Here is a 97,552-nt window from a genome sequence, read left to right on the forward strand (position 1 = left end):
AACTTTTCTGTCTAATAATTAGATTATTTGTTTATATTTGATAGAATTAAACGGAGGTTTTTTCACAGACTGACGTTTATTAGGCTTACTTCCTGAGCAAATTCAAGAGCTAGCAAAGGATATTCTATTTGGTCAGTTGCGTTTAGTTATTGCAACAATGACCATTGAAGAAATTAACTCTGATAGAGATAAATTCTTAGAAAATATTTCGAAAAATGTTGATTCTGAATTAAAGAAAATTGGTTTAAAATTAATCAACGTTAACGTTACGGATATCAAAGATGAATCTGGATACATTGAAGCTTTAGGAAAAGAAGCTGCTGCAAAAGCAATAAACGAAGCAAAAATTTCAGTTGCCGAACAAGAAAAAATTGGAGAAACAGGAAAAGCAATGGCTGATCGTGAGAAAGACGTTCAAATTGCCGAAACTCATAGAGATCGCGATGTAAAAATTGCAATTACTAATAAAGATAGAGAAGTAAGTATCGCTGCTGCTTTTAAAGATGAAAGTATTGGTAAAGCAGAAGCTCAAAGAGATACTCGTGTAAAAACATCGGAAGCCAATGCGGTTGCAATTAAAGGGGAAAATGAAGCTAGAATTGCCATTGCACAATCAGAAGCAACTCGTCGTGAGCGTGAAGCAGAAGCATTGAGAACTGCTTTAGCATCTGAAAAAGTACAAAGTGCAAAAGCATTAGAAGAGTCTTATGTAGCGGAGCAAAAAGCAGAGGACGCTCGTGCCGAAAGAGAACGTTCTACACAAAATGCCAATGTCGTTATCCCTGCTCAAATCGCAAAACAAAAAGCAATTATTGATGCCCAAGCAGAAGCTGAAAAAACAAGAGAATTAGCAAAAGGGGAGGCTGATGCCATCTTTGCAAAAATGGAAGCGGAAGCAAAAGGTTTATATGAAATTTTGACCAAACAAGCTGAAGGGTATCGTGAAGTGGTAAGTGCTGCCGGAGGAGACCCAACAAAAGCCTTCCAATTATTATTAATTGAAAAACTACCTGAATTAGTTAGAACTCAAGTAGAAGCGGTTAAAAACATCAAAATTGATAAAATTACCGTTTGGGATTCTGGAAATAACGGAGATAACGGAGCAGGTTCAACTGCAAACTTTGTTGCTGGTATGATGAAAACCGTTCCTCCTTTAAATGACCTATTCAATATGGCTGGATTAAACTTGCCAACCTATTTAAAAGGCGATGACAAACCTGAAGAAGCTAAATCCGCTACTTCAAATGAAATCAACCCACCTACTGAAGAGCAAAAATAATTTCTTTTTTAATTTAGAAACCCCAAATGCATCAATTTGTATTTGGGGTTTTTTATTTATGTTACCTTTGTAAAAAATCAATCCAATGCTAAAAATAGGTCATCGTGGCGCTAGAGGTTATGAACCGGAGAATACCCTTATTGGTTTCCAAAAAGCAATTGACCTACATGTCGATCGAATTGAATTGGATGTACATTTAAGTTCAGATGGTGAAATAATGGTCATACATGACGAGACCATTGACCGAACTACTAATGGAAAAGGGGCCGTAAACCAATTCTCACTTCCAGAACTGAAGCGATTCCAGATTGAAAAGAGCCAATGCATCCCGACTTTAACCGAAGTATTAAACCTTATCGATCAACGCTGTGATGTTAATATTGAATTGAAAAGCTACGACACTGCAGATAAAGTAGTTGATTTAATCGAAAAATTCATTGCAGAAAAAAATTGGAATTACAGCCAATTCGTAGTTTCCAGTTTTGATTGGACGGCCTTGCAACAAGTTGCTCTCTTGAATTGGGAGATACGCATTGGTGTACTAACTGAAACGGATTTAGATCTGGCTGTGGCTTTCGCCAAATTTATTCAGGCCAAATCAATTCATCCTTATCATCATCTGTTGACCGCCGAAAATACGGCACAATTACAGGAAAAAGGATTCGAAGTTTTCCCTTGGACGGTTAACGAGCCCGAAGACATAAAAAAAATAAAATCATTTAACGTAAACGGAATCATCAGCGATTTTCCAGATAGAATATGAACCAAAATTTTGACATAATAATAGTAGGTGGTGGAGCAGCAGGTTTTTTTACTGCAATCAATATTGTAGAGAAAAACCCCAAATTAAAAGTAGCCATCCTGGAACGTGGCGCCGAAGTACTCCAAAAGGTCCGCATTTCAGGTGGAGGACGCTGCAACGTTACCCATGCTTGTTTTGAACCCAATGAACTAGTGAAATATTACCCGCGTGGAGAAAAAGAACTTCGTGGTCCTTTCCATCAATTTTGTTCTGGAGATACCATAGAATGGTTTGAGAAACATGGAGTTGAGCTTAAAATTGAAGACGACGGACGTATGTTTCCCGTTTCTAATTCATCGCAAACTATTATCGAATGTTTCCTTACTGCAACTCAAAAATTAGGAATTGAAGTCTTAACAGGACAAAGCGTGCAATCTATTTTTAAGAAAGAGGCTCTTTGGAAAATAGAAACCCAAAACGAAAACTATATCGCTGAAAAATTAATATTAGCAACTGGAAGCAACCCTAAAATTTGGGAAATGCTACAGACCTATGGCCACGCAATTGTAAGTCCAGTCCCTTCCCTATTTACCTTCAACATTAAAGATTCTCGCATAAAGGAATTACCTGGTGTGGCGGCACAAGTTACCGTGAAAGTAAAAGACACTAAACTGACTTCCACAGGTCCATTATTAATTACGCATTGGGGAATGAGCGGTCCCGCTGTTTTAAAATTATCAGCTTGGGGAGCAAGAATCTTGCATGACAAAAACTATCAGTTTACCATATTTGTAAATTGGTTGAATGATGTTGAATCCACTGAAGCCGAAAAAATACTAAAAGACTTAAAACAGGAACACGCCAAAAAAGCAGTTTCTAAGAAATCACATTTTGATTTCCCAAACCGTTTGTGGGAAAGTCTGGTACTTGCCTCCGGAATTGAAGCCGAAACCAAGTGGGCTGATTTATCCAAAGTGCAATTACAAAATCTATCGAATCAGTTGACAAATGGGACTTTTCAAGTAAATGGAAAAAGTACCTTTAAAGAAGAGTTTGTAACCGCGGGCGGAATTGATTTAAAAGAAATCAATTTTAAAACCATGGAAAGTAAGCTACACGAAAACCTTTATTTTGCTGGGGAAATTGTGAATATCGATGCGATAACTGGTGGGTTTAATTTCCAGAATGCTTGGACTAGTGGGTTTATATTGGCGAATGGGATTTAGTGATCATTGTTCAATATTCAGTCCCAGCTTATGGAAATAAAACTTACAGATAAGTGTAGTAGCTACATTCTTTTCTACACTCCCATAAAGCAATCAATTAACAAGAATTTACATATTTAATAAGTTTTCATTAAGACGAATCTAATAATTTTACTATCAAGTTATTAGATTCGAAACCTATGAAAGTAAAACTACTCAGTACACTAATTTTATTCACTTCCCAAGTTAGCTTCTCACAAGCAATTAAAGGGAAGGTTGTGTGTAATAATTATGCAATTCCTAAAGTCGAAGTCATCAATGCTAACACAAAAGCACTTACAGTTACTGATGCAAATGGGGAGTTTTCAATTATTGCAAAAACAAATGACGCGCTTGTATTTGTATCTAAAGAACATCAGGTAAAAAAACTTATACTAAATCCTAAGCTATTCACTAATGATGAATTAGACGTTGAGCTAATTCTAAAAGCAGAAGAATTAAACGAAGTTCTTATTACCAATATGCCATCTATAAAAATAAGCAAAGATGAAAAGTGGGAGCAAAAAAAGCTTGATCAATATGTCATAGAAAAAAACGCAAGCGCTTCAAAAGTACTTGGTGTTTACACTGGAACTATTGAAAACGGAATGGATCTTATGCGAATTGGCGGTATGATTGTTAGTCTGTTCGTAAAAGAAAAAGAAGAAGTCAAAAAAGCGCTTCCTGAAATTGAATTTTCAACAATAGCAAAAAATAGCTATGACCAAAAATTCTATCTGGAAACCTTAAAACTACAAGCTGATGAAATAGAGCTCTTTCTTCAGTTTTGTGAAGCAGATCCCAAATCAAAAATAGTTGCAGCAAACAACAATACACTGAGTACAATGGATTTTTTGTTCGAAAAAAATATAGCATTTAAAAAATTGTGATTTTTTATTACAACTAAAATCTATTTATAGATCAAATGAAGTGCAAAACTTATCACTGCCAAAATGAAACTAAAACTACTCAGCATTCTTCTCTTTCTAGCTTCTCTTTCTAGCTTCTCGCAAATAATAAAAGGAAAAGTCGTATTTAAAAATTATTCCATTCCTAAAATCGAAGTCATCAACGCTACCTCAAAAACACTTACAGTCTCAGATGTAAATGGTAATTTTTCAATCGCCGGAAACACAAATGATATTCTTGTATTTGTATCAAAAGAACACGAACTTAAAAAAATAACAATTACCCCTGAAACACTTAAAAATAAGGTAACAATCGTGGAATTAGAACTAAACGCAGAAGAGCTAGAGGAAGTTGTTATCACAAATATTCAAGCGACTACATTAACAGCTGGGGTCGCAGTTGAACAAATAAAAAGAGATGAAATTACGGCAGAAAGAGCTGATAAAATTTTAAAACCGCCAATGATTGACGATTTAAATATTAATAAAGGATTGAATTTAATTCGAATCGGAGGGCTTCTTGCTGGTCTACTTAAAAAAGAAAAGAAGGACGTCGAAAAAGAGATTCCAGAAACTGCATTTACTACAATAGCAAAAAACAGCTATGATCAAAGATTCTATCTTGAAACCTTAAAACTACACCCTAATGAAATAGAGCTTTTTCTTCAGTTTTGTGAAGCAGATCCCAAATCAAAAACAGTTGCATCAAACAATAATACGCTTAGTACAATGGATTTCTTATTCGCCAAAAATGCGGAGTTTAAAAAGATAGCTACTTCAAAAAACTAATTTATTTTTTTAGCGGTTTAGAACCTATTTACTATTTATTCAACCACCAAATACTTGCATTCAACACCATCGCAAAACTTACCCAAGCCAAATACGGTATGAATAAATAACCAGCGATTTTATTAATTTTAGAAAACTGAAGGTAGGTTTCATAAATCATCAACCATAAAACAATAATTTCTAATCCTGCTAACATGGGGTTGTGCAAACCAAAAAACAAATACGACCATAAAGCATTTAACGCCAATTGTATTGCAAAAACAATAAGGGCTTTTTTTACTATTTCTTTTTCAAAATCGATACGATCCCAAACGAGTCCCGCAGCAATTCCCATCATTATATATAGCATACTCCACACTGGCGCAAAAATCCAATTTGGAGGGTTGAAACTTGGCTTTATCAATGTTGGGTACCAATCTACAATGGCCGAACGAGTCGAATTCCCGGAAAAATAACCAATCGCAAGACAGGTAACAACAACAGTAAGTATTTTGGTAAGCTTATTCATTTTATAATTTGTTTGAGGATTCAAAATTAATCAAAACTAGGGTATAATTCTAAGAAACGATACCAAGTGCCTGATTATAATTTCCTTTTTTGAATAATTTCAAAAAGCTCTTTTTTATAAGTATCACCGATGGGAATGCTTTTACCATTAATATAAACACTCAAAGAGTCTGTTTTTGTTATATGTCGCAGCGACACGAGAAAAGATTTATGTGTTTTTACAAATTCAGAAGTAGGCAAAAAGTCCTCAATACTCTTCAAGGTATTATTGGTGATTACTTGCTTGTCTTTTAAATGGATGGCAACATAATTTTTCAAACCTTCGATGTAACAGATGTCATTTACATACACTTTTTCAAAATTATTTTTACCGTCTGTCTTAATGAAAATAAAGTCATTTACCTCTTTTGGAATGTCCTTTACCTCGGCTTGAAAAGTATTCTTCACCTTTAAAACTGCTTCATAAAAGCGTTCAAATTCAAATGGTTTTAGTAAATAATCTATCGCGTCCACTTCGTAACTTTGCAAAGCAAATTGTGGATAAGCAGTCGTGAAAATGATATTTGTTTTTCCTTTTACAATCTTAGATAATTGCAAACCCGTTAAATCTGGCATTTGGACATCCATGAAAACCAGATCAATATTTCCTTCTTCTATTTTTGAAAGTGCTTCTAACGATCTGGTTGTCGTTGCAATCAATTCTAAAAAGGGAACTTTGCTAACATATTTTTCTAAAAGTCGGATAGCTGGTGGTTCGTCGTCGACGATAAGGCATTTTAATACTTTCATCTTTTTGATTGGATTGGTAGTTTTAGAAAAGTGCTGAACACATCCTCTGATTGTTCGTACCGCAATTCATATTCGTTCTTGAAAATGGCACTCAATCTTCGTTCTAAATTTTCTTTTCCTATTCCGCTTGCGGTATATTGTTCAGAAACCGAAATCAAATTAGACGTTTCCATACTGATAAATTCTTCGGCAACAATAATACTAATTTTAGCTGGAAATGCACTATTGGTAACAACTCCATGTTTAAAAATGTTTTCGACAAAATGTATAAAGACTAACGAAGGCAAAGGCTGTTCTCCTATAACTCCCGCTACATTATACTCTAAAAATAAGGTGTCTTCAAATCTTTTTCGGTGCAGGTAAATGTAATCTTCAATAAAATTTATTTCTTTGGAAAGAGGCATAAATTCAGTTCCAGCCTCATAGGTTACATACCGTAATAGCTGACACAAACGAAGAATGTCTTTGGCAATTTTAGGTTGCTCATCAATCAAATCAGTATAGAATGCATTGAGCGTGTTGAATAAAAAATGCGGCTCTAACTGTGACTTGAGCAGGCTAAGCTCTGCTTTATTATAATCTAATTCTAGTTTGTGGATTCTATTTTGATTACTGGCAAACTCAAAGAAAAAATAAACCAAAGTACTGTACAAAATACCTTTTACGGCAAAATACGAATTGTCAAAAGTATAAAATAGAAACTTCCTTGATTCTTCGAAATAATTGTGTTGACCGGTAAAATGATATAAAATCACCTCTTCGAACAAGTAGCGAACACGACCAAAAACCACAACTAAAAGTACAACTCCTATAGCAAAACGCAAATAATGCTTTTTCCTTAACGTTAAGGGACACACCACATAAAAATTAATAGCATAGGTAGTAAAGGTTGCCACATAAATAATGATTCTATTAAAATTTAGAGGCAGTTGAAAATTAGCAAGCAACTTTTGTTCGCCACCATACACATAATCCGAAAAGAGATCCATCAATACTATTATTAGTACCAAGATTAAGTGAAAGTATCCTTGTTTTTTATTTATTTCCATAGGATGAAATTAAACATTATCGAGCGATCTATTCTTTTTTTTACACCAACAGCCCAATTCAATGTACCAAAGCTTTTTTTTTCGATAAAAATCATATCTAAATATATTTTTAGGATTTCATGTAGTAGAAATTCCCACTGGTGTAAACTGAATTCGGGCGTCTATTCTCTAAAGTACATTTGCTACCAACAAAACCATACAACATGAAAACCACTATCTCCATCTTATTATTCTTCAGCATGAATGTACTTCTTGCACAAAGCAGCAAGCTTTCTGGAACAATTAAATCAAAAAACAATAAAGAAAAAATCGCCTTTGCAACCGTTTCAATTTTTGACGCCAATACAAAATCGTTTGTTAAATCAACTACAACTGATGAAAAGGGAGCCTACGATATTCACGTCACTAATGTAGCTTTTTTTGTCCAAATTGAAATAATAGGCTACAAAACCTTTCGATCAAAAACGTTTATACCAACAAATGGCAACTTAAATCAAAATTTTGAATTAGAAGAAGATGTCCTAGCACTAAATGAGGTAGTCATTATGCAAAATAAAAGTCTCATCAAATTAAGTCGAGACAAAATGATTGTAGATATTGAGAAAGCAGGTTTTGGTAACGGAAACGATGGTCTTGAAACCCTAAGTAAATTACCTGGTGTACAATTAGACAAAGACGAAAATGTAGTTTTCAGAGGCAATGCCAATCTTCAAATCATGATTGATGGTAAACCATCGTTGCTGACTGGTGAAGAATTGAAGCAATATCTAAAAACACTAGACGGTGCAAACATAAAAGCCGTGGAGATTATCGCTAATCCATCAGCCAAATATGATGCAGCAGGAAGCGCAGGTATCTTTAACATTGTTCTAAAAAAGTCAGCTGCCAATGGATTAACTGGGAATGTACGATCCTCTATTGGATATGCTGAATTTATCAAAAATTATAATGGCCTCAACCTGTACAACAATACCGAAAAATGGAATTTAAAATTTGGTTTAAACTATGGTTATAATGAGAGCGTAAATCGTCGCACGATTGATCAAACTGTGGCTACACCATCTCTTACAACTACGTTAAAACAAAAAAACGACTGGTTACCTGTTACCAACAGTTACTCGGGAAATTTTGGATCGGCACACCAATTGAATAAAAACACTACCATTGGTGCCTCTACAAATTACAGTATTTACAAAAGTGACGAAAAAACAAATGGTCGTACTGAAGAATTTGACAATGCCGTTTATAAAAGATTTACGATCTTAGATACCCAAGACGACATCCTAAACACAACTTTAACGAGTACTTTATTTTACAACTTCGCTTCTGATAGTCTCGACACTAAAATAGATGCTCAACTAAGCTACGCTAATTATCAAAACGACAGCGATCGCCTTACTTCTAACGCTTATTTTAATGCTAATACAAATGAAATGTATAGAAATACAGAAGCTGTAAAATACCAAAACCCAACCAACTTTAACATTCTTAGTGCTAAAGTAGACTTCGAGAAAAAACTCACTACTACATTCAACTTCGAAACAGGTGTTAAAATGAGCTATGTAAATAATGAGTATACTATTGTTTTGAAAGACAAAGACGATCAAGGCAATTATGTTTTGAATACTAACAGAAGTAATACCTTAATCTACAAAGAGTCAATTGTATCAGGTTACGGAATTACGAATTTCACGAAAGGAAAGTTTGATATTCAAACAGGATTACGAGCGGAATATATTAATTATGATGCTACATCATTAACCTCAAATAGTACAAACAAGGATCATTATTTGTCTCTCTTTCCGTCTTTCAGCGTTAATGGAAATTTTGAAAGCAATCAATTCAAATTTTCATATAGCCGTCGCATTCAAAGACCACGTTATTTATACTTAAATCCATACTATGAATACATCGACACTTACAATGTTTCAGTAGGGAATCCAGATTTGACTCCACAGTTTACGGATGCCTTTGAATTAGTTTGGATTAAAAAGCAAAAAACATCGGTATCTTTATTTGCTAATTTTTCGAAAGACGAAATGTATCAAATTATCGATTACGATCAAGACACGAAAATCACCACTCTATTTTACGATAATATTGGAAAATCGAAAAGCATTGGATTATCCTTAAATACTAATTGGTCTCTCAAAAAATGGTGGGAAGTACAATTAAATACAGAAGTTGCTTATGGACAAGCAACATCTAACTTAGAAGGTTACAAATTCAACAATAGTGGCGTCTCCTACTCTGGAGCTTTAAATCAATCTTTTACCCTAGCGAAAGACTGGAGTGCTACCTGGAATAGCTTTTATAGCCAGAATGGTGACTACGGGAATACAACATTCAAACCATCTTACGACATGTCATTTAGCATGAAAAAAGACTTTTTTGACAAAAAAATACGAATGAATCTTAGTGCACAAAACGTATTGAAAAAAAGCCAATGGATCCAAAGCACCCAACAAGACAATGTAACTACCAACTGGATAAACCGTTGGGAGACTAGAAAAATAACGCTATCACTTACCTACAATTTTGGTACTGCAAAAAAGAAAGAAGTAAAAGACGCTGACCTTAATGAGGAACAAAACAGATTATAGTTTTTAATTAATAAACTCTTGGTTCTACTTATTTAAAGTGAAATTGATTGAATTTTGGTCTATTTAGAAGAATTAAAACTGCGTGTGTAAAAAAAGGAGTTTATCCCCAACTTTAGTATACCCAATTGCTACATAATTTGAAATAAAATCTTCGAATCTGCGGTCAAAAAAAAAGTATCTTTGCGTAAATTTTATATTTCATGTTGACAACAAACGATTTTATCCCAAAAGCTTATTCTCATAATATAGAAAGTGGCGAGTTCCAGTGGAGCGCTCCTAGCAATATCGCTTTGGTGAAATATTGGGGAAAAAAGGACAATCAAATTCCGGCGAATCCATCAGTGAGTTTTACCTTGAACAATTGTAAGACTATTACTAAACTGGCTTTCGCCAAAAAAGACAGTTCGACTCCGCTCACTGTAATAAATGGAAAATTCTCTTTTGATTTGCTTTTCGAAGGAAAACCAAAAGAAGATTTCAAACCGAAAATCCAAAAGTTTTTAGAGCGAATTGAAATCTACCTACCTTTCTTGAAAGACTATCATTTTACTATTGATACAGAAAATACGTTCCCGCATAGTTCAGGTATTGCATCTTCGGCATCTGGAATGGCGGCTTTAGCGATGAACTTAATGAGCATCGAAAAAGCGTTGAATCCTGAAATGACTGACGCTTACTTTTACCAAAAAGCATCCTTACTCGCCCGTTTGGGTTCTGGTAGTGCTTGCCGTAGCGTAAAAGGACAAGTAGTAGTTTGGGGAAATCAAGCTAATATTGAAGGAAGCTCTGATTTATACGGAGTCGAATTTCCAAATGCCATTCACGACAATTTCAAGAATTTCCAAGATACTATTCTATTAGTAGACAAAGGAGAAAAACAAGTTTCGAGCACTGTAGGTCATGATTTGATGCATGCCCATCCGTATGCCGAAAGACGATTTGAGCAAGCGCATGAAAACCTGGACAAACTGACTGCCATTTTTGAAAGTGGGAATTTAGAAGAATTTATTAAAGTAGTCGAAAGTGAAGCGTTGACTTTACATTCGATGATGATGACTTCGATGCCGTATTTCATTTTAATGAAACCAAATACCTTACAAATTATTAATGCGATTTGGAAATTCCGGAATGACACTAAAATTCCAGTATGTTTTACACTTGATGCTGGAGCAAATGTCCATGTTTTGTATCCCGAAAACGTTAGCGGTTCCGTTTTACAATTTATTAAGGACGAATTAGTTGGCTTTTGCCAAAATGGGCAGTACATTTGTGACGAAATTGGAAATGGAGCTATTCGATTAGTTTAATAATTACTATCTTTACGTACCAAATCTATTTTTAAGCAATAACCTAGCAATCAAATCAATGAAAGGACCTTTATTTTACTCAAAAATATTACTCTTTGGAGAATACGGAATTATTCGTGACTCGAAAGGGCTGTCTATTCCTTATAATTTTTATAATGGTGCATTGAAAAGAGATGAAGACCCATCACCTCAAGCGATTGCATCTAATGCAAGTTTGAAACGTTTTGCCGATTATCTTGAAACATTGCAGAATGAGCAATCAGAGTTGGTTACTTTTGATTTAGCTGAGCTAAAAAGCGATATTGAAACTGGAATGTATTTTGATTCCAGTATTCCTCAAGGATATGGCGTAGGAAGTAGTGGCGCTCTCGTAGCAGCTATCTATGACAAATATGCACAGAACAAAATTACTGTCCTTGAGAATTTGACTCGCGAGAAATTATTGCAATTAAAAAATATATTCTCTCAAATGGAAAGCTTTTTTCACGGAAAAAGCTCTGGATTAGATCCTTTAAACAGCTATTTGAGTATACCCATTTTAATCAATTCTAAAGATAACATTGAAGCGACTGGCATTCCAAATCAAATTTTGGATGGAAAAGGCGCTGTCTTTTTGTTAGATTCTGGAATTGTTGGAGAAACTGCCCCTATGGTTAGTATCTTCATGGAAAACCTGAAAGACAAAGGCTTCCGTACGATGTTAAAAAATCAGTTTGTAAAATATACTGATGCTTGTGTAGAAAACTTCCTTGGCGGAGACATGAAAGCATTGTTTATGAATACTAAAAAATTATCAAGCGTTGTTTTGAATAATTTCAAACCGATGATTCCGGAACAATTTCATGCTATATGGCAAAAAGGCATTGACACTAATGATTACTATTTAAAATTATGTGGTTCTGGCGGAGGTGGCTATATCTTAGGTTTTACCGAAGATTTAGAACGCGCTAAACTTTCCTTGAAAGACTATAAATTAGAAGTGGTGTACCAGTTCTAATCAGCAATATAAAATAAATTTAAAGCTTAAAATCCCTTGTGTTTTTAAGCTTTAATCTTTTAAAAAAGTACCATGTTAAGCAGAAAGCAGAAGCTTTTAATAATGAAGATCATCAGTTTATTCTCTGTCGTAAGAGGATATAACATTCCTGTTATTATTTTGGCACAATATCTTTCGGCCATTTTTATTCTAGCTCCTGAAAAAAGAGCGCTAGCTGTCCTACTCGACTTCAACTTGTTCATTCTTGTTTTTGCCTCCTCGTTAACCATTGCTTCAGGCTATATCATCAATAATTTTTACGACAGCCGAAAAGATCTGATCAATCGTCCTAACAAGTCCATGCTGGATCGACTCGTCAGCCAAAAAACAAAACTAAACGTGTACTTTTCGCTAAATTTCATTGTAGCCATAATGGCGCTTTTTATATCATGGCGCGCTTTCTTATTCTTTTCAGCGTATATTTTCTTGATTTGGTTTTACTCCCATAAAATAAAGAGATATCCAGTAATAGGAAATCTAACTGCTGCTTTACTGGCTGTTATCCCCTTTTTTGCAATATTATTGCATTACTACAACAACCTTTCTTTTGAAGAAATCGAAAACTACAAAGGCCATTTTGCTGTTATTTTTGCACATGCCAGCTTTCTTACCCTTTTGATTCTCATACGAGAAATGATCAAAGATTTAGAGAATATAAAAGGTGACTTGGCTAATGATTATAAAACGATTCCGATTGTCTATGGCGAAATGCTTTCTAAAAAAATCATTACGGCTTTAAGTGCGCTGACCATCTTTCCAGTGTATGTGCTGATTGAAATTTATGATGTTGGGTATATGGATATTTATTTCTACGCCTGTTTGATTATCTTAATTTTCTTTGTCCTTTATTTGTGGAAATCCACTAAAAAGGAACAGTATCTGTTACTTCACAACGTACTTAAATTCTTAATTGTCTCCGGTGTCTTTTGCATTGTTCTGATTAATCCATCCGTATTATGGAGTGGAAAAAAACTCCTATTGAATATTTAGGCGAATTTCATTCTGGTAAAACCTGATTTTTCTGTTTTGCTAGCCTAGATTGAAACGGCGTCCTTTTATCTCGCTGTAAAAACGAGATAAAAGATACAGTGGAAAGCGGGACATCGAAGATTCAGCGTAGCTAAACAGCTCCAAGAAAACAAAATAAAAACTTATAAATTAGATAGTTACCGTTTTATAATTGCCATATATCGATTAGCAATAATATAAATACTATCTTTGCACAAATTATGGAATATTATGAATAATAAGGAAGGCAATAATAAAAAAAGCGGTGCTAGACCAACGAGTTCTAGACCTAGCTCTAATAAGCCAAAACCTGCGATGCAAAAAAGGGCACAAGGGCCAAAAAAAGTAAAAATAAACACTAAAGTTGCAGAAGTAGTTTCTGACAAGGTTGAAAAAAAACCGAATCAGGCACCTAAGAGACCTAAAGTTAAAGACGAAATTCGTTTGAATAAATATATCGCCAATTCTGGTGCTTGCTCCCGTCGTGATGCGGATATTTACATTCAATCTGGAAACGTAAAAGTAAATGGAATTCCTGTTATTGAAATGGGATACATGGTAAAACCAGGAGATATCGTAAATTTTGACGGAGTGCTTTTGACTCCAGAGAAAAAAGTTTACATTTTATTAAACAAACCTAAAAATTTCACGACAGCTTTTGACGAAGGTCAAGAATTTCGTAATGTTTTAGAATTAGTAAAAGGGTCTACAACTGCCAAAATTGGAGCTGTAGGAAGAATGGATAAGAACACAACTGGTCTTTTATTGTTTACAAACGATACAGACATGTTGCGTAAATTTACTTTGCCAAGCCAAAAATCATCTAAAATATATCACGTATCTTTAGACAAAAACCTAAAATTTGAAGATTTAGAAAAAATCAACAAAGGGTTAACTCTTGACGGACACCGCGTTTTTGTAGAAGACATTAGCTATATTGATGGAGAAGCTAAAAGCGAAATAGGATTGAAACTAAGATCATCAAATGTAAAAGTAGTTCGTTCTATTTTTGAACATTTTAGTTATGATGTTTTAAGAATTGATAGAGTTTCGTTTGCAGGTTTGACTAAGAAAAACTTACCAAGAGGAAACTGGAGATTGCTTACTGATCAAGAAATCATCAACTTGAAGAACGTATAATATTTCATTGACATTATTACATTAAAATCCCTTTCGTGACAAACGAAATGGGATTTTTTTTACTTTAAACCTACACAGCTATGACGCCAGAAAAATTACAATCAATCGCTTTTAAATGGTTTGAAACCTTTAATAATAAAGAATTAGAAAAGTTGTTGTCTCTTTACGATGACGATGCCGAACATTTTAGTCCAAAATTAAAAATCCACAAGCCCGAAACAAATGGTCTAGTAAAAGGGAAGGAAGCTTTACGCGAATGGTGGCAGGATGCATTTGAGCGATTCCCTAGCTTAAACTATAAAGTGACGTCGCTTACCGCAAATGGAGATCGCGTTTTTATGGAATACATAAGAACAGTAGACGGAGAAGACGAAATGCTTGTTGCTGAAGTATTAGACATAAGAGAAGACAAAATTGTTGCTTCAAGAGTATATCACGGCTAAAATTACAGCGTATTTCTTTCCCATATTTAATAGAATTGAGAGAGGCACATTACCAAAGTCCCATTCGGTTTGAACCGAATGGGACTTTTTTTTGTTTGCAAACTACTCATTACTCATACTTATGACCGAAAATGAAGTTAAATTTCTGAACACTTTAGCGGAACGAAAACGTTACACCTATATAAAATCAATGAAATCAGGGTACTAAAAATTGCTCTGTTTAAAAATAATTATACATTTAAAATCGATTGTTTAAAAATCTAATGCTTGACAACCTTTTTTTAAATGATAATGAAGCAACCAAAACACCGATCCAAAAATGAAAAAAACCATTGTATTATTATTTACTATTCTCTTGTCATCTAATTTTTTATGGAGTCAAGAAAGCAACGTTCAAGAAATAGAGATTAACCTAAAAGTATCGGAATTACTGTCTAAAATGACGCTTGAAGAGAAAGTTGGTCAAATGACACAAATGACGGTAACAAATTTTGAAGAGAAAGGAAAGCCAGGTGTTTTTGACATGGCCAAATTAAAAGAAGCTATTCAAAACTATCATATTGGGTCCATGTTAAACGTCCCTAATCCTGGCGCACCAACAATTCAGAGATGGAAAGAAGTAATCACAATAATAAATAACGAAACCAATAAAACGCGATTAAAAATCCCTGTACTTTATGGAATTGATGCGATTCATGGATCAAGCTACACAGCAGGCGCAACATTATTCCCGCAGCAAATAGGAATTGCAGCCACTTTTAATACTGCAATAGCAAAAAGAGGATCAGAAATTTCAGCTTACGAAACAAGAGCCTCCTCTATTCCATGGGTTTTTTCCCCAGACTTAGATCTGCCCAGAAATCCGGCTTGGTCGAGAATGTGGGAGTCTTTTGGTGAAGATGCTTATTTATCTTCACAAATGGGAGCTGCAATGGTCGAAGGTTTTGAAGGAAATGACGTTGGTTCAAAATATCACGTTGCCTCTTGCATGAAACATTTTATAGGTTATGGAAGCACTACAACGGGGAAAGACAGAACACCAAGTATTATTCCAGAACGCGTTTTAAGACAGTTTGATTTAACGATTTACCAAGCAGCAATCCAAGCAGGGTCAAAAAGTATAATGATTAGTTCTGGAGAAATAAACGGGACTCCTGTTCATGCCAGCAAACATTTAATAACAGATATTCTAAAAACCGAACTCGGATTTCAAGGCGTTGTTGTGACTGATTGGAAAGATATTATATATCTATATACAAGACATAAAGTTGCCGAAAACAATAGGGATGCTGTAAGAATATCCGTAATGGCAGGCATTGATATGAGTATGGTTCCTGAAGATTATTCTTTTTATACCGATTTACTAGATTTGGTTACTAAAGGCGAAGTACCAATGTCTCGAATTGACGATGCCGTTTCAAGAATCTTAAAAATGAAATTTGAAGTGAATTTATTTCAAAACAACATCGCTGATTTGAAAGACTATCCAAAATTTGGCTCACAGGAATTCATCGATGTTGCCTATAATGCAGCAGCAGAATCCATTACATTACTAAAAAATTCAAATGCTATTTTGCCTTTAGACAAAAGTGAAAAAATACTAGTAACGGGGCCAGCAGCTAATAGCATGAAATACCTAAATGGAGGTTGGTCATACAATTGGCAAGGAGAAAACTCAGATACTTATGCAGCGGATAAATTTACCATTCTAGAAGCAATTCAAAACAAAGTAGGTAAAGCAAATGCTCTTTACACAGAAGGTGCTAATCTTGAAAAAGAAGATGACGCTGCCATTCAAAAAGCAGTAGAACTAGCTAAAGACGCCTCAAAAATAATCTTATGTTTGGGAGAAAAAAACTATACCGAAACGCCAGGAGACATCAGTAATTTATACCTGAGTTCATCACAAATAAAACTAGCTTTAGCTTTATCAAAATTAAACAAACCAATCATTTTAGTTTTAAATGAAGGAAGACCAAGACTAATAAGTGATTTTGAAGACAAAATGAGTGCTGTAATTCAATGTTATTTGCCCGGTAATGAGGGAGCAAGAGCATTAGCTGATATTCTTTACGGCGACGTGAATCCAAGCGGAAGACTGCCTTACAACTACCCTAGATACCCCAATTCATTAGAAAAATACAATCGAAAATACACGGAGAGTTTAGGAGATGAAGAGCAGAATAATGATGCTCAATATCAAAGAAGTTATTCTCCTCAGTTTGAATTTGGAACAGGTTTATCTTACACTACTTTTGAGTATTCAAATCTAACTATTGACAAATCTAAAATTAACAATACTGAATCCGTGACGATTACTGTTGAAGTAAAAAACACTGGAAAATTAACTGGAAAAGAATCCGTATTACTTTATTTATCAGACAAAGTGGCAAGTATTACACCCGAAGTAAAAACATTAAAAAGATTTGAAAAAATAAGTTTAAAACCAGGAGACAGTAAAATAGTTACATTTATACTAAATCAAAAAGACCTGCAGTTTGTAAACAATGACTTGAAATGGATTTCTGAAAAAGGAACATTTAAAATCCAAATTTCAGACCTTACCAAAGAATTTTTGTTACAGTAATTTTTCATTAAATATAACTAACGATAAAAACAAGCTTCCCAATCGGGAAGTTTGATTTGTTGTAAACAGAAAACACATCTAAATCATCAAAAGTTAACAGAACCACTTTTTTTAAAACATTCCTTTTATTTAAGTACATTAGCAATAGCCAATTAACAATGATAAAAATAATGGGACAATTTCGATACAAAATAGTGGTCTTTGCATTATTTCTCACTCTGAGTTGCCACAAAAAGACTCAAAACACAACAGATGTTAAGACTACTACAAAAAGCGAGAATACAACATTTGCTAATGACTCATTGAGCATTGACTTAGTGGCGCTGCAAAAGCAGGGCAACCTAAAAAATACAACTTTGATAACAGTGTACGATGACCCCGTATACCACAGTACTAAAAGGTACGAAGCACTTTCTTTATCAAAATTACTGGAAACCCATACTGCGATCAAAAATCTAGAAGCTAACAAATACCAAATTATCTTTGAATGCGAAGACGGTTACAAACCGATGATGTCTTTAGAAAAATTTATTGCCGTAAAATCCTTTCTTGCGGTCAGGGACGCGGATGCACCAAAAGGCGAATTATGGTCAAAAATCATTAAAGACGGGCACGAAATGAAAGCGGCTCCATTTTACTTAGTTTATCAAGGCGTTTCCACAAAAGATACTGATCTTAAATGGCCGTATAACCTCATAAAAATACACCTCATTCCTAACAGTCAAAACATAGTATTACTATTCCCAAAACACGATACAAAAGCTCAAGTTGGCTTTGAATTATTTAACAAAAACTGCGTCACTTGTCATGCCATCAATAAAATTGGCGGAAATATGGGGCCGGAATTAAATTACCCTAAAAGCATAACCGAGTATTGGGATACAAACCAACTAAAGGCCTTTATAAAGAATCCAGCTTCCTTTAGGGACAGAGTGAAAATGCCCACACCAGCAAACCTAAATAATAAAGAGATAGATGAAATTGTCTATTATTTAGAATATATGGCAAACCACAAGCTATAAAAAGAGCTAAAATAAATAGCACTATTGAAACATGGAAAAAACTGCTCGATTAAAAAACCTTACCTATTTTAGCTGATATTCTTCATGGTTCCGTAAATCCAAGTAAAAAGACTGCCTTACAACTACCCTAGATATACAAACTCAGTAGAAAATATATTGAGAGATCAGCAGACTAAGAACAAAATAATGCTGTTCAATTTGAATTTGAAACAGGTTTATCATATACTACTTTTGGGTATTCCAATCTAACTATTGACATATTTGAAATTAGTAATACTGACTCCGTGACGATAAATGTTGCTATAAAACATAGGAAAAGTAACTGGAAAAGAATCCGTATTACTTTATTTATCAGACAAAGTGGCAAGTATTACACCAGAAGTAAAAGCATTAAAAAGATTTGAAAAAATAAGTTTAAACTCAGGAGAAAGTAAAAGAGTCACTTTTATACTAAATCAAAAAGACCTGCAGTTTGTAGGAAGTGATCTAAAATGGGTAGCCGAAGAAGGAACTTTTAAAATCTAAATTGGAAATCTCACCAAATAATTTTTGTTACAGTAAATTTTCATTAAATACGTTTACCGATAAAAAAGGAAGCTGTCTAAAAAACAGATGTCTTCCTTTTTTTTAGGCCCTAAGCACTGTTAATCAATAAGTAGAAAGAGTATTGCAAGTGTCTTTTGAGTACAAAATCCATATAGAAAAAACCAAGTTAACATTAAATTGATGTTGAAATAGCTTTTTAGTAAACAAACATTCATGTTTAGATAACATCAAAAAAAAGTACTTAGCGCATCTTTGTACCAGAAAATAAATAAAAATTTTATTAAAAAATCATGAAAAAATCAACTGTAAAATTATTTGGTATTTTAACATTAACCGCAGGTTTAATCACTAGCTGTTCTTCTAATGACAACCCAGCACCAACGACACCTCCTTCATCTACTTTTACTGCAGATGCGACCAACTTTCAAGGAAATATCGATGATGGTGAAGTTACTCTAGACGCTACTAAAACGTATAAATTAACTGGGAAAATTCAAGTAAACAGTGGAGCTACATTGACAATCCCAGCTGGAACGATTATTCAAGGAACAGGCGGAACAGCTTCTTACATTGCAATTGCCCAAGGTGGAAAATTAAATGTAGAAGGTACTGCTGCTAAACCTGTTGTAATGACAAGCGGATTAGCTACAAAAGCCGCTGGTGACTGGGGTGGATTAGTAATTTGTGGTAAAGCACCTATCAACCGTATAACTGGTGGTGCAGGAACTGCTCAATCTGAAGTTGCTGACTTAGCTTACGGTGGAACTGCATCTGCTGACAATTCTGGATCAATCAAATACTTAAGAATTGAGTATGCTGGAGCTGCTTTTAACAGTGAAAAAGAATTTAACGGACTTTCATTATTTGGAGTTGGTTCAGGAACTACAATTGATTACGTAGAATTTTTCCACGGAGCTGATGACGGAGTTGAATTCTTCGGAGGAACTGTAAATACTTCTAACTTGATTTCTATAGGAAACGAAGATGACCAATTTGACTGGACTGAAGGATGGTCTGGAACTAACACTAATTGGTACGGTAAATTAGATTTCGAAAAAGGAAACAGAGGAATTGAAGCGGATAACTTTGAATTAGGATATGCTAATACTCCAATTGCTAACCCTTCTATCACTAACTTAACGCTAGTAGGACCTGGAAGCGCACCAACAACTGGAACATGGTTAGAAAATGATGCCATGAAATTAAGAAGAGGAACTAAAGGGATCTTTACAAACTTATTCTTTAGTGGATGGGCTGTAGGTTTCAATGTTGAAAATGACGAAACTATTGCATTTATTCCTACTGCATTAAAAGCAGTAAACGTTAACTTTACTACTGACGTTACTGTGAAAACTAAAGGAAAATTAAATGCTGTTGCACCTGCGACAAGTGGATTATCTACTAACGTTTCTGCAATCGTAACTTCAGAAGGTACTTCTACTGGAGCTGGAAACGGAGCTGGAATGCCTGCATGGGCTACTGGTTGGTCTGTTGGATTCTAATCAAAAGCATATCATAAAATATACCCAAAACACCCTTTTAAAGAAGGGTGTTTTTATTTTGGTATAGTATTTGATTTTTTTTGTATATTTACTAAACAAAATAAAGCTATGGCAAAAAATTACTTTTATATTGCAACCTTATTGGTTTTTTTCTTTTCTGTGAGCCTTAGTGCTCAAGATGCAAAGCAACAAACAAAACTACAGGAATCCTCCTTAATTGAAGGCTTGAATCTCTATCCGAACCCTGTGACTAATGGAAAGGTGTATGTTTCTACAAAAAATGATTCCAATAAAGAAATAATCATTTTTGATCTTTTAGGCAAAAAAGTACTTCAAACATTAATAAATTCAAAAGAACTAAATGTCTCCAGTCTTACCCCTGGTGTTTATATTATAAAGATTAATGAAGAAAACGCAACGGCTACCAGAAAACTTATTATCAGGTAAAAATTACGTTCGAAAAATAACTTAAATAGCTCCAACTTCAATTGGGGCTTTTTTTAATTCAAATCGGAATGTCTTTTAATAGCTAAAAGAGCTATTAAAATTTATACCTTTGTAAAAAAAATTCTTGATTACAGCTACTGATATATTTGCCATTTCGAGTCAAAAGCAATTTGAAAAAATTGCCTTAAAAGTATTTCGTTACCAACACGAAAACAACTTGGTCTACCGAGAATTTTGTGATCTCATGAAAGTAGAGCCTCAGAAAGTGAAGGCATTGCAACAAATTCCATTTTTACCCATTCAGTTTTTCAAAAGTCATGCGGTGGTTTCGAATACTAACCCAGTTCAAAACACATTTACCAGCAGCGGAACGACCGGAACGATAACGAGCAAACATCTGGTAACAGACACTTCTATTTATGAAGAAAGCTACCGCTTAGGATTTTCTCAGTTTTACGGAAACATCGAAGACTATGTAGTTTTAGCCTTACTACCTTCTTATCTGGAAAGAGAAGGATCCTCCTTGATTTATATGGTCGAAGATCTAATCGCGCTATCCAATCATGACGAAAGTGGTTTTTATTTGCACAATCATGATGAACTAATAAAGAAATTAACTGCATTAGACCAGTCTGGCCAAAATGTTATTCTTATCGGAGTCACTTTTGCTTTATTGGATCTAATTGAAAAACATCAATTTCAATTGCAAAACACCATCATAATGGAAACAGGCGGTATGAAAGGCAGACGAAAAGAAATGATTAGGGAAGAACTGCATCAGCAGCTTTGTCGAGGCTTTGGCGTGACAGCGATTCATTCTGAATATGGAATGACAGAATTACTTTCTCAAGCCTATTCCTTAGGAGAAGGTGTGTTTGAGTGCCCTGCTTGGATACAAATCCTCATTCGTGATACTGAAGATGCGCTGACCTATATTCCGCAAGGAAAAACAGGTGGAATAAACGTAATTGATTTGGCTAACATTAATTCCTGTTCTTTTATTGCCACGCAAGATCTGGGCAAAAAAAATCCCAACAACTCTTTCGAGGTATTGGGACGTTTTGATAATTCTGATATCCGAGGCTGCAACCTTATGGTGCTTTAAAAAATAAATTCGGTTATTTATTGAACAGTTAACCAGATTTATAATTAAACTATTCTTACCACAAAATAATTCTTCTTCCCACTTTGCAATAATACAAATTGATCGTTGATTAAATCTTTAGAAGAAAGAACAAAATCTTCACTTACCTTTTCTTTATTAATCGAAATAGAATTTGCTGTCAACGCACGTCTTGCTTCTCCATTTGACTTAAAAAATCCTGTTTTTTCATTCAAAAGGGCAATAACCTCAATTCCAGATTCCATTTCTGCTCTAGGAATTTCCGCTTGAGGAACACCATCAAATACTTCTAAGAAAGTCGCTTCATCTAGTTCTTTCAAATCATCGGCTGTAGCATTTCCAAAAAGGATGTTAGAAGCCTTGATAGCTTTTTCTAATTCTTCTTTCGAATGAACAAAAACTGTTAACTCTTCGGCTAATTTGCGTTGCAACACTCTTAAATGTGGTGCTGTTTTATGTTCTTCGATTAAAGCTTCAATTGTATCTTTATCTAAAAAAGTAAAAATCTTGATGTACTTTTCCGCATCAACATCGGTCGTATTTAACCAAAACTGGTAAAACTTGTACACAGATGTTTTATCAGCAGTTAACCAAACATTCCCACCTTCGGATTTACCAAATTTAGAACCATCCGCTTTTGTAATCAAGGGACAAGTCATTGCGTACGCTTTTGCCTCTTCCCCTATATTCATACGACGCACTAATTCAGTTCCAGTAGTGATATTTCCCCATTGGTCTGAACCACCCATTTGCAACAAACAGTTGTATTCTTTATGTAAATGATAAAAATCGTATCCTTGAATTAATTGGTATGTAAACTCTGTAAACGACATTCCTTCTCCTTCACCTGCTAATCTTTTCTTTACAGAATCCTTAGCCATCATATAATTTACGGTGATACGTTTACCCACATCACGAGCAAAGTTGACGAAAGACAACTCTTTCATCCAGTCGTAATTATTCACTAAAACTGGTGCATTTACAGCATCTGAATTAAAATCTAAGAAACGAGACAATACCCCTTTTATTCCTTCTACATTATGATTTAAAGTCGCTTCATCGAGAAGGTTTCTTTCATCTGACTTTCCAGAGGGGTCACCAATCATTCCTGTCGCACCACCTACCAAAGCAATGGGTCTATGCCCAAAGTTTTTTAAGTGTACCAAAAGGACGATAGGAACTAAACTCCCAATATGCAAAGAATCAGAGGTAGGATCAAACCCTATATAAGTAGTGGTCATTTCTTTTAAAAGTTGTTCTTCGGTTCCTGGCATAATGTCGTGAACCAATCCGCGCCACTGCAATTCGGAAATAATATTTTTCATTTTCTAAAAATCAATTTCCACAAAGATAGTTTTAATTGGATAATTTGAAAATCAATCGGTCTAAAAATCCAACAATCTAATTATCTTTACAAAATGATTTTAGTAACAGGAGGAACTGGTTTAGTGGGAGCGCATTTATTGCTGTATTTAATAGAATCCGAAAATATCGGAGCTGCAAAAATACGGGCTATTTATCGGAATTCGGAGACGATCAAAAAAACGAAATCCCTATTCCAACTTTATAACAAATCAGGTTTATTTAACGCCATAGAATGGGTAGAGGGAGACATTATTGACATCACAACATTAGAGCATGCCTTTATAGGAATTGATTATGTCTACCATTGTGCTGCCTTAATTTCATTTGATCCAAAAGACGAAGACGTACTACGCAAAACCAATATTGAAGGGACGGCAAACATTGTAAATTTTTGCCTTGCCAAAGGAATTAAAAAATTATGTTACATCAGCTCGACGGCGGCATTAGGTGACCTAGCAAGCACCGCAACGATTATTACGGAAGAAACAGAATGGAATCCAGAAAAACCACACAGCGATTACGCTATTTCTAAATATGGCGCTGAAATGGAAATCTGGCGAGGCCAGCAAGAAGGCTTAGATGTTATAATTGTAAATCCTGGAATTATTATTGGCCCCGGTTTTCAAGAACAAGGAAGTGGCCTACTTTTTAAGGCAGTTGCAAAGGGATTACGTTATTATACGCTTGGAGTAACCGGATTTGTGGCGGTAAGTGATGTGGTAAGAATGACTGCTCAATTGATGAAAAGCGAAATCAGGAACGAACGTTTTATCCTGATTGCAGAAAACATATCCTTTCAAGATATAATAAACACTATTGCTGACGCATTGAAGGTAAAAAGACCTTCCCGTCAAATGAAACCGTATTTAATAGAAATGGGCTGGAGACTAGATTGGATTTTAGCAAATGTTTTCAATAAAAAAAGAAAATTAACTCAAACTACCGCTAAAGCATCCTATTCTATACATGAATACTCCAATGAAAAGATTAAAATGACATTAAAAACTAATTTCACAGACGTCCACCAGTATATTAAGGAAATTTCAAACTTATAAATTCATTACTTTATTTACTTTGCAAAGCATTTCTTCTCATTTTTCTGACAATACCTCCCTTTTTTAGTACTATAGAATCTTTTTTTATCGAGCTAGGCTTGATTCGTTTTATGGAATCAGCTTTTGCCTTTGCTTCTTTTTTCTCTTGCCTTTTTACTACTGAATCCATGACTACTTTCTTAGATTCAATACGTTTGATAACCTCATCATACATTTCTTTGTAGTCAATATAATTAGAAGCGTAATAAATATTGCTTTGCGCAAATTGTGTACTATCAATTTTAAACTTTTTATAAATGTACTTAGAAGGACTAATTTCATAAGTCACTGCTGATGTTGGTATTTGATATTTTACAGCATCCAAAATCGACAAATCATATATTACATCTATCATCTTATCTTTTGGTATAAGATTGTCGGGCTTATTTACCGCATCTTCTTTACAGCTAATAAAACCAAGTAAAATGGTCAAAAGTAACAGTTTCTTTATCATCTATTTTATCTATTAGCGATCAAACAAGAGTCTTTTTCCTGCACGAATATTTTTTACTTTAAAAGCATTATAGACTAATTGGCCATTTACAAAAGTGTGTGTAATTCTCGATTTGAATGTAAATCCTTCAAATGGTGACCATCCGCATTTAGCAAATATATTCTCTTTCTTTACGCTCCAAGGTAAACCTGGATTTACGATAACTAAATCGGCATAATAGCCTTCTTTTATGAAACCACGCTTTTCTATTTTGAATAATTTAGCAGGATTGTGACACATTTTCTCCACAATTTTCTCAATGCTAATTTTCCCTTGATGATGAGCCTCAAACATTGCCACGACCGCATGTTGCACTAACGGACCTCCTGAAGGAGCTTTTAGATACGGTTGTTGTTTTTCTTCTAATGTATGTGGTGCATGGTCTGTTGCGATCACATCGATTCTGTCATCCAATAAAGCCTCCCAAAGTACTTTACGATCATTGGCTGTCTTAACTGCAGGGTTCCATTTAATCAGATTTCCTTTTGTCGCGTAATCCTCATTAGTAAACCATAAATGATGAATACAAACTTCGGCTGTAATTTTCTTTTCTTCCAATGGAATTTTGTTCGTAAACAAATCCATTTCTTTGGCAGTAGAAAGATGAAAAACATGCAAACGAGCTCCTGTTTTTTTAGCCAAGGCAACCGCTTTAGAAGAAGAGATATAACAAGCCTCTTCACTACGAATCAGGTGATGCACAGTAACAGGTACATCCTCGCCATATTCTGCTTTATATTTCTCTGTATTATTTCTTATTGTCTCTTCATCTTCACAATGAACGGCAATAAGCATCGGTGTACTGGAAAATATTTTTTCCAGAGTATCTTCATTATCAACTAACATATTACCCGTTGAAGACCCTAAAAATATTTTTATACCAGCAACATTTCTTGGGTTTGTTTTCAAGACTTCTTCCAAGTTGTCATTTGTCGCTCCCATCATAAACGAATAGTTCGCATACGATTTTTCGGCAGCAAGCTCGTATTTTTGTTCTAATATTTCTTGAGTAACCGCGTTAGGAATTGTGTTGGGTTGCTCAATATAAGTTGTAATCCCACCTGCAACGGCAGCTCTAGACTCTGATTCTATATCCCCTTTATAGGTTAAGCCCGGCTCCCTAAAATGCACTTGATCATCAATTGCTCCCGGAATAAGGTAATTGCCTTCAGCATCAATAATTTGACAGTCTGATGATTTAGCACTAATGCTTTCTGCAATTTCAACAATAATATCATTCTCAATCAAAACATCACCCTCAAAAATCACTCCCTCATTTACTATCTTGGCATTCTTAATTAAAATACATTTCATTGTATATTTGCTTATAAACTATTAACTAATTTTTTTAATCGTAGAGAAATTACTCCAAAAACAGCTTCAACAATTATTGAATTACTCATTTTTGACACCCCTTTTGTTCTGTCCGTAAAAATGATTGGCACTTCGACAATATTGAATTTTTTACAAAAAGTCCTGTATTTCATTTCAATCTGAAACGCATAACCAACAAATTTTATTCTATTGAGGTCGATTCCTTCAAGAACCTCTCTTTTATAACAGACGTAGCCTGCTGTAGCATCATGGATCTTCATCCCAGTAATAATTTGAACATATACCGATGCAAAATAAGACATCAATACCCTGTTTAATGGCCAATTGACTACATTTACTCCTGTAACATATCGTGAACCAATTGCTAAATCAGCATTTCCAAAATGACAAGCGTTGTATAATTTTTCTAAGTCATTCGGATTATGAGAAAAATCAGCATCCATTTCAAAAATAAAACTGTATTTTTTTTCTAATGCCCATCTAAACCCGTGTACATATGCTGTTCCTAGTCCCGCTTTCGTTCTTCTATTCTCTAAGAATAGACGATCCGCAAATTCTGTTTGAAGCAATCTGACTTTATCTGCGGTCTTATCCGGAGAATTATCGTCAACAATAAGAATGTCAAAAGGTTTGTGTTGAGAAAGCACCGACCTGATTATGCTTTCAATATTTTCAATTTCGTTATAGGTAGGAATTATAACAATACAGTCGTTCATATTTCTAGTAATTTCAACGCAAAAGTAACGTTTTTATGGCATTTGATTCATAATAAAATTATAATAAAAAGATTGATATAAAAAATTAGTAATTTTGCAGCGCTATGATTGAACACCTACTTCATCCAAGAATAACAGAAAGCAAAGATTGGGCGACCATTTTATTTGTCTTGGCATTTGCTATTATCGCAATTACTAAATCAGTTTATGAAAATAGATTTAGCGATTTTATGAATTTGATCTTTTCAGATAAATATTCTAATGTATATCGCGATGGAAGCCATCTAAAAGGCAGTTTTACCATTTCGCTTTTTCTTGTGCAAGTAATTTCCTTTGCCTTTTTCATCCAGCTTTCCCTAAGCTTTTTTGGATATGGCTCAAAGACAGACTGGATCCTTTACATTCAAATTATTACGTTTTTGATATTTTTCATTTTATCTAAATTTCTGGTCGAAAAAATTATCGCTACTGCATTTAATATTGAAGAGTTTGTTGAACAATTTAATCTTCAAAAGGTTACTTACAGAACGTATATTGGTCTATTTATCTTACCTATCAACACGATATTGTTTTATTACGATACAATATCAAGAAATATTTTATTAATAATTATATCTATAGTATTGATAATCAATGTTTTTGCATATTTGCTTTCAATAAAAAAATATCAAAATTTAATATTCAGTAAGATGTTTTATTTTATTTTATATCTTTGCGCTCTCGAAATAGCCCCTTATTTTTTCATGCTATTTATGTTTAAAAAAGGAGGCGCTTAGAAAATGTTAAAATATGAAAGTGAAAACAATTTTGGTGTCACAGCCCGAGCCTAAAGTAGAGAATTCTCCTTACTTTGAACTCCAACAGAAGCATAAAGTTAAAATTGATTTCAGACCTTTTATCCATATAGAAGGAGTTAATGCCAAAGAGATTAGACTGCAAAAGATCGATCTTAATAATTATACAGCAATTATTTTAACTAGTCGAAACGCAGTAGATCATTTCTTTAGAGTAGCTGATGAAATGCGTTTCAAAGTACCCGAAGGATTGAAATACTTCTGCCAATCTGAAGCAGTAGCCTTTTATTTGCAAAAATATGTTGTTTATAGAAAACGTAAAATTTACGTTGGCCCTAAGGATTTTGCAGATTTATCTCCATTGATAAAAAAATACAAAGACGAGAAATTTCTTTTACCAGCCTCAGATCAATTAAATGCTGATGCAACAATCACGCTTAATGGATTAAAAGTAGACTGGACTCCAGGTATTTTTTACAAAACAGTGATGAGCGATCTTTCTGATCTAGCAGATGTCTATTATGATGTATTGGCCTTCTTTAGTCCAACTGGAATTAAATCTTTATTTAAAAACTTTCCGGACTTTAAACAAAATGATACTAGAATAGCTGTTTTTGGAAGTACTACTCAAAAAGAAGCGTTAGACAATGGTTTAAGAGTTGATATTCTGGCTCCATCACCAAATACGCCTTCGATGACAATGGCTTTAGAAAAATATATTATTGAAGCGAATAAGGGAAAATAATGCCCGACCTCGATCTTAAATAAAAACTAAAAAAACCATCTGGACAACAGATGGTTTTTTTTATGCTCAATTCCCACCTAAAACGAACTCTTCTTCTTCGACACAAGCTTACTCTTGATCTCCAATTTACACCAAAAACAAGTACAACATAGTCCAAACTAATTTTTGTCACATCGAGCGAAGTCGAGATGCAATAATGGTTCTCGACTCCGCTCGAACTGACAATTGGACTGTTTTACAACTAGTACTGGTATTAATTAAAAACACCTCTAAATAAAGCTCAAATACGCTTTAATTAGTTGTTTTTGTTTAATTTTGATTTTCAATTACAACTAAACACCTTGGTTTTAGTTCTAAAATAAAAGCTATGAAAATAAACTCCATGGTAGTAGAAATAGATGGAATCGATAAAGAAATTTTAAGATTCCTAATGGAAGACGCCCGAAAACCAATCCTTCAAATCGCAAACAAAATTGGAATTTCAGGAGCTGCGATTCATCAGCGGTTGAGAAAGCTAGAGCAATCTGGTGTAATCTCAGGATCAAAATTTGTAGTAAACCATAAAGTTCTTGGTTACAATACCATGGCTTTTGTTGGAGTATATCTAGACAAAGCAGCGCGAAACCTTGAAGCTGTTAAAGAACTAAAGAAAATCCCAGAAGTACTAGAGTGCCATTACACCACCGGAAACTGGTCTATCTTAATTAAAATTATCTGTAGAGACAACCAACATTTAATGAATTTACTAAATACCAAAATTCAAACAATAGAAGGCGTTTCTAGAACAGAAACGTTCATTTCTTTGGACCAACAAATTGATAGACAAATCCAACTGTAAAAAGCTAAAAAAAGGAAATTCCAAATTCCAATCGTAATGCATTGGAATTTGGAATTTAGAATATTGATTTTTTTAGTCTCTCCGACTACCACCTCCCATATAAATGGAAACGTAATATAATAAAGTAGCAATAGATCCCAACGCGGCCACTACATAAGTTCTGGCAGCCCATTTCAAAGCATCTTTGGCTCCATCATGCTCTTGTTGCGTAAGCATTCTTTTATTCTCTAACCAAGCCAACGCACGATGACTAGCATCATACTCCACCGGTAAAGTTACTATTGAAAAAATAGTGGTTGCCGCAAAAAGCACAATTCCAAAAAGCAATAACTGCGGAAAACTATTCATCAATAAAATTCCACCTATCAAAATCCATTGCATATACGACGATGCCACATTTACAAAAGGAACTAACTTAGAACGCATGGTTAACCATTGATAGCCCACGGCATGTTGCACCGCATGACCACACTCGTGCGCTGCTACAGCTGCCGCAGCCGCATTGCGCTGATTGTACACTGCCTCGCTTAGATTCACCGTTTTATTAACTGGATTGTAATGATCTGTCAATTGCCCAGCTACCGAAATCACTCGCACATCGCGAATCCCATTATCAGCCAGCATCTTCTCAGCAATTTCAGCACCGCTCATTCCGTTTTGCAGCTGCATTTTAGAATAATGTTCAAATTTGCTTTTCAGTCTAGAACTTACTGCCCAGCTTGCCAGCATAATTGCACCTGCAAGAATTAAATAACTCATTCCCATATATTTTGTTTTTTGTTTGCTTCTTGTTTAAAGTTACAACTTACAATGCAAATTCTACACCAAATTTTAAGAATGTCAATTTGGCATCATGTAAATCAAATCTCAAATTCCAACACAAAAACCATTTATATAAAAAAAATGAAACACATAAAATCATAGGTTTCAACATTCTTTACACTCTTTTAGAAAGCTCGCTTTTTAACATAGTTCTATAAAATTCTATGAATAATAATGCCAAACACAAGTACAGTATAGTCCGAACTAATTTTTGTCACATCAAGCGGAGTCGAGATGCAATAGTGGTTCTCGACTCCGCTCGAACTGACAATTGGGCTGTTTTATAAATAGCATTGGTATAAAATGACTTCTTGCAATCCACTTCCCTATGAATCTATGTGTTTAAAAATTAAAAAAAATCCCAATCATAATGAATTACAATTGGGATTTAGAATTTTAAAAAATGGTGCTAATACGCTTAGCCAACCAAATTAATGATCTTACCAGGTACAATAATCACTTTATTTGGTGTTCTACCTTCTAGTTGTTTTATCGTTCTTTCGTCTTTCATAATGATTTCCTCGATTTGATCTTTGGTTAAATCCAAAGGCAATTCGATAGTGAAACGCATTTTTCCGTTAAAAGAAACCGGATATTCTTTACTACTTTCTACCAAGTGTTTTGGTTCGAAAACAGGAAAAGGAACCGTTGCAATAGAACCTTTATTTCCCAATAACGACCACAACTCTTCGGCGATGTGTGGCGCATAAGGTGAAATTACGATTGCCAATGGTTGTAGAATAGCACGAGAATGACAACCTTGAGTTGACAATTCATTCACACAAATCATAAATTGTGAAACCGAAGTATTGAAAGAGAAATTCTCAATATCATCTGCCACTTTTTTAATGGTTTTGTGTAATGTTTTTAAGTTGTCTTTTGTTGGTATGGCATCAGTAACAATCAAATTGTGTTCGTCAAAATACAAACGACACAGTTTTTTCAAGAAACCGAAAACTCCCGAAATCCCCGCTGTATTCCATGGTTTCGCTTGTTCTAATGGCCCTAAGAACATTTCGTATAAACGTAAAGTATCTGCTCCATATTCATTACAAATATCATCTGGAGTAACTACATTGTATTTCGATTTTGACATTTTTTCTACTTCGCGAGTCACGATGTATTTACCATTTTCATCAAGAATGAATTCAGCGTCCTTATAATCTTCTCTCCATTTCTTGAAAGCTTCAATGTCTAATTCATCAGATGAATTTACCATTGAAACATCCGCGTGTAACTCATTTACGTTCACTCCATCAACATCTAATTCATTAACAGAATCACCATAAATTGTAAACTCAGTCGTATTACTATTTGTCAATTTAAATAAATAAGTCGCTAATTCATTTAATATCAGATTCTTTTCGCCAGCAAAAACAACGTCTTGTCCTCTATGAAAAGAAAGCTGAAAATCATCAACATCATATCTCTTTTTACATTTTTCAAATTCTTTATAATATTTAGAACTAATGAAGATTGGCGTATTATAGATATTTTTTCCAACTGTATCATTTCCAAAATCATCTCTATGTCCAGAAACACTTGTAATCATTAATCGATATACAAAAGCACTAGTCCCCAAGATCATTCCTTGATTGATCAATTTCTTGAATGGCTCTTCAGTAGGCGCAAAACCTTTATCTTTTAGAAATTTATTCCAAAAACGGGAGTACAATAAGTGACCTGTTGCATGTTCGTTACCGCCAATATATAAATCGACACTTTCCCAATAGGCTAAAGCTTCCTTGCTTGCAAATTCGTTTTCATTCTTTGGATCCATATAACGCATCCAGTAAAATGAACTTCCTGCCCAACCTGGCATCGTATTCAATTCTAAAGGAAATACAGTCAAATGATCTACTAAATCAGTATTAACCACTTCATTTTTAGTCGTGTCCCAAGCCCAAACTTCAGCGTTTCCTAAAGGTGGCAAACCATCTTCTGTAGGTAAATACTTTTCTACTTCTGGTAGTACAATTGGTAAATATTTCGCATCGATCATTTGCGGCAAGCCATTTACATAATAAACAGGAAACGGTTCTCCCCAATATCTTTGGCGAGAGAAAACAGCATCACGCAAACGGTAATTTGTTTTTCCTTTTCCTTGATTTATTTTTTCTAAGGCTTCAATTGCTTTGTAGGTTCCTTCTTTATATCCTAATCCGTTTAAGAAATCAGAATCTACTAATTTGAAACCTTCTTTAGATCCAAAAGCAGCTTCTGAAATATCTTTATCAAAAATATTTTTGATTGCTGGCATTCCACTTTGTCCTTTGAAGAAATTGGCAAAAGCATAATCTCTTTCATCTCCGCAAGGAACGGCCATAACAGCTCCAGTTCCATAACCTGCCAAAACATAGTCTCCTATCCAAACTGGAATAGGTTCTTTTGTAAAAGGATGCTCTGCGTACGCTCCTGTAAATACTCCTGAAATGGTTTTTACATCAGCCATACGCTCTCTTTCAGAACGCTTTGCCGTTTTTTCTATATAATTGCTAATCGCTTCTTTTTGTTCTGGAGTCGTAATTTGGGCAACTAATTCATGTTCTGGTGCCAAGGTCATAAACGTAACTCCAAAAATAGTATCAGGACGTGTAGTGAAAACTGCAATTTTCGCATCTGAATTCTGAATATTAAATTCGACTGTAGCGCCAACTGATTTCCCAATCCAATTTCTCTGACTTTCTTTGATGCTTTCGCTCCAGTCAATATCATTTAGTCCTTGTAACAAACGTTCCGCATAAGCGGAGATACGCATGCTCCATTGTGTCATTTTTTTACGAACCACGGTGAATCCACCGCGTTCTGAAACCCCGTTTACGATTTCGTCATTTGCCAAGACTGTTCCTAATCCTGGACACCAGTTTACTTCAGTCTCTGCTAAATAAGTCAATCGGTATTGTAACAAAATTTTCTGCTGTTGCTCTTTTGCGAAAGCATTCCATTCGCTTGACGAAAAAGATTCGATACTATCATCACAAACTGCATTAACTGTAGCATTTCCTTCTTTTTCAAAAATAGCCACCAAGGTTGAAATATCTTCCGCCTTATCGTTGTCTTTGTTATACCAAGAATTAAATAATTGGATGAAAATCCATTGGGTATGTTTGTAATAATCTGGATTAGAGGTACGCACTTCCCTACTCCAATCGAATGAAAATCCAATTTTGTCGAGTTGTTTTCTATATCCAGCAATTTTATTTCCTTCTTTATCATAACCACCATCAATATTTACTGAAGTGGTATCTTCCGGACGTTGCCCTGTTTGAATCGCATATTGTTCAGCCGGCAACCCAAAACTGTCATAACCCATTGGGTGTAAAACATTAAAACCTTGATGTCTTTTATACCTCGCATACACATCTGAAGCTATATATCCCAGAGGATGTCCTACGTGCAGCCCTGCTCCTGATGGATAAGGAAACATGTCTAACACATAATGCTTTGGTTTCTCAGAGTTGTTTACAGCAGCAAAAGTTTGATTTTCTGCCCAATATTTTTGCCATTTGGCTTCTATCTCGTTCGGATTGTATTTCATTTTAGGTGACAAAGTTACAAAGTGACAAAGTTTCTTAGACTTTCACTCCTGAATTATAAAGTTGCAAATTTACGTTTATTGTACGAAAATTGAAACTTTGGACGTTATTAACTTCATATAAAGAAATTCTTTATTATTTTTACCCCATAATTAAAGTAAACTATGAGTTCTTCATTTGATAGGTTTCAAAAACGCAGGTTAATTTCCTCTTATTTCTCGGTTGTTCTAAGTGTATTCTTAGTACTGTTCCTATTGGGAATATTAGGCCTTTTTATTATAAATTCTAAAAAACTAGCTGACGACTTTAAAGAAAAAATTGCCATGACGGTATTTTTCAAAAATGAAGCTAATGACAGTATTTTAAAAGCCTTTTCGAAGGAGTTAAAAGTTGCTCCGTACGCAAAATCTACAGTTTATGTGACTAAAGAACAGGCTGCAAAACAACATACCGATATAATAGGTGAAGATTTTATGACATTTTTGGGCGAAAATCCATTGCAAAACTCATTCGACATTCACCTAAAAGCAGATTACGTTGAAAAGGATTCCATTGCTAAAGTGGAGAAAAAATTGCGACTAAATCCTATGATCTCCGATATTGTTTATGATAAACAATTAGTGAATTTAGTGAACGACAATATTAAAAAAGTGAGTATGTGGATTTTAATAATCAGCGGATTCCTTACTTTTATTGCTGTTTTATTAATTAACAGTTCGTTGCGACTATCGATTCACTCGAACCGATTTATCATTAAAACCATGCAAATGGTGGGAGCAACAAAATCATTTATCAGAAAACCGTTTGTCATGCGTAGTATCAAACTAGGAATGCTAGGCGCTACTTTAGCCATTATTGCTTTGATTGGCGTATTAATTTATGTCGAAACTAGCTTCCCTGATTTAGGAATTCTTGACAACAAAGTTCTTATCGCGGGTGTATTATTGTCCGTATTAGGGATTGGTGTTTTGATTACTTGGTTAAGTACTCATTTTGCGACGCAGAAATTCTTGAATTTGAGAACAGACGATCTATATTAATCTAAGATTTAGGATTTCAGAATTTAAAAAGTAAAAAAGCATAAATGAAAGATAAAGACACAAAACAAGATTTTCTTTTTGGAAAAATAAACTATACCATTTTACTAATTGGTATAGCAGTAATTGCTCTCGGATTCATTCTAATGTCTGGCGGAGGAAGCGATGACCCTAATGTATATAGCGATGCTATTTTTAATTTTAGAAGAATTCGTCTCGCTCCAACAACCGTTTTAATCGGTTTTGGAATTACAGTGTACGCCATATTGAAAAATCCAAAGAAAGCATAAATGAATACATTACAAGCGATTATCCTTGCTATTATCGAAGGGATTACTGAGTTTTTACCCGTTTCTTCTACTGGACATATGATTATCGCTTCTTCCTTTTTTGGGATTGCAAGTGATGATTTTACAAAACTTTTTACCATTGTAATTCAATTGGGAGCTATTCTCTCCGTTGTTGTTTTGTATTTTAAACGCTTTTTTCAAACTTGGGACTTCTATTTTAAATTGTTTGTTGCTTTTATTCCTGCTGTAGTTCTAGGATTATTATTCAGCGACATGATCGATGAATTATTAGAAAGCCCTGTCACGGTTGCCGTTTCTCTTTTACTTGGTGGTATTGTTTTACTAAAAGTAGATGATTGGTTTAATCATTCAGAGGACACGAAAGTCACCTACCTAAAAGCATTTAAAATTGGGTTATACCAATGTTTAGCAATGGTTCCCGGAGTTTCTAGAAGTGGTGCAAGCATTGTGGGTGGAATGTCCCAAAAACTAGCCCGCACATCGGCAGCTGAATTTTCATTCTTTCTTGCTGTTCCTACCATGTTTGGTGCAACTGCAAAAAAATGTTACGACTATTACAAAGATGGTTTTGTCTTGACTCATGACCAAATCAATTTATTGATTATTGGTAATGTTATAGCTTTTATAGTGGCGCTTTTAGCTATTAAAAGTTTTATCGAATTTTTAAGTAAAAAAGGTTTTAAAGTTTTTGGATATTACCGAATTGCTGCCGGAATTATTTTACTGATTATTCATTTTTTCATTCATCCCCTGACTATCATTTAATGACAGACGAAGACTACTTAAACGGACAAATTTTATTGATTGACAAGCCTTTGAATTGGACTTCCTTTCAGGCGGTAAATAAATTAAAATATGCGCTGATTAATAAACTGGGACTTCCTAAAAAAATTAAAATTGGTCATGCAGGAACTTTAGATCCGCTAGCTACAGGTTTGCTTTTAGTTTGCACCGGAAAATTCACTAAACGAATTACAGAACTTCAAGGTCAAGCCAAAGAATATACTGGTACTTTTTTTATTGGAGCCACAACTCCGTCCTACGATTTAGAAACTGAAATAGACAAAACATTCCCTACTTCACATATAAACGAGGCTTTAATTCATGAAACGGTAAAGCAGTTTTTAGGAGAAATAGACCAAATTCCCCCTATTTATTCCGCGATAAAAAAAGAAGGCGTTAGACTATATGAGCATGCTCGCGCAGGCAACGCAGTAGAAATTGCATCTCGAAAAACTACGATTCACGAATTTGAAATCACCAGAATTGCACTTCCTGAAATTGATTTCAGAGTGGTTTGCAGCAAAGGGACTTACATCCGTTCTTTAGCTTTTGATTTTGGAAAGGCAATGAATTCAGGATCCCATTTGACCGCCTTACGCCGTACAAAAATTGGAGATTATGATGTAAAAGATGCTGTGGATGTCGTTGTATTCGAAGATAATTTAGAATCAAAATAACCCTTTTTTGAAACGTCTAAAAACGATATTATTCGCACTATTTTTTTGCGGAAGTCTTTTTGCTCAAGACAAGAAAATCACTTATACTCAATTTGACGTCACATTAGCCTTAACCGGAAACCCTAAAAGAGGAGAAGTTGATCCTTATACCAATACAAAAGAATCTTGGTTCCTTCCCGACGGTATTGGAACAAAATTAGGCTATGGTCTACGTTATAAAAAATGGGTTTGATTAGGAATTCATAGCGGATTAATCTGGGATTGGTCAAACAAATTAGTGGTTACCCCTGTTTTTGCTAATTTAAGATTTAGTCCAAGTATAAGTGACGAAATCAGAATTACACTCCAGCTAGGCCTTGGAAAAGCAATTGCATTAGGTCGCGGCAACTTAAATGGCGATTACAAAAAAATCAGTATCGGGATACAAAATGATGATGATATTTTAATTTTTATCGAACTCAATCATTATACTATTCCAATCAACAATCAAAGAGACTCAGGAAATATAAGTTTAGGGATTTCCTTAATCAGCTTCTAAATAGAGTTATTCTTCTTCCTTGTCTAAATCAAGCATCATCCAAATAATTTCTTCTTGCGAAGACAAGCCTTTATCGTGGAAGTACCACAATTGTAAATCGGATTTTGCCGTTTCATCAATAGCACCATGTTCTTTTTTATAATTCTCAATTAAATCAATAGCTCCTTTAGGTCGAGGCCCCCAATGCGCCAATGCGCCACCAGTTTCTCTATTGATGACGATAAGTTTTGGAATCGCTTTGCCTTTATTCGTTAAAAACAAATTCATTAACTCTTCATTTTCATCACGCAAAACAATTTTCATCTCTATTTTCCCATCAGCTGCGGCAACCATTTTATCAAAAACAGGAAGTAATTGAGCCGCATCTCCACACCAACCTTCAGAAATGACTAACCAAATGTATTCGTTTTTTAAGGCCCCCAATTTCTCCACATTCTCTTGCGGTATCTTTAAGGTTTTATCTAAACGATTCATACGCGTCTCATTTAAATGACTGTAATTAGTTAAAGCAGCTGACTGTTCATTGCCAGTAGATTTATCATCCTTTAGTAAATCTGAAACTAGTTTTCTATATTCGGAATAGGAATGACTGTTGAATAATGCTTTAGCAATCGATTTTCTCATGATTTCTCTTTATTTATGTAAAGTTAAAACAATTTACTAATTTTTAACATGACAAAAGTCACTTAAAAAAAAGCAAAACAGTAATTTTAGAACAAATAAAAAAAGGAAATGGATTTCAATTCAAAATCAATTGGGCTTGTTCTTTCAGGTGGAGGTTCTAAAGGTATTGCTCATGCGGGTGCGATTAAATTTTTAGAAGAGCAAAACATCCGTCCCACCAGGATCGCCGGCACAAGCGCAGGTGCAATTGTAGGTGCACTATATGCTTGGGGAAAGACTCCTGATGAGATTTTAGATTTTTTTAAGTCGGTTTATCTGTTTCAATGGAGGCATTTCACTTTTAAAAAAGCGGGCTTGATAGATTCTGAATCCTTTAAAGAATATTTTCACGCCATCTTCGACAATGCAGTCCTGGGCGAACTAAAAATTCCTACACAAATAACAGCAACCGATATGGTTAGAGGAAGGTTGAAAATATTTGAGTCGGAAACAAAAATTAGTGACGCCCTTTTAGCATCTTCTGCTTTTCCTGGAATTATATCGCCTTTTGAAATTAACGGAGATTTGTATAGTGATGGTGGGATTTTAAATCATTTCCCAACAGATATATTACAAGGTCAATGTGAAAATATAATAGGTGTATATGTCAGTCCGATACAAAAAATAGAAGCAAAAGATTTAAATTCTATCAGAGCAGTGACCACCAGAGCTTTTGATATTCTTTCTGCTAATACAAATACACAAAAATTTAACATCTGTGAATGGGTGATTGAACCTAAAGAACTCAGTATTTACAGCACTTTTGAGATGAATAAAGCAAAAATGGACGCTATTTTTAAAATTGGTTATGAAGCCGCCAAGATTTCCTTTGATAAACTAAATTTATAAAAACTAAGCGACACTATTTCAAAAAAAAAGAATATCACTATATTTGCACCAAACAACTCAACATACACATGAAATATAAAAGAATTCTTCTGAAATTAAGTGGTGAAGCTTTAATGGGCGACAGACAATACGGTATTGACCCAGTAAGATTAGCTGAATATGCCGAAGAAATCAAAAAAATTCACGATAAAGGGACAGAAATCGCCATTGTAATAGGTGGTGGAAATATTTTTAGAGGAGTTGCAGGAGCCAGTAATGGAATGGATCGCGTACAAGGCGACTACATGGGAATGCTAGCCACAGTTATTAACGGAATGGCTTTGCAAGGTGCATTAGAAGACAAAGGAATGCTTACCCGTTTACAAACTGCATTAAAAATTGAAGCAATTGCAGAACCATATATTAAAAGAAGAGCGGTGCGTCACCTTGAGAAAGGAAGAATCGTAATCTTTGGAGCGGGAACTGGGAATCCCTATTTCACAACAGATACCGCAGCTGTTTTACGCGGTGTAGAAATACATGCTGATGTAATTCTAAAAGGGACACGTGTTGACGGAGTTTATGATTCAGATCCTGAAAAAAATCCAGACGCTGTCAAATTTGATTTTATTTCTTTTGACGACGTAATTAGCAAAGGATTGAATGTAATGGATTCCACTGCATTTACATTAAGTCAGGAAAATAAATTGCCGATTGTAATTTTCGATATGAACAAACAAGGTAATTTATTAAAAATTTGTGAAGGAGAAAACATAGGAACAGTAGTAAATATATAATCCCCTAAATCCCGGAAGGGGACTTAAAAATTGGAAATAATGACTGAAGAAATTGAATTTATATTAGATAGTACTAAAGAATCGATGATCGGTTCTATTGCCCACTTAGAAAAAGAGTTTCTAAACATTCGCGCAGGAAAAGCATCTCCAGCAATGCTAGGAAGTGTTTTTGTGGATTATTACGGCTCAGCTACACCGCTTTCACAAGTGGCAAAACTAAGCGTTCCTGATGCAAGAACCATCACGCTTCAGCCTTTTGAAAGAAACATGCTTCACGCTATTGAAAAAGCAATCATGGTAGCAAACATTGGGTTCAACCCAATGAATAATGGTGACCTGATCATTATCAGTGTTCCGCCATTAACAGAAGAAAGAAGACGCGATCTTGCTAAACAAGCCAAAGTGGAAGCAGAAGACGCAAAAATAGGGGTTCGTAACGCTCGTAAAGATGCTAATTCTGATATCAAAAAATTAGAAAAAGACGGCACATCAGAAGACATTTGTAAAAGTGCCGAAGAAGAAGTTCAAATCTTAACCAATAATTATATCAAAAAAGTAGATGAACTTCTTGTTCATAAAGAAGCTGAAATCATGAAAGTATAACTTTCAACAAATCAATGGCATAATCCGTCCCGTTTACAAAGCGAGACGGATTTTTCTTATTCTTATTTCATACATAATACCATAATGTGCTTGTGGCCGTTTTGTACTAAACCTTTTTTATGAAGCATTTTTGTCTACTGTTTTTCTTTTTTACTTTTTCAGTCCAAGCTCAATTTCGGCTAAACGGAATTGTAAAAGAATCCATAACAAACAAACCGCTTGCTTTTGCCACCATCACTTCTGCTGCCGGTTTCACAACCATCTCTGACGTGGACGGAAAATTTAGTATTTTTTCAAAAAATAGTATTACCTCTTTTGACGTTTCCTACATAGGGCATTTTCGAATTACAGTCGCTGTTTTAAAAGAAAAAAATTATTACGCCGTTTTTCTAACGCCTAAAAGGGATGACTTAAAGGAAGTTTTTATTTCGAATACAAATCCTGCATTAGCCATTATAAAAAAGGTCATTGAAAATAAAAACAAAAATAATCCCCAATCAAGACTAAAAACTTTCGAATTCAAATCCTATAATAAACTGATTGTTTCCGCTAATCCTGACTCGTTAAAAGGAACTATTGACTCGGTATTTATTGAAAACTCAATTAGCAAAACCTTCTCTAAAATCGATTCCTCTGCTTATAAATTCAAAGAGATTATCAGCAAGCAACACTTATTTCAAACCGAGAAAGTCTCGCAATATCAGTTTGGAAACCAGAAATTAAAAGAAACGATTTTAGGAACAAAAATGGCCGGTTTTAAACAACCTGTTTATGAGATTTTAGGGTTCAATTTACAATCCTTTTCGGTCTATGATTCCAGTTATGAACTTTTCGAAACAAAGTACAACAGTCCAATTGCTAGGGATGCCTTAAGAGATTATAATTATAAATTACTTGACACCCTCGCGATAGATGGCAGAACGTCGTACATGATTTATTTTAAAAATAAAAAGAAAAGTAAGGCTTCAGGACTAGAAGGAGTGCTATATATTGATCAAACTAATTTTGCCGTTTCCAAGGCTATTATGCGAATAAAAGGAGTTCTTGACATCAGCGGAATCCATGAGTTCCAATACATAGCTCAAGAAAACATTTGGTTCCCCATTCGCAAAACGTTTAAAATTATAAAGGGAAAAAATGACGATGATATAAAAATCCTTGGTGGAACGATTCAATTTGACGGTGACGTTGAAAAAGACTTCCAAACCAGAAAAAAGACCCCTTCTGATTTTACGTATCTGCTGTCTAAAACCGATAACTTCGACATCCAGTATAATATTCCGCTGAAAATAAAACAAAGCTATATTTCTGTTGAAATAAAAGAAGATGCTATTAACAAACCAGAGCCTTTTTGGGACTCCTACCGAAAGGATAGTTTAGACATTCGAAGCCAAAAAACCTATTTGGCATTAGATAGTATCGCCATTAAAAGAAGAATTACAAGCCGCATTCGTTTTGGCAGAAAAGTCATCAACGGATTTTTACCTTTAGGATTTTTCGATATGGACTTGCGAAAAATTATCAGCTATAATAACTACGAAGGTTTTCGCTTGGGTTTTGGAGGCATAACAAATGACCAGTTTTTAAAAAATTTCAGAATTGAAGGCTATTCGGCATACGGCACAAAAGACGGGAATTTTAAATATAATGTAGGGTTGTCCGCTCGTGTGGGTCAATTTTCTGATTCCTGGATTGGTCTATCATACACTGACGACGTTAGGGAGATTGCCAATACTTTATATACTATCGAAAAAAGTCCTTTTAAACTCTACGATCCTCGACCTATAAACATTAGTACCTTTTACAACTATGTGAGTTGGAAAGCTTCTTTCAAGACTCAAATTATTCCAAAAACAGAAAGTCTTTGGACGCTCAATCGCTCAGAAATCGAACCCAAATTCAACTATGTCTATAATTTAAATAACAAACTATATACGAATTACATCATGACAACGGCTATGGTTTCGCTGCAATGGAGTCCTTTCAGTGACTATATGCAAACGCCAACGGGCAGAGTTGAAGTTGAAAAACGTTTTCCGAAATTTACTTTTCAGTTCACACAGTCCTTACCAAAAGTATTAGACAATGATTTTGAATTTAGCAAAATAGATTTTAAAACCGAATATGAGAAGAAATATTTGAATGGCCAAAAAACAAATTTACTATTCGAAGCAGGTTACGCTACAGGCGATATTCCGTTGACCCATTTGTACAATACTTCTCCAAATAATATTACAAAAGAAACCATCATTCAAAGAATCACCTTTGCAGGAAAAAACAGTTTTGAAACAATGTATTTCAATGAATTTTTCTCGAATGAGTTTGTTTATTTCCAATTTAAGCACGGCTTTAACAGAGTGACTATTTTCAAAAAAGTCAAACCTTCCTTAGTTCTAGTATCCAGAATGGCGTGGGGAAATTTACAAAAACCAGAGCAACATGCAGGATTAAATTACAAAACCCTTAATGAAGGTTATTTTGAATCTGGAATAGAACTCAATCAAATTTTTAAAGGACTAGGACTTACCGCATTTTACCGTTATGGCCCCAATCAATTGCTTCGATTTGAAGATAATATTGCCATAAAGCTGAGCTATGTTCTTAACTTGGGACTCTAGTGACTGGAAACAAACTTTAATCCAATAATTGAAGCAATTAAAGTCGTCAAAAAGAAGATTCTCCAAAAAGTAGCCGGCTCTTTGAATACAAGAATCCCTACCAAAACAGTTCCTACGGCTCCTATACCCGTCCACACAGCATAAGCAGTACCAATAGGTAATTCTTGGGTTGCCTTGTACAGCAATAGCATGCTTATACTTAGGCAAACTAAAAACCCCAACATCCAATACGTAGATTCGACACCTTTTGTTTCATTGGCTTTGCCTAAACAAGAGGCAAAACCTACTTCGAAGAATCCTCCAATGATTAATAAAATCCAATTCATAATTACGGTTTAATAATTAAAACAGACGGAACGCCAATCAACCAATCGCTATCTGAGTCCAGTACTGATTTCCAGCTTTCGAGGCTAATGAGCATTAAGTCCTGCTTTTCCAGAAAGGGCAAACTTACTAACTTATCTATAACTATTGATAAATTATCGGGATGTATTTGTTCTAATGAAGTCACGGCACTTTGAATAACAAAATTATTTTTTACATGTCCGTTTACATCTAAAACAGTGATTTTAGAATTGTTATTGTAAATTAATTTTTGGGCGTAATCAATTAAAAAAGAATCATCTGATTTAAAAATTGGAATAAACACATGATCTATATCTTGAAATTCTTTATCGATTAAAATTCCCAACGGCATCTTTGTTTTGGCAACAATTTGGCGGGTTCGTTCGTCAAAAGGAGAGTTTTCAAACAAGCCTTCCTTACCCGTAAATTTGTCAATCAATCGATCCGGGTTTATGATCCTAGTGGTAAACCCAATAACTTTCCCGAGAATAGTCCCTTCAAAAATAGATTTCCCTAAACCAACAAGCAATAAGTCATAATCCCCTTGATTTGCTACATCTACAATCTCCGACTCGATATCGATGGTTGCTTTAAAAATGGTCTCAATTTCTATACTCAACATTTCTGATTCTTCAAAGATAGGTAAGAAACTGTCTTTTTCTTTCTCTTCCAAGTTGAATGTATGCAGTTCATCACTTAGAGATAAATGCATTGCAGTAACAATGGAGCTGCTTTTTTGCTTTTTGGTTAGGCTATTCGCTAATCGCAGTAGTGATTTCCCTTTCTCGTTATTTCCAAATGAAAATAGTATTCTGTATTTACTATAGTTAATTATTTCTTCGGCATCAGGCACACTCTTGTCTTTAAACAAATAATTAATCAAATCTAAAGCAGGCCCGGTCATAAAAGTGGTCACCAGCGCCATAATAACCATCATCGTAAAAACTTCAGGAGTTAAAACCTTAAGCTCTAATCCTATATTTAATACTATCAGTTCCATTAGCCCTCTGGTGTTCATCAAAGCGCCAATCGTTAAGCTGTCTTTCCAGTTTTGCCCGACAAACTTTGCTGCCAAAGCGCTTCCCAAGAACTTACCCACAACAGCAACCATAATAATTGCTGCGGTAACTTTCCATAAATACGGATCATTTATAAGTCCGATTTCAGTTTTCAAACCTGTGAACACAAAAAACAAAGGCAACAAAAGTATCACCGAAACATCTTCTACTTTTTCGATAAATATCATTCGGAATTTAGAAACATCCGGCATAATTGATCCCATCATAAAAGCGCCAAAAAGGGCATGAATACCAATTACCTCTGTAGCGTAAGAAGAAAGAATTAGAAAAAGAAAGAAAATTGCCATAACGGGTTTCCCAATACTGTCTTTAGAACCGTACAAATCACCAATTCTTTTCAAAAACGGTTTTACGATAAAAATCATTGCCATAACGTATACGACAGCCAACGAAATGACATAAAGTGAACCCACAAAATCTCCTGCCTTAACAATCGCAATTACTACTGCTAATAAACACCAAGCCGTTATATCATCTGCGGCCGCACAGGTAATAACAATTGCACCTAATTTAGTCTTATGAATCCCTCTTTCTTGTACAATTCTGGCCAAAACAGGAAAAGCGGTGATACTCATGGCGATTCCCATAAACAAACTAAAAGAAAGAAACTCTACCCCCGCCGGAGCAAATTTATTATAAACAAAATAAGACAATCCTATTCCCAATGCAAATGGAATCACAATACTCGCATGACTGATTACTACTGCTTCGCTTGCTTTGTTTTTAAGTACTTTAATATCGAGCTCCATCCCTATAACGAACATAAAAAGAATTAATCCTATCTGACTAAGAAACTTTAAATTACCAAGGGATTCAACAGGAAACAAAGCAGCAGAAAAACCAGGAAAATACATTCCTACCAAAGAAGGCCCGAGCACGATACCAGCTATAATTTCACCAATAACAGTGGGCTGTCCAATCTTCTTGAAAATCCAGCCAAAAAGCCGAGCCATCAGGATAATCATTACAATTTGAGCCAAAAGTATAGCCAAAGGATCTTCAAAATTATGTTTCATAGACATAATAAAATCGTTCCAAGAACTATGAGTAGAGTCTGAGACAACCAATGCTTCTTTTCCTTCTAGTTCCTTTCCTTTATTAATTATCCAATAGATCAAAGCGGTGAAACCACCGGTCACCGTCAAATAAAACAGCGTGTTTTTATATTTTCTTAAATCCATTTTACACTCGTGTATTAACTTTACAAAATCACACAAAGATGTAAAATTCTATAATACGTTTTACAAGGCAAAATTTAATTTTTTAGCGAAATTAAAAAAGGAATCAAACAGTGGAAAGCGAACCATAAACCAGATAAAAAGATTTTCATAAATTATAGCTTTTGCGGTGGTATTCACTACCTTTGCACCCATTTTTAGTACACTTATGAAAAAGAAATTAAAAGTAGGGTTTTGGGAATTTATTGCCCGTATCGTACTTAAAAACCGAATCGTTATCCTTGGTGTTATTGTTTTTATAACGCTTTTTTTAGCACTGCAATGGAAAAACATACAGTTTTCGTTTACGGAAGCTAATCTACTGCCAGACAACCACATCATCAATAAAGAATACAACGCCTTTTTAGACAAATTTGGCGAAGAGGGAAATTTGATTGTTGTCGGTGTTAAAGACGATGCTTTTTTTACACCCAAAGCATTTGCTGCTTGGAATAAATTAACGACAGAAATAAAAGTACAAAAAGAAGTGGATCTGATTATTTCAATCAGTGACTTGAAGAAATTGCAAAAAAATGATTCCCTTCAAACTTTTGAATTAGTGCCGTTTGTTGACCAAGCAAAAACAGTTAATCAGGCGTACCTAAACACTATCAAAAAAGATTTATTCGAAAACATGCCCTTTTACGAGGGTCTCCTCTTCAATAAAAGAAACGGAACGATCCGCTCAGCAATCTATTTAGATAAAAAAATCGTCAATACAGCGCACCGTAAAGATTATATCGTAAATGATTTTATCCCAAAAATAGAAGCTTTCGAAAAAGAAACGGGCATTGATTTACGTGTTTCTGGGATGCCTTACATCAGGACATTGAATGCGATGAGCATCATGAGTGAAATTAGTTTATTCATTGGCGTTTCTTTATTGCTGACTTCGTTGATATTCTTTTTCTTTTTCCGTTCCTACAGAGCTACCCTAATTGCAATTATAATTGTAATCATAGGGGTTATGTGGACGTTTGGACTGCTTGGATTATTCCATTATCAAATCACCGTACTTACCGCGCTAGTCCCTACTTTGGTGATCGTAATCGGGATTCCCAATTGTATTTTCTTGACTAATAAATACCAACAGGAATATATTGCTCATGGAAATAAAGCCCGTGCATTGCAACGCGTAATTACAAAAGTAGGAACCGCTACCTTGATGACCAACTTAACTACAGCTGCCGGTTTTGCCACTTTTATCATTACTAATAGTGAGTTGTTGAAAGAGTTTGGTATCATTTCCTCATTAAGTATTGTTGCACTGTTTTTTTTATGCCTTATCATCATACCAATTTACTACAGCTATCAACCTGTTCCAAAAGAAAAACACCTGAGACATTTGAGCCGCAATTACACGAAAGTGTTCATGGCCTGGATTGAAAAAACGGTAAGATACAACAGACGACATGTCTATCTTGTGGCTATATTTTTATTTTTAATAAGCAGCATAGGTGCTTTCAAAATTAAAACATCAGGAAGTTTAATTGAAGACATGCCAAAAAATACAGGCTTCTTTAAAGATATTCTTTTTTTCGAAAAAGAATTTGACGGTATCATGCCACTTGAAATTACGATTGACACCAAAAGAAAAAAAGGAGTTATGAAACTCTCTACCTTAAGAAAGATGGATGAGCTTCAAGAGACGATAGAAGAAATTCCGGAGCTTTCAAAACCAATCTCTATTCTAAATTTGGTTAAATATTCTAAGCAGGCATACTACAATGGTAATCCTGAATATTACGAATTACCTACTTCTCAAGAGCAAAGTTTTATTTTGGGTTATGCAAAAAACGCATCTAAAAACACCCAAAATAACATCATGAAAAGTTATGTGGACAGCACGGGACAAGTAGCCCGAATTACCACCTTCATGAGAGACATTGGTACGGGAAACATGGCTAAAATAGAACAAAAACTACTTGATAAAACCAATAAAATATTCCCCTCTGATCGCTATAAAGTGGTAATGACTGGGAAAGCATTAGTTTTTGAAAAAGGAACAAAATACCTACTTGACAACTTAGTCAGCTCGCTTCTTTTTGCTGTATTTTTAATTTCATTGTTGATGATTTTCATGTTCCGCTCGTTTAAAATGGTGGTCATTTCGTTAATCCCTAATCTATTGCCGCTAATGATTACTGCAGGATTGATGGGCTATTTCGGCATTCCGCTTAAGCCATCGACGATCTTAGTTTTTAGTATTGCTTTCGGACTTTCAGTAGATGACACCATCCATTTCTTGGCCCAATACCGTCAAGAGTTAACTCGAAATAACTGGAAAATAAAAAAATCTGTTTTTGCGACACTAAAAGAAGCTGGAATCAGTATGTTTTACACCTCAGTGGTATTGTTTGCAGGATTCTCTGTGTTTTTGCTTTCTGATTTTGGAGGAACAGTAGCCCTAGGTGGATTAATTGCCATAACGCTAGCGTTCGGGATGTTGTCTAACTTGATGTTATTGCCTTGTTTGGTATTAACTTTAAACAAATCGTTAGCGAACAAACAGGAATTTATCGAGCCTAAAATTGATATTTTGAGTAACAGAGAAGAAGACGAAAATCTAGATAAATAATCGGCACACTTCTTTTAAAATCATGCCTTATAAAACTCACTAAAGCTTCCCCTCTTTCTAGACGGGAAGCTTTTTTTATAAAGGCAACTTCTGATTATTATAACTTCCTTTTTAAAATGGGTATATTTGGAAATCATGAAATTTCAATTGCAGAAGATATAATCTCATAGATTATAATAGACCTTTTTGTCTACGCTATAAATACATTTGGTACTTTCGCTGCAGAATTTCGCAGGTGGAGTCGTTATTTTAATTCTAAAACCCTTTCACGTAGGAGATTTCATTGAAGCCCAAGGCTATACCGGAACCGTAAAGGAGATTAGCATTTTCTCTACTATGTTGAATACCGCAGACAAGAAATTAGTCATAATTCCTAATGGGCCCCTTTCGACTGGTGCGCTTATCAATTTTTCTGCCGAGCCACTACGACGAGCAGATTGGACAATGGGAATAGCGTACGGTGATGATGTCGGAAATTTCAAAAAGGCGATTAATGATTTCATTGCTGAGGACAGCCGAATTTTAAAAGACCCTGCTCCTTTTATGGGCTTATCTGAACTTGCTAATAGTTCAGTAAATTTTACCGTTAGAGTCTGGGTTGACGGCGCAGACTATTGGGGTGTATTTTTCGATAGGAATGAGAAAGTGTATACTCGTTTTGGAGATTACAAACTCAATATTACTTTTCCTCAAATGGATGTTCACGTTCATAATAATAAATAAGTAAAACGATTAGCGCAGTAATAAGTCTGTGTTATTGTTTTTTTATTGGAGTAAACACTGATTCTGTTAGACTTGAACTCCTATGCTTTTAATTAATTTCTTTCACTCACTTTCGCCAAAGCAACTTCTAGACTTTTACTGTCTGAAAGCACTTTAGCTATAAACCCTTCTTTATTAATAATAAAATGGGTAGGAAACGCATTAAGTTGAAGCGTTAAATTCATATACGTTTTCAAATTAGGAACAACGGAATAGGAAAGCGGTTTTCTTGCTAAAAAAGCCTTTAATTGCTCTGGTGAATCTTCGGCTAGACTTATAAAAACGATGTCTTTTCTATTTTTGTAGTTGCTTACTAATTGATTGACTTCTGGAAATTCTTTAATGCAAGCTGCACAATGAATGTACCAGCATTTTAGAACTACAATCTTTCCGTTTAGATTTTCATTTGTTATCAAATTACCGTTTAAATCATTAAATGAAAATTCAGGAAATGGTTCGCCCTCTTTTTTATAGTTTTGAATTTCATTGTATGCTGTCTCGGCAATGGAAGCTTTTATGCTTGTATCTGATGTGGGTTCAATCTTAAAAAGCTGATACTGAAAAACACTTTTCTCTGATTCTAATCGGATGGGGATGTTGTTCCCTTCAATGAGTTTCTGTAGAAATTCCGCTTTAGTAATTTCTTTCGAATTTGAATCTAATGCTACAAAATCTTGAGAAAGCATGACATTCTCTTTTTGATAGTTGCGCCAATCCAAATAGGTTTTTTGAACGGAAATAGGATTCACCTCTGGTTTCCCTAATTTAACTTGACCATTACAAGATGCGAAAATTAAAACTAAAGAAAGAGTATAAAACAGTTTTTTCATGGTTAGTAAGTAAACCACAAATTTAGTTGACTTATTTTATAAACACTAAAAAATAAACACGACCTTATTTTTCATCTTCTAAATAGCAACTTGTGTTCATTGAGATAATTTGAAAATTGATTGACAAAACGGAAATTCCCTCGCTCCTCGAAGTCTTCTCAAAAAAAATATTATTAGAAACTGTATGTTGTACGAATGTCTCCGACTTCGTACTCGTTCCAATATTCTATTTTATCATTTATGAACTCCTTCTATTTTTAACGTTTGCCCATCGTTGTCGCTACGAAGTCGGGAGGTATTTCATGTTTCTTTGATGAAAACCCATAATCCCACTACTGCCTAGCCCCGATAGTAGCGGCATCCTTTTACTTTTCCTTAAAAAGTAAAAGATATAGCGAATAGCGGGTGTTAAATAATTTATTTATCTTTTATACTTTTTATTATAGATCCTGTCTTTTGATGGAATTTTTTATTACAAGCAAAATAATTACGGAATCAAAGTCATTGAGAGGAACGAAACAATCACACTTACTAGATGAGTATTTTGGTTATCCTTGCTAGTGAGATTGCTTCGTATCCTGAGATATATTGCTTTCTTTTCTAATAAATAAAGTTTTGAAAGACTGATGTTTTATTAGAAAAGTTTTCCTCTTTTATCAGCTAGGCATTAGAATGAACACAATATATTGTTTATTTTAATCCCTCTTATTTACTGTTGATTTTTTTTTCACAAATCACTTATTATTTATAGATCAAACAACTTATATTTGCAAATAAAAATTCAAAAAAAAACATGAGAATCATTACATTTTTAAGTACTTTAACTATTTTAGCAGTTACTATTTCTTGTTCTTCATCCGATAACGAATTACCCTCTTCAGGAAACGATCAACCTGATAATTCTCAAACAACAATCAATACAAAACCATTATCAGTTACGTATCCATATGATTCAAACTATAACTTAGCTTATTCACAAGAACAGAAAACATTTACATATGAAAATGAAAAGGTATCTAAGATAACTTATGGAGGATTTGTTTATAGTGTAAAATATACTAATTCTAACCTTATTGAATTAGATTTATTACAAGAGAACGTTTCAAATACAGATATAAAAGAAAAAAAATCTATCTATCTAAACAATAATAATGTTCAGTATATTTTAATAGACAATACTACAATATATTCAAACCGCGTAGAACACATTAAAGATTCTATTTCTTATAGTTACATCAATAATTTTCCTTCTAAAATTGAATATTACCAAAAAACACCTGGCAAAACCCCATATTCTTTGTCCAAAAAAATCGAATTTACAATTAGTAATGGCAACATCACAACCTCTAAAACAACTGATAATCAAGAAACTGAAACAAGAAATTACACATATGACAATAATCCTCATATAAAATATGGAGAGTTAGCATATGAAACTCCTTTGAATCTTCAAATTGAGTATATTTTAATTCATGACAAAATTGGTATTGAAAATTTAAACAATATTACTTCTGTTAGTCAAACAATAGAAAGTCCTTACAGTTCATTAATGTATTATAAAACTATTAATTATACGAGAAAAATTGATACAAACAACAGATTACTAGAAATTTCAATGACTGGAACAACATTGGTAACTTCATCTTCAAGTACTGTTAATAAAGAATTTGTTGATCAAAAAATCAAACTTGCCTATTAAATTTATATCATAAAATTACACAAAGAAATACTTTTATCGAAGCTCTTTTAAAATTCAAGGTTTAGAATTTTAAAAGAGCTTCATTATTTCTGATAAACTGTTATAATTTCTGCATTAAAAAATTTCTTAAAGCACTAAAACAGTAAGATAACAGATGCAAAACACAGATAAATATATTAATAAATACTTTAAGAACTAGTGCCTTTTAAAGTGTACTCTATTTGCTTTTATATTTTGACCTAATAGAGAATCGCAAATATCTTTCTTTAACTGTAACACAAAGTCAGAATCAATTATATACTTATGTACTTCATATTTTTCAACTTAATAACTCCAAAGACCCGATTCTTTTCTGTAAAATTTCTAATACTGCAATGTATTTAGTCCCTATAGTCGAATTGCTCTTGCAATTACCTTTTACTTTTTTCTTTAAAAAGTAAAAGATATAGCGAATAGCGGGAAAAAGCTCCATATTGAGACATTCCCTATAATGACAATTAAAACAAATCAATTATATTTGCATTTACTATTCTTCGATACCTTTTGATATCATCAATGGTATAGTTAAAAATCTAAAATTAAAATGAGACATACAAGAGTTAAAGACTTACTAAACAGTACAACGGCGCTTCATGAAGTAAATGCGAAAGGATGGGTGCGAACTTTTAGAAACAATCAATTTATCGCTTTAAATGATGGATCGACCATCAATAATATACAATGTGTTGTCGATTTTGAGAACACTCCTGATGAAACTTTAAAAAGAATTACTACTGGTGCTGCTATTTCTGTAACAGGAACTTTGGTCGAAAGTAAAGGCGCGGGACAAAAATTTGAGATCCAAGTTGCAAAACTAGAGATCCTAGGAGATTCAGACGCTGAAAAATTTCCGATACAACCAAAGAACAAACCAAGTTTAGATTACTTGCGTGAAAATGCACATTTACGTGTGCGTACCAATATGTTTGGTGCGATTATGCGTGTGCGTTCGGTTTTGTCGTATGCCGTTCATAGTTATTTCCAAGAAAAAGGGTTTGTGTATGTGAATACGCCTATCATAACCGGATCTGATGCTGAAGGCGCTGGTGAAATGTTTAAAGTTACTACTTTGCCATTTGACGGTACACCAAGAACTGAGGACGGAAAAGTAAATTATAAAGAAGACTTCTTTGGAAAAGAAACCAACTTGACGGTTTCTGGACAATTAGAAGGAGAGACTTTTGCAATGGCTTTAGGACAGATATACACTTTTGGGCCTACATTTAGAGCCGAAAACTCGAATACTTCTCGTCATCTTGCTGAGTTTTGGATGATTGAGCCAGAAGTAGCGTTCAATGATTTGAATGACAATATGGACTTGGCCGAAGATTTTATTCAGTACGTTATCAAGTACACAATGGAGAAATGTCCAGAGGATTTGAAATTTCTAGAAACTCGTTTATTAGACGAAGAAAAATCAAAACCACAAGCCGAAAGAAGCGAAATGGCTTTGCTTGACAAATTGAATTTTGTTTTGGAAAACAATTTTAAACGCGTATCTTATACTGAAGCAATTGATATTTTAAGAGATTGCACTCCTAATAAAAAGAAAAAATTCAACTATATCATTAACGAATGGGGCGCTGACTTACAATCAGAACACGAGCGTTATTTAGTTGAAAAACACTTTAAATGTCCGGTAATCTTGTTTGATTATCCTGCAAATATTAAAGCGTTTTACATGCGTTTGAACGAAGACGGAAAAACGGTTCGTGCGATGGATATCTTATTCCCTGGAATTGGAGAAATCGTGGGAGGATCACAAAGAGAAGAGCGTTTTGATGTTTTGGTCGAAAAAATGAAAGCCTTGGGAATTGACGAAGAAGAATTATGGTGGTATTTAGATACTAGAAGATTTGGTTCTGCAGTTCACTCTGGTTTCGGACTTGGATTCGAAAGATTGGTGCTTTTTGTAACTGGAATGACAAACATACGTGATGTAATTCCTTTTCCAAGAACACCATTGAACGCGGAATTTTAATTTTTACCGCAAAGTATTTTTTAAAATGTTTCGCCACGAAGACGCTAGGGCACTAAGAAAAATTAAAGATATTTTACAATAAAAGTAATTTATAACTTGGCGCCTTTATGTCTTAACGGCAATTTAAACATGATTACTGAGAGAACCGAAGAGATTGCTAGAATAATTGTTAATTTGGCTTTCAAAGTTCATAAAGAACTTGGTCCGTGTTGATTTGAAAGAGTTTATGAAGTTTGCTTAGCACACGAAATAAGTAAAGTGGGTCTTGATGTAAAAAGACAAATAGACAATCCTATCGTTTATGATGGTATTGAATTTAATGAAGGTTTACGACTGGATCTATTAGTTGAAGATAGTATTATCATTGAAGTAAAAGCAGTAGAGTTAGTAAACCCTGTTTGGGAGGCTCAAATCATAAGCCATCTGAAATTACTAAATAAAGATTTGGGGTTTTTGATTAATTTTAAGATCCCACTAATAAAAAGTGGCATCAGAAGATTTATAAACACCAAAAAGAATTATTAAAAAAACACTTTGAGCCTTAGTGGCAAAAAATACGGTTTTCAAAGAAAATAAATAACAAAAAACTTTGCGCCTTTGCGTCTTAGTGGCTGAAATAAATTAGTGCCTTATTATGCTAAAGCAATTTTTAAATTTAAAGTTATCCCAGAAATTATCTCCTCAGCAAATCCAGTTGATGAAGTTAATTCAATTGCCTACGCAAGCATTTGAACAACGTTTGATGGAAGAGATGAATGAAAACCCCGCTTTGGAAGCAGGGAAAGAAGAAGATGAGTACGAAAAAGACGAGTTTGAAAACGAAGACTATGACGACTATGATGATTCTGAATCCGATCGTGTTGACGCAGAAGACATCAATATCGACGAATATCTAAGTAGTGACGATACCCCGGATTATAAAACCCAAACGAACAATTATAGTGATGATGATGAAGATCGTGAATCTCCATTAGCAGCGCCTGTTAGTTTTCATCAGGATCTTATCAATCAGTTGAATACGTTTATCTTGAACGATGACGAACGAGATATTGCTGAATTTTTAGTAGGTAGCATCGACGACATGGGCTATATCCGTCGTAGTGTCTCGGATATCGTCGACGACATGGCATTCACTCAAGCACTTTACACTGATGAAGCTACTGTAGAAAGGATGTTACATGTCATCCATGAATTAGAACCTTCAGGCGTGGGCGCCCGCGACTTACAGGAATGTTTGTTGTTGCAATTGAAACACAAAACACCAACGGAATCAGTAGAATTAGCGACTGATATTATCGAAAATCAATTTGATGCCTTTACAAAAAAGCATTACGATAAATTAATACAAAAATATAATATTTCGAATGAGCAGCTTAAAAAAGCAATTCACGAAATAGAAAAACTCAACCCAAAACCGGGTGGTGCTTTTACCGGAAACAACAAAATTACAGAAAATGTAGTTCCCGATTTTGCCATTAGAATCATTGACGGCGAACTGGAATTAACCTTAAACGGTCGTAATGCTCCTTCCCTGCATGTTTCAAAGGATTACCAGGAAATGATGCAGACCTATAAAGAATCTACTGATAAATCAGGCTCTCAAAAAGATGCGGTTCAGTTTATCAAGCAAAAATTAGATTCGGCTAAGTGGTTTATAGATGCAATTAGACAACGTCAGGAAACGCTTTTTGTTACGATGAATGCGATTATGCATTATCAGGAGGAATACTTTCTTGAAGGAGATGAAACGAAGTTAAAACCAATGATTTTGAAAGACATTGCTGATTTAGTAGGTCTTGATATTTCGACTATTTCCCGTGTAGCAAACAGCAAGTATGTTGAAACTCCTTACGGAACTAAACTGATCAAAGAGTTTTTCTCGGAAGCTATGAAAAATGATCAGGGAGAAGATGTTTCGACTTTGGAAATCAAAAAAATTCTTCAAAACATTCTTGAGGAAGAAGACAAGAAAAAACCATATCCAGACGATCAACTAGCTGAATTACTTAAAGAAAAAGGATATCCTATTGCTAGAAGAACCATAGCTAAATACAGAGAACAACTGGATATTCCTGTGGCGCGAATGAGGAAGAAGATTTAAAAGTGTTGATTTTTTTTTAAAATCAAGTAAGCTTTAGATTCCTTCACCTTGAAAATACTTAGCAAAATGTATAACTAGAAACTAAATCGCAAATAGTTTAAAAATATTTCTAGCTAAAAAACAAAAAACCCTTTCTGAGCATCAGAAAGGGTTTTGAATTATATGCATTGCACTCAAGCTATACCTCCCTCTTCTTTGGAGAGGGCCGGGGAGAGGATTTTATTTTTCCTCCTGATCTTTTCTCATCGCGTGGTAATAAGCAGCACGACTCAAAGGTTCATATTCTTCTGTTTCTCCCAGCATGACCAATTTGTCATTGTCGGTTTTTCGAAAACTGTAATTCGCTAAATTTCCGGTGCGCGTACAAACCGCATGAACTTTGGTTACATATTCGGCAGTCGCCATTAGTGCTGGCATGGGGCCAAAAGGATTTCCTTTAAAGTCCATATCTAATCCAGCTACAATCACACGAATTCCTTGGTTAGCCAAATCATTGCATACTCGCACGATTTCATCGTCAAAAAATTGTGCTTCATCAATCCCTACAACATCACAGCCTTGCGCTAAAATCGCAATGTTTGCAGCTGCAGGCACCGGCGTAGAACGAATTTCATTAGCATTATGAGACACCACCATTTCATCATGATAGCGAGTATCAATGGCGGGTTTAAATATTTCTACTTTCTGTTTGGCAAATTGCGCTCTTTTCAGACGTCTAATAAGTTCCTCGGTTTTACCCGAAAACATCGAACCGCAGATAACTTCGATCCAACCAAATTGTTCTTTATGATTTACTGTATTTTCGAGAAACATTTTGTATTTTTCTAACTTAAAAAATGAATAGTTTTTATTACTTTGTAATGTAATAAACCGACTTAAGATTTTATACTTTTACGTAGTCTCAAAAGTAGAAAATTTTTATCAATTCAATGATTTGTGAACGCTTAATTAAAAATTAAATGTTCCCTATAAAAGGATCTTATTCCTTTAACAGAATAAAAATCATCGGAAATTACAAACACATACGCCATAAATACCAAATTCAAACGTCATGAAAAAAAAATTGGAAGCCGATTTAGTCAGCATTGCTCACAGAATATTACAACTTAAGAATAAGTCTGACATCAATCAATTGTTTTTGGAAACCCAAAAACTATATGAAAAATTGTCGGTTTTACGATTTGTTAATGAGCATTATGGTACAATCAAGCCTACAATAGGCCATGCTGAAATTGAAAAAGAAATCGAAGCTTTTTATGATAAAAGTGACGAACTGCCTGTCGAGACCATGATCGAAATGACTGAATTCGTTCCCATAGAAGAGTTTCCTACGAGAGAAGTTCCAACAGAAGAGGTGATTTTCGAATATACTCCTGTAGAAGAAATTCCTGCCGAAGAAGCATATATACAGGAACCTATCGCAACAGAAGAACCTATAAAAGAGAAAAGTAGTACTACAGAGGAGGAAAAAGAACTTACTACAGAAGAGATAAATGATTTAGGTGATTTTGCAGCAGATATAGCAGAGCAGCCATTAGAAGACATCGAAGCTATCGAAGAGGAAACCTCAAACAATGAAATTGAAACCAACGAAACAGCGGAAGAAGAACAACTAACAGAAGAAACCGAAGTTGAAGCTCCAAAGGACGCGGAAACCATGCAGATTTCTTTTGAAGATTTACTTGGAGGCTATTATAGCGAACCTGATTTTGTAAAGGTCGAAGAAGTACAAGCATTACCGCCGGAAACTGTATTTGAAGCTATAGAAAAAACAGAAGAGAAGGAAACACCTCCAACTAAACCAGTCGAAAAAACTGGGGAATCAAAACCGGTTTCACTGAATGACACGTTTTCAAAAGGAATTGAAATCGATCTCAATGACCGAATCGCATTTGTAAAACACCTTTTTGGAAACAGTAATGAAGATTACAATAGAGTGTTGAACCAATTGATCACTTTTAACAATTTCTACGAAACACGAAATTTTATAGAAGAAATGGTAAAACCCGACTATAACAATTGGGAGGGAAAAGATGATTATGCCGAACGTTTTATGGATATCATTGAGAAAAAATTCCTTTAAATATATTTCAAAGTACTAATAAAACTCCCGCATAACAGCGTATGTCAAAATTATATATAGTTCCCACGCCAATAGGTAATCTTGAAGACATGACCTTTAGAGCCATCAGGATTCTAAAAGAAGTCGATTTGATTCTTGCCGAAGATACCCGCACCAGCGGAAAACTCCTGAAGCATTTTGAGATTGGCACCCACATGCACAGTCATCACATGCACAATGAGCATAAAACCATCGAGAATTTAATCTCACGATTAAAAGCGGGTGAAACCATCGCACTAATATCTGATGCTGGAACGCCTGCCATCTCAGACCCTGGGTTTTTATTGACCCGCGCTTGTGTCGAAAATGGAATAACCGTAGAATGCCTTCCGGGCGCTACAGCCTTTGTCCCCGCATTAGTTAATAGCGGATTGCCAAATGACAAATTTATTTTTGAAGGATTTTTACCTGAAAAAAAGGGACGACAAACCCGATATTTAGAGCTTGCCGAAGAAACGAGAACAATGATTCTCTATGTTTCTCCACATAAATTGGTGAAAACACTAGCAGAATTTATCATCTATTTTGGCGAAGACCGACAAATTTGTGTTTCCCGTGAACTTTCAAAATTGCATGAAGAAAACGTCAGAGGAACAACCCGAGAAGTGTTAACGCATTTTGAAAAAACGGCGCCACGAGGCGAAATTGTTGTGGTAATAGGCGGAAAACCAATCATTAAAGAAGTGAAAAAAAGTAAATTCCAAAAAGACGAAGAATAAACGATACAAACATGACTCTAGATTTATTTCTTACCAAATTAACAAATACTCCAAAAGAGATTTCATTTTCAGAAACGATTGCGGTTATTGAGGAAAATTATAATTTCTCTCCCACGGCATTCGAAAATGGATTACAACACAATGCAGCAGGAGAGAACTCAGGTTCTTGTAAGTTGTTTGCTTTCGCCGAGATGCAAAATTTCTCTGAATCAGCAACATTATCTTGCTTTGGCGCTTATTATTATGAAGAAGTTTTAGGAGATCCTGAAGGAACAAATCACCAGAACATTAGAAACTTCATGAAAACTGGCTGGGACGGAATTGCCTTTTACGGTGAGGCTTTGATTGTAAAATAATTTCGTTTTATACGCAACTTTAGACCTGAAACTTTAAACAAAAAACATGCGTTGGACTATTAAACCAAAACCTTCGGAAGATAAAATCAAGCATTTGGCACAAGCCTTAAATGTGGAAGATTTTGTCGCTACCTTTTTAGTACAGCGCGGGATTGAAACTTTTGAAGACGCCAAGAACTTCTTTCGCCCGTCATTAGAACATTTGCATGATCCCTACCTAATGAAGGATATGGAGAAAGCGGTGGCCCGAATCGAATTAGCTATCGAAAATCAGGAAAATATTCTTGTTTTTGGTGATTATGATGTTGATGGAACAACTGCTGTTTCACTGGTCTCCTCCTATTTAAAAACCTATTATCCAAATGTTGCCACCTATATTCCGGATCGGTACGATGAGGGTTATGGGATTTCATTTAAAGGAATTGACTTTGCTGATGACAATGACATGACGCTAATCATCGCCTTAGATTGCGGTATAAAATCCATTGATCATGTGGGGTACGCCAAAGCAAGAAATATCGACTTCATCATCTGTGATCACCACAGACCCGGTAAAACCTTGCCCGATGCCGTTGCCATTTTGGACCCCAAAAGAGACGACTGCAGCTATCCTTATGATGAGCTATGTGGGTGCGGAATTGGATTCAAATTAATTCAGGCTTTAGGATCAAATCAAGGTCAGACAGTAGAAGATCTAACGTCTTATCTCGATTTAGTTGCCGCTGCCATCGCCGCTGATATCGTTCCGATGACTGGTGAAAACCGTGTACTAGCTTACTTTGGCCTGCAAGTGATTAATAGCGATCCAAGACCGGGGATCAAAGCTTTAGTTCATCAGGTGAAAAAACAAACCTTGGATATCACCGATGTTGTTTTTATCATCGCTCCAAGAATCAATGCCGCGGGACGCATCAAACACGGAAATCATGCCGTAGAACTATTAACAGAATTTGATTTTGAACAAGCACAGCAATTTGCTTCAGAAATAGAACAATACAATTCAGACCGTAAAGATTTAGACAAGCAAATCACCAAAGAGGCACTTTCGCAAATTATAGAAAACCAAGAAACAGAACGATCTACCTCTGTCGTCTATCAAGAAGACTGGCACAAAGGCGTAATTGGTATTGTGGCCTCCCGATTGATTGAAACCTATTACAGACCAACTTTGGTTTTTACCAAAAGCGGTGATAAATATGCCGCCTCGGCACGTTCCGTAAAAGGTTTTGACGTTTATAATGCTCTGGAAGCCTGCTCTGAACATTTGGAGCAATTTGGCGGACATATGTATGCAGCCGGAATGACATTGAAAGAAGAGAATTATTCCCTGTTTAAAGAAGCTTTTGAAAAGCAGGTGCAAAAGACGATTCATCCGGATTTGCTAATTCCAGAAATTGAGATTGATGCCGAAATAGATTTTGCAGATATTACCCCAAAACTAACCAGAATATTAAAACAGTTTGAACCTTTTGGTCCGCTGAACATGACCCCCGTGTTTCTCACAAAAAACATAAAAGATACCGGCTACGCTAAAAAACTAGGCGAAGACGATGCCCATTTAAAACTGTTTGTAAAACAAAATGGCTCCGAAGGCATACCAGCCATTGGTTTCGGATTAGGAAGCAAAATGGAATTAACTACAAATCAGAAGCCCTTCGAAGCGGTGTATTGCATTGATGAAAATGAATGGAATGGAAAGATTTCGATCCAATTGAGATTAAAAAACATTAAGTAATGAATACTCCCAAAATAAAGAAAGATCCTTACGCAGCACTTCGTTATAAAGAATTTAATACTTTTTTGTTATTACGTTTCGCGATGGTCTTTGCTTGGTCCATGCAATTTATCGTGATTGAATGGCAAGTTTACAGCATCACTAAAGATCCACTTTCATTAGGTATTATTGGATTGATGGAAGTTATACCCGCTATTTCCATGGCTTTATTTGCCGGACACATAGTAGATCAGAAAGAAAAAAAAGGGCTGCTAGTGAAATGTATTTTAGCTTTTTCGGTAATCAGTTTCGGTCTGTTTTTATTGACATGGCCTGCGGTAATAAGTGATTTTAGTACAAAGAGCATTTTATATTCTATTTATTTTCTCGTATTCTTAGGAGGATTAGTGAGAGCTTTTTTAGGCCCGACCATCTTTTCATTACTATCGTTATTGGTACCTAAAAAAGTATACCCCAATGCAGCAACTTGGAGTAGTTCCGTTTGGCAAATTGCCTCTGTTGTAGGACCGGCAGTTGCTGGATTCTCTATCACTTTGATTGGTGTACATTGGTCCATGTGTTCTGTTTTCGCCTGTTCTGTTTTTGCATTGTTGGCTTTATCGCAAATAGATAAAAAACCAATTTTAAATCCAAAAATTGGGGAACCTGTCATGCAGAGTCTGACCGAAGGAATAAAATTTGTATTCAATAATAAAACTATTTTAGGAGCGATTACTCTTGACATGGTTTCTGTTCTTTTTGGTGGAGCTATAGCGCTGTTGCCCATCTTTGCACAAGACATCTTAAAAGTAGGGCCGGAAGGCTTTGGTTTTTTGAGAGCAGCTCCAGCAGTAGGTGCCTTTTTGACCATGATTATCACCGCCTATGTTCCTTTGAGTAAAAATGCAGGAATTAAACTTTTGTCTGCCATCTTTGCTTTTGGAATCTGTATTATTGTATTTGGACTTTCCACGATTTTTTGGGTCTCGCTTCTGGCTTTATTCTTTAGTGGCGTATTCGATGGTATCTCAGTTGTAATTCGTCAAACGATTTTACAACTTAAAACTCCAGACCACATGCGCGGTAGGGTTTCGGCAGTAAATTCGATGTTTGTGGGTTCTTCAAACGAACTGGGCGCTTTTGAAAGTGGCGTTACCGCAAAATTAATGGGAACAGTTACCGCAGTAGTATTTGGCGGAAGCATGACTCTTTTAGTTGTTTTAACCACAGCTATTGTCTCTCCATCCTTCCGTAAACTGGATCTTACTAAAGATTTAGAGGAACACGAAAATCAAGAATAATTTTAATTATTTAGAATTGTTATAAATAATGTCTATATTTGTTTCAAACATTTTCTATATGCAAAAGATAAAACAAATATATTATAATGATTCAGGCACTTCTTTCTACTGGAGAAAAGAGAATGAAATATTAATCGACAAAGTACAATTGATCTTTAGAGAAACCGGCTTTTATTTTACCAAACAAGAACTACAACTATTTAAAAGTTGTATTGAAGAAAGTTACTCCTTAAATAGCTGTTGCGACGATTGTGAATTAAAAAATCAATGCCACAAGTTTTTACTTACAACACCTTGTTCTCAAATCGATTTAGCGGTTACCATGCAAGAATTAAATGCCGTAAAAGACTTGGTTGAAGGCACTTTGTTTAAAATTAATTTAGATGATTATTTGTATGGCGTGGGGATGAATTAATATTTTTTTATTTCGAATGTATCGCCATCGAAAACTCCATAAGTAAAATAGCTAATCCAGTCTCCCAGATTTACGTATTCTGAATTTTCTCCTACGCTCACTTTCATTGGTAAATGACGGTGTCCAAAAATAAGATAGTTGTAATGTTTGCTTTCCAATTTTCTTTTCGAATAAAGAATCAGCCATTCGTTGTCTTCACCTAGAAAAGTAACATCTTCATCACCCGAAATTAATTTATTTTTTACCGATAAATATTGTGCTAAACGAACACCAATATCTGGATGAAGCCATCTGAAGAGCCATTTAGAGAAAGGATTGGTAAACACTTTTTTCATTCGCTTGTACCCCATATCGCCAGGACCTTTTCCATCACCATGACCAATAAGGAATGTTTTATCCCCAAAAGTAAATTCTTGATTATCGTGATAAACAGGAATATTTAATTCTTTTTGGAAGTAATCTTCCATCCATAAATCGTGATTCCCTACAAAAAAATAGATTGGAATTCCGCTGTCTCTAATTTCGGCTAATTTTCCTAAAACCCGAACAAATCCCTTTGGAACAACCGTTTTATATTCAAACCAAAAATCAAACAAATCTCCTAACAGAAAAATCACTTCGGCATCTTCCTTTACTTCATCAAGCCAAGCCACAAATCGCTTTTCTCTTGGTAAACTAAGTTCTGCTGTTGGCGCACCAAAATGCTGATCGGAGGCAAAGTATATTTTTTTTTTGTTGGCTAAATGCATGAAGCTAAAGTATGAATTTTGAATTACAAATTATCGCTGGCGTACCATTCGGCAAAAGACGAATCTGTTTCTTGTAATTTTAAAGAAAAAAGTTTGATGTCTACGGGTAATCTACCAATTATTCTTTGGGCAAAATCAATTACCATATTTTCACTTGTAGGCTGGTAATCTACCAAAATAACATGATGTCCGCGGTTTTTTAATTCGTGCGCCAATTCCACATGAGGCGTGGTTTCATTAAAAACGGTGGCATGATCAAACTGATCCACGATTTCTTCTTTTACAATTTTTTTCAAGTCGGTAAAGTCAATCACCATTCCAAACTTTACGTCATTACGGTTCTCGATAGGACTCCCTATAACGGTTACAGACAATTTATAACTATGTCCGTGAACATTTTTACATTTGCCATCATACCCATATAGCGCATGACCGGTTTCGAAACTAAATTTTTTCGTAATTCTGATATTGCTCATTTCCGTTTAATTTTGGTTGCAAATTTAGTGAAAAATTAACCGTTTTTGTCTCTTTTTTTTGCAGAAGCATACATCCAATAAGCCAGACCTATCAAAACAACAAATGGAATGAAGGAACCAATAATCACTCCTATTTGGTAACTGCTGTCAGTTGCATTTTTTAATTTTTCGGCAATATTTACTTGTTGTACAAGAGCTGTAATTCTCATTTCCTATTATTTTTTAAATTGATTCAGAGCGTTTTTGGTAAAATCAGACAATACTAATTCTCCTGAAATCGCAGCTCTCTCCAGCAATAATGCATCCCAGCCTTCTGTTCCTTCCCAAATTATTTTTTTCATTTGAACTAAGGCTTCCGGATTGTACGAAGCTAACTTTGCAGTAAAATGAGCGAGATCAATATCTAATTCCGCCTGATTTTCTACTACTTTGGCGTAAAGCCCTTTGTCTTGAGCCCAATCTGTATTTTTCCATTCGGTAGCCGCAAGCGTCATCTCGGTCATTGCCGTTTTCCCTATTTTGCGGCTTACCGCAGGTTCAATCACAAATGGACCAATCCCTATAGCGAGTTCTGAAAGTTTTATTGCGCTGTCAATGGTCGCAAAAGCATAATCGCAGGCCGCAGCAATTCCTACGCCACCTCCAACTGCTTTCCCGTGAATACGTCCCACTATTATTTTAGAACACTTACGCATCGCATTTATTAAATTAGCGAATCCAGAGAAAAATTGCGTCCCTTCTTCCTGATTCGATACTGCCAAAAGTTCTTCAAAAGAAGCTCCGGCACAAAAAGCACCACTTCCTTCACTTCGCAAAACGATTACAGAAACAGCGGCATTAGTACTCAGTTGATTCAGCTCTGCGGTCAATGCATTTAACAATTGTCTTGGAAAAGAATTACTTGCCGGATGACCAAATTGCACCGTTGCAATTTTATTTTTAATTGTTGTAGTGAGTGAACCGGAATTATTTGATGCAGTCATTTTTATTTTTTACTGTAAAGTTAAAATTTTTATGAAGAAAGCAGCCTTTTTATCAGAACAGAAAGTTGTTTTTTATTTGTCAATTGAAAGCAAAATAATGTTATATTTGCGAAAGAATTGGGGGATTAGCTCATTTGGCTAGAGTGCTTGCCTGGCAGGCAAGAGGTGACGAGTTCGAATCTCGTATTCTCCACAAAACACAAACTCAAGTCAAACGACTTGAGTTTTTTTTATTTTAGAGCTATGTTTTACACTTATATTATTTTCTCTAAAACTTTAAATAAGTACTACACTGGTTCTTGTGAAAACATTGAAACTAGGCTTAATGACCGTTTAAATAGCAGAAGTAAATTTACCAAAACCGCCAAAGATTGAATACTTGTTTACTTTGAAACTTTTGACTCCTGGTCGTTAGCTGTAAAAAGAGAAATGGAAATTAAAAAAAAGAAAAGCAGAAAATATATTGAATTTATACTATCACAGAACTAAATTGACTAGAATATCCCGACGGATGTTTTCGTAAAATAAATTAAAAAAGGCTGTCTCAAAAAAATTGAGACAGCCTTTTTATTTAATAATTAACAATGTTTTATAATTAAAAGAATCCAACTGGTTCTTTGTCGTAAGAGATTAACATATTTTTTATAACACGGTAATGATCTAATGCCATTTTATGGTTTTCACGACCAAATCCTGATTCTTTAACACCACCAAAAGGAGCGTGAGCAGGATAAGTATTGTATTGGTTTACCCAAACTCTACCGGCTTGAATAGCACGTGGAACTTGGAATAATTCGTGAGCATCACGAGACCAAACACCCGCACCTAAGCCATAAGGCGTATCGTTTGCGATAGCAATAGCTTCTTCAGTAGAACTAAATGTTGTTAAAGCTACAACCGGTCCAAAAATTTCTTCTTGGAAGACACGCATATTGTTTGTTCCTTTTAATACCGTTGGTTGAACATAGTATCCTCCAGAAAGATCTCCTTCATAGTTACCCGCTTCTCCACCAGCTAATACAACTGCACCTTCTTCTTTACCGATATTGATATAGTTAAGTATTTTTTCGCATTGTGCTTTTGAAACTTGAGAACCAATCATTGTTTCTGGATCAAGTGGATTTCCTTTTTTAATTAGTTTTAAGCGCTCTTGCATTCTTTCGATAAAAAGATCAGCAATATCTTCATGAACTAGAATACGTGATGGAGTCGTACAAATTTCCCCTTGATTAAGTGCAAACATTAACGCACCTTCTATAGCTTTACTGAAGAATTTGTCGTCTTTAGCCGCTACAGATGGGAAGAAAATGTTTGGAGATTTTCCACCTAATTCCATAGTTACAGGAATAATGTTTTCTGCTGCATTGTGGTACACTTTACGACCTGTTTCAGTAGAACCAGTGAATGAAAGTTTAGCGATACGTTTTGAAGTTGCTAAAGCTTGTCCAGCTTCTGCACCAAAACCAGTTACGATGTTTAATACTCCTGCAGGTAAAATATCACCTATTAATTCCATCAACATGATTACACTTGTTGGTGTTTGTTCAGCTGGTTTTACAACTGCGGTACAACCTGCTGCTAAAGCTGGAGCAATTTTCCAAGCTAGCATTAACATTGGAAAATTCCAAGGAATAATTTCACCTACAACACCAATAGGCTCGTGTAAAACGATGCTTAAAGTATTTTTGTCATGCTCTGAAACACTTCCTTCGTCTGCACGGATAACACCTGCAAAATAACGAAAGTGATCAATACAATAAGGAATATCTGCTGCTCTTGATTCACGGATTGGTTTACCGTTATCAATAGTTTCTAAAGTTGCCAAGTACTCTAAGTTGTCTTCCATTACTTGCGCAATTTTTAACAACATATTACTACGTTCTGTTACTGAAGTTGTACTCCAAGAAGGGAACGCTTTGTGTGCTGCATCCAAAGCAAGGTCGATATCTTCTTGAGTCGAGCGAGCAGCTTGAGTAAAAACTTTACCGTCTACTGGTGAAACGTTGTCAAAATATTGTCCATTAATTGGAGCAACAAATTTACCATCAATAAAATTATCGTATCTTTCTTTAAAAACAGGTTTAGTTACATTTGCCATTATTTTATATTTTTTAAATTATATAGGTGTAATTATTTTCAAAAACACTTTGTTTTAATTACACTACAAATGTATGGCGCGAGTTAGCCAATCAAGTTATTGATATGGTTCAAAAACTTATGAAAAAAGTTCAAAGTTGTTGTTGCTGAAAAAAAAACACTTCAATACATGTTTAAACAGCTAAAAAACAGTGTTTTAAATATATTTAATCTCAACTCGAGACGTCTGTTGGACTAATTCCAAACTTGTTTTTAAAAGCTATACTAAAGTTAGACAGGTTGTTATAGCCAATATCTAAATAAATATCTGAAGCTTTTAACTCACCAGCTTGTAACAATTCTTTAGCTTTTTGTAGGCGCTTGTCTTGCAACCATTTGCCAGGAGCTTCATTATACTCTGAAGTAAAATGACGTTTAAAGGTCGATAGGCTCATATTACATAAAAACGCAATTTCTTCCAATTTTAAATTAGAATGGACATTACTTTCTACTATTTTTTTAAAGGGCGAAACCTCATTTGAAATTAAGGAGTGTAAATAATATTCAAATTCATCACCATATTTATTTAGCAAATACAGCATAATTTCTTCAAATTTCAAAACTAATAAAGCATCACTATAATTGTGATTTAAGAAGGTATTAGACGATAGTGAGTTTATAAAGGAAGCTATATAATCATCGTTTTCAATCACAAAATACGGAACTTCCTCCTTATAAGGCTTCACGTCATTAGTATATTTGCTTAAAAACTCGGTTAGTTTTTTCTCTGAAAAAAAGAAAAGCTTACAAAAATAAATCGCTTCTGTGTCGAGTAATTCTGTCCATAACCAATTTCCTTTTTTTAACAGTAAAGATTGCTTACTGTTTACCGCCATAGAGGTGTTTGCAAAATGCACTTGCTTCTTGCCTACCTGTAAAAAGCTAAACATATTCATTCTTAAATTGACTTTGCTTTTTACTACATCGCTCGTCATTTTAAAATCATATACAAATATATCTCTTGATGTATCCTTGTTTTGGAAATAAATCTCCGGTATGTTCTCTATTGGCATTTGACGCTTCTTAAAAGGGTTATTGTTCGAAATTAACTTGACTTATATCTTATTAAACTAACCAAAATTGATCCTGATTATACCATCACGATGTTAATTAAACAAATAAGAACCTCCGATCGACCCATAAAAATATCCCGTATTTATATTATTATACAACTCTTTGCTTCTGTACACAAAGGCGTAGGATAAATTAAGATTATTTTTTCGATATTTGAAACCGGCCTCTCCATTAAAACGAACGGGGATTAAATCAAAAGTCACCGAGCTATTATTATTAAAAAGACTTCCTTGTATTGTTGCATCGTACAGCTGGTACTTAATGCTAGGAGCAATATAAAAATAAAACTCTTCCACTACTCGCCCAGATGTACTCGAAACTGAGGCTCCGTATAAATTAGAATCATAAATAGGTGCTAATTTTTTGAATCCAATTCGAGTTAAAAAACCAGCAGATACGCTTGTGAAAATAGTTCCTAAATCTGCTTCTGATTGAAAATGAAAATCGACTTTATCCTTATTTAGTTTAGGAAGTAATTTATTGGAAAATAAAAAATGACTTTGTATAGCTAGCGTATTTGTAACTTGGGTCTCCCAACCGTAAACTTGTTTATAACTGAAAAACTTATGAAATCTTTTTTGTGTTTCTTCGGCAAATGATTTACTCCCCACGAAACCTAGCTCAATTCGACCTTTAAACACTGACTCATTTTTAAAAAAGAATCCTTTGTCTACTGCTCCAAAAAGATAGCCAGCAAAAGGGCGGTCAATTACTGCTACAGCTCCCTTATTTATGAATTGCGGATTATAGATATATTGACCAATTATAAATTCGATAATTTTTTTACTTACTTTCTTGTCGTCATTCTTTGCTAAAAAGCGGTAAAAAAATTCCAGACCATTCGTATAATATTTATCATTCTTAGAAGAGGTATATAAATCGTTTTCAGTTACCATACCTACTTCATTTGTGCTAGTCTGTCCTGAAAGAAAAGTAGTCGCCATAAACAATAGCATAATGCAGGTCTTTTTTAGCACGTTTTAGTATTTTATTTTCCCTACCGTACGCATCACCCGCATAATTTTTGTTTTCCTATTATTGATATAGGACGACGAACTAGTTGCTGTAAATTTTCTGGGATTAGGCAAAATCGCTGCTATTCCTGCAGCTTGAATGGGCGTCAAATCTTTGGCATCTTTTCTATACCAATGTTCAGCCGCTGCTTGTGCGCCATAAACTCCATTTCCCATTTCGATACTGTTTAAATATACTTCCATGATACGCTCTTTACCCCAGATAAATTCTATAAGAACCGTGAAGTAGGCTTCTAATCCTTTCCTTAAGTAACTACGCCCCTGCCATAGAAATACATTTTTGGCAGTTTGTTGCGATATGGTACTTCCTCCTTTAATTTTTCGACCCCGTTCATTCCCCTTGTATGCTTTTTGCATCGCTTTGAAATCAAATCCATTATGAACAAGAAAACTTCCGTCTTCGCTGGCAATAACTGCTTTCTGTAAGTTGATAGAAATATTCTCGATAGGCTCCCAATCATGGCTGAATGAGTTTTCTTTTTTATCAGCGCTATTCTCAATAGTACGTATCACCATCAAAGGAGTAAACGGAACGGGAACAAATTTATAAAGCACCACAAAAAACAAAGAGATTCCAAAGAACCACAATGCCACTTTAAACAAAAGCCGACTTACTATATTCATAAAACTACGGGTTTCTTTTTTTACCGGTTTTTTTGTCGGTTTCTTTCGAGTTATTTTTGTTGCCATTACACTAAATCTGCTAATTCTGTTCCTACTAAACTTCCAATCGCTACTCCCATTCCGCCAAGTCTCACGCCACAATAGACATTTTCAGACAATTGCGAAACGATAGGATTCTTGCTGTTGCCAATACCCATGATACCGCTCCAACGATGGGCGATTTCATACTTTTGATTGGGTAAAATTACTTCTTTTAATAATTGCTCCAACTTATTTTGCACAATTTCTGTCTGTGCGAACTCCGTTGTGTTTTCAGCATCAAAATCTAAATTTCTTCCGCCACCTAATAATATTCGGTCACCAATGTTTCTAAAATAATAGTAGCCACGATCCAAATGAAAAGTCCCCTTGATATCGAGGTTTTCAATTGGTTCTGTAATTAAAACCTGTGCTCTGGCTGGTCTTACAGCGCCATTCGTTAATTCATTTGAGAAACCATTTGTAGCAAAGAGTACTTTTTTTGACCTGAAACTAAAATCACTCAGTACAACTTCAACATCAGTTCCTTTATCTAAAAACGAAGTAACTGTCTGCTGATTTAAAATCAAGATATTATTGGATACAGCCTGTTTTAGTAACTCTTGCATCATACTCCCAGTATCAATCTGCGCTTCAAAAGGATTGAAAATTAAATGCTCTCGAATACCATTAAAACCAAAACGATCTAATTCTTTGGCAAACACATCCGATCTAAAAAGAGGTTTTAGAATCTCATTTATAAACGGTAATTTATTCACACACTCTTCATAGCAACTTTCATCTTCCTTTAAAAACAATTCATAGCCTCCATAAGGTTTGAAATCTATGGCTTCATCGCCAAGACGCTTGCGTAACAATCGCAGTCCTTCCCAGCGTTTTGTAACCAATTGAAAAACTTCCTCCGCCGAATGAGATTTTAAGTCGTCAATAATTTCAGAAATGCTTCCGAAGCAAGCAAAGCCAGCATTTTTAGTACTCGCACCATGAGGTAACATCCCTTTTTCCAGCACCAGTATTTTACTATCTGGGTATTTTTCGCGCAAACGTAAAGCAGCATGTAGCCCAACAATTCCGCTACCAACCACCGTATAATCAACCTTTGTAAACCAATTTTTTAACTCCCAATAACTTAACTGCATCTGAAAAATTTTTATAAAAATAATATTTTTAGTCAAGTAAACCGGCATGAAACTCATTTTTTACAATAATGATTGTCGAAAAGAGTTAACATAATCCACTGCGTATTTTTAGAATATTGTCGTAATTTAGAACTTTAAATTATACTATTCATTTTATGAAAAAAATACTTCTTACAACACTAACCATGATGAGTTTAAGTGCAATGGCCCAAAACGTAATGTCACCTGAAACCCTATGGAAACTGGGGCGAGTGAGCTCCTTAGGTATTTCTAAAGACACTAAAAATGTAGTTTACAAAGTAACTACTCCTTCTATTGAAGAAAACAAGTCTAATTCAAAATTTTACATCATTCCTATAAATGGTGGAATTCCAACTGAAGTTAAGGAAACAAAAGATTTAGTAAAAGATAAAAATATTTCGCCTGACGGGAAGTACCTTGTCTATAATGAAGAGGTGAAAATCAGCAATGTTCTTGGGAAAGATTTCTATCCTGACCTAGAAAAATCTGAAGCACAAATCTACGATGGTTTAGACTACCGCCACTGGGATACTTGGAACGAAGGAAAATTTAACCATGTTCTTTACAAAGAAAACACAGACGGAGCAGTGGGAACTGACATCATGGGCAAAGAAAATTTTGACAGTCCACAAAAGCCTTTCGGCGGAGATGAAGATTACATCTGGTCACCAGATAGTAAAAAAATTATTTATGTAAGCAAGAAAAAGGCGGGAAGTCAGTATGCCATTTCGACCAACACCAATATTTATGAATACAGCTTAGAGACTGGATTGACTACTAATAAAACGGAAGACAATCTAGGATATGATGTCGCTCCTCAATTTTCTCCTTCTGGAAACCTGACTTGGTTACAAATGAAACGCGAAGGCTATGAAGCTGATAAAAATGACATCATTGTTGATTTTAAAGGCATAAAAATGAATCTTACCTCTAATTGGGATGGTACAGTTGATCGTTTTATTTGGAGCAAAGATGGTAGCAAAGTCTATTTTACCGCTGCAATTGATGGAACAAAACAACTATTTGAAGTGAATTTTCCTGGAATGACTAGAATTGCAATAACTGTGCAACAGATTACAAAAGGAGATTTTGATGTAAACGACTTGATTGGATTTTCGGGTAACAGCATTCTTGTTACAAGAGCAGATATGAACCATGCTTCGGAGATTTTTTCTTTCGATCTAAAGAAAAACACTTGGAAACAAATCACCAATGTAAATTCAGCAATTTACGATTCATTGGCGTTAAGCAAAACAGAAAGAAGATATGTAACCACAACTGATGGTAAGAAAATGTTAGTGTGGGTAATTCTGCCGCCCAATTTTGATGCTACAAAAAAATATCCAACACTTTTATATTGTCAAGGAGGTCCACAAAGTGCATTGACACAATTCTATTCTTTCCGTTGGAATTTTCAATTAATGGCAGCCAATGGCTATATTGTTGTAGCACCCAATCGTCGTGGAATGCCAGGACATGGAGTAGAATGGAATGAACAAATTAGCAAAGACTGGGGCGGACAGGTAATGGACGATTACCTTTCGGCTATTGATGATGTAGCTAAAGAAAGTTATGTTGACAAAACTCGTTTAGGTTGCGTTGGCGCAAGTTATGGTGGCTATTCGGCATTTTACTTGTCCGGAATACACAATAATCGGTTTAAAACATTCATAGCTCATGATGGGGTTTTCAATACGCAAAGCATGTTTGGCACAACTGAAGAAGTTTTCTTCAGCAACTGGGATTTTGGCGGCCCGTATTGGGAAAAAGATAACGCTATAGCTCAAAAAACCTATACCACCTTCAACCCTATTAATTTAGTAGAAAAATGGAATACGCCAATCCTCATTATCCAAGGAGGAAAAGATTTCCGTGTGCCGATAGGACAAGGCCAAGAAGCTTTTCAAGCTGCACAATTGCGTGGAATAAAAAGCAGATTTTTATATTTTCCAGAAGAAAATCATTGGGTGTTAAAACCACAGAATGCCCAAGTTTGGCAAAAAGAATTTTTCAAATGGCTTAAAGAAACTTTGTAACGCAATCACAGGTGTTAAAGTCAACTGGATTATGTAACAATTTTAACTTTTGCCAAACAAATAATAAAATCTAAATAACAATAAATGTATAAATTTCAAAGCAAAAGCTTGTTCACTGCCTTAGCATTCTTGTTGGGCATGACCACGATCTCAGCCCAAGATGGACTGGTGAATTCATTAAAAGTAAATGCCAGCGCAAAAAGCGTCGAAAGTTTCAAATTTACAGACGTAATCAATCTTGCTAATACTTCCATAAAAAACCAAGGTTCATCAGGAACGTGCTGGAGCTATTCTACCAATTCTTATTTAGAGTCAGAAATGATTCGATTAGGAAAACAACCCGTTGAACTTTCCCAAGTTTTTTCGGCGCGAAATGCCTACGTAGAAAAAGGTAAAAACTATGTACGCATGCATGGAGCTGTAACTCTTGGAGACGGTGGAGAATTGCATGATGTAACTAATATGTTCAGAAAATATGGAGCTGTTCCCCAATCAGTTTATAGCGGATTGAATTACGGCACCACAAAAAATAAATTTGCCGAAATGGCAAGTTTAACTGAAGCGTTATTGACAGCAGTTGTAAAAAATCCTAATGGAGAACTTACTCCAAACTGGGAAAAAGCATATGCAGCAGTTATCGATTCATATCTTGGAGAGGTTCCGCAAAACTTTGACTATAAAGGAAAGAATTACACGCCTCAAACTTTTGCAAAAGAAGTTGTAGGGATTAACCCTGATGAATATATTGAATTTGCTTCCTATTCAACTGAGCCTTATTATGCAAAAACAATGATGATGGTTCCAGACAACTGGTCATTTGATTTAGTGTATAATGTAAAAATGAATGATATGACAACTATCATTGACAATGCATTAAAAAATGGATACACGGTCGCTTGGGCAACTGATGTCAGCGAGAAAAGCTTTAGTTGGAAAAATGGCGTTGCTTATATTCCCACAAAAAAGTTTGAGGATATGACAACAGAGGAAAAAGAGAATATGTTTAATGGTCCTAAACAAGAACTAGAAGTAACTGAAGAGATGCGTCAAAAAGCTTTTGACAACTACCAGACTACTGATGATCATGCTATGCATATTGTAGGACTTGCGAAAGATCAAACTGGAAAAGAATACTATATAGTTAAAAATTCTTGGGGAGCTACAAATGACTACAAAGGGTATTTATATGTAAGCAAGAATTTTGTTAAATATAAAACAACCTCTTTCATGGTAAACAAATCTGGAATTCCTGCTGATATTTCCAAAAAAATAGGTGTTTAATTTACAATACAAACTGCACATAAAATACAAACAATTTTAACCCGATACATTTAACGAATAACCAAAACTCTCTTATCTTAATCATTACAAGACAAAGAGAGTATAAGGTTAGCGCATTCTTTAAATAGTTAAAGGAAATAAAATAATACTATCTAAATCTACCCACCCTAATTCTAAAAAATGGGAAATAAGAACAGTAATATTCCTGTAAAAGTTTTAATTAGTTACCTTGCCCTGGCGGCGTTAGTGATTAGTGTGGGGTGGATTTTATATTCTGAAAATGTTGCTTACACCAATATTGAAAAAAAGATTGCCTTTGAAAAAAGTAAGATTTTAAAGGTTACTAAACTCTTTACTAACGTCTACAAAACAGAAAGTTTAGCTCGAAAGACAATCCAAACAAATGCTGAAGTTGACTTTAAGAATTACATTGTTGCAAGCAATTCGCTACTTCTTAGAATTGATTCGCTGAAAACATTAGTTTCAACAGATTATCAGATTAAACTATTAGATAGTGTAAACATATTACTATCTGAAAAAAACAATAACATAAGGCAACTAAAAGCCATTAAAAATAAAGCAACCGAAGAAGCTTCTGTCAACAATGCTATTGAAGAGCTAAGTAAGTTAGAATTTTCTTTAAGAAAACTGGAACTAGGCGATTTTACTAAAAACCCTAGACAATTAGGTACTTATCAACGTAATGTTTTACAGAAATATGTAGATTATCTCAATCAGAATATTCCTGATGATAGTACAAACACCCTTACTAAAAAAGCAACTGACTCTATTCTATCGGCTTCAAAAAGGCTACTTAGCAATGTAAAAAAAGAGACCGAGAAGAAGAAAGAATCCGTCAATCTTCAAGAGAATAAACTACTTACCAACGAAATCTTAATCTCAGAACAACTCCGTAAAGTACTTCGAATTATTGAACGAGAAATTATCATTTACTCCGTTCAGAATAATACTGAAAAGGAGCAATCGCTTAAAAAAATCAATCAAATTGTAACTGGAGCTGCCGTTACAGGACTGCTGCTTACTATCTTCTTTTCTATTCTAATTACTAGCGATTTTTCTAAAACACAATCGTATAAGAAACAATTAGAGGTTGCTAATTTTAAAACCAAGAATTTATTAAAAAGTAGAGAACAATTAATCTCAACAGTTAGCCACGATTTAAAAACGCCGTTGAGCACTATACTTGGTTATACAGAACTTCTATCCACTTCTAGTTTAACAAAAAAACAAGCTTACTTTACTCAAAATATTAAAAATTCATCCGAATATATTTCGCGATTAGTACAAGATTTACTTGATTTCTCACAAATTGAAGCTGGGAAAATTGCTATCGAGAAAACAAGCTTTATCCTTCCTGAAACTGTTGATGAAATTTCAAAAAACATACAATCTGTTTTTTCTAATAAAGACATTTTACTTATTCTTACATTTGATCCTGACTTAAACAAGCCCATAATTGGCGACCCCTTTCGATTAAAACAAGTCCTTACAAACTTGATAGGTAATGCCTATAAATTTACAGAAAGCGGATATATAAAAATCAATACCGGCATACTAAAAAACAAAGAACAGCTAGTTATAACAGTTGAAGATTCTGGAATAGGCATAGCGCAAGATAGCCAAGAATTAGTTTTTGAGGAATTTGCTCAGGCCAATGAAAACATAGAAAAAAAATACGGTGGAACTGGTCTAGGATTATCTATATCTAAAAAGATAATTATTTTATTAGATGGTGAACTTCGCTTAAAAGAAAGTTCAAATCAAGGGAGTATCTTTGAAATAACACTTCCGTTGAATTACGATAATCTCATTCCTAAGACGGAAGACGAAACGCGTATTGTAACCAACAGAATCACTAATAAAACCATTATAGTAGTTGATGACGACAAAGATTTGCTAACACTGAGTACTGAAGTTTTAAAACAAAATAGCTATACTGTTCTAGCATTTACCAATGTCCAAGAAGCATTAAAAACGGTTGAAAATAATGCCTTTGACCTTATTATAACTGACATTCAAATGCCTATTATGGACGGTTTTACTTTTGCGAAAGCAGTGCAAGAAACCCAAAATTATATCAACCAACCTATTGTTGCTGTAACTGGTCGAAGCGACTTAGGATTAGTGATGTATGAAAAAGCCGGATTTGCAACTGTTATAAAAAAACCTTTTTCAACAAAAACACTTTTGGTGACAATAGAAGCGATATTTAGCAAACAGGAAATCCCTTTTCAAGAAGAAGCGAAAACTATCAAGAATCCAAACGAATTATTTACATTAGAATCACTACAATCCTTCTTAGGAAACGATGAAGTAGCTGTAAAAAGTGTATTGTTTTCGTTTATAGAATCAACAAAAAGCAATCTTTTAATTCTAGAAGAAGCTATAAATAATAGTGATTTTGAAACGGTAAAAGCTACTGCACATCAAATGGCTCCCATGTTCAAACAAATAGAAGCTACAAAAATAGCCCGCATTTTAAATAATATAGAGTCGACTGATTATGACAAAAAAAAATTACAAACACTTTTTGAAAAAATAAGTCAAGATGTCGATTTACTAATCGTGGGGATCAAAAAAACAATTAATTAATATCATATAATTTCAATTTATTATACAAAGTTTTACGAGTTATTTTAAGGAGTTTAGCAGCCTCAGATTTGTTGTTTTGTGTTCTAGCTAATGCATTTACAATTGCATCTTTTTCATTTACAGACAATGAGAAATCACTACTGTTACTGTCCGTTTTTTGAAAAAATTCAATAGGTAAAACAGCCTCTTTAATAAAGTCTGTCTGCGTTAAGAGCGTAGCTCTTTTAACACAGTTTTGTAGTTCTCGTAAATTACCAGGCCATGGATATTTTTGAAAAATAGCTACAACTTCAGGCGAAAAACCTATTACTTCTTTGTTTAATTGTTCGTTTGCTTTTTGAAGAAAAAACTCAGCAAACAACATCAAATCTTCTTCCCGTTCTGACAGCGCTGGCGAATGAATAGAAAATTCATTGATTCGATGGTACAAATCTTCTCTAAAGTCTCCATTCTTAACTGCTTCCCTTAAGTCTTCATTGGTAGCCGTCAGGATTCGGATATCTACTTTTATTTCTTTATTGCTCCCTACAGGTTTTATCTTGCGCTCTTGTAAAGCTCTTAATAATTGAATTTGGTTTTCATAAGACAAATTACCTATTTCGTCTAAAAATACTGTACCGCCATTTGCAGCTTCAAAATAGCCTATTTTATCAGATATAGCGCCTGTGAAAGAGCCCTTTAGATGACCAAAGAATTCACTTGCAGCAAGTTCTTTCGGAATTGCTCCACAATCAACAGCTATAAAATTATTGTTATTACGAAGACTTTGCTGATGGATACTTTTTGCAATAATTTCTTTCCCAGTACCACTTTCGCCAATTATTAACACTGACATATCGGTTGGACTCACCAGATTTATATATTCAGCTAGTTTAATAGACGCTTTAGAAATTCCTTTGACAAATTCTTCTTTAGAATCTGTTTTAGATTTAACCGTTTTCTTTGGTATTGGATCCAAAACATCTTCAGATTCCAATGCATTTTTAATAACAAGTAATACTTCCTCAGGATTAAATGGTTTCGAAATATAATCTGTAGCGCCATTTTTTATAGCTTTTACAGCAGTATTAACATCTGCGTATCCAGTCATTAAAATCACCGGAACATCAGGAAACGCCGATTTAATTTCGGTCATAAGTCCAATGCCATCATCATCTGGCAAACGCAAATCAGTTAGAACCAAGTCAAAAGTTTCCTTTTTTACTGCATTTCTAGCTTCGGTAGCAGAAAATGAAGTAGTAACGGCATAACTATTTTTGATTAGAAACTTTTCTAATAGTTTGCAAAATGAAATATCATCTTCAATTAATAAAATTTTCGGCATTATTGGGCTACATTTTATGCTAAAATAAGGCTAATAAAATTGTCTTTTCATAAAAATATTACAAAAAAAAGAGAAGCCACATGAAGTAACTTCTCTTTTTCAAATCTCTATTCTAGTATTATTATTTATAACCAATTACCATTGACACCTGCCGAAACAGTAGCCTTCTGGTCTTGTACTATAATTATCGAAATTGATTCTTAAAAGTTTCCTCAAAAACTTAGAATTAAAATTCTTAAACTATTATTACAAGTAAGATTTTTATTTATTAGAATTCCTATTTTTTAAGAATTGTACCGTTTGCATCTGTGAAGATGGTCGCGGTTGACTCAGTTGTTTTTACTTCAAGCTTAAATTCTTTGCTTTCATTTGTATACGCTTTTTCTATCACTGCTCCTGGAAGTGCGCTTTCAACAGCTGCTTTTACTGCATCAGGTACCGCATCTAGTCCAATTTCAGCATACTCGTCTTGTAACATCACTTCACTAACAGAAACTACTGTTGGTGCTATTGTGTTATTTGCGAATGTTGATAAACTTCCTAAAAGAATTGCTGCTGATAATATTAACTTTTTCATAATATGTGTGTTTATTTGTTTGTGAAATATTTATTTTAATAATGCTTATTTTTGAATCCAATTTCCGTTTTCGTCAGCAAATAAAGATCCTTCTTTATCTCCCATCTTAACATCTAATTTATATTCTTTGGTTTCACTAACATAAGCTTTACTGATTACTGCGTCAGGATATGCTGCTTTAAGTGCATCTGTAACTGCTGCTGGCAATTCTTCAATTTTGATTTCTGTATACTCATCTGCAATAGTGATTACTTTTTCAACTGAATTTTGAACTGGTGCGATAGCAGCGAATGTTGATAAACTTCCTAAAAGAACCGCTGCTGATAAAATTAACTTTTTCATAATATGTGTGTTTTATTTGTTATCGTATGTTGTTGTTATGTTATTGTTGAATCCATTTTCCGTTTGCATCTGCAAATAAAGATCCTTCTTGATCACCTGTTTTAATATCAATACGATACTCTTTTTTTTCGTTCACAAAAGCCTTGCTAATTACGGCGTCAGGGTAAGCTGTTTTAAGCGCGTCTGTTACCGTTACTGGCAATTCTTCTATTTTTATTTCTGTGTACTCATCTGCAATAGTGATTACTTTTTCTACTGAATTTTGAACTGGTGCGATAGCAGCGAATGTTGATAAACTTCCTAAAAGAACTGCTGCTGATAATATTAACTTTTTCATAATATGCGTGTTTTATAAATTATTGTAAGTTGCTTTAATTCTACTTGTTTTATTATTATTTCTGAATCCACTTTCCGTTTTCGTCAGCAAATACTGAACCTTGCTTATCACCCATAGTGACATCTAATTTGTACTCTTTGTTTTCATTAACATAAGCTTTATTAATCACCGCTTCTGGATAAGCCGTTTTTAATGCTGTTGTAACCGCTGATGGTAATTCTTCAATTTTAATTTCAGTGAATTCGTGTGCAGTAGTGATTACCTTCTCAACTGAATTTTGAATTGGTTCGATAGCTGCAAAAGTTGATAAACTTCCTAAAAGAACCGCTGCTGATAATACTAACTTTTTCATGATATTTGTGTTTATTAATTATTGTATCGTTGTTTTACACATCAGATAAAGAAATTATTGTGCCGTGAAAATAAAAAAATAAAGTTTTCCACACAACAACTGATAACCAGCTGCTTATGTATTCACACCGATTTGAAAATCCGATACTAAGTTGTGTACTTTACGAGTAAAGTGTATACTTTTTACCCATTTCAATAAAAAATAAACATAAAAAAAGCCATACATTGCTGTATGGCTTTTTAAAAAATATTGAAATAAACTATTCTGGAGAAATCATTTTAAACGTATCCATAAAAGCAGTAGTGTAATCTCCTGCTATATAACGAGGATCATCCATTAATTGTCTGTGAAAAGGTATTGTAGTTTTTATTCCTTCAATTACAAATTCATCCAGTGCTCTTCTCATTTTGCTAATTGCTTCCTCGCGAGATTGGGCAGTAGTAATCAGTTTTGCAATCATGGAATCGTAATTTGGCGGAATAGTATACCCTGAATACACATGAGTATCTAATCGAACTCCGTGTCCTCCTGGCATATGAAGTGTCGTTATTTTTCCTGGAGACGGTCTAAAGTCATTATAAGGATCTTCAGCATTAATACGACATTCGATAGCATGCAACTGAGGTAAATAATTCTTACCTGAAATAGGCACTCCTGCCGCTACTAAAATTTGTTCGCGAATCAAATCATAATCAATAACCTGCTCTGTGATTGGGTGCTCTACCTGAATACGGGTATTCATTTCCATGAAGTAGAAATTACGATGTTTGTCCACCAAAAATTCTACCGTTCCCGCACCTTCGTATTTGATATATTCAGCTGCTTTCACTGCTGCTTCACCCATTTTCAAACGCAATTCGTCTGTCATAAATGGAGAAGGAGTTTCTTCAGTCAATTTTTGATGACGTCTTTGTACAGAACAGTCTCTTTCAGAAAGATGACATGCTTTTCCGTATGAATCACCAATAACTTGAATCTCGATATGACGTGGCTCTTCGATTAGTTTTTCAAGATACATTCCGTCATTACCAAAAGCAGCGGCAGATTCCTGACGGGCACCATCCCATGCTTTAAGTAAATCTTCTTCTTTCCAAACTGCACGCATTCCTTTACCCCCACCGCCGGCAGTAGCCTTAAGCATTACTGGGTAACCAAAAGACTGTGCTAATTCTTGAGCTTGTTCGAATGACTCTAAAATACCTACTGAACCAGGAACAACAGGAACACCTGCTTCGATCATCGTGGCTTTTGCAGATGCTTTATCACCCATTCTGTCAATCATCTCCGGAGAAGCTCCTATGAATTTAATCCCGTGCTCCTGACATATTTTTGAAAATTTTGAATTTTCTGAAAGAAAGCCATATCCTGGATGTATCGCATCTGCATTTGTAATTTCTGCAGCGGCAATAATATTTGACATTTTCAAATAGGACAAATTGCTTGGAGGCGGTCCTATGCAAACAGCTTCATCAGCAAACCTTACGTGTAAACTTTCTACATCGGCAGTAGAATAAACAGCCACGGTTTTAATGCCCATTTCTTTACACGTTCTAATTATACGAAGTGCAATCTCTCCCCTATTTGCAATTAATATTTTTTTAAACATCTCTTTTAAATTTAAAATTTAAATAACAAACTCGAAATTCCAAATCTCCTGAATTAAAATCCGGAATTTAAAATATTGAAATTTAAACTGTTATGATGGATCTACTAAGAATAAAGGTTGGTCAAATTCTACCGGTGACATATCGTCAACCAATATTTTTACAATTTTACCAGAAACTTCAGATTCAATTTCGTTAAATAATTTCATCGCTTCAATTACACAAAGAACATCTCCTTTTCCAATAGTAGTTCCTACTTCCACAAACATAGCTTTGTCTGGAGATGGTTTTCTATAAAAAGTCCCAATAATTGGCGACTTTATAGTAATGTATTTGTTTTCTTCTACAACAGGAGCCTCTACAACAGCTGCAACTGGCGCAGCATTTTGAATAGGCATTGCTTGCTGAAGTTGATTGTGAGCCGGCATTTGTTGCACATACGTTGTCTCTGTTGTGCTGCCTTCTAACGTTGTTCTAATGGTGATTTTAACATCATCCATTTCCAATTTAACTTCTGCAACTCCTGAATTTGCTACAAATTTGATTAGGTTCTGAATTTCTTTTAAATCCATAATTATTTGTTTTTAGTTTAAATTTATTTTTTGTCGTATGCCCATTTTAAATAAACAGATCCCCAAGTGAAACCTCCTCCAAAAGCAGCCAAAATAATTGTATCCCCTTTCTTAAAGAGGTGTTCAAAATCATAAAGCACTAATGGCAATGTTGCAGAGGTAGTATTCCCATACTTTTCTATATTCATTAAAACCTTAGATTCATCTAAATTCATTCTGCTGGCTGTAGCATCGATTATACGCTTATTTGCCTGATGCGGAACTAACCAATCAACATCTGCATTGGTAAGGTCATTCCTTTTCATAATAAGCTCACTAGCGTCAGCCATATTTGTTACTGCATATTTAAAAACAGTTTTCCCGTCTTGTACAATATTGTGTCTGTTCTCTTCTATCGTTTTAAAAGAAGTGGGATTTAGAGATCCTCCAGCATCAATCTTTAAAAAATCACGACCTATCCCGTCACTTCTTAAATACTCGTCCCGTAATCCTAGGCCTTCATAATTGGGTTCAAACAATACGGCGCCCGCACCATCTCCGAAAATTATACAGGTAGATCGATCCGTATAATCTACAATAGAAGACATTTTATCAGCACCTATTAGCAGTACTTTTTTATATTTTCCGGATTGAATGTAGGCCGAGGCAACAGACATTCCGTATAGAAAACTAGAACAAGCAGCCTGTAAATCAAACGCAAAAGCATTTGTAGCTCCTATTTCTGTAGCAACATAAACTCCCGTCGCAGCGACCGGCATATCTGGTGTTGCAGTTGCCATTACTATCAAATCAATATCTAAAGGATTAACATTTGATTTAGCTAATAAGTCTTGTGCGGCTTTTATGGCTAAATATGATGTTCCTTTATCTGCGTCTTTTAGAATTCTTCTTTCTTTAATTCCTGTTCGAGAGGTGATCCACTCGTCATTTGTATCGACCATTGTTTCTAGAACTTTGTTTGAAAGTACAAAGTCAGGAACATAGGCTCCAACAGCGGTTATTGCGGCTGTAATTGTATTCATGGTATTTGAATATTTTTTTTCAAATTATAACATTTGAAAAAACGATTAAAGAGTTGAAAATTACAAAAAAATATCTAAACCTTTTGTTATAGAACTTTTAATTTAATGAAAATTACAAACAACAAAAAAACTCTCACGATGTGAGAGTTCCAATATCATTTACAAAAAAAATGCATTAAGCAACAGCTACAGACTTATCTATAACAACTTGCCCTCTGTAATACATTTTCCCTTCATGCCAATAGGCTCTGTGGTATAAATGCGCTTCACCCGTAATTGGGCAAGTAGCGATTTGTGCTACAGTAGCTTTGTAATGTGTTCTTCTCTTATCTCTTCTTGTTTTGGAGATTTTTCTCTTAGGATGTGCCATTTTACTATATTATTTATCCGTTAATAGTTGCTTTAATTTGTCCCAACGTGGGTCAATATTTTCTTCTTTATCTTGTATTATCTCTTCTTCAACCTGTTCATTTTCTTCTTTATGCTCTTCCAGAACCAATTCTTTTAGTCTTTCAAGCGCTTCCGTTTTTAAACTTCCGTCTTGCACCCCTGGATGAACCCGTCTTAAAGGTACAGAAAGCGCAATCATTTCATATACATACTGAGCAATATCTATCTCGAATTCTCCAAACGGAAGAATCAGTAATTCCTCATTATCATTATTATAAACATCTCCAAAACGAACTATCAATTTCATCTCCCCTTCTATTGGCAGATCAAAATCTTCACTCGTTAGATCACAAGGAACATTCACAGTCCCTTCGTGCTTGAAAATCAATTCTAGCATCGTGCTTTTCTTCTCTAAAACTACATTTACTTTGATATTCGAATTTTTAAATTCATCATAATCAAAGATTTCAAAGAACGCATTACTTATTTGATATTCAAAATGATGTTTTCCTAGCTTTAATCCCACAAATGGAATTAAATATTGTTTAGTCTTATTCATTTCAACAAAATTTTGCCCCAAACTTCGGGAGTGCAAAGATATAAAATTATTACATATCTAATAATGTTATTTATCTTTTTTTATTTAGTGTTGTTTCTCCTTAACCTTTAATGGTTTTTGACTGATTTCTTCATACTGAATTCTGGAACGATAAATATCTAAAGCAAGATAAACCGCTTCTTTGAAAGAGTTATAATCTGCAATTCCTTTTCCAGCAATATCATAAGCCGTCCCATGATCTGGAGATGTTCTTATTTTATTCAAACCCGCGGTATAATTAACCCCTTTACCAAAAGACAATGTTTTAAAAGGGATTAGCCCTTGATCGTGATAGGCAGCAATTACCGCATCATATTTCTCATATTGCCCACTTCCAAAAAAACCATCTGCTGCAAAAGGACCAAATACCAAAGTTCCCTTGTCAAATATTTTTTTTAATGTTGGCTTCAACACCGCATCATCTTCTTTACCGATCACACCCCCATCACCACAATGTGGATTTAATCCTAAAACCGCAATCTTAGGTTTATTGATACTAAAATCCTGAATCAACGATTTTCTTACCGTTTCAATTTTTTCTTTAATCAACTCCTCTGTAAGTCGAGATGCTATTTCGCTAACCGGAATATGATCCGTCAACAAACCTACTCTTAAATTACCTTGAACCATCAACATCAATGCATTTCCTTCTAACTCTTGGTTTAAATAATCTGTATGACCCGGAAACTTAAACTCCTCTGATTGAATATTGTATTTGTTTATTGGCGCAGTCACTAAAACATCTACCAATCCTTCTTTTAAAGCACTTGTAGCTGCAATAAATGATTTTACCGCATATTCCCCAACTTTGTCATCATTAACCCCAAGATTCAAATCTACCCCTTCTCTCCAAAGATTCAAAACATTAATCTTCCCGGGAACAATTTGGTCTAATTTATCAATTCCATGCAGCGGAACCGTTGATTCTAAATTCTTTTTTATGAATGACATTATTTTCACATTGGCAAAAATAACAGGAGTACAAAGCTCTAACATTCGAGAATCCTCAAATGTTTTAAGAACAACTTCGCTTCCAATACCGTTTAAATCTCCTATTGAAATTCCAACTATTATATTTTCTGCTTTTTTCATCATTACCTCTAGTTATTTATTACTAATTTTGAAGTGCAAATTTAGTAAAATAAAATAAGATATGTTTACAGGAATCATAGAAACCCTTGGTACTATCCAAGAAATAAAAAAAGACAAAGACAATATTCACATAACGATGGACTCCTCAATCACAGCGGAACTTAAAATAGACCAAAGCGTTGCCCACAATGGAATTTGCCTAACCGTGGTTGCGTTGAAAGACACCTCATACACCGTCACCGCTATTGACGAAACAATCAAAAAAACAAACCTTGGAAATTGGGAAGTTGGCGACAGCGTGAATCTGGAAAGAGCCATGAAGCTAGGAGACAGACTTGACGGCCATATTGTGCAAGGTCATGTTGACCAAACCGGAACATGTATTGAAGCTGCCGAAACTAATGGTAGCTGGCTTTATACGTTTGAATATAATGAAGAACTAAACAACCTTACGATCGAAAAAGGTTCAATTACCGTAAACGGAGTGAGTCTGACAGTCATAAACTCAAAGAAAAATCAATTTAGCGTTGCGATAATTCCATACACCTATGAACACACTAATTTCAATAGTTTTAAGATAGGCACAAAAATAAACCTGGAATTTGACGTTATAGGAAAGTACGTTTCCAAACTTTACAGCAACAAACTATAATAACACCTCTGCAAAAGGAAAAGAGCTCAATCTACATTGAGCTCTTTTCCTTTATGTTATGCTTAAAAATAACGTAAAACCCAAACAGCAGCGCAGCCAACACCAATAAGAACAGGCTTTGATCTATTGGCACCACTGGAGCTGGCTGTCCTGGCGGAACTGGCGGCGGCGGCGCCCCAGCAAATATTGCCTCACAGAACAATACTAGCACCACCGTTAGTAAACATTTATTTAAGACAATTTTCATAGTTTCCAAAAATAGCAAATCCATTGGTCAAAAAAAGCAATCTAAGCTTTTTATTATTAATATTTAACGAAAATTAATGACAAGTCCGTAAAAACCTACTTCCCTAGAAACACTCATTCTTAAATTAAAATTCCTTTTTTTACATCAAATTTCATTTATTTATCGAAAAACAAAACCCCTCAAAACAAATAGTTTTGAGGGGTTTTTTGTGGTCCCACCTGGGCTCGAACCAGGGACCACCTGATTATGAGTCAGGTGCTCTAACCAGCTGAGCTATAGGACCGGTTTAGAGTTTGCAATATTACTACTATTTTTCGTTTGCTCCAAATATTTTTAACCTAGTTTCACAATAAATATTGTAAATAAAAAAATAAAAACAGAAAACTCCTGATTATTAGATTTATAAAAAAAATTAAACTTAAATTATTTTATCTCTTGACACAATTCTATCAGAACACCATTAGTACTTTTAGGATGCAAGAAGGCAACCAACTTATTATCTGCTCCTTTTTTAGGAATTTCGTTCAAGACAACAAAACCTTCTTTTTTAAGTCGGGCGATCTCTTCCTCTATATTTTCTACATCAAAGGCAATGTGATGAATCCCTTCTCCTTTTTTTTCTAAGAATTTCGCGATTGGACTTTCTGGATTTGTGGCCGCCAAAAGCTCTATCTTATTGGGTCCGTTTTGAAAAAAAGAAGTTGTTACACCTTCGCTTTCGACTTCCTCAAATTTATAAGCTGGCGTCCCAAAAAGTTTTTCAAACAATAAATTAGAAACTTCTAAATCATTAACCGCTATTCCTATGTGCTCTATTTTTCTCATTGCCTAAATATTTTATGTCTTGTTAAACTAATTATAATTCTATTTTAGCCTAAATTATTCCGTTGTCATGCCGTTTGTTGTAAAATCGAAAGTTCAAGCTATTAATTATTTACAGTTGCACACTTTAGACACCCGTAAAATTAAACATTAAAAACTAAAAATAATTATCGGACGAGCCACAAAAGTAAGCCAAATTGAACACCCATAATAATTTTATAAAAAAATTCAATCTCAGCAATTATAATTGTTATTTTGTAAATTCTAATCCTAATATGATATGTTGAAAAACAATTTAAAATATATTTCCCTTCTTTTACTAATTGTAATTGCAAGCTGTGCAAAAAGAGGAACGATTACAGGTGGCTTAAAAGACACGATTGCACCAGTATTAAAAATGAGTTTCCCAGAAAATTTTAGCACTAACTTTAAAGGAAATGAGATTAAATTAGTCTTTGATGAAAATATCAAGCTCAAAAACCTAAACAAGCAATTGGTTATTTCACCACCCATGAAATACGAACCAATAATTTCGCCTACATCTGCAACTAAAACGCTGTCGATAAAAATAAAAGACACCTTACAACCTAACACAACCTATAGCATCAACTTTGGCCAAAGTATCGCTGACAACAACGAAAACAATCCGTACAATCAATTTAAATACGTATTCTCTACAGGAGACTTTATTGACTCTCTTACTATTGGCGGGAGAATAAAAGATGCTTACCAGAAAGAAGCAGACGCATTTGTATCAGTTATGCTTTATGATGTGAACGAAAAATACAATGATTCAGTGGTTTTTAACAACTCCCCAAGATATATCACTAACACTTTAGACAGTTTAAAAACATTTAGATTAGAGAATTTAAAGGCTGGAAAGTATTTATTAGTTGCTATGAAAGACAAAAATAGCAACAACAAATTCAATCCTAAAGAGGACAAAATAGGTTTTAGAAAAGAATTTATTACGATTCCAAATGATACGGTTTACGAATTGGAATTATTCAAAGAGGCCCTCCCATTTAAAGCTTTTAAACCAACTCAAGCGTCCGGGAATCGCTTGCTTATTGGTTACGAAGGAGACGTAAAATCAGTCGATTTAAGGCCGAAAATAGTCTTAAAAAACAACGATGATATTGTACCAACAATCGTAACTCATTTTCCTAAAAAAGACTCCCTTCAAATATGGTACAAACCTATCAAAATAGACTCTTTGGCAATGACCGTAAACAAAGACAACTACCAAGGGAAGTTTACATTCAAAATTAAAGAGCAGAAAAAAGACACTCTAAATATTACCGCACTTCAAAACGGTAATCTAAATTTCAGAGAACGTTTTACTTTAGAAACAACTACTCCACTGGTTCATATTGACACTTCAAAAATAAAGTTGACCAACAAAGATTCTGTCGCAGTAGCATTCACGACCGAATACGACGATTTCAATCAGAAGCTGTTTTTTGATTTCAAAAAAGAGCCATCAGAAAAGTATACTTTTACCATTTTACCAAACGCACTCACCGATTTTTTTGAGGTAGCAAATGACACTTTATCCTTTAAATTAAATACGAAAGGCACCTCCGAGTACGGAAATCTTCGAATACAACTTCAAAATGTAAAACGCTTCCCAGTTATTGTCGAATTGACCAACGCAAAAGGAGATATTATGGCTTCAGAATATAGCGAAAATGATACTACCGTTGATTTTAATTTATTGGAACCCGCATTATTTACACTGCGCCTTATTTATGACGAAAACAAAAATAAAACTTACGACAGTGGTAATTACTTAGAAAAACGATATTCAGAAGAAGTGGTTTATTTTTCTAAAGAAATAGACATTCGTGCGAATTGGGATGTGGAACAGGTTTTTGACGTGAGCTTACCCTATACTCCCGAGCCAAAGAAGAAAGTAGATGCTAAGAAAAAATCTAGTTTCTAATTTCAAAAGAATCTTTATCATTTAAAAAATTAAGTTTTTTTCGGGTTTCTATTAGCGTTGACTGGTTTAAAGTGGTTATAAAAACCCCTTCAGATTCTTGTGGAGCAATTAAATGTTCACCTAAGCAATCTAATACTTGTGAGTGCCCAATGTATTCATAACCGTTAGCGTCAGTGCCTATTCTATTTACCCCTACCACACAACTCATATTTTCTATAGCGCGGGCTGCAAGCAAGGTATCCCAAGCTTTAATTCGGGTCTTGGGCCAACTGGCAACGTAAATTAATAAATCGTAATTCACGACGTTACGAGAGAAAACTGGGAATCGTAAATCATAACACACAAAAGGACAGATTCTCCACCCGAGGTATTCTACAATTAATTTTTGAGTGCCTCTTGAATACACTTTGTCTTCGCCAGCTAACGTAAACAAATGTCTTTTGTCATAATGCTGTATCTCACCTGATGGAAACACAAATAGCATTCGGTTATAGAAAGTAGCATTCTCTTCTTCTATCACTACGCTTCCTGTTATTGCTGCGTTTTTGGCTTTCGCCAAAGCTTGCATCCACATTACTGTTTCTCCTTGCATAGTCTCCGCGACTTTTGCGGGAGCCATTGTAAATCCCGTTGTAAACATTTCAGGCAGTACAACAAGATTTACATCTTCAGCAATTGCATTTATTTTTTCTTCAAAATACGCTCTGTTTGCTTCTGGGTTTTCCCAAATTAGTGCAGATTGAATTAAAGCTACTTTCATTGTTGTTCGTTTTTATAAAGGTAAAAAAGTAATTTGTTTTGAAGTATGTATATTTCGAATTTTGAAAAACAAAATGTAATTAAACCACGAATTTCTTTGGGTGAGGAATAGTAGTGGAAATCCTTTTATGGAATGCAATGGAATAAAAGATTGTAACGAATAGCCCGACCGTAGGGCACCCCAAAACAAAAAACGCATCCAAATAAATGAATGCGTTTTTAGATTCTTCCTTACGTCAGAATGACAAATAGTATTATCCTTTCATACTTGCTGACATATACTCTCTGTTCATACGTGCGATGTTCTCTAAAGAAATTCCTTTAGGACATTCCACCTCACAAGCTCCGGTGTTAGTACAGTTACCAAAACCTTCAGCATCCATCTGGTGCACCATGTTTAATACACGATCCGTTGCTTCAATACGTCCTTGAGGCAACAAAGCATATTGAGATACTTTGGCCGCTACGAACAACATAGCCGATGAGTTTTTACAAGTGGCAACACAAGCACCACAACCTATACAAGTAGCTGCATCGAACGCATCATCTGCATCTTGCTTATTAACTGGAATTGTATTTGCATCGATAGTATTTCCTGAAGTGTTAACAGATATAAATCCACCTGCATGTTGGATTCTATCAAAAGCACTTCTGTCAACAACTAAATCTTTTACTACTGGGAAAGCCCCTGCACGAAATGGCTCAATAGTGATAGTATCGCCATCATTGAACATACGCATGTGCAATTGACAAGTGGTTACTTTTCTATCTGGACCGTGCGCTTCACCATTGATATACAAAGAACACATTCCGCAAATTCCTTCGCGACAATCGTGGTCAAACGCTACTGGTTCTCCCCCTTTGCCCATCAAGTCTTGATTAAAGACGTCAAGCATTTCGAGGAAAGACATATCTGGCTCAATTCCGTCGATTTGATAATCAACCATTGCTCCTTTATCTTGGGCGTTTTTCTGACGCCATATTTTTAATGTAAGTTTCATCTTTTTAAATTTGAAAGTCTTTAAGTCGAAGGTCAAAAGTCCAATTTTATTGTGACTCTTAACTTTTAACTTTCGACAAATTACTATTTATAACTACGAGTTACCAATTTAACATTATCGAAAATTAAGTCTTCTTTATGTAAAACGGCATCACTTGGTTTCCCCTTGTATTCCCATGCGGCTACATATGCAAAATTCTCGTCATCACGCTGTGCTTCACCATCAGCAGATTGATATTCCTCACGGAAGTGACCTCCACAAGATTCATTACGATGTAAAGCATCTTTAGCGAACAATTCTCCTAATTCTAAGAAATCAGCAACACGAGTCGCCTTTTCTAATTCTTGGTTGAATCCTTTGTCAGTTCCTGGAACTCTAACATCCTTGTAAAACTCTTCACGTAAAGCAGCGATTTCTGTGATAGCTTCATTAAGACCTTTAGCATTTCTAGCCATTCCAACTTTGTCCCACATAATTTTACCCAATCTTCTATGGAAGTGGTCAACAGATTGTGTTCCGTTATTGTTCATGAATTTTTCGATCTGCTCTTTCACTCCTTTTTCGGCAGCAGCAAATTCTGGCGAGTCAGTAGAGATTGGTCCCATTTTAATATCTGGTGATAAATAATCTCCGATAGTATAAGGCAATACAAAATATCCATCAGCTAATCCTTGCATTAAAGCAGAGGCACCTAAACGATTTGCACCGTGATCAGAAAAGTTTGATTCCCCAATAGAGAAACATCCTGGAATAGTAGTTTGTAAGTTATAATCAACCCAAGTTCCACCCATTGTATAATGGACTGCAGGATAAATCATCATAGGAGTCGCATATGGATTTTCATCTACAATCTTCTCGTACATCTGAAATAAGTTACCGTATTTATTGGCAACTACATCAGTACCTAATTTGACAATTACTTCAGCATCATTTCCATCTAAGCCTTTTATGTGTGCTTGTTCTTTTCCGTAACGTTGAATTGCCGCAGCAAAATCTAAGTAAACAGCTTCACCTGTTTTATTCACTCCAAAACCAGCATCGCATCTTTCTTTGGAAGCACGAGAAGCTACATCACGAGGAACAAGATTCCCAAATGCAGGATATCTTCTTTCTAGATAATAATCTCTATCAGCTTCAACAATTTGAGTTGGTTTTAATTTCCCTTCACGAATCGCTTTAGCATCTTCTAGTTTTGCTGGTACCCATATACGACCATCATTTCTTAAAGACTCAGACATCAACGTTAATTTTGCCTGATGATCTCCAGAAACTGGAATACATGTTGGGTGAATTTGTGTATAACAAGGGTTCGCAAAAAAGGCTCCTTTTTTATGTATTTTCCAAGCTGCAGTAGCATTAGATCCCATCGCATTGGTAGACAAAAAGAAAACGTTTCCGTATCCTCCAGAAGCAATAACTACCGCGTGAGCTGAATGTCTTTCAATTTCACCAGTAACTAAATTACGAGCGATAATTCCTCTTGCTTTTCCATCCACGATTACTAGATCTAGCATTTCGTGACGGCTGTGCATTGTTATTTTACCACGTCCTATTTGGCGATTCATTGCTGAATAAGCACCTAGCAACAATTGTTGTCCTGTTTGTCCTTTAGCATAAAACGTACGCGACACTAACGTTCCTCCAAAAGAACGGTTGTCTAGTAAGCCTCCATATTCACGTGCAAAAGGCACACCCTGAGCTACGCACTGGTCAATAATATTAGTAGAAACTTCAGCCAAACGATGAACGTTTGCTTCACGAGAGCGATAATCCCCTCCTTTTACTGTGTCATAAAATAATCTGAAAACAGAATCCCCATCTCCTTGATAATTTTTTGCCGCATTGATTCCTCCTTGTGCTGCAATAGAGTGCGCACGACGTGGTGAATCTTGAAAACAAAAAGCTTTTACGTTATATCCTAACTCTGCTAATGTTGCAGCAGCAGAACCTCCAGCTAATCCTGTTCCAACAATGATAACATCTAAGTTACGTTTGTTAGCCGGATTTACTAAATTAATATGATCTTTATAATCTGTCCATTTATCCGAAATTGGACCATTTGGAATTTTTGAGTCTAATGCCATTATAATTTAATATTAATGATTGAAATGATGAAATAATGCAATAAAAATAAAACCGAAAGGAATTACAAAAGCGAACGCTAATCCGAAATTTTTCAATCCTTTAGAATATTTATTATTGAAACCAACCGATTGGAAAGAAGAACTGAATCCGTGATTCAAGTGCAGTGCTAACAATACAAATGAAATACAATACAATGCTGTACGCACTGGACTTTCAAACTTCTCTACTAATTCATGAAAATATCTTGTTTCATCCAATGGATTAAAAGCTACATATTTATAAACCATTTCTGGTACCCAGAAATCATAAAAGTGTAAACCTAAAAAAGCCAAAATAACTGAACCTGTAATAATCATGTTTCTAGATGCCCAAGAAGAGTTTGCAGCACCATTGTTTTTTGCATAAGCAATTGGTCTTGCGCTTCTATTTTTGAAATCTAAAACAAACCCCATAATAAAGTGAAAAATCACTCCTACTATTAAAATTGGCTGAATTACAAATTGTACTAAAGGATTATTTCCCATAAAATGAGAAATGGAATTGAATGTGTCCGGACTAAACACCGAAGTCATATTAATAAAAAAGTGCTGTGCTAGAAACAACATCAGAAAGAGTCCTGAAAGCGCCATAGCCACTTTTTTAGCTATTGACGACTTCAATAATGCAGATTGTGTCATAAGATTTAATAATTTGTTTTAAGAATAACACAAAAATAGAGCAAATTGCCCTCAACTACAACCTTTTCGCTCTTATTTATAATGATTTTAAAGTGTATTTTTTTTATAGATTTTACCCGTCTAAAAAACCATTACATACTGTTTTTCAATATATTAAACTATAAATATTCCCGTTTATAGTCTCTTTTAGACCTTAGAATATAACAAAAATAGTGTTATTCAATTTATTCCTGAATTTCATTTAGTTCAATCCCCAAAAAATCTAAGACTATTTCATTAACTACTAGGGATAAATAGTACCGTGAAACCGGCTTTATACCTTCTTTAAGGCAATCAACTAAATTTAGCCATGTATTTTTGAACAATTAGATCTGTATTTTCATTTCGGGTTTTGAGTTCCAATTGAATTGGAGCAGAAGCCCTTACTTCACAGTTTTTTACAGCACAGGTTTCACAAGTCACTCCGACGATTTGTTTTTGGATAGACTTATTATCGATGAATTTGAATTTCTTCTTCATGCTTGCAGTAATCAAAATACCTACTGATATACTTCTCAAACAATCTTTTTTGAACGGATCTTCTGTCGCCGATGAGAAAACCAAAAACTCGTTGCCGCTATTTTCATAGCGCGAAATTTGAGCATCAAAATAGTGACTATTATTCTGCTCCATGGATTGCACGATTGTTTTGACAGAAATCCATCTTCGGCAATAATGTTCATTCATCTCGTTGGCATGTGGCTCCTGCTGATTAGTGATGTGTAGTTCCTTTTTAATCTGATAGGTATCTGCTCCTCTCTTATGAGACAAGCGAAGGAAAAATATATTTTTTAACTGGAAGTCCTTAGGCAAAATATTGGTTAAACGTTGGTAGAAAGATTCCGGAGAAACATTGAACTTACCCATCAATTCAATCATTTCCTGCGGCTTAGGATCTGTTTTAGCCAAGAACAAATTCAATTCGGTTACCAGCTGTTTTCTAGGTATTAACAGCGCACCGGCAAAATACGAAGCATAAAAATTATTCAAAACCTGATCAAAATTATCAAATTTAATCCAACTGAACGTGAACAAACGCTCAGTTATTTCCAAATAGTTGTAAGCGATCTCTTTAGCCAGAATAAACGCCTTTTGCTGTTCATCAATATCTAAGGAAAGCAACAAGGTTTTGCTTTTTGGAACATATATAGACCGCAAATCTCCCAACTCCTCTTGCTCTGAAAAAACAATTTCCTGAATTTTATAGCCATATTCTTCCGTCAATACAGCCGTCAAATCTTCAATCGAAATTTTAGTATCAATATTTATTTGAAATGCTTTTGAGAAATCCAATACTTTCTGTTCTAAATCCTCAAAATAATTATTATGCGCTTCTTGGTAAGAACGTAAGGCCGCTAGGAAAAAACTCTCCCTAGTTAAATTATAGTGCTGTGCAATCTCGATAATTGTACTAATAAAGGCATTTACTTTTGCCGGAGCATTAGCAATGATATCAATGAGGTCGTTTTCCTGAATTCCGAAAATATCCAATGGAATTTCTTTTAGAATCCCTGATTTTAAGATTTCTCCGATGGGAGCCAGATTATTATCTAATTTCAACGAGACCATATTGTCGTATGAAACATCCAACTTTTCTGCTAAAAGAATTATCTTATCTGTCTTCGGATATTTCTTGCCTTTTTCAATTTCGTTTAAATACGATTTTGAAAGATCGGTGATTTTGGCTAAGCCAAATAACGATAAATTCTTATTTGTGCGCGCTTGTTTGAGTTTAAGCCCAAAAATCAATTTTATATATTCTTTTTCTACAATCATATCAAGATTCTATTTATTCTTTCAAAGGAGCATTTAATTCCAAAAAAAACATCGAAAAGAACATTGCTTTTCCCTTACGTTCCTTTCATTTTTTCAAAGATACGCTAAAAAACAAAAAAGACATAAAAAAAGCTTTTCATCCCTTTCTCGAACGTTCACTTGTTTTCCAAACCTGTTTTTTTTAACATATTCATTTAAAACTATTTAACTCTAAAAATTTTATCGAAATATCTTATTTTAATACAGCCCAAAACACCGCTACTCCCAGAACATCAAATCCAACTACAATCAAAGATGCTACAGAAACAAAGTAGTTCTAAGTAAAACGATTCTTTACTAACCTGATAACACATCGATATAAAAACCTACTCATTGAGCCAATGCGTATTAGTTGTTTTTTACATAAAATTATTGAATTCGTAACCAGAAACAATTTAATCTTAGTATTTTTGAGTAATTATAAAGATTAAATAGAAAGAACATGAAATACCATCAAATTGACCGTGACTTATTTATAAAAAACCGTTCCAAATTTATGGCTCAAATGAAGCCTAAAAGCGTTGCCGTTTTTAACTCTAATGATATTTATCCGATAAGTGCTGACAGTACGATGCCATTTGCACAACACCGTGACATCTTTTATTTAAGCGGCGTGGATCAGGAAGAAAGCATCTTACTTCTATTTCCAGACGCTCCTTATGAGCATCAAAGAGAAATGTTATTCCTAAAAGAAACCAATGATCATATTGCGGTTTGGGAAGGCGAAAAACTGACTAAAGAACGTGCTCTAGCCGTTTCTGGAATTAAAACCGTGTATTGGCTACAAGAATTCGAAAAAGTATTGTTTGAATTAATGACACATTCTGATACGATTTACATCAATACCAATGAACATTACAGAGCAACTGTAGAAACAGAAACCCGTGAAGCCCGTTTTGTAAAATGGTGGAAAGAGAAATATCCAGCGCACACCGTTGCAAAAAGCAACCCCATTTTGCAACGCATTCGTTCCGTAAAAGAAAGTGAAGAAATTGACTTGATTCAACAAGCTTGTAACATCACCGAAAAAGGATTCCGTAGAGTGCTATCTTTCGTGAAACCAAATATGATGGAATACGAAATCGAAGCTGAGTTTATTCATGAATTCGTTCGTAATCGTTCCAAAGGTTTTGCTTACACGCCAATTATTGGTTCAGGAAACAATGCTAATGTATTGCATTATATCGAAAACAACCAGCAATGTAAAGCCGGTGATTTGATTTTGATTGATGCTGGTGCAGAGTACGCAAATTATTCCAGCGATATGACCCGTACTATTCCAGTTTCAGGAAAATACAACGACCGACAAAAAGCGGTTTACAATGCCGTTTTACGAGTTAAAAACGAAGCGACCAAAATGCTACTTCCAGGAACACTCTGGAAACAATACCATATTGAAGTAGGAAAATTAATGACTTCAGAACTACTTGGTTTAGGGCTAATTGACAAAGCCGATGTACAAAATGAAAATCCAGACTGGCCTGCTTACAAAAAATATTTCATGCACGGAACATCACACCACATGGGATTAGACACACACGATTACGGAATTTTGACAGAGCCTATGCAAGCTAATATGGTTTTCACCGTAGAACCTGGCATTTATATTCCTGCGGAAGGTTTCGGTATTCGTCTTGAGGATGATGTCGTAATTCAAGAAAGTGGGGAGCCATTCAACTTGATGCGCAACATTCCTATTGAAGTGGATGAAATTGAAAGCTTGATGAATTCTTAAGTAAGAAAACAGAGCAAATAAAAAAGAATAAATACGGTTTACAGCAATGTGAACCGTTTTTTTATGGAACAAACTCAATCTTCAATTAAAAGATGACACATCCTAATTAAACATTTTTCCAATCTTTTGGGCGCATCCCCGCTTCCGTAAACTCCAGCTAGGCCGGGCTATTCGCTACAAGTCCTCGTCTCGTCCTAAAAGACGAGACTGTGGGCTTTTCGCTGCTATCCCTTGCGCACACAATGACAACACATAAAAATTCCATAACAAATCCTAAAACAATCTTAAAAACGTAACTTTATTATACTGTTGACGTCCTATTAAAATAAATGACGTTAATCAGTCATTGAATAAAACTAAAACACAACGAAACATAGACAAAAGAGTATTTTAATCTAACACTATTAAGAAGCCCATAATTATGTTTTTCTTTAAAAAGTAAAACGCTTTTAAAACACTTCAAAAATCTATGTCTCTATGTGTTTAAAAAAAACAAATCATCTTCTAAAAATCAAAATTATGACAGCACACGAAATCGATTACCAGATATTTGGCGAAGAAATGCAATATGTAGAAATCGAACTAGATCCGCAAGAAATCGTCATTGCCGAAGCAGGAAGTTTTATGATGATGGACAACAACATCCATATGGAAACAATTTTTGGAGATGGTTCAGAACAAAAATCAGGAATCTTCGGCCAACTATTAAACGCCGGTAAAAGAGTTCTTACGGGCGAAAGCTTATTTATGACAGCCTTCATCAATCAAGCTAATTCAAAAGGAAAAGTATCATTTGCTTCTCCTTACCCCGGAAAAATCCTTCCTATCGATTTAACTGAATTTCAAGGAAAATTCATCTGTCAAAAAAGCTCGTTTCTTTGCGCTGCCAAAGGCGTATCTGTTGGAATTGAATTCTCTAAAAAACTAGGTCGCGGATTCTTTGGCGGTGAAGGATTCATCATGCAAAAAATAGAAGGCGACGGAATGGCATTTGTACATTCTGGAGGAACCATGGCCAAAAAAGAACTAAGAGCAGGCGAAATCCTAAAAGTGGATACGGGCTGCATCATAGGATTCACTAAAGAGGTAGATTATGACATCGAATTCATTGGCGGAATCAAGAACTCGATTTTTGGAGGAGAAGGTTTATTCTACGCTACCCTTCGTGGCCCTGGAACGGTGTATGTACAATCCCTACCTTTCAGCAGACTCGCAGATAGAATCATCGCTTCAGCACCAAAAGCGGGTGGAAACAGTCGTGATGAAGGAAGCCTATTGGGCGGATTAGGAAATTTATTGGATGGAGATAATCGATTTTAAAGTATACGAATCCTAGACGATTTTCGTCAAAAACTTGTCATGGATCAAGACAAAATGTTGTGGGGAAATATTAAAATCTTGATATTTGTGTTTCCAAATTATACCAAATGCAAGACTC

Annotated in this window: 89 protein-coding genes, 2 tRNA genes and 2 pseudogenes; 52 read left to right on the forward strand and 41 right to left on the reverse strand. The window is 34.8% G+C overall.

Annotated elements, in window-relative coordinates; translation table 11 throughout:
• Nucleotides 1-73: 73 nt before the first annotated feature.
• The 5 genes and pseudogenes from AC4PRO_RS10310 to AC4PRO_RS10330 form a co-directional block, all read left to right on the forward strand.
• Nucleotides 74-1,279: pseudogene (locus AC4PRO_RS10310) on the forward strand (flotillin family protein); the annotation flags it as partial.
• Nucleotides 1,280-1,364: 85 nt separating this feature from the next.
• The gene (locus tag AC4PRO_RS10315) at nt 1,365-2,042 is read left to right on the forward strand and encodes a glycerophosphodiester phosphodiesterase (RefSeq protein ID WP_091089075.1); all 678 of its coding nucleotides are present in this window, start codon (nt 1,365-1,367) and stop codon (nt 2,040-2,042) included.
• Nucleotides 2,039-3,247, forward strand: coding sequence for a BaiN/RdsA family NAD(P)/FAD-dependent oxidoreductase (locus AC4PRO_RS10320; RefSeq protein ID WP_091089078.1), 1,209 nt, complete (start codon nt 2,039-2,041; stop codon nt 3,245-3,247). The genes AC4PRO_RS10315 and AC4PRO_RS10320 overlap by 4 nt, the downstream gene beginning before the upstream one ends.
• 179 nt (nt 3,248-3,426) lie before the next feature.
• Nucleotides 3,427-4,155: a BamP family beta-assembly machinery protein gene (locus tag AC4PRO_RS10325; RefSeq protein ID WP_492117285.1), complete on the forward strand. Its 729-nt coding sequence runs from the start codon at nt 3,427-3,429 to the stop codon at nt 4,153-4,155.
• A gap of 63 nt (nt 4,156-4,218) precedes the next feature.
• Nucleotides 4,219-4,962: a BamP family beta-assembly machinery protein gene (locus tag AC4PRO_RS10330; RefSeq protein WP_492117286.1), complete on the forward strand. Its 744-nt coding sequence runs from the start codon at nt 4,219-4,221 to the stop codon at nt 4,960-4,962.
• Between the two features lie 31 nt (nt 4,963-4,993).
• On the opposite strand, the gene AC4PRO_RS10335 is transcribed toward AC4PRO_RS10330, so the two are convergent.
• From AC4PRO_RS10335 to AC4PRO_RS10345, 3 genes are all read right to left on the reverse strand, one after another.
• Nucleotides 4,994-5,470 carry a TspO/MBR family protein gene (locus AC4PRO_RS10335; RefSeq protein WP_492117287.1) on the reverse strand — a complete coding sequence of 159 codons (477 nt, stop codon included), beginning with the start codon at nt 5,468-5,470 and terminating at the stop codon, nt 4,994-4,996.
• Between the two features lie 74 nt (nt 5,471-5,544).
• A complete protein-coding gene (locus AC4PRO_RS10340; RefSeq protein WP_492117288.1) occupies nt 5,545-6,258 on the reverse strand; it encodes a LytR/AlgR family response regulator transcription factor in 714 nt (237 codons plus the stop codon).
• Nucleotides 6,255-7,307, reverse strand: a complete 1,053-nt coding sequence (locus tag AC4PRO_RS10345; protein ID WP_492117289.1) for a sensor histidine kinase — start codon at nt 7,305-7,307, stop codon at nt 6,255-6,257. The genes AC4PRO_RS10340 and AC4PRO_RS10345 overlap by 4 nt, the downstream gene beginning before the upstream one ends.
• Before the next feature lie 203 nt (nt 7,308-7,510).
• On the opposite strand from AC4PRO_RS10345, the gene AC4PRO_RS10350 reads away from it, so the two are divergent.
• The 12 genes from AC4PRO_RS10350 to AC4PRO_RS10405 all read left to right on the forward strand — a co-directional run bounded on the left by AC4PRO_RS10350 (nt 7,511) and on the right by AC4PRO_RS10405 (nt 22,053).
• A complete protein-coding gene (locus AC4PRO_RS10350) occupies nt 7,511-9,910 on the forward strand; it encodes an outer membrane beta-barrel protein (protein WP_492117290.1) in 2,400 nt (799 codons plus the stop codon).
• Between the two features lie 200 nt (nt 9,911-10,110).
• The gene (locus tag AC4PRO_RS10355; RefSeq protein ID WP_492117291.1) at nt 10,111-11,217 is read left to right on the forward strand and encodes a diphosphomevalonate decarboxylase; all 1,107 of its coding nucleotides are present in this window, start codon (nt 10,111-10,113) and stop codon (nt 11,215-11,217) included.
• A gap of 58 nt (nt 11,218-11,275) precedes the next feature.
• On the forward strand, nt 11,276-12,214 hold the full coding sequence (locus AC4PRO_RS10360) for a mevalonate kinase family protein (protein ID WP_492117292.1): 939 nt from the start codon (nt 11,276-11,278) through the stop codon (nt 12,212-12,214).
• 72 nt (nt 12,215-12,286) lie between these two features.
• On the forward strand, nt 12,287-13,243 hold the full coding sequence (locus AC4PRO_RS10365) for a geranylgeranylglycerol-phosphate geranylgeranyltransferase (RefSeq protein ID WP_492117293.1): 957 nt from the start codon (nt 12,287-12,289) through the stop codon (nt 13,241-13,243).
• A gap of 249 nt (nt 13,244-13,492) precedes the next feature.
• Nucleotides 13,493-14,401, forward strand: a complete 909-nt coding sequence (locus tag AC4PRO_RS10370) for a pseudouridine synthase (RefSeq protein ID WP_074720831.1) — start codon at nt 13,493-13,495, stop codon at nt 14,399-14,401.
• An 80-nt stretch (nt 14,402-14,481) separates the two neighbouring features.
• Nucleotides 14,482-14,844 carry a nuclear transport factor 2 family protein gene (locus AC4PRO_RS10375; protein WP_074720829.1) on the forward strand — a complete coding sequence of 121 codons (363 nt, stop codon included), beginning with the start codon at nt 14,482-14,484 and terminating at the stop codon, nt 14,842-14,844.
• A gap of 319 nt (nt 14,845-15,163) precedes the next feature.
• Nucleotides 15,164-17,431 carry a glycoside hydrolase family 3 N-terminal domain-containing protein gene (locus AC4PRO_RS10380; protein ID WP_492117294.1) on the forward strand — a complete coding sequence of 756 codons (2,268 nt, stop codon included), beginning with the start codon at nt 15,164-15,166 and terminating at the stop codon, nt 17,429-17,431.
• A gap of 158 nt (nt 17,432-17,589) precedes the next feature.
• Nucleotides 17,590-18,453, forward strand: coding sequence for a c-type cytochrome (locus AC4PRO_RS10385; protein ID WP_492117295.1), 864 nt, complete (start codon nt 17,590-17,592; stop codon nt 18,451-18,453).
• 360 nt (nt 18,454-18,813) lie between these two features.
• Nucleotides 18,814-18,978, forward strand: a complete 165-nt coding sequence (locus AC4PRO_RS10390) for a fibronectin type III-like domain-contianing protein (RefSeq protein ID WP_245744839.1) — start codon at nt 18,814-18,816, stop codon at nt 18,976-18,978.
• Nucleotides 18,979-19,289: 311 nt separating this feature from the next.
• Nucleotides 19,290-20,501: a beta-helix domain-containing protein gene (locus tag AC4PRO_RS10395; RefSeq protein ID WP_492117296.1), complete on the forward strand. Its 1,212-nt coding sequence runs from the start codon at nt 19,290-19,292 to the stop codon at nt 20,499-20,501.
• 108 nt (nt 20,502-20,609) lie between these two features.
• Entirely contained in the window at nt 20,610-20,948 is a 339-nt protein-coding gene (locus tag AC4PRO_RS10400) for a T9SS type A sorting domain-containing protein (protein WP_074720821.1), read from the forward strand.
• Nucleotides 20,949-21,072: 124 nt separating this feature from the next.
• Nucleotides 21,073-22,053, forward strand: a complete 981-nt coding sequence (locus AC4PRO_RS10405) for a LuxE/PaaK family acyltransferase (protein WP_074720819.1) — start codon at nt 21,073-21,075, stop codon at nt 22,051-22,053.
• A gap of 44 nt (nt 22,054-22,097) precedes the next feature.
• On the opposite strand, the gene tyrS is transcribed toward AC4PRO_RS10405, so the two are convergent.
• Nucleotides 22,098-23,396: a tyrosine--tRNA ligase gene (gene tyrS / locus AC4PRO_RS10410; protein WP_492117297.1), complete on the reverse strand. Its 1,299-nt coding sequence runs from the start codon at nt 23,394-23,396 to the stop codon at nt 22,098-22,100.
• A 93-nt stretch (nt 23,397-23,489) separates the two neighbouring features.
• Between tyrS and AC4PRO_RS10415 the strand changes: the two genes are divergently transcribed.
• Complete coding sequence (locus tag AC4PRO_RS10415; RefSeq protein WP_074720815.1) at nt 23,490-24,491, forward strand: NAD-dependent epimerase/dehydratase family protein; 1,002 nt, start codon at nt 23,490-23,492, stop codon at nt 24,489-24,491.
• A 10-nt stretch (nt 24,492-24,501) separates the two neighbouring features.
• Here AC4PRO_RS10415 and AC4PRO_RS10420 read toward each other — a convergent pair whose 3' ends face one another.
• From AC4PRO_RS10420 to AC4PRO_RS10430, 3 genes are read right to left on the reverse strand one after another with little or no spacing between them, the layout of a single operon-like run.
• Nucleotides 24,502-24,984 (reverse strand): DUF4296 domain-containing protein, encoded by a 483-nt coding sequence (locus tag AC4PRO_RS10420; RefSeq protein ID WP_492117298.1) that lies wholly within the window; start codon nt 24,982-24,984, stop codon nt 24,502-24,504.
• Between the two features lie 12 nt (nt 24,985-24,996).
• Complete coding sequence (locus AC4PRO_RS10425) at nt 24,997-26,337, reverse strand: dihydroorotase (RefSeq protein ID WP_492117299.1); 1,341 nt, start codon at nt 26,335-26,337, stop codon at nt 24,997-24,999.
• Between the two features lie 11 nt (nt 26,338-26,348).
• Entirely contained in the window at nt 26,349-27,074 is a 726-nt protein-coding gene (locus AC4PRO_RS10430; RefSeq protein ID WP_074720809.1) for a polyprenol monophosphomannose synthase, read from the reverse strand.
• A gap of 104 nt (nt 27,075-27,178) precedes the next feature.
• On the opposite strand from AC4PRO_RS10430, the gene AC4PRO_RS10435 reads away from it, so the two are divergent.
• The 3 genes from AC4PRO_RS10435 to AC4PRO_RS10445 all read left to right on the forward strand — a co-directional run bounded on the left by AC4PRO_RS10435 (nt 27,179) and on the right by AC4PRO_RS10445 (nt 29,451).
• A complete protein-coding gene (locus AC4PRO_RS10435; RefSeq protein ID WP_492117300.1) occupies nt 27,179-27,850 on the forward strand; it encodes a DUF4271 domain-containing protein in 672 nt (223 codons plus the stop codon).
• A 13-nt stretch (nt 27,851-27,863) separates the two neighbouring features.
• The gene (locus tag AC4PRO_RS10440; RefSeq protein ID WP_492117301.1) at nt 27,864-28,613 is read left to right on the forward strand and encodes a uroporphyrinogen-III synthase; all 750 of its coding nucleotides are present in this window, start codon (nt 27,864-27,866) and stop codon (nt 28,611-28,613) included.
• A 367-nt stretch (nt 28,614-28,980) separates the two neighbouring features.
• Nucleotides 28,981-29,451, forward strand: a complete 471-nt coding sequence (locus tag AC4PRO_RS10445; protein WP_091090810.1) for an Lrp/AsnC family transcriptional regulator — start codon at nt 28,981-28,983, stop codon at nt 29,449-29,451.
• 72 nt (nt 29,452-29,523) lie between these two features.
• On the opposite strand, the gene AC4PRO_RS10450 is transcribed toward AC4PRO_RS10445, so the two are convergent.
• The gene (locus tag AC4PRO_RS10450) at nt 29,524-30,216 is read right to left on the reverse strand and encodes a zinc metallopeptidase (protein WP_492117302.1); all 693 of its coding nucleotides are present in this window, start codon (nt 30,214-30,216) and stop codon (nt 29,524-29,526) included.
• A gap of 475 nt (nt 30,217-30,691) precedes the next feature.
• Nucleotides 30,692-33,811 (reverse strand): leucine--tRNA ligase, encoded by a 3,120-nt coding sequence (locus AC4PRO_RS10455; protein ID WP_492117303.1) that lies wholly within the window; start codon nt 33,809-33,811, stop codon nt 30,692-30,694.
• A gap of 162 nt (nt 33,812-33,973) precedes the next feature.
• Here AC4PRO_RS10455 and AC4PRO_RS10460 point away from each other — a divergent pair, with 162 nt between their 5' ends.
• From AC4PRO_RS10460 to AC4PRO_RS10485, 6 genes are read left to right on the forward strand one after another with little or no spacing between them, the layout of a single operon-like run.
• Entirely contained in the window at nt 33,974-34,849 is an 876-nt protein-coding gene (locus tag AC4PRO_RS10460; protein WP_492117304.1) for a cell division protein FtsX, read from the forward strand.
• A 44-nt stretch (nt 34,850-34,893) separates the two neighbouring features.
• Nucleotides 34,894-35,136, forward strand: a complete 243-nt coding sequence (locus tag AC4PRO_RS10465; protein ID WP_074720797.1) for a DUF3098 domain-containing protein — start codon at nt 34,894-34,896, stop codon at nt 35,134-35,136.
• Nucleotides 35,137-35,922, forward strand: coding sequence for an undecaprenyl-diphosphate phosphatase (locus AC4PRO_RS10470; RefSeq protein ID WP_492117305.1), 786 nt, complete (start codon nt 35,137-35,139; stop codon nt 35,920-35,922).
• Nucleotides 35,922-36,617: a tRNA pseudouridine(55) synthase TruB gene (truB, locus tag AC4PRO_RS10475; protein ID WP_492117306.1), complete on the forward strand. Its 696-nt coding sequence runs from the start codon at nt 35,922-35,924 to the stop codon at nt 36,615-36,617. The genes AC4PRO_RS10470 and truB overlap by 1 nt, the downstream gene beginning before the upstream one ends.
• Nucleotides 36,618-36,624: 7 nt before the next feature.
• On the forward strand, nt 36,625-36,849 hold the full coding sequence (locus AC4PRO_RS10480) for a hypothetical protein (protein ID WP_492117307.1): 225 nt from the start codon (nt 36,625-36,627) through the stop codon (nt 36,847-36,849).
• 45 nt (nt 36,850-36,894) lie between these two features.
• Nucleotides 36,895-37,155, forward strand: coding sequence for a hypothetical protein (locus AC4PRO_RS10485; RefSeq protein ID WP_492117308.1), 261 nt, complete (start codon nt 36,895-36,897; stop codon nt 37,153-37,155).
• 6 nt (nt 37,156-37,161) lie between these two features.
• On the opposite strand, the gene AC4PRO_RS10490 is transcribed toward AC4PRO_RS10485, so the two are convergent.
• Nucleotides 37,162-37,779, reverse strand: coding sequence for a thioredoxin family protein (locus AC4PRO_RS10490; protein WP_492117309.1), 618 nt, complete (start codon nt 37,777-37,779; stop codon nt 37,162-37,164).
• A gap of 108 nt (nt 37,780-37,887) precedes the next feature.
• Between AC4PRO_RS10490 and AC4PRO_RS10495 the strand changes: the two genes are divergently transcribed.
• The 4 genes from AC4PRO_RS10495 to AC4PRO_RS10510 all read left to right on the forward strand — a co-directional run bounded on the left by AC4PRO_RS10495 (nt 37,888) and on the right by AC4PRO_RS10510 (nt 42,664).
• Nucleotides 37,888-38,667, forward strand: a complete 780-nt coding sequence (locus AC4PRO_RS10495; RefSeq protein WP_074720787.1) for a patatin-like phospholipase family protein — start codon at nt 37,888-37,890, stop codon at nt 38,665-38,667.
• A gap of 68 nt (nt 38,668-38,735) precedes the next feature.
• Nucleotides 38,736-39,443, forward strand: a complete 708-nt coding sequence (pyrH, locus tag AC4PRO_RS10500) for a UMP kinase (RefSeq protein ID WP_074720784.1) — start codon at nt 38,736-38,738, stop codon at nt 39,441-39,443.
• A gap of 39 nt (nt 39,444-39,482) precedes the next feature.
• Nucleotides 39,483-40,046: a ribosome recycling factor gene (gene frr / locus AC4PRO_RS10505; protein WP_074720782.1), complete on the forward strand. Its 564-nt coding sequence runs from the start codon at nt 39,483-39,485 to the stop codon at nt 40,044-40,046.
• A 119-nt stretch (nt 40,047-40,165) separates the two neighbouring features.
• Nucleotides 40,166-42,664: a DUF5686 family protein gene (locus AC4PRO_RS10510; RefSeq protein ID WP_492117310.1), complete on the forward strand. Its 2,499-nt coding sequence runs from the start codon at nt 40,166-40,168 to the stop codon at nt 42,662-42,664.
• Here the strand turns inward: AC4PRO_RS10510 and AC4PRO_RS10515 are convergent.
• Both AC4PRO_RS10515 and AC4PRO_RS10520 read right to left on the reverse strand, forming a co-directional pair.
• A complete protein-coding gene (locus AC4PRO_RS10515; protein ID WP_492117311.1) occupies nt 42,661-42,990 on the reverse strand; it encodes a DMT family transporter in 330 nt (109 codons plus the stop codon). The two genes, AC4PRO_RS10510 and AC4PRO_RS10515, sit on opposite strands and share 4 nt — an antisense overlap.
• 2 nt (nt 42,991-42,992) lie before the next feature.
• Nucleotides 42,993-45,269, reverse strand: a complete 2,277-nt coding sequence (locus AC4PRO_RS10520; protein ID WP_492117312.1) for a cation:proton antiporter — start codon at nt 45,267-45,269, stop codon at nt 42,993-42,995.
• A 205-nt stretch (nt 45,270-45,474) separates the two neighbouring features.
• Between AC4PRO_RS10520 and AC4PRO_RS10525 the strand changes: the two genes are divergently transcribed.
• On the forward strand, nt 45,475-47,883 hold the full coding sequence (locus AC4PRO_RS10525; RefSeq protein ID WP_492117313.1) for an efflux RND transporter permease subunit: 2,409 nt from the start codon (nt 45,475-45,477) through the stop codon (nt 47,881-47,883).
• 207 nt (nt 47,884-48,090) lie between these two features.
• Nucleotides 48,091-48,606, forward strand: a complete 516-nt coding sequence (locus tag AC4PRO_RS10530) for a mechanosensitive ion channel family protein (RefSeq protein WP_492117314.1) — start codon at nt 48,091-48,093, stop codon at nt 48,604-48,606.
• A 92-nt stretch (nt 48,607-48,698) separates the two neighbouring features.
• Here AC4PRO_RS10530 and AC4PRO_RS10535 read toward each other — a convergent pair whose 3' ends face one another.
• Nucleotides 48,699-49,475, reverse strand: coding sequence for a TlpA family protein disulfide reductase (locus AC4PRO_RS10535; protein WP_492117315.1), 777 nt, complete (start codon nt 49,473-49,475; stop codon nt 48,699-48,701).
• Nucleotides 49,476-50,268: 793 nt separating this feature from the next.
• On the opposite strand from AC4PRO_RS10535, the gene AC4PRO_RS10540 reads away from it, so the two are divergent.
• From AC4PRO_RS10540 to rpoN, 4 genes and pseudogenes are all read left to right on the forward strand, one after another.
• Nucleotides 50,269-51,174, forward strand: coding sequence for a hypothetical protein (locus AC4PRO_RS10540; RefSeq protein WP_492117316.1), 906 nt, complete (start codon nt 50,269-50,271; stop codon nt 51,172-51,174).
• Between the two features lie 583 nt (nt 51,175-51,757).
• On the forward strand, nt 51,758-53,194 hold the full coding sequence (gene asnS / locus AC4PRO_RS10545; RefSeq protein ID WP_492117317.1) for an asparagine--tRNA ligase: 1,437 nt from the start codon (nt 51,758-51,760) through the stop codon (nt 53,192-53,194).
• Between the two features lie 228 nt (nt 53,195-53,422).
• Nucleotides 53,423-53,719 (forward strand): annotated as a pseudogene (locus AC4PRO_RS10550) (GxxExxY protein); the annotation flags it as partial.
• Between the two features lie 109 nt (nt 53,720-53,828).
• Nucleotides 53,829-55,295 (forward strand): RNA polymerase factor sigma-54, encoded by a 1,467-nt coding sequence (gene rpoN, locus AC4PRO_RS10555; protein ID WP_492117318.1) that lies wholly within the window; start codon nt 53,829-53,831, stop codon nt 55,293-55,295.
• A gap of 219 nt (nt 55,296-55,514) precedes the next feature.
• Here the strand turns inward: rpoN and AC4PRO_RS10560 are convergent, their stop codons facing one another.
• A complete protein-coding gene (locus AC4PRO_RS10560; RefSeq protein WP_492117319.1) occupies nt 55,515-56,108 on the reverse strand; it encodes a thymidine kinase in 594 nt (197 codons plus the stop codon).
• Nucleotides 56,109-56,346: 238 nt separating this feature from the next.
• On the opposite strand from AC4PRO_RS10560, the gene AC4PRO_RS10565 reads away from it, so the two are divergent.
• From AC4PRO_RS10565 to AC4PRO_RS10590, 6 genes are read left to right on the forward strand one after another with little or no spacing between them, the layout of a single operon-like run.
• Complete coding sequence (locus AC4PRO_RS10565) at nt 56,347-57,378, forward strand: DUF8457 domain-containing protein (protein WP_492117320.1); 1,032 nt, start codon at nt 56,347-56,349, stop codon at nt 57,376-57,378.
• A gap of 41 nt (nt 57,379-57,419) precedes the next feature.
• A complete protein-coding gene (rsmI, locus tag AC4PRO_RS10570; protein ID WP_492117321.1) occupies nt 57,420-58,136 on the forward strand; it encodes a 16S rRNA (cytidine(1402)-2'-O)-methyltransferase in 717 nt (238 codons plus the stop codon).
• A gap of 11 nt (nt 58,137-58,147) precedes the next feature.
• Nucleotides 58,148-58,492: a HopJ type III effector protein gene (locus AC4PRO_RS10575; protein ID WP_492117322.1), complete on the forward strand. Its 345-nt coding sequence runs from the start codon at nt 58,148-58,150 to the stop codon at nt 58,490-58,492.
• Nucleotides 58,493-58,538: 46 nt separating this feature from the next.
• On the forward strand, nt 58,539-60,227 hold the full coding sequence (gene recJ / locus AC4PRO_RS10580; RefSeq protein WP_492117323.1) for a single-stranded-DNA-specific exonuclease RecJ: 1,689 nt from the start codon (nt 58,539-58,541) through the stop codon (nt 60,225-60,227).
• Nucleotides 60,227-61,507 carry an MFS transporter gene (locus AC4PRO_RS10585; protein ID WP_492117324.1) on the forward strand — a complete coding sequence of 427 codons (1,281 nt, stop codon included), beginning with the start codon at nt 60,227-60,229 and terminating at the stop codon, nt 61,505-61,507. Before recJ ends, AC4PRO_RS10585 begins: the two co-directional genes overlap by 1 nt.
• A 58-nt stretch (nt 61,508-61,565) precedes the next feature.
• On the forward strand, nt 61,566-61,922 hold the full coding sequence (locus tag AC4PRO_RS10590; protein ID WP_074721152.1) for a hypothetical protein: 357 nt from the start codon (nt 61,566-61,568) through the stop codon (nt 61,920-61,922).
• Here AC4PRO_RS10590 and AC4PRO_RS10595 read toward each other — a convergent pair.
• From AC4PRO_RS10595 to AC4PRO_RS10610, 4 genes are read right to left on the reverse strand one after another with little or no spacing between them, the layout of a single operon-like run.
• A complete protein-coding gene (locus AC4PRO_RS10595) occupies nt 61,919-62,671 on the reverse strand; it encodes a UDP-2,3-diacylglucosamine diphosphatase (RefSeq protein ID WP_074720756.1) in 753 nt (250 codons plus the stop codon). The two genes, AC4PRO_RS10590 and AC4PRO_RS10595, sit on opposite strands and share 4 nt — an antisense overlap.
• Before the next feature lie 23 nt (nt 62,672-62,694).
• Nucleotides 62,695-63,147 (reverse strand): 6-pyruvoyl trahydropterin synthase family protein, encoded by a 453-nt coding sequence (locus AC4PRO_RS10600; protein WP_074720754.1) that lies wholly within the window; start codon nt 63,145-63,147, stop codon nt 62,695-62,697.
• Between the two features lie 35 nt (nt 63,148-63,182).
• The gene (locus AC4PRO_RS10605) at nt 63,183-63,356 is read right to left on the reverse strand and encodes a hypothetical protein (protein ID WP_175460250.1); all 174 of its coding nucleotides are present in this window, start codon (nt 63,354-63,356) and stop codon (nt 63,183-63,185) included.
• Between the two features lie 6 nt (nt 63,357-63,362).
• Entirely contained in the window at nt 63,363-64,130 is a 768-nt protein-coding gene (locus AC4PRO_RS10610) for an enoyl-CoA hydratase/isomerase family protein (RefSeq protein ID WP_492117325.1), read from the reverse strand.
• A gap of 119 nt (nt 64,131-64,249) precedes the next feature.
• On the opposite strand from AC4PRO_RS10610, the gene AC4PRO_RS10615 reads away from it, so the two are divergent.
• Together AC4PRO_RS10615 and AC4PRO_RS10620 are read left to right on the forward strand one after the other, a co-directional pair.
• Nucleotides 64,250-64,323, forward strand: a tRNA-Ala gene (locus AC4PRO_RS10615).
• 50 nt (nt 64,324-64,373) lie between these two features.
• Nucleotides 64,374-64,505: a GIY-YIG nuclease family protein gene (locus AC4PRO_RS10620; RefSeq protein ID WP_492117326.1), complete on the forward strand. Its 132-nt coding sequence runs from the start codon at nt 64,374-64,376 to the stop codon at nt 64,503-64,505.
• Nucleotides 64,506-64,725: 220 nt separating this feature from the next.
• On the opposite strand, the gene AC4PRO_RS10625 is transcribed toward AC4PRO_RS10620, so the two are convergent.
• The 5 genes from AC4PRO_RS10625 to AC4PRO_RS10645 form a co-directional block, all read right to left on the reverse strand.
• Nucleotides 64,726-66,228: an aldehyde dehydrogenase family protein gene (locus AC4PRO_RS10625; RefSeq protein ID WP_492117327.1), complete on the reverse strand. Its 1,503-nt coding sequence runs from the start codon at nt 66,226-66,228 to the stop codon at nt 64,726-64,728.
• 211 nt (nt 66,229-66,439) lie between these two features.
• On the reverse strand, nt 66,440-67,279 hold the full coding sequence (locus AC4PRO_RS10630; RefSeq protein ID WP_074720748.1) for a helix-turn-helix domain-containing protein: 840 nt from the start codon (nt 67,277-67,279) through the stop codon (nt 66,440-66,442).
• A 93-nt stretch (nt 67,280-67,372) separates the two neighbouring features.
• Complete coding sequence (locus AC4PRO_RS10635) at nt 67,373-68,317, reverse strand: lipid A deacylase LpxR family protein (RefSeq protein ID WP_492117328.1); 945 nt, start codon at nt 68,315-68,317, stop codon at nt 67,373-67,375.
• Nucleotides 68,318-68,320: 3 nt separating this feature from the next.
• Nucleotides 68,321-69,064 carry a monofunctional biosynthetic peptidoglycan transglycosylase gene (gene mtgA, locus AC4PRO_RS10640; RefSeq protein ID WP_074720743.1) on the reverse strand — a complete coding sequence of 248 codons (744 nt, stop codon included), beginning with the start codon at nt 69,062-69,064 and terminating at the stop codon, nt 68,321-68,323.
• Nucleotides 69,064-70,176, reverse strand: a complete 1,113-nt coding sequence (locus tag AC4PRO_RS10645; RefSeq protein WP_492117329.1) for an NAD(P)/FAD-dependent oxidoreductase — start codon at nt 70,174-70,176, stop codon at nt 69,064-69,066. Before AC4PRO_RS10645 ends, mtgA begins: the two co-directional genes overlap by 1 nt.
• A gap of 155 nt (nt 70,177-70,331) precedes the next feature.
• Here AC4PRO_RS10645 and AC4PRO_RS10650 point away from each other — a divergent pair, with 155 nt between their 5' ends.
• From AC4PRO_RS10650 to AC4PRO_RS10660, 3 genes are all read left to right on the forward strand, one after another.
• Nucleotides 70,332-72,233 carry a S9 family peptidase gene (locus AC4PRO_RS10650; protein WP_492117330.1) on the forward strand — a complete coding sequence of 634 codons (1,902 nt, stop codon included), beginning with the start codon at nt 70,332-70,334 and terminating at the stop codon, nt 72,231-72,233.
• Between the two features lie 84 nt (nt 72,234-72,317).
• On the forward strand, nt 72,318-73,514 hold the full coding sequence (locus AC4PRO_RS10655; RefSeq protein ID WP_492117331.1) for a C1 family peptidase: 1,197 nt from the start codon (nt 72,318-72,320) through the stop codon (nt 73,512-73,514).
• Between the two features lie 180 nt (nt 73,515-73,694).
• Complete coding sequence (locus tag AC4PRO_RS10660; protein ID WP_492117332.1) at nt 73,695-76,127, forward strand: hybrid sensor histidine kinase/response regulator; 2,433 nt, start codon at nt 73,695-73,697, stop codon at nt 76,125-76,127.
• Here AC4PRO_RS10660 and AC4PRO_RS10665 read toward each other — a convergent pair.
• The 11 genes from AC4PRO_RS10665 to pdxA form a co-directional block, all read right to left on the reverse strand.
• Nucleotides 76,120-77,451 (reverse strand): sigma-54-dependent transcriptional regulator, encoded by a 1,332-nt coding sequence (locus AC4PRO_RS10665; protein ID WP_492117333.1) that lies wholly within the window; start codon nt 77,449-77,451, stop codon nt 76,120-76,122. The two genes, AC4PRO_RS10660 and AC4PRO_RS10665, sit on opposite strands and share 8 nt — an antisense overlap.
• A gap of 277 nt (nt 77,452-77,728) precedes the next feature.
• Nucleotides 77,729-78,028, reverse strand: coding sequence for a hypothetical protein (locus AC4PRO_RS10670; protein ID WP_074720733.1), 300 nt, complete (start codon nt 78,026-78,028; stop codon nt 77,729-77,731).
• A 45-nt stretch (nt 78,029-78,073) separates the two neighbouring features.
• Nucleotides 78,074-78,370, reverse strand: a complete 297-nt coding sequence (locus AC4PRO_RS10675) for a hypothetical protein (RefSeq protein WP_074720731.1) — start codon at nt 78,368-78,370, stop codon at nt 78,074-78,076.
• Between the two features lie 40 nt (nt 78,371-78,410).
• Nucleotides 78,411-78,707 (reverse strand): hypothetical protein, encoded by a 297-nt coding sequence (locus AC4PRO_RS10680; protein WP_074720729.1) that lies wholly within the window; start codon nt 78,705-78,707, stop codon nt 78,411-78,413.
• A 55-nt stretch (nt 78,708-78,762) separates the two neighbouring features.
• Nucleotides 78,763-79,059: a hypothetical protein gene (locus tag AC4PRO_RS10685; protein ID WP_492117334.1), complete on the reverse strand. Its 297-nt coding sequence runs from the start codon at nt 79,057-79,059 to the stop codon at nt 78,763-78,765.
• Nucleotides 79,060-79,318: 259 nt separating this feature from the next.
• Entirely contained in the window at nt 79,319-80,665 is a 1,347-nt protein-coding gene (gene accC, locus AC4PRO_RS10690; protein ID WP_074720725.1) for an acetyl-CoA carboxylase biotin carboxylase subunit, read from the reverse strand.
• 90 nt (nt 80,666-80,755) lie between these two features.
• Nucleotides 80,756-81,235, reverse strand: a complete 480-nt coding sequence (gene accB / locus AC4PRO_RS10695) for an acetyl-CoA carboxylase biotin carboxyl carrier protein (RefSeq protein ID WP_492117335.1) — start codon at nt 81,233-81,235, stop codon at nt 80,756-80,758.
• Nucleotides 81,236-81,258: 23 nt separating this feature from the next.
• Nucleotides 81,259-82,257, reverse strand: coding sequence for a beta-ketoacyl-ACP synthase III (locus AC4PRO_RS10700; RefSeq protein WP_074720721.1), 999 nt, complete (start codon nt 82,255-82,257; stop codon nt 81,259-81,261).
• Between the two features lie 175 nt (nt 82,258-82,432).
• Nucleotides 82,433-82,627: a 50S ribosomal protein L32 gene (rpmF, locus tag AC4PRO_RS10705; RefSeq protein WP_007137315.1), complete on the reverse strand. Its 195-nt coding sequence runs from the start codon at nt 82,625-82,627 to the stop codon at nt 82,433-82,435.
• A 9-nt stretch (nt 82,628-82,636) separates the two neighbouring features.
• Nucleotides 82,637-83,206 (reverse strand): YceD family protein, encoded by a 570-nt coding sequence (locus AC4PRO_RS10710; RefSeq protein ID WP_074721148.1) that lies wholly within the window; start codon nt 83,204-83,206, stop codon nt 82,637-82,639.
• An 84-nt stretch (nt 83,207-83,290) separates the two neighbouring features.
• The gene (pdxA, locus tag AC4PRO_RS10715) at nt 83,291-84,340 is read right to left on the reverse strand and encodes a 4-hydroxythreonine-4-phosphate dehydrogenase PdxA (RefSeq protein WP_492117336.1); all 1,050 of its coding nucleotides are present in this window, start codon (nt 84,338-84,340) and stop codon (nt 83,291-83,293) included.
• 58 nt (nt 84,341-84,398) lie between these two features.
• On the opposite strand from pdxA, the gene AC4PRO_RS10720 reads away from it, so the two are divergent.
• Nucleotides 84,399-84,989: a riboflavin synthase gene (locus AC4PRO_RS10720; RefSeq protein WP_492117337.1), complete on the forward strand. Its 591-nt coding sequence runs from the start codon at nt 84,399-84,401 to the stop codon at nt 84,987-84,989.
• Nucleotides 84,990-85,445: 456 nt separating this feature from the next.
• On the opposite strand, the gene AC4PRO_RS10725 is transcribed toward AC4PRO_RS10720, so the two are convergent.
• Nucleotides 85,446-85,519 (reverse strand) — tRNA-Ile (locus AC4PRO_RS10725).
• Nucleotides 85,520-85,659: 140 nt separating this feature from the next.
• Complete coding sequence (gene mce / locus AC4PRO_RS10730; protein WP_074720712.1) at nt 85,660-86,061, reverse strand: methylmalonyl-CoA epimerase; 402 nt, start codon at nt 86,059-86,061, stop codon at nt 85,660-85,662.
• 277 nt (nt 86,062-86,338) lie between these two features.
• On the opposite strand from mce, the gene AC4PRO_RS10735 reads away from it, so the two are divergent.
• Entirely contained in the window at nt 86,339-88,003 is a 1,665-nt protein-coding gene (locus AC4PRO_RS10735; RefSeq protein WP_492117338.1) for an Ig-like domain-containing domain, read from the forward strand.
• On the opposite strand, the gene AC4PRO_RS10740 is transcribed toward AC4PRO_RS10735, so the two are convergent.
• The 5 genes from AC4PRO_RS10740 to AC4PRO_RS10760 form a co-directional block, all read right to left on the reverse strand.
• A complete protein-coding gene (locus AC4PRO_RS10740) occupies nt 87,993-88,763 on the reverse strand; it encodes an amidohydrolase (RefSeq protein WP_492117339.1) in 771 nt (256 codons plus the stop codon). The genes AC4PRO_RS10735 and AC4PRO_RS10740 overlap by 11 nt on opposite strands.
• A 253-nt stretch (nt 88,764-89,016) precedes the next feature.
• Nucleotides 89,017-89,763, reverse strand: coding sequence for a succinate dehydrogenase/fumarate reductase iron-sulfur subunit (locus AC4PRO_RS10745; RefSeq protein ID WP_074720706.1), 747 nt, complete (start codon nt 89,761-89,763; stop codon nt 89,017-89,019).
• A gap of 83 nt (nt 89,764-89,846) precedes the next feature.
• Complete coding sequence (locus tag AC4PRO_RS10750; RefSeq protein ID WP_074720704.1) at nt 89,847-91,847, reverse strand: fumarate reductase/succinate dehydrogenase flavoprotein subunit; 2,001 nt, start codon at nt 91,845-91,847, stop codon at nt 89,847-89,849.
• Between the two features lie 12 nt (nt 91,848-91,859).
• Nucleotides 91,860-92,525, reverse strand: coding sequence for a succinate dehydrogenase cytochrome b subunit (locus AC4PRO_RS10755; protein ID WP_492117340.1), 666 nt, complete (start codon nt 92,523-92,525; stop codon nt 91,860-91,862).
• Nucleotides 92,526-92,858: 333 nt separating this feature from the next.
• A complete protein-coding gene (locus AC4PRO_RS10760) occupies nt 92,859-94,340 on the reverse strand; it encodes a helix-turn-helix domain-containing protein (RefSeq protein WP_074720700.1) in 1,482 nt (493 codons plus the stop codon).
• A 481-nt stretch (nt 94,341-94,821) separates the two neighbouring features.
• Here AC4PRO_RS10760 and AC4PRO_RS10765 point away from each other — a divergent pair, with 481 nt between their 5' ends.
• Both AC4PRO_RS10765 and AC4PRO_RS10770 read left to right on the forward strand, forming a co-directional pair.
• Nucleotides 94,822-96,114, forward strand: coding sequence for an aminopeptidase P family protein (locus AC4PRO_RS10765; RefSeq protein ID WP_074720698.1), 1,293 nt, complete (start codon nt 94,822-94,824; stop codon nt 96,112-96,114).
• 519 nt (nt 96,115-96,633) lie between these two features.
• Complete coding sequence (locus AC4PRO_RS10770) at nt 96,634-97,434, forward strand: TIGR00266 family protein (protein WP_492117341.1); 801 nt, start codon at nt 96,634-96,636, stop codon at nt 97,432-97,434.
• Nucleotides 97,435-97,552: the final 118 nt, after the last annotated feature.

The organism is Flavobacterium sp. DW-iso2 (assembly GCF_058725285.1).

What these genes read in the sequence shown, in the direction of transcription:
- AC4PRO_RS10315 (WP_091089075.1), top strand. Translation starts at nt 1,365, where the DNA reads ATGCTAAAAATAGGTCATCGTGGCGCTAGAGGTTATGAACCGGAGAAT.
- AC4PRO_RS10320 (WP_091089078.1), top strand. Translation starts at nt 2,039, where the DNA reads ATGAACCAAAATTTTGACATAATAATAGTAGGTGGTGGAGCAGCAGGT.
- AC4PRO_RS10325 (WP_492117285.1), top strand. Translation starts at nt 3,427, where the DNA reads ATGAAAGTAAAACTACTCAGTACACTAATTTTATTCACTTCCCAAGTT.
- AC4PRO_RS10330 (WP_492117286.1), top strand. Translation starts at nt 4,219, where the DNA reads ATGAAACTAAAACTACTCAGCATTCTTCTCTTTCTAGCTTCTCTTTCT.
- AC4PRO_RS10335 (WP_492117287.1), bottom strand. Translation starts at nt 5,470, where the DNA reads ATGAATAAGCTTACCAAAATACTTACTGTTGTTGTTACCTGTCTTGCG.
- AC4PRO_RS10340 (WP_492117288.1), bottom strand. Translation starts at nt 6,258, where the DNA reads ATGAAAGTATTAAAATGCCTTATCGTCGACGACGAACCACCAGCTATC.
- AC4PRO_RS10345 (WP_492117289.1), bottom strand. Translation starts at nt 7,307, where the DNA reads ATGGAAATAAATAAAAAACAAGGATACTTTCACTTAATCTTGGTACTA.
- AC4PRO_RS10350 (WP_492117290.1), top strand. Translation starts at nt 7,511, where the DNA reads ATGAAAACCACTATCTCCATCTTATTATTCTTCAGCATGAATGTACTT.
- AC4PRO_RS10355 (WP_492117291.1), top strand. Translation starts at nt 10,111, where the DNA reads ATGTTGACAACAAACGATTTTATCCCAAAAGCTTATTCTCATAATATA.
- AC4PRO_RS10360 (WP_492117292.1), top strand. Translation starts at nt 11,276, where the DNA reads ATGAAAGGACCTTTATTTTACTCAAAAATATTACTCTTTGGAGAATAC.
- AC4PRO_RS10365 (WP_492117293.1), top strand. Translation starts at nt 12,287, where the DNA reads ATGTTAAGCAGAAAGCAGAAGCTTTTAATAATGAAGATCATCAGTTTA.
- AC4PRO_RS10370 (WP_074720831.1), top strand. Translation starts at nt 13,493, where the DNA reads ATGAATAATAAGGAAGGCAATAATAAAAAAAGCGGTGCTAGACCAACG.
- AC4PRO_RS10375 (WP_074720829.1), top strand. Translation starts at nt 14,482, where the DNA reads ATGACGCCAGAAAAATTACAATCAATCGCTTTTAAATGGTTTGAAACC.
- AC4PRO_RS10380 (WP_492117294.1), top strand. Translation starts at nt 15,164, where the DNA reads ATGAAAAAAACCATTGTATTATTATTTACTATTCTCTTGTCATCTAAT.
- AC4PRO_RS10385 (WP_492117295.1), top strand. Translation starts at nt 17,590, where the DNA reads ATGATAAAAATAATGGGACAATTTCGATACAAAATAGTGGTCTTTGCA.
- AC4PRO_RS10395 (WP_492117296.1), top strand. Translation starts at nt 19,290, where the DNA reads ATGAAAAAATCAACTGTAAAATTATTTGGTATTTTAACATTAACCGCA.
- AC4PRO_RS10400 (WP_074720821.1), top strand. Translation starts at nt 20,610, where the DNA reads ATGGCAAAAAATTACTTTTATATTGCAACCTTATTGGTTTTTTTCTTT.
- tyrS (WP_492117297.1), bottom strand. Translation starts at nt 23,396, where the DNA reads ATGAAAAATATTATTTCCGAATTGCAGTGGCGCGGATTGGTTCACGAC.
- AC4PRO_RS10415 (WP_074720815.1), top strand. Translation starts at nt 23,490, where the DNA reads ATGATTTTAGTAACAGGAGGAACTGGTTTAGTGGGAGCGCATTTATTG.
- AC4PRO_RS10420 (WP_492117298.1), bottom strand. Translation starts at nt 24,984, where the DNA reads ATGATAAAGAAACTGTTACTTTTGACCATTTTACTTGGTTTTATTAGC.
- AC4PRO_RS10425 (WP_492117299.1), bottom strand. Translation starts at nt 26,337, where the DNA reads ATGAAATGTATTTTAATTAAGAATGCCAAGATAGTAAATGAGGGAGTG.
- AC4PRO_RS10430 (WP_074720809.1), bottom strand. Translation starts at nt 27,074, where the DNA reads ATGAACGACTGTATTGTTATAATTCCTACCTATAACGAAATTGAAAAT.
- AC4PRO_RS10435 (WP_492117300.1), top strand. Translation starts at nt 27,179, where the DNA reads ATGATTGAACACCTACTTCATCCAAGAATAACAGAAAGCAAAGATTGG.
- AC4PRO_RS10440 (WP_492117301.1), top strand. Translation starts at nt 27,864, where the DNA reads ATGAAAGTGAAAACAATTTTGGTGTCACAGCCCGAGCCTAAAGTAGAG.
- AC4PRO_RS10445 (WP_091090810.1), top strand. Translation starts at nt 28,981, where the DNA reads ATGAAAATAAACTCCATGGTAGTAGAAATAGATGGAATCGATAAAGAA.
- AC4PRO_RS10450 (WP_492117302.1), bottom strand. Translation starts at nt 30,216, where the DNA reads ATGGGAATGAGTTATTTAATTCTTGCAGGTGCAATTATGCTGGCAAGC.
- AC4PRO_RS10455 (WP_492117303.1), bottom strand. Translation starts at nt 33,811, where the DNA reads ATGAAATACAATCCGAACGAGATAGAAGCCAAATGGCAAAAATATTGG.
- AC4PRO_RS10460 (WP_492117304.1), top strand. Translation starts at nt 33,974, where the DNA reads ATGAGTTCTTCATTTGATAGGTTTCAAAAACGCAGGTTAATTTCCTCT.
- AC4PRO_RS10465 (WP_074720797.1), top strand. Translation starts at nt 34,894, where the DNA reads ATGAAAGATAAAGACACAAAACAAGATTTTCTTTTTGGAAAAATAAAC.
- AC4PRO_RS10470 (WP_492117305.1), top strand. Translation starts at nt 35,137, where the DNA reads ATGAATACATTACAAGCGATTATCCTTGCTATTATCGAAGGGATTACT.
- truB (WP_492117306.1), top strand. Translation starts at nt 35,922, where the DNA reads ATGACAGACGAAGACTACTTAAACGGACAAATTTTATTGATTGACAAG.
- AC4PRO_RS10490 (WP_492117309.1), bottom strand. Translation starts at nt 37,779, where the DNA reads ATGAGAAAATCGATTGCTAAAGCATTATTCAACAGTCATTCCTATTCC.
- AC4PRO_RS10495 (WP_074720787.1), top strand. Translation starts at nt 37,888, where the DNA reads ATGGATTTCAATTCAAAATCAATTGGGCTTGTTCTTTCAGGTGGAGGT.
- pyrH (WP_074720784.1), top strand. Translation starts at nt 38,736, where the DNA reads ATGAAATATAAAAGAATTCTTCTGAAATTAAGTGGTGAAGCTTTAATG.
- frr (WP_074720782.1), top strand. Translation starts at nt 39,483, where the DNA reads ATGACTGAAGAAATTGAATTTATATTAGATAGTACTAAAGAATCGATG.
- AC4PRO_RS10510 (WP_492117310.1), top strand. Translation starts at nt 40,166, where the DNA reads ATGAAGCATTTTTGTCTACTGTTTTTCTTTTTTACTTTTTCAGTCCAA.
- AC4PRO_RS10515 (WP_492117311.1), bottom strand. Translation starts at nt 42,990, where the DNA reads ATGAATTGGATTTTATTAATCATTGGAGGATTCTTCGAAGTAGGTTTT.
- AC4PRO_RS10520 (WP_492117312.1), bottom strand. Translation starts at nt 45,269, where the DNA reads ATGGATTTAAGAAAATATAAAAACACGCTGTTTTATTTGACGGTGACC.
- AC4PRO_RS10525 (WP_492117313.1), top strand. Translation starts at nt 45,475, where the DNA reads ATGAAAAAGAAATTAAAAGTAGGGTTTTGGGAATTTATTGCCCGTATC.
- AC4PRO_RS10535 (WP_492117315.1), bottom strand. Translation starts at nt 49,475, where the DNA reads ATGAAAAAACTGTTTTATACTCTTTCTTTAGTTTTAATTTTCGCATCT.
- AC4PRO_RS10540 (WP_492117316.1), top strand. Translation starts at nt 50,269, where the DNA reads ATGAGAATCATTACATTTTTAAGTACTTTAACTATTTTAGCAGTTACT.
- asnS (WP_492117317.1), top strand. Translation starts at nt 51,758, where the DNA reads ATGAGACATACAAGAGTTAAAGACTTACTAAACAGTACAACGGCGCTT.
- rpoN (WP_492117318.1), top strand. Translation starts at nt 53,829, where the DNA reads ATGCTAAAGCAATTTTTAAATTTAAAGTTATCCCAGAAATTATCTCCT.
- AC4PRO_RS10560 (WP_492117319.1), bottom strand. Translation starts at nt 56,108, where the DNA reads ATGTTTCTCGAAAATACAGTAAATCATAAAGAACAATTTGGTTGGATC.
- AC4PRO_RS10565 (WP_492117320.1), top strand. Translation starts at nt 56,347, where the DNA reads ATGAAAAAAAAATTGGAAGCCGATTTAGTCAGCATTGCTCACAGAATA.
- rsmI (WP_492117321.1), top strand. Translation starts at nt 57,420, where the DNA reads ATGTCAAAATTATATATAGTTCCCACGCCAATAGGTAATCTTGAAGAC.
- AC4PRO_RS10575 (WP_492117322.1), top strand. Translation starts at nt 58,148, where the DNA reads ATGACTCTAGATTTATTTCTTACCAAATTAACAAATACTCCAAAAGAG.
- recJ (WP_492117323.1), top strand. Translation starts at nt 58,539, where the DNA reads ATGCGTTGGACTATTAAACCAAAACCTTCGGAAGATAAAATCAAGCAT.
- AC4PRO_RS10585 (WP_492117324.1), top strand. Translation starts at nt 60,227, where the DNA reads ATGAATACTCCCAAAATAAAGAAAGATCCTTACGCAGCACTTCGTTAT.
- AC4PRO_RS10590 (WP_074721152.1), top strand. Translation starts at nt 61,566, where the DNA reads ATGCAAAAGATAAAACAAATATATTATAATGATTCAGGCACTTCTTTC.
- AC4PRO_RS10595 (WP_074720756.1), bottom strand. Translation starts at nt 62,671, where the DNA reads ATGCATTTAGCCAACAAAAAAAAAATATACTTTGCCTCCGATCAGCAT.
- AC4PRO_RS10600 (WP_074720754.1), bottom strand. Translation starts at nt 63,147, where the DNA reads ATGAGCAATATCAGAATTACGAAAAAATTTAGTTTCGAAACCGGTCAT.
- AC4PRO_RS10605 (WP_175460250.1), bottom strand. Translation starts at nt 63,356, where the DNA reads ATGAGAATTACAGCTCTTGTACAACAAGTAAATATTGCCGAAAAATTA.
- AC4PRO_RS10610 (WP_492117325.1), bottom strand. Translation starts at nt 64,130, where the DNA reads ATGACTGCATCAAATAATTCCGGTTCACTCACTACAACAATTAAAAAT.
- AC4PRO_RS10620 (WP_492117326.1), top strand. Translation starts at nt 64,374, where the DNA reads ATGTTTTACACTTATATTATTTTCTCTAAAACTTTAAATAAGTACTAC.
- AC4PRO_RS10625 (WP_492117327.1), bottom strand. Translation starts at nt 66,228, where the DNA reads ATGGCAAATGTAACTAAACCTGTTTTTAAAGAAAGATACGATAATTTT.
- AC4PRO_RS10630 (WP_074720748.1), bottom strand. Translation starts at nt 67,279, where the DNA reads ATGCCAATAGAGAACATACCGGAGATTTATTTCCAAAACAAGGATACA.
- mtgA (WP_074720743.1), bottom strand. Translation starts at nt 69,064, where the DNA reads ATGGCAACAAAAATAACTCGAAAGAAACCGACAAAAAAACCGGTAAAA.
- AC4PRO_RS10645 (WP_492117329.1), bottom strand. Translation starts at nt 70,176, where the DNA reads ATGCAGTTAAGTTATTGGGAGTTAAAAAATTGGTTTACAAAGGTTGAT.
- AC4PRO_RS10650 (WP_492117330.1), top strand. Translation starts at nt 70,332, where the DNA reads ATGAAAAAAATACTTCTTACAACACTAACCATGATGAGTTTAAGTGCA.
- AC4PRO_RS10655 (WP_492117331.1), top strand. Translation starts at nt 72,318, where the DNA reads ATGTATAAATTTCAAAGCAAAAGCTTGTTCACTGCCTTAGCATTCTTG.
- AC4PRO_RS10660 (WP_492117332.1), top strand. Translation starts at nt 73,695, where the DNA reads ATGGGAAATAAGAACAGTAATATTCCTGTAAAAGTTTTAATTAGTTAC.
- AC4PRO_RS10665 (WP_492117333.1), bottom strand. Translation starts at nt 77,451, where the DNA reads ATGCCGAAAATTTTATTAATTGAAGATGATATTTCATTTTGCAAACTA.
- AC4PRO_RS10670 (WP_074720733.1), bottom strand. Translation starts at nt 78,028, where the DNA reads ATGAAAAAGTTAATATTATCAGCAGCAATTCTTTTAGGAAGTTTATCA.
- AC4PRO_RS10675 (WP_074720731.1), bottom strand. Translation starts at nt 78,370, where the DNA reads ATGAAAAAGTTAATTTTATCAGCAGCGGTTCTTTTAGGAAGTTTATCA.
- AC4PRO_RS10680 (WP_074720729.1), bottom strand. Translation starts at nt 78,707, where the DNA reads ATGAAAAAGTTAATATTATCAGCAGCAGTTCTTTTAGGAAGTTTATCA.
- AC4PRO_RS10685 (WP_492117334.1), bottom strand. Translation starts at nt 79,059, where the DNA reads ATGAAAAAGTTAGTATTATCAGCAGCGGTTCTTTTAGGAAGTTTATCA.
- accC (WP_074720725.1), bottom strand. Translation starts at nt 80,665, where the DNA reads ATGTTTAAAAAAATATTAATTGCAAATAGGGGAGAGATTGCACTTCGT.
- accB (WP_492117335.1), bottom strand. Translation starts at nt 81,235, where the DNA reads ATGGATTTAAAAGAAATTCAGAACCTAATCAAATTTGTAGCAAATTCA.
- AC4PRO_RS10700 (WP_074720721.1), bottom strand. Translation starts at nt 82,257, where the DNA reads ATGAATACAATTACAGCCGCAATAACCGCTGTTGGAGCCTATGTTCCT.
- rpmF (WP_007137315.1), bottom strand. Translation starts at nt 82,627, where the DNA reads ATGGCACATCCTAAGAGAAAAATCTCCAAAACAAGAAGAGATAAGAGA.
- AC4PRO_RS10710 (WP_074721148.1), bottom strand. Translation starts at nt 83,206, where the DNA reads ATGAATAAGACTAAACAATATTTAATTCCATTTGTGGGATTAAAGCTA.
- pdxA (WP_492117336.1), bottom strand. Translation starts at nt 84,340, where the DNA reads ATGATGAAAAAAGCAGAAAATATAATAGTTGGAATTTCAATAGGAGAT.
- AC4PRO_RS10720 (WP_492117337.1), top strand. Translation starts at nt 84,399, where the DNA reads ATGTTTACAGGAATCATAGAAACCCTTGGTACTATCCAAGAAATAAAA.
- mce (WP_074720712.1), bottom strand. Translation starts at nt 86,061, where the DNA reads ATGAGAAAAATAGAGCACATAGGAATAGCGGTTAATGATTTAGAAGTT.
- AC4PRO_RS10735 (WP_492117338.1), top strand. Translation starts at nt 86,339, where the DNA reads ATGTTGAAAAACAATTTAAAATATATTTCCCTTCTTTTACTAATTGTA.
- AC4PRO_RS10740 (WP_492117339.1), bottom strand. Translation starts at nt 88,763, where the DNA reads ATGAAAGTAGCTTTAATTCAATCTGCACTAATTTGGGAAAACCCAGAA.
- AC4PRO_RS10745 (WP_074720706.1), bottom strand. Translation starts at nt 89,763, where the DNA reads ATGAAACTTACATTAAAAATATGGCGTCAGAAAAACGCCCAAGATAAA.
- AC4PRO_RS10750 (WP_074720704.1), bottom strand. Translation starts at nt 91,847, where the DNA reads ATGGCATTAGACTCAAAAATTCCAAATGGTCCAATTTCGGATAAATGG.
- AC4PRO_RS10755 (WP_492117340.1), bottom strand. Translation starts at nt 92,525, where the DNA reads ATGACACAATCTGCATTATTGAAGTCGTCAATAGCTAAAAAAGTGGCT.
- AC4PRO_RS10760 (WP_074720700.1), bottom strand. Translation starts at nt 94,340, where the DNA reads ATGATTGTAGAAAAAGAATATATAAAATTGATTTTTGGGCTTAAACTC.
- AC4PRO_RS10765 (WP_074720698.1), top strand. Translation starts at nt 94,822, where the DNA reads ATGAAATACCATCAAATTGACCGTGACTTATTTATAAAAAACCGTTCC.
- AC4PRO_RS10770 (WP_492117341.1), top strand. Translation starts at nt 96,634, where the DNA reads ATGACAGCACACGAAATCGATTACCAGATATTTGGCGAAGAAATGCAA.